The following is a 115,343-nucleotide window of genomic DNA, read 5'->3' on the forward strand; positions in this document are numbered from 1 at the left end:
GGCGCCGCCTCGGTTTTACCCAACACGCGCCCCTGAAGCAGCCGCACGGCATCCAGGGTAGGCCGCAGTGCGGACTCATCCCACTCAAAATGCGGCCAATGTGGCTGTTCCCAGATATACATGAGCCGATTGCCCCGCCTATTCGGATCAGATGATGAGCCAATTATGGTTGATATTCGGCTCATGGGCTAGTCAGGGAGTTGTTTCAGCTGAAATAAGGAATACAGAAGAGCACACCCGCAACCGGGGCAAGTTGAAAAACGTTTTGCTAAACATCCGATAACCTTTCGTCTTGAATGGCTTTCAGAGTTTTGCCATCAGCATCCTTCCAAGCCAAACGGCCATTGGCGCTACCGCCAACCAAAACGCCTGCCGCTGTTGAAGGAGAGGAAAATCGAAAATCCTGCGTGAATATCAACTTTCCATTTTGCGGTGCTAGTACGCCACGCGCTTGCAGAAGTTGCCGCTGCTCGCGCATGTAGTCATGGATGGAAAGCGTCTCCTCAACACGTGCCAATGAGCCTTTGAGTACCACAAAGCCATCGGCAACTTCTCTACCCGTGCCTTCGGCCCCACGCTCGTTGAGGTAAAGCGTCAGCGGTGGCTCGACTGGCTCTGAAGATGACGCGGCGGCTTGGCTGCTAGCTGCTTCAAACGCATCGATACCCAATAGCGGAAAAATCACCAGCATCTCGGCTAAAAACCACTCGGCATCGGCACGGTCGGCTTCATTGAGTGGTGGGGCGGAGGGATACGCCGTGTTATCCACCGCCCACTGATTGGCCGTCTTCGCCATGCTCAGCAGCCGCGACTCCAGGTAGCGCACGTTGGCCTTATTCAAACCTTCGTTGGTGCTGGTAAAGGCGATGGCCCGCGTCCAAAACTCCTTACCCGACACATGCTGCTTGATACGATCTCCGAGCGAATCGGCTTCGCCTACGTACAACTTGGCCGCCCCCTCTTCCGTTTGCCCCGTGAGCACATACACACCCGGCTGCGCCATTTCGCTGCGCTTCATCGCCCCTTCGAGCTGAGAGCGGTTGGCCACCACCGCCCGCCCCGTCCAGTTGGATTTTTCCACGATGCGCAGGCCCTCGGGCGTGCCGTCGGCGAGGAAGATGCGGATGGAGGTTGGGCGACTGTTTTTATTCATCATATTTAATTTAGCATCACGCACTTTACTTTTCTTCAAAACGATATGACTCGAAAGTTACGACAATTCCTTAAGCCCTATATCCTTCAAGTAACGGTTATGCTTATCACGCGCATCTTTAATTCTGCTCTCAATCTGATCTAACTGTAAGCTAACCAACCCAAGGTCGACTTCTGCTTCAGGTTTCATTGTACTTACATAACGGGAGATATTAAGGTTGTAATCATTCTCCTCAATCTCCTCCATTCCCACCCGGCGGGCGTAGCGTTCTTCTTCCCGGCGGTGTTGGTAGGTCTCGACAATTTTGTCGATATGCTCGGGCAATAGCTGGTTCTGACGTTTACCCTTTTTGAAATGCTCGGCGGCGTTAATGAAGAGCACATCATCGGGCTTTTTACACTTTTTCAGTACCAAGATGCATACCGGGATGCCGGTGGAGAAGAACAGGTTGCTCGGCAGGCCAATGACAGTGTCGATATGGCCGTCCTTGAGCAGCTTAGTACGGATACGGCTCTCCACGCCGCCCCGGAACAGCACGCCGTGCGGTAGAATGATGGCCATGGTGCCTTCGTCGCTCAAGAAGTGGAATCCGTGCAGCAGAAAGGCTAAATCCGCAGCTGACTTGGGTGCCAAGCCATAGTTCTTGAAACGAAAGTCCTCGCCTAGCGCTTCGTTGGGCTGCCAGCGATAACTAAAGGGTGGATTGGCCACCACAGCGTCGCACTGGAGTTTTTTGGCCGGGTTCATCTCGTTGAGCAGTTCCCAGTCATTGGTCAGGGAGTCGCCGTGGTGAATATCGAACTCACTGTCCTTGACCCCGTGCAGCAGCATGTTCATGCGCGCCAGGTTGTAGGTAGTGATGTTCTTTTCCTGACCGTAGATCTTGCCAATGCCGTGCGGCCCCATCTGATTGCGCACATTTAGCAGCAGTGAGCCGGAGCCGCAGGCGAAGTCCAGCACATTGTTGAGCTTTTTCTTCTTGCCGGTGGCGGGCTCCTGACTGTCCAGCGTGACGATGCGCGACAGGATGGTGGATACGGTTTGCGGGGTGTAAAACTCCCCGGCCTTCTTTCCGGAGCCAGCAGCAAACTGGCCAATCAGGTACTCGTAGGCATCGCCCAGAATGTCACTGTCGGTGGAGAACTGCGCGATCCCCTCGGCGATCTTGATGATTATGGTACAGAGCTTTTCGTTACGCGTCCTGGGTGTCCGGCCCAGTTTTTCCGAGTTGAGGTTGACCTCGGAAAACAACCCCTGGAAGGTGCTAGCAAAGGACTGGTTCTCGATGTAATTGAACCCACGCTCCAGGGTTTGCAGAAGCTCAGCGTTCTGGGTGCGGGCGCGCTCGTAAATGCTGCTCCACAGGTAATCTGGGTGAATCACATAGTGCACTTTGCGGCGCATCTGCTTTTCAAAGGCGGGCACATCTCCGGCATTGTTCGCGTACCATACCGCCAGCGGAGCCCTCCGGTCTTCCTTATCCATATTGGGGTAGTCCGACCCCAGTTCCTTCTTTGCCGCCACCTCGAAGTTATCGGAGAGGTAGCGTAAAAATAGGAACGACAGCATATAGTCGCGGAAGTCGTCGGCGTTCATCGCCCCCCGCAGGTCGTTGGCGATGGCCCAGAGGGTCTTGCCCAGTTGGCTGAGTTGCTCTTTGGTCATGCGTTGGCGCTCTCTTGCGTCGGTTCCGGAAATAGTTCTGGGTTAAAACGGTAGTTGTTCATAAAGTCCCGCAGGATCTTACGAAAATACTCTTTGTTCTCCGGCAACATTTCCTGTGGCTCATACAGGGAGTAGTTGCCGTGACTGAGGACATTCACAAGCCGGGCGTGGAGAATGGCGTCAGGGTCGTCGCTATCCTGCTTGATGCAAGCGGAGAAATTGCGAAACCCGTGGAAGGTGGCCGTTTTTTCCAATATGTTGCGCAGAATATTAAAGTGGTAAGTATAGACCTCGCCCGACTCCGCCACCTCGTGCAGATGTTTCAGCAGGGCCACATGATGGTAGCGCGGTGTATCTCCCGTATCCGCCAGCCGGATATGGTCGGACTCCTTGCTCAGGAAGCCTTTGACCGCATTGCTCAACTCGTTGCACATCACATTGAAAAACAGATGATGGTGCGTGGAGATCACTGTTCTAATCTGCCCATTAGCATCTTTCAGCAGTTGCGCCAAATGGCTGGCCACTGCGATGGCGTTGTTGTCATCTAACGATGAGATGGGGTCGTCGATATAAAGGTACTTCACCCAGGCATAGGGTGAGCCCTCTTCTTGATCTACCGCCAACTGAGCCACAGCCAGAAAGAAGCACCAGACAAAGATATTTTCTTCGCCGCGTGAGATCTTGATAGGGATGGGCGCGCCCTCGGCATCTTTGTCCCGAAAAAAGGTGATTTCCCAAGTCTCGTAGTCGATCAGGAAGTCGAAGTCCGCATAGCGAGCCAGCAGCGGACCGATGCGGCTTTCCATCTCCAGCTCTTGCAGGCCATCAAAGAAGTGGGAGTTTCGATTCAGACGCAACACCCGCTTGACGTCATGTTCCAGGTCGTTATCCCAGTAGAACAGGTCTTCGGTGAAAGCGTTGAAGTAGAGGGTGTCGCGTGTTTCTTCATCGTCATCGCCTTGCTTGCCCAGCTCCTTGAAGGCCATGGACAGGCGCGTCTTGCCGGTGCCGTTGAAGGCAAACAGCAGGATGTACTTCTTCTGCTCCAGCCGTTCACGCAAGTTCATCGCAAGTTCGGAGAGGTTTTCGAATGAGCGATTGGCTGTCATTACTCTACCCCATCCATGATTTGCCAGACCCTCCGGTAGGCGTTCCCATCAGGGCCAAGTGCTGCAGCCCAGTCTTGCTGTGATAATGCGGCGAGTCGCTGCCGGATTGCTGGCAGGGATTCTCCTGCTCTGAGGTTCAAAGTCCGGGCAAGTGGAGTCGCCGCTCGACGAGGGACTCCGAGCAAGCGCAAGGTGATAGCCTCGTCAGTGGATACTCCATAGAAAACCTGTGAAGGAAGGTTGGCCAGCCGGTTGCGCTCTTCCTCCGGCAGGTCATAGGCAGTGATCGCCATCAAGGCATTCAACCCCCAGGAAGAGGTTTGTGCGAGCTTGCCAAAAAGGTTCTGCCCGCACTTGGTCAAGGCAGTAACCCCATCCTCTCCGTCTTTACGGAAATGGCGGTCGGCAATGGTGGTTATCTCTTCGCCATTCACCCAGTCTTTCAGGATGAGTGCCAACTTGTCGCCGTCTTGTGATTGACCGCCTAGGACGGCTTTCAAATTGTCACGTAGCTCTGGAACCTTCAGCAGCACACCCATCATGTCCTGAAGAGCTCGGTCACCTTGACTGAATAGTCGCTCCCGATTCCATGAATCAGGTCCGATATTGCCGCGATTCGTCATAACCGTTCTGATACTTTCGAGGCAGAAACCAGTGCTATCCACCAGCTTGAGCGGCTGCTGCGGACGAGTCATATTGGAAACATAGGCTCCAATACCTGCTAATAAGCGACGAGCCATCTGACTGTCGGATGCCCTCAGCTTTTCAAAACCTAAGGTACCACGCAGGACTTGCTCAATCTGGTCGGCAAAATTGGTCGGTTTACCCATTTGCCGATAGGTATGCACCAGATACTGAAGAAAGCTCGACCACTCTGGGCGGGAATAAACAATACTGCCGAGATCCGACATGCTATCGCCAGCCGCCTGGGCAAGCTGGATCAAGGCCGAATTCAGATCTCCCGTGTTGCGATCAATGAATTCCCGTCGCTTGACAATTTCTCCGCCATCCCTGGCCACCAATGCCACAACTCCAAGCTGCCCTTGAGAGACTCGGCCCGCCCGACCCGCTATATTCCAGAAATCCTCGGGCGGCATTGGGACTGAACTGCGTCCCTGAGGGTAGTGAGTCGATGCCATTACCACACCACTAACAGGAAAGTTAACGCCCTGAGCAATGGTTGTCGTCGCCACGAGCACGTCAAGCCGTTCTTTCTCAAACAGCCATTCCATCAGCATGCGTATTTCTTCAGGCAAACCACCATGGTGCACTCCTACACCATGAGAAAGCAGGTCCACCAGAGGAAACTGCGCGCCCAACTCAGCAGTAACATAGTTCTGAACAAACCGAACATCATCGGACAAGTTCGGCAGCCGATCAGATTTGATCTTTTCAGCCAGTGACCAAACAAAATCCGGTCGACTGTGCATGGCAATTACGGGACCACGCCCCTTAAGTTTGCGTGCCGCGATGGCAGCCAAAGTACCTACGTCCTGTGACTTCGAGAGCGTCGTTGCAAGCGCATCATCTTTACCCAGCGAGAAGGTGTCATCTAGGTCAATGGTGTGACGTGAGGTGTGCACCGTCTGGAAGTCCAGTCGGTAATTACGACTACGGCCGTTAATGGCACCATCGTCTACAGGACTAATAATACCAATGGCCCGATCATTGGGCTGCCAGTCCACCCCGAGGCTGATATCTTCCGCATTCTGGCCGCCCAGCCAACGGGCAACTTCTCGGGCATTCTGAATGAAGGGTGTCAACAGCAGGAACTGTGCTTCTCGGCATTCGCGGTTGATTGTGGCCAATAACAGCTCCAGCCGCAGGCCCCGCTCACCCTCCTGAATAGTATGTGCTTCATCGACTACCACCAGCGATAAGGGGCGGCCAATTTTCTCCTCCCATCCCTGACGCAGCATTAGGTCGAATTTCTCTGGAGTGGCCACCAGAATGCGGAATTGTGTCTCCTTTTGAGACTCCTTCAGCATATCTGCTTCAACACCGTCGATCTCCATGGCCGGGCTGACCCGTTCAACCTGAAGCCCCAAAGGCTCGAAATCTCGGCGCAACTGACGCGTCACCTGATTGACCAAGGCTCTTGTAGGTGCTAGATAGGTCACCCAACCTTTACGGTCCTCAAATTGATTGAGTGCCTGAAGCATTCGGAACTGGGCAATCAGTGTCTTGCCACTGGAAGTGGGCAAGCTGACCACCACCGCCCGGCGGCTGGAACCTAATAGGCCTTGCTCAGCCAAAGTACGGCGCTGCGGCGGCAGCACATCGAACAAAGCTCGGTCTCCCCGGCCACGTTTGACCAGTTCGCGCACAAACTCGGTGACACGGGAATTTACGGCGCGCGTCACCGTCCAAAGAGCGTTGTCCGCCATTTGCTGAGCGGCGCGCGCCAGCAGCCGCGTCAGGGGCCCCAGTTCTATCAACTGCGCGGTATCGCAGGCATCAATGGCTCGGTCGAAGTGAGAGTCAAGCACTGGCTGGATTTGGTGGCTGCCGTCCACCACACCATCGGTGATGTAATGGGCCAACACATCCGCCGCTTTTGCCAGATGGTAGATCGCAATCAGTTCCAGCGCGGATCGTTTCGCGTCCAAGGGCTCAAAAGTGTGGAGATATTCCCGTTCAAATGTTTGCTGGGTGCTTCGCAATGCGGCAACTCGCTCCAGAACGGCATCGCGGTCAGACCAGCCCTTTTTGCGCACTAACCGCAGCCAGACATCCGTAAGGGTGGCACGACAGCGCTCCCCCCAATCGGGGGTCTCCAGCGGTAAATCGGGCCATTGTTGTGACTCATCCAAACTGCGCAACCATCTTGCGGCATCCGCACCGCGATCACCCAGTACAGCCAGTACCGAAGCGCGCAACAAATGAGTGCCTGCATCCATGGGGTTGATGGGCATCGGTAGCATTCGAAGCAGGCGGAAGGCATCTCCGGCAGCTTGACGCGACAATGCACGCTGTTCTGGATCGTCGGCTAACCGATCCACCTCCAAGTCAAGCACAGCGATCTCTAGCGCAGCAGCCGATTCCCGCAAAACTTCCCCGTCGAAGTCCGGTAGATCCCGCCCCATTTCCCGGTAGAACTGAAGGCGGTCAGCCTCGCGCAGCGCCACGCGACGTTTCTCCGCCATGGTATCCAGCAGCCAGTGGCTCATGCTGCGCCTCCTTGGCCGATGGCTTGTGGAAGCTGCGTGATGGGCCAAGGCAAATAGAGTGCAATCAGGCAGCAATGGGTTGGGGTAGTCAGGCTGCTCGCCAACTTGCCACCTCGCACCTTTAAGTCGGCTTCCCGAGGTTCTTGATCGCGAACCAGAATACCGAACAGCGCCAGGTCGCGCCGCCCGGAATTAAGATAGCGGGTGCAGGCTGCGTTAAAGGCAGCTTCATATTCGGTGCCCTTGACACGAGGCAAGAGCCAACTGAGCAGCTGATGGATGGTTCCGAGATTCGTAGCCAAGTTGTCGATCTGATGGCCAAGTCCGCCACTTCGACCGCTCATCACTTGTGGCGGCCATTGGGCTTCGGACGAACATTTGACTTCACCGAGAGCCAAACGATGGGAATCGCCATCACGCTGAAACCCAACGATGTCCGCACCCGGAAGAGAAGCGAAGGGGTTACGCTTGTCGCGCTCATTGTTCCACGGCAGCTCCACCTCGTGATGGGCTTCCAGCACGGCTTCGGCAAGTGCCTCGCCCGCTGCCCAGTCTCGAGTTTCCGGCACTTCGGCGGCAAGTACAGCTTCCAGCGTCTCTAACCCCATGCCGGTGAGGCTAAGCCCCTGGAGCTGCTCATGTAGCGCTTCACTGCCCTCTGTATCGTGCAGGCGAGCAGCCACCGGCCCCCGCATAAAAGCCGTCAGCTCGGTGCCATCATTGGTGCATTCGCCCTGCCAAACTACGCAGCCTTGGGTTGAGCCATAGGCGGTTTTGGACGGAAATGACAAGGGCGTCTCTTGGCTCATACGCCCACCGCTTCCGGGCAGGGGAAGAGCTGCTGCATCAGCCCTTTCTTATGGGTCTTGAGGGCTTCGAGCTTTTCCGTCTGGGCGGCGATCAGTGCATCACAAGACGAGAGGCAATCGGCGATTTTTTGTTGTTCGTTTGCCGTGGGCACTAACATATCAGTATTACCCAAAAACTCTTTCGATAGGTTGTTATTCTGCCCCTCCCCTCTTGCATTCAATCGATCGTAAAGCACTGGCTCCATAAGCCTTAACAGCGAATAGTGGGTATCATTTTTTAGGACTACTTTGCAGGTTCGTTGATTTATTGCTGATAATCCGCCATTCCAAAAAAAGAAATTAAATCCAGCCGCACCCGTTAAACTTAAAAGTAAATCACCGTTATCGACCAAATACCTTTCAAGTCCTTGGGAGTCGATTAAGGATTTTGGAACGTATACTTTTTGTTTATTCTTGTTTTGGTTGTTTATGTCTGAAATTCTGACAACCTGTATAACGCCCTCATTACATGAGTCGACAAAATCAGTTGACTTGAATGCAAAGCCATCTCGAAAATCAAATAACTTAGTCAAAGGCTTCTGTACCCACTCCCCCGCATCACGAAATTCGGGGAAGCGCAGGCGTGGGACGGTTTCGCCTTCGCGGGGGAAGAGCTGCTGCATTAGCCCTTTTTTATGGTTCTTCAGGGCGTCTAACTTGTCCGCCTGGGCGGCGATCAGCGCATCGAGGGACGAGAGGCAATCGGCGATTTTTTTTTGTTCTTCTGCTGAAGGAACTGGAAGCGGCATTGCCATGAAATCTTCATTCGAAATCGCCATCCGGTCATGCCGCGCCCCGGTACTTCCCACTTGCCGCATGTACATATGCCAAGCGGATGATTTGAAGTAGTGTGCATAGAAATCGGTATTGGAACCCTTAAATTCAAATACCGTGTACAAGGGGGACATCACGCCGGTTTCAACGCGATTTCTCGAAATTGGACCCACGGGAGCAAAAGCCGAAATTCTCGGGTTATAAACAAAGTCATCTTTCTTTACGATGAAATAGTTTTCGAGATTCCCTTGGGTCGCAATATCCTTATCAAAATAATCCCTCTGATCGACTACCCCATGTTCTGCTGAGTTGGTCAATACACGCGTCAGTTTCCCGTCACGATTCCTTTCAGTTCGCCTACTAGCTAATTTTTTGAGTGGTGCAATGTCCCACTCCCCCGCCTCCCGAAACTCAGGAAAACGCAACCGTGGCACCAAGCCGTTCGTTTTCTGGATTCCCGCCTTCGCGGGAATGACGGTTTTGGTTGATTTACTCATACGCCGCCAACCCCGATATCTCGCGTCCGCTGACCTGCTTCTTCAGAAACGGCACCAGTTCGTCCATCAGCGCCAACTCCGCCTTGCTGCGCGCCTTCCAGCCCAGTTCCAGCGGTTCGAACAGGTCGCTGAGCTGTTCTCCGTCAAAAATCATGCGGTCAAGAATGCCGTCCACGAAAGTTTGCAGGGCATCGCGGTCCAGCCCGTGGCGGTCGGCCAGAGCGGTGATTTCATTGTGGGCTTTTTGTGCCTTGAAGGCCTGGTAGCCGTCGCGGATTGCGGCCTCGCTCAGGCCCTTGCCGGCTTCCAGGGTGTTGATGTAGGCGATGATGTCCTCGCGCTCGTCCATCAGGTTGCTGCTGGCGGCGAGCAGATTGATCAGCTGGTCGCGGCGTAGGGTCTTTTTGCCCGGCTTGTCCTGACTGAAGCGGGCGATCAGACCCATGATGTAGTCGTAGTCGATCAGCGCCGATGAGAAGAGCACGAACTCGAAATCCAGTTGTTCGATGGCCTCCTGATCTGGCGAGGCCTGCTCGCCGGTTTTGCCTTGCTGCTCCTTGAGGCGCTGGGCGGTTTCCAGGTAGGCGCCGCGCAAGGAACGCAAATCATCTTCGGGTAGTACGCTGTTGATGCGTGCTTTCTGTTCTTCGTCCAGGTCGGTGTACTGGTCCAGTTGGGTCTTGAGGCGCTGGACTTCCTTGAAGCGGTTGACGAACTCGATGCGCGCGGTATCACCCTTGAGGTTGTAGACGCCTTTGGGTTCGGCCACCACATCCTTTTCGGTGAGGAAGTGCCCGATGGCGGCGACGGCCTGCTCGTATTTTTCGATCACCGTAGGGGCCGGGTCCACCAGCCAGATTTCGCGGGAGCGGTTGATGTCCTCACCGGAGAAGAGCGCGATGGCATCATCCACGGCTTGCTCCTGACCGCGAAAGTCGAGGATGTTGCCATAGGGCTTGGTGTCGTTGAGTACCCTGTTGGTGCGCGAGAAGGCCTGAATCAGGCCGTGGTGCTTGAGGTTCTTGTCCACGTACAGGGTGTTGAGGTACTTGGCGTCGAAGCCCGTGAGCAGCATGTCCACCACGATGGTGATGTCGATCTTGTGTTTATGCGGCAGGTCGCTGTTGGGATATTGCTGGTCCTTGATGCGCTGCTGCACGTCTTGGTAGTAGCGGTCGAACTCGCTGACGCTATGGCTGGTGCCGTACTGAGCGTTGTAATCGGCAATGATCTCTTGCAGGGCAGCCTTTTTCTGCTCCGGCTCCTGCTGGTTGTCGGCCTTCTCCTGGGGCAGGTCCTCTTGGAGCTGCTTCACATCCTTATCGCCGTTGGCCGGAGGCGAGAAGACGCAGGCAATGTTGAGCGGCGTGTAATCCGGGTCGTCGGCCTGGCACTCGGTCTGAACGTCCTTGAACAGCCGGTAATATGCGATGGCCTCGTTGATGGAGGCGGTGGCCAGCAGGGCGTTGAAGCGGCGATGGTTGGTGGCGGCCTCATGCTTGGCGAGGATGGCGTTTACCACCGCCCGCTGGGTCAGCGCCTGATCGGGCTTAGCCTTTGATTTGCTCTTTGCCAGCTCGCCAGTGGCTTTTGCGGCCTCCGGCTTGCTTTCGTGCTTGAAGTAATCGATATGAAAGCGCAACACATTGCGGTCATCAATGGCGTGGGTGATGGTGTAGGCGTGCAGCGGCTTTTCAAAAATGTCTTGGGTAGTGCGATAGCTGCCTACGGTGCCATCGATCTGCTTGTAGCTGGCGTTATCGTCAAAGATGGGTGTTCCAGTAAAGCCGAAGAGTTGCGCTTTGGGGAAAAAGGCCTTGATGGCCTGATGGTTATCACCAAACTGAGAGCGGTGGCACTCGTCGAAGATGATAACGACACGCTTGTCGCGCAGAGGGGCCAGGCGCTCCTTGTAGGTCTGCCTACCCTTGTCCTTGTGCTGCTGGGCTTTCTTGCTGGTTTCATCCAGCGCCAGGCCGAGCTTCTGGATGGTAGTGACAATCACCTTGTCAGCGTAGTCTTCGGAGAGCAGGCGGCGCACCAAGGTTTCGGTATTGGTGTTTTCCTCTACGCACCCTTCCTGAAAACGGTTGAATTCCTCACGGGTCTGGCGATCCAGATCCTTGCGATCCACCACGAACAGGCATTTTTCAATATCCGGGTTGTCCTTGAGCAGGGTGGACGCCTTGAAAGAGGTGAGCGTCTTGCCGCTGCCGGTGGTGTGCCAGATGTAGCCGTTGCCCCGGTTCTGGTGAATGCAATCGACAATGGCCTTGACCGCATAGATCTGGTACGGGCGCATGATCATCAGCTTCTGCTCACTGGCCACCAGCACCATGTAGCGGCTGATCATCCGGCCCAAGGTGCATTTGGCCAGAAAAGCGTCGGCGAAGTCGTCCAAGTAGGTGATTTTGCGGTTGTCTTCATCAGCCCATTGGTAGATGGGCAAAAAGCGCTCATCGGCGTTGAAGGCGAAATGCTGGCTCTGGTTGTTGGCGAAGTACCAAGTTTGATCGCGATTGCTGACGATAAACAACTGCATAAAGCACAGCAGCGTGTTGGTGTAGCCGTTGCCGGGCTCATTGCGGTACTCGACGATCTGCTCCATAGCCCGGCGCGGATTGATGCCCAGCGTCTTAAGCTCGATTTGCACCAGCGGCAAGCCGTTGATGAGCAAAATCACATCGTAGCGGTGGTGGCTGTTGTCGGTATTGATGCGCAACTGGTTGATGACTTCGAAGTCGTTTTTGCACCAGTCCTTGAGGTTGACCAGCATGTAGTGCAGCGGGGTGCCATCTTCGCGCTGGAAGTAACCGTACTCGCGAAGGGTTTTTGCGGCCTGGAAGACATCGGCGTTGATGATTTCATCGCGCAGGCGGGCAAACTCGGCATCGGTGAGACGGACGCGGTTCAGCGCCTCGAACTTGTCGCGGAAATTTCGTTCAAGCGCGACCTTGTCGCGGATGTCTGGGCGGTAGGTATACTTGAGTTCTTCAAACTTTCGTATCAGCCTCTGCTCTATCAGTAATTCCGTTGACGCCATTTTATAAACCCATCAATAAGTTACCGGTCCCCCAACAGCTTTTGTTAGCTTATGTCTTACAGAGCTGTATCGCCATTTGGTACGAGCTACTAAAACATGACGAGACCATCAGCAATTGCTTGCCAATGGTCTCTAAAACTAACGCTATTTAGCTTTTCTTTATTAAGCCTCACTCCCACTCAATCGTAGCAGGCGGCTTGCTGCTCACATCATAGGTCACCCGCGAGACCCCTTCCAACTCATTGATAATGCGGTTGGAGACCTTCTCCAGCAGCTCGTAGGGCAGGTGGGCCCAGCGGGCGGTCATGAAGTCGATGGTTTCGACGGCGCGGAGCGCGATGACCCATTCGTAGCGGCGGCCGTCGCCGACCACACCTACCGATTTCACCGGCAGGAACACGGCGAAGGCCTGGCTGGTTTTTTCGTACCAACCGGCGGCGCGCAGTTCTTCGATGTAGATGGCGTCGGCATCGCGCAGGATGTCGGCGTACTCTTTCTTCACTTCACCCAGAATGCGCACGCCCAGGCCGGGGCCAGGGAACGGGTGGCGGTAGACCATGTCGTAGGGCAGGCCGAGTTCCAGGCCTAGTTTGCGCACTTCGTCCTTGAACAGTTCGCGCAGCGGCTCGACCAGCTTGAGCTTCATGGTTTCCGGCAGGCCGCCCACGTTGTGGTGGGATTTGATTACGTGCGCTTTGCCGGTTTTCGAGGCGGCGGATTCGATCACGTCCGGGTAGATGGTGCCCTGGGCCAGGAATTCTACGCCTTCGATTTTGCTGGCTTCGTCATCGAACACGTCGATAAAGGTGTTGCCGATGATTTTGCGCTTGGCTTCCGGGTCGTTTTCGCCTTTCAGCTTCTCCAGGAACAGCGCTTCGGCGTCCACGCGGATCACCTTTACGCCCATGTGCTTGGCGAAGGTTTCCATGACCTGGTCGCCTTCGTTTTTACGCAGCAGGCCGTTATCGACGAATACGCAGGTGAGCTGGTCGCCAATCGCTTTGTGCAGCAGCGCGGCTACCACGGAGGAGTCTACGCCGCCGGAAAGACCCAGCAGTACGTGGCGGTCGCCGACTTGCTCGCGTACGCGCTGTACCTGGTCTTCGATGATTTGGGCAGGGGTCCACAGTTTCTCGGCTTTACAGATATCCAGCACGAAGTGCTCGAGAATCCGCTGGCCCTGTAGGGTGTGGGTCACTTCCGGGTGGAACTGTACGCCGTAGAACTGCTTCTCTTCCCAGGCCATGGCGGCAATCGGGCAGCTCGGGGTAGAGGCAGTCACTGTGAAGGTGTCGGGGGCTTTGGCGACTTTATCGCCGTGGCTCATCCATACATCCAGCAGCGCGTTGCCGGTCTCGGCGTCGACGTGGTCTTTGATGTCTTTGAACAGCGCGCTTTCCGCGTCCAGGCGAATCTGGGCGTAGCCGAACTCACGCTGGTTGGAGCCTTCCACCTTGCCGCCCAGCTGCTCGGCCATGGTTTGCATGCCGTAGCAGATACCAAACACCGGCAGGCCCATTTCGAACACGCACTCGGGGGCGCGGGGGGAGTCCAGCTCGGTGACGGATTCCGGGCCACCGGCCAGGATGATGCCGTTGGGGTTGTATTCGCGGATCTCTTCTTCGGTGATGTCGAAGGCGCGAATTTCAGAGAATACGCCGATCTCGCGCACGCGGCGGGCAATCAGTTGGGTGTACTGGGAGCCGAAGTCGAGAATCAGAATCTTGTGGGCGTGAATGTCACTCATGGCGAAGCCTCTATAACGCGGAACGGCCGCATTGGCTAAAAAGCAAGCGGCGGGGCAATGCCCGCCGCCGTGTCACTAACTGCGCTGGTTAGCTCACCCGGTAGTTGGGTGCTTCCTTGGTGATCTGCACGTCGTGAACGTGAGACTCGTTGAAGCCAGCGCCGGTAATCTGTACGAACTCGGGCTTGGTGCGCATTTCCTGAATGTCGCGGCAGCCGGTGTAACCCATGGAGGCGCGCAGGCCGCCCATCAACTGGTGAACGATGGCGCTCATCATGCCCTTGTAGGGTACGCGGCCTTCGATGCCTTCCGGCACCAGTTTTTCGGCTCCGGCGTCCTTGTCCTGGAAGTAGCGGTCGGCGCTGCCCTGGCTCTGCGACATGGCACCCATGGAGCCCATGCCACGGTAGGCTTTGTAGGTACGGCCTTGGTAAAGCTCAACTTCGCCCGGTGCTTCTTCGGTACCGGCCAGCAGGCCACCCACCATCACGGCGCTTGCGCCAGCGGCAATGGCTTTCGCCAAGTCGCCAGAGAAGCGTACGCCGCCATCGGCAATCAGCGGAATGTCGAACTCTTTCAGCGCTTCGGCTACGTTGGAAACGGCGGTGATTTGCGGTACGCCAACGCCTGCCACAATACGCGTGGTGCAGATAGAGCCGGGGCCGATGCCTACTTTCACGGCGTCTGCGCCTGCTTCGGCCAGCGCTTTGGCAGCGGCGGCGGTGGCGATGTTGCCGCCGATCACTTGAATCTCGGGGAAGTGCTCTTTGATCCAGCGAACGCGGTCAATCACGCCTTGGGAGTGGCCATGGGCGGTGTCGACGATGATCACGTCAACGCCGGCTTCGGCCAGTGCGGCTACGCGGTCCGGGGTTTCCGGGCCGGTGCCCACCGCTGCGCCTACTAGCAGGCGGCCGTCGCTATCTTTAGCGGCCATCGGGTAGGTACGGGCTTTTTCGATGTCTTGGAAAGTCACTAGGCCGCGCAGATGGAAGGCGTCATCGACAATCAGCATTTTCTCGATGCGGTGTTCGCGCATCTTGGCTTTGCTAGTTTCAAGGTCGGTGCCTTCTTTCACTGTTACCAGCCGCTCGCGGGGCGTCATGATGTCGGCCACGCTGTCGCCCACGTTGGGCTGGAAGCGCATGTCACGCTCGGTGACGATGCCCACCAGGGTTTCGCCTTCTACCACCGGGAAGCCGGAGAAGCCATATTCGCGGGCCATGGCCAGCAGGTCTTCCAGCTTGGCCTTGGGGCTCACGGTGACCGGGTCTTTGACGATCACGCTTTCGTGCTTCTTCACCTTGCGCACTTCCGCGGCCTGCTGGGCCATGGTCATGTTCTTGTGGATGATGCCGATGCCGCCTTCCTGGGCCATTGCAATTGCCAGACGCGCTTCGGTCACGGTGTCCATGGCGGCAGACAGCAGGGGAATATTCAGCGAGAGGTTACGAGTCAGGCGGGTTTTGAGGCTGACATCCTTGGGCAGAATGTCGGAGAAGCCAGGAACGAGAAGTACGTCATCGAACGTAAGCGCTTCTTGGGCCATACGTAGCATAGCGGCAACACCCAATGTAAAGTGGGAAGATGGGGCGTGAAAGGTTAATCGCCCATTATAACGTTTCGAGGGCCACCCCAGCAAACCATCCTGCGATGATCTGCTGAAGGTGGCCCTCTGCGTTGGCCTGGGCGAAGCCCACTGCGGTGTGGCGCGGGCGGTTTAGTCCAGCGCGCGGTCGTCGGCTTCGCTGGGGAAGTCGAGGTCTTCCAGGCGACCCGTCACCGCCGTGGCGATGTTGGCCAGGTGCGAGGCCACACGCTTGTAGTGGCGCGCCAGCAGCGAGTAGGCCACGGCTTCGTGGAACTCGATGCTGTCCTCTTCCCGCAGCAGGGATTCGATCAGCTCGTCGCTGATGTGACGAATCTCCCGGGTGGCGGTGATGATGCCGTGGGCCTTTTTCTCATCGGAGTTGCGCGTGGCCGCAATCAGCTCGCTGAACAGCCCCCGCAAGCGCTCGGAGATGCTGTCCAGGGGCTTCTGGTAACGGTCAACATGGAAGCCTTCGGTGTAGAACGCGCCTACCTCGAAGACGTTCTTGCAGTAGTCGCCGATACGCTCGGCGTCCTTGGCCACGCTCATCAACGCCAGGCAAATGGCCACGTCGTGGCCGGGGTTGACGGTCAGGTGGCGCAGCACCTTGCGGCGAATCGAGCGCTCCAGCTCGTTGACCGCCACGTCGCGCTCGTACAGGGGCGTGCGTACGTCCTCGGCGGCCACGGTGCTGTACAGCACCTCGTTGGCCCGTGAGAACATCCAGGCGCCATGCTCCAGCATTTGGGTCAGGTCCGCGTAGGCCTGGTCGATGCTGGTTTCCGAGGTAAGCGCACTAAAAAGCTGTTTGAACATGGGGAAACCTCTCAACTGGCCGCGCTTAGCGCAGGCGGATAAAGAATTCGGTCAGCGTGATGCCCACCAGCGGCACGATCAGGAACACACCGATCAGGAACAGGAACGCATAGCGAATGTGCTGCCCTGCCAGGCGTCCATACCAGGTGGCAATGCGCAGCGGAATGACCCGCAGCGGCCACCAGATCGCGGTGCCGGTAAGGTTGAAGATAACGTGAAACAGCGCCACCGTCATCGCCGCTGCCATCGGGTTGGCAGTCGCCGCCAGCACGCTGGTCACGGTGGTACCCAGGTTGGCCCCCATCATGAACGGCAGCACGCGGCGCAGGCGCACCACCCCTGCCCCCGCCAGCGGCACCATCAGGCTACTGGTGATCGAGCTGGACTGCACCAGCACGGTCGAGATCACGCCCACGCCGTAGGCCCGCGCATCGGTACGGAAGAAGTAGGTACGGAACAGGCCATCCATATGGCGCAGCAGCGCACCGCGCAGGTTCTGCACCATGAACACCAGGGCGGCGAACATCAGCAGCAGGCCGATGCCAGCCACCATCAGCCCAGTGGCGGCGGTGGTGGGCATCAGCGCCGCGCCCAGCCAGTTGGCGGCATCCACCACCGGAGCAGTAATGGTCTTGATCGGGCTGTTGGGGCGGGCGACTTCTTCCAGGCCAATCAGGTCTGCCAGCCATGCGGCCAGGCGGGTGAAGATGCCGTAGCCGCGCTCGTGGAACATGCCGGTCAGCCACTCCACCGGGAAGATCAGCAGCACCGTGAGGATGTTGAACAGGTCGTGCATCAGCGCCGCAGTGAACGAGCGGCGGAAGTTACGCTTGATGCGCACGTTGGCCAGCGCCACGATGACGCCCGTGACGGCCGTGCCGATGTTGGCCCCCATGATGGCGAACACCGCCGTGCCCAGGGTCATTTCGCCACTGGCCACCAGGGTCACGATCAGCGCCGTGGTGAACGAGGAGCTTTGCACGACCATGGTGACCAGCACGCCCGCCATCAAGGCGATGAAGGGGTTCTGGCCATAGGCGAAGGCGCGGGTCAGAACATCGCTGTCGCTGCCGAAGGTGCCTAACCCCGCACCCAGAACGTTCAGAGCAGCCAGGAACAGATACAAGCACAAGCCAGCGTAGATACCTCTTAGCCAGGCGGGCACTTCGTGAGGCGCTTGGCGAGCCAGCGCAGGACGATCTTGTGAAGGTCCGAGATTCGACATGAGCAATCTGCCCTGTTGGTGAACATCTATTGTGACGCTTTCGTGACACTTCTGTGTCGGCGGGCACCCTAGCACGGTTTTATGACACTTTGATGACGTTTATCTTGCAGCGCCGCCTTCTGCGCGCATGGTACGCCAGAGAACCCGTCAGGGCCATTGCTGTGCGCCCTGCACGTATTGTCTAATGAGCGGCCGCATCCTTGCTTTCACCCGCGACTGGAAACTCCCATGAGCGCTCCCAACGCCCCCCTGCTATCGGTCAGTCAACTCAACCTCAAGGCGCGCAAGGCGCTGGAGAACGACCTGGGCGATGTGTGGGTGGAAGGCGAGCTTTCCAATGTGTCGCGCCCGGCGTCCGGGCACATCTACTTCACGCTGAAAGATGACCGCGCCCAGGTGCGCTGCGCGCTGTTTCGCCAGCGGGCACGGTTCGTATCGGCCCCCATGCGCGATGGCGACCAGGTCAAGCTGCGCGGCCGGGTCTCGCTGTTCGAGCCCCGCGGCGATTACCAGCTGATCGCCGACGCCGTGCAGGCGGCGGGGCTGGGCGAACTGCTGGCGGCCTACGAGCGCTTGAAGGCGCAGCTGGAAGGCGAAGGGGTATTTGCCAACGCCCGCCCGCTGCCCTTTCCGCCCCGCAAGCTGCTGATTCTGAGTTCCGCCAGCGGCGCCGCCATCCGCGATGTGCTGGCGGTGCTGGCAGCGCGCTGGCCATTGGCCGACGTGACGCTGATCCCCGTGCCGGTACAGGGCGCAGAGGCGGCCCCGGCAATGATCTCTGCCCTGGCGCTGCTCAACCGCCAGACGCGGCTCGACCCCGCCCAGGATGCGGTGCTGATCACCCGAGGCGGCGGCAGCCTGGAAGACCTGTGGGCGTTCAACAACGAGCACTTGGCCCGGGCCATCTTCCACTCCCGTTTGCCGGTGATGTCTGCCGTGGGCCATGAGGTGGATGTCACCCTGGCGGATTTCGCCGCCGACATGCGCGCCCCTACCCCTTCCGCCGCCGCCGAGCGGCTGGTGCCCGACCAGCACGCTCTCAAGCGCCAACTCCAACAGGCCGAACAGCGCCTGCAGCGCGCCCTGCAAACCCGCCTGGAGCGCGATAGCCAGCGGCTGGACGCCCTGCGCGCTCGGCTCCGCCACCCGGGAGAGCGGCTGGCCCACCAGCGCCAGCACCTGCAAGCCCTCGCCCAGCGGCTAGCGCGCGCCATGCAGTTCACGCTGAGCCAGCAGCAGCGCCAGCTTGGCCAGCTCGGCCGCCGGCTGGCCAGCCAGGACATGGCCCGGCTGCACCGGGCAGAAAGCGAGCGCATCGAACGCCTGCAACGCCGCCTGGCCAGCGCCATGCAGCGCCAGCTGGAAGCGCGCCAGGCACGCCTGCACAGCGCCGCCCGGGCACTCAACGCGGTCAGCCCGCTGGCGGTACTAGGCCGTGGCTATGCCATCGCCCAGGACGAACAAGGCCAGATCGTGCGCCGCGCCCAGGATACTCAGCCGGGCCAGCTGCTCAAATTGAAGCTGGGTGAGGGGCGATTGAACGTGGAAGTAAAACGGCGCTATCAGAAATAGCGCCGCACGGGTGATTACTTTTTGTCCGATGACTCGTCCGGAGAAGGATTGACGTGATGGGTATCCGGCATCGGGTTGGCGTCGTCGTGATGATCGTCGCGCTGGTCTTTTTTCTGTTCTTGCTTCTGGTCGTGTTTATCCGGGGACATGCTACCTCCTGATCCTTGGTGGTGTGTGTTGCCTCACTCACTATAGCCGCTCCCCACCCGCTTGCCATGAAGGCCGCACCGCAGGGCCGTGCAATGCCCTGCCTGGTTTTCAGGATTCTCTTTCCAAAGCAGCGAGTTACCTCCTTCCCGGCCCGTTTGGCACCCACTCATGCAGTGTTTAAATAGCATTTATTAATTGTCGCTATCGGAAGTGAATGGCCTTCTTCGGCATTTGCCCCGGCCTGCGCCTTTGGTCTACGTTCTGACACTCCCCGCCCGCCGCGCTTCGCGCTTTGGGCGAGGGTTCTGAAATCACCCCCAGAACCTTCCTGCTTCCACACGCCTTCACTAGATAGCAGCTAGGCCGCTGTCCTCCGCTCCGGTCGCTCCACAGGCTAACCCCGCCAGCCCGGCGGTTTGTATATTCCTGGCCGCGTTGATGTCGCGGTCAATGGGATAGCCGCAGCTTTCGCAGTGCCAGTGACGTTGCGACAGCGGCAGTTTCTCAACCTTGTAGCCACAGCCATGACACCGCTTGCTGCTGGGGAACCACTGGCTCACTTTCACCAGTTGGCGCCCCGCCCAGGCGGCCTTGTATTCCAGTTGCCGGACGAACTCACCCCACCCGGCATCGCTAATGGATTTAGAAAGCCGTCTATTCTTGATCATACCAATGATATTAAGTGACTCGACGCACAGGACTTGGTTTTCGTTAATGAGTGCGCGGGTCGCTTTGTGGGTGGCGTCACGGCGACAGTCGGCGATCTTGGCATGTAGCCGTGCCACTTTCCGGCGGTGTTTGTTGCGGTTGTTTGAACCTGTCTGTTTTTTCGCCAACCGGCGCTGCAAGCAGGCCAGCTTCGCCTCGTAGCGTTTCAGATGACGCGGATTGCCCGATTTTGCGCCGTCACTGGTAATGAACAAATCGCTCAAGCCGAGGTCAATGCCGACCGTTTTGCGCGTGACCGGAAGCGCTTTTGGCACGAAATCACACAGGCAACTGATGAAGTAGCGTCCAGCACGATCGCGCTGGAAACATCCCGCAACCACGGAAACTCCGCCTTTAAGCCCACCAGTCGCTTTTCCGCCGATGAGTGCGAGACCGATTCACCGCGCTGCTGATACGCCTCGGTGCGATAGGCCAGGGTATTATTCCAGACAAAACGGGCACACCCGAACGACTGCGCCAGCAGCTCAGCCTGTTCGGAGGTGGGGTAGAACCGTTCTTTGTAGGCACGCTTTGTCATGCTGTATAAATATCAGGGTAATGAGGCGAGGTCAATCTGGCACCGCTACGCGGTGCGCGCTTGTATCACCGCCCGACTGGGCGATGCTTTACGCGCTGTTTGGTAATACCCAGAAAGATAAGGCCAAGGCTGTAGGCCATCCACTGCCCGCGCTTGATCTCGCTGATACTGGCATCCTGCGAGCGTATATTGGACTCAGCAATATGAGAGTTGACGGCGTTTTCTTTCTCTTCTTGCTCGTGGCGATGCGCTTGCTCCTTCTCGGCCATGGCTAAAATACGATCTGCCGCGCCGGGGCTGATGCGCTCGTATTTTTCCATTTCCGCAGAAGGCGGCAAGGGACCTGAGTAGGTCAATTGTTGAGCAATAATGCTCTGATTGTTAGAGGAGGTTGGTGATTGCTGCGATGAATCACGAGTGTGAGAGCTTGGGGAGTCGGTCATATTGCTCCATCGCCTTTTGCATATCTTTTCCAACCTTCAGAAAATCGCTGCTCAATGCCTCTGCATCGCTCTCGTGCACGACAAACTCGACAGGTTGGATTGCCTGCCGCTTTTGCGGAAAGATCGTAGTGACACTGGCAATGTGTGCGACACGTTTGAGGTTCATTGCGGCATCCCTCGGTTAGTTTCTTTTACCATAGCGCAAAGTGACTCTCGTTAGGTAGTCGATAGCGCGCATGGTGCCGGTTTTCCCCACTAACCCGCCAGATTCTTCACCAACACCTTGGATTTACGGGCGTGGTTGTAGGCCTCGCGTTTGAGGGGGGGCAGGTCTTCCAGGCTGGCGGCGCGGAAGCCGCGCTCCACGAACCAGTGGGCGGTATGGGTGGTGAGCACGAACATATCGGAAAGCCCCCGCTGGCGGGCGCGTCGCTCCAGCGCTTCGACCAGGCGCTCGCCGCGCTCGCCGCCCCGGTAGTTGCCATGCACGGCCACGCAGGCCAGCTCGCCCACGGTGGTCTCGGGGAAGACGTGCAGCGCCGCGCAGCCGATCACCATGCCGTCGCGCTCGATGACCATGTAGTCGTCGATTTCATGCTCCAGGCGCTCCCGGGAGCGAGCCACCAGCATGCCGCGCCGCTCCAGAGGTTCCAGCAGCTCCAGCAGGCCCGCCACGTCATTGAGCGTGGCCGGGCGCAGCTGCTCGTAGCGGTGCTGGGTGATCATGGTGCCCACGCCGTCGCGGGTGAACAGCTCCCCCAGCAGCGCATCATGGTTGCGCCAGGAGAGCAGGTGCGTGCGGGCCACGCCTTCCCGGGCGGCGGTGCAGGCGGCGTTGAGATGGCGCGCCAGCTCGCTGCCGGGCACGGCCTGCTGCAAGCGCGGTTCGGCTTCGAAAGGTGAAAGCTGGCGCAACAGCGCGCCCTGCTCGTCCTCCAACCCTTCCGACTCGCCCAGCAGAATCAGCTTGTCTGCCTTGAGCGCCACGGCGGCGTGCTGGGCCACTTCCGAGGCGTCTAAATCGAACACTTCACCCGTGCTGGAGAATCCCAGCGGCGGCAGCAGCACCAGCGAGCCCTTCTCCAGCAGCCCTTCGATGGCGCTGGCGCGCACCCGGCGCACCTCACCGCTGTGATCGAAGTCCACGCCTTCGCGCACGCCCAGCGGCTTGGCGGTGACCAGATTGCCGGAAATCACGCTCAGCTCCACGCCGTGCAGCGGCGTGCTGGGCAGGCCAAGGGAAAGCCGGGCTTCCAGCCATAGCCGCTGGTGCGCCGCTACCTGCTCAACGTGGGCCATCACCGCGCGATTGGCCACCCAGCGGCCATCCACCCGAGTGGGCTCCACGCCTGCGGCCGTCAACGCCTCATGCACCTGAGGGCGAATGCCGAACACCACCACCAGGCGCACGCCCAGCGTGTGCAGCAAGGCCAGGTCCTGAATCAGCTGCTCTCCTCGGCCCGACGCCATGGCTTCGCCTTCAATCAGGATGACAAAGGTTCGCCCCCGGTGGGCATTGATGTACGGGGAGGCATTACGAAACCAGTCGACAAAGGGGAAACGTGTGTCCAAGGGCCGCTCTCCGGCAGCAGGTGAATGAAAGTGATCACGCTTACTTTAACAGAGCATAAAAAACAGCGGCACCTTCTATTGCAGCGATCTCCTGTCGAGACCGGCTGTCGAAGGTGCCGCCGTATACCCGCCAAGCGTTAGCCTGGGGAGAGGTGTATCAGCCGAACATGCCTGAAGAAGAACACGATGGCCAACCCCGCCCCGGCGGGCAGGGTAATCAGCCAGGACAGGAAGAAGCCAAACAGGCAGGCCAGAATGATAAAGATGTCGCCGTGCTGAGCAATAATCTGCATGGGAGCCCCTTAGCGTGCGGTCAGGATCTGCAGGCGGCTGCCCACGCGTTCGGCGCGGTCGGAAACTTCGCCGACCCAGTCGATGATCTTGTAGAGAAAGATCACATCCACGGGGGGAAGCTGGCTTTCCAGCTCGAAAAGACGGCGGCGAATCGCCACCTGCTGATCATCCGCCTGGTGCTCCAGCACGTGCAGCTCGCGGATCATGTTCTGCATCACGTCCGAGACGTTGCGCCCAAAGCCGGATTCCAGCAGGTCCTTCAACTCTTCCAGCGCCTGGCGCGCCTGGGCCACGCAAGCCACACTGGTGGCCATGTACTCGCGCATCAAATCGGCCAGCTCGTCGGGCACGCGCATTTTACGGCCCAGCATGATGCCGGTAATGTCACGCACCTTGTTGGCGATCTTGTCCTGTACGCTGATCAAGTCGAGCAGGTCCGAGCGCGAGACCGGCAGGAACATGCTGTTGGGCAGGTTGAGCCGCAGCTCGGTCTTGAGGGTGTCGGCTTCGTGCTCCAGAGAAGTCACCTGCTCGCGCAGCTCGGCGGCGGCGTCCCAGTCACCGGCAAGGGTCGCTTCGAAGAACGGCAGGAGGAGGTCGGCGCATTCATTGGCCTTGACGATGTGGGCCAGCAGCGGCTGGAATGGCGAGCGGCCAAACATCGCGGAAAAAGGGTTGGAGGTTACCATAGAGCCTTTAGCCTGTTTTCGGGGAGCCTGGAAATGGCGGGCGACAGTATAAAGAGCGCGCTCGGCTTCGTCATAAAAAGTTCATTCAATCGTCATCAATAAGCAACATAGACCACTTGGCAGGAAGCGTCATGACCCAACACCCTCATCCGGCAGCCCCTCAGGAAGTCGAACTGAAGCTAGCCCTGGGGCCCGGCGCGCTCGACGCGCTGCTGGCCCATCCGCTCTTGGCAGAGCCGCCCCAGCAGCAGGCCTTGGCCAACACCTATTTCGATACTCCCCAGGGCCATCTGGCCGCAGGCCGGGTCGCCGTTCGGCTGCGCCGACTGGGCCCGCGCGTGCTGCAAACGGTCAAGACCGCAGGCCAGGGCGGCGGCGGGCTATCGCGTCGTGAAGAGTGGGAGTGGCCGCTGGACGAGCACGCTCTCGACCAGGCCGGGCTGGCCGAGCTGCCGCCGTTTCAAGGGCCGTTGGCCGAACAGATAGCGGCGCTGCAACCCACGCTGAGCACCGATTTCCACCGCCGTACCTGGCAGTTGGCATGGCAAGGCAGCGCCATCGAGCTGGTGGTGGACGAAGGGGAAATCGTGGCGGGTAGCGCCCGCGCCCCTATTGGCGAGGTCGAACTGGAGCTGAAAGAGGGCAGCGCCGATGCGCTATGGGGATTGGCCCTGGCACTGGCAGAGCAGGTAGCACTGCGCCCTTCCGACAGCAGCAAGGCCGCCCGAGGCAATGCCCTGGGCCAGCAGCAGTGGACACTGCCCGAGGCCAGCACCCCCAGCGCATGGCTGCACCGTGCCACCGTGGCGCTAGATGCCTTCCATGACAGTGGCCACCCCGAGCACCTAGCGGCGGCCCAACAGGCGCTGAGTGAACTGGCCCAGCACCCGGCGCTGGATGACGCCGCACGGCGCGAGGCCCTCACGCTGACGGCCGAGCTGGGCACCACCGGCCAGCCCACAGCGGCGTACGGCGTTGCAGCGTTGACGCTGGCCCGTCGCCTTGGTCAGCAAACCGCGCTACGCTGAAACGCATCCCCCTTGACCGCTTATTTCAGGACGAAACCATGAGCATTGACCTCAGCCCCGGTGCCGAAGGATTGCGCACGCGGTTATTCCACGTGATTTTCGAGTCGGATACCCCGGGGGCCAAAGCGTTCGATATCGCCTTGATCATCGCCATCCTGCTGAGCGTGGCGGTGATTTTGCTCGATAGCGTTGAGATCTATGCCGAGCGTTATGGGCATATTTTCTTCTACATCGAATGGGCCTTTACACTGCTGTTTAGCCTGGAACTGCTGGCACGGCTTTACTGCCTTGAACGCCCCACTGTGTATTTAAAAAGCTTTTACGGCGTGGTGGATGTGATTGCAATTATCCCCACTTGGCTAGTGCTACTAGTGCCTGGCGCGCATGCGCTGGTGATGGTGCGGATTTTGCGCGTGCTGCGCATCTTCCGCATTTTGCGACTGATGGAGTTTGTGGGGGAAGGCAGGCTACTGCTGGATGCGCTTAAACGTAGCCTGCGCCAGATTTTGCTATTTTTCAGTAGCATTCTCATGGTGGTCACACTGTTTGCCGCGCTGATGTACACCATCGAGTCCCCTGAGTCGGGCTTTACCAGCATTCCGATGTCGATATATTGGGCCATCGTGAGCATCACCACCGTCGGGTATGGGGATATTGTGCCCGCCACTTCGCTGGGCAAAGCCATCACGGTGATTCTGATGCTGATTGGCTACTCGATTATTGCCGTGCCCACCGGGGTGTTTTCTGCCCAAGTGATCCGCTCGATTCGTGAAGACCGCTACTCAGAAGAAGCCTGCCCTGGCTGCGGCCACGACCGCCACGAAAAGCGCGCCCGCTACTGCCTGCGCTGCGGCACTTGGCTGGATGAGAACAGCGAGGACCCGCGCAAAAAAGCGCACAAAGAGAGCAGCGACGATGAGACGCCAAGCGAGGATAAATAGCCCCTCGCCGATACGAAAACGGGGACGCTAAGCGCCCCCGTTTTAATAGTGCTCAGCGACCACTACTCTTGAAACGGCGTTATATCGCCACGCCCTTCCCGCACGATTTTGGGCGGCAGTTCGCGAAGATCAATCACACTCGTTGGGTCAAGGTGGCAGGCACCGCCATCGATAATCAAATCCAGATGGGCACCAAAGCGGTCGCGGATCTCCTCGGGGTCGCTCATCGGCAGCGCTTCGCCTACCGGAATCAGCGTCACGCTCATTAGCGGCTCACCCAGCGCCTCTAGCAGCGCGTGGGTGATGCGGTGATCGGGCACCCGCACACCAATTGAGCGGCGCTTGGGGTGCAGCAGCAAGCGCGGCACTTCGGTAGTGGCATCCAGAATGTAGGTGTAGGGGCCGGGCGTGTGAGCCTTCAGCAGCCTGAACACGGCGTTATCCACTTTAGCGTAAGTGCCAATTTCGGAAAGATCCGAGCACACCAGAGTAAAGTTATGCTTGTCATCCAGCGAGCGCAGCCATTTGATCTTCTCGATGGCCTTTTTTTCGCCTAAATGGCAGCCCAGCGCGTAGCCTGAGTCCGTTGGGTAAGCGACTACTCCACCCTTACGAATAATCTCGGTGGCTTGGTCAATCAGCCGCTTTTGCGGGTTCTCGGGGTGAATCTGGAAATATTGGCTCATCGCTTGCTCCTGCCGTTCGGCGGTCCGTTCGTTGCACATTCGTTGGCGCGATACCTACAGCTTAGCCGATACGGCGCGTGATCACCCAGCCACCAGCATGCCCGGCGCGGCATCGCGCATGTGCGCCAGCCGGGGGTGTTCCCAGATGGGCGGCGCGGCGGTACGTGGCACCACGCTCATGCTGCCGGGGGCGGCGTGGCTGCCGGGAAAGTGAAAATCGCTGCCCAGCGAGGCGTACAGCGAGCGCTCCACCAGCTGACGCGCCAGGTCACGGGTGCTGTCCGGGTTTTGCTGGCCGCTGACCAGCTCGACCGCCTCGCCCCCTGCGGCGGTGAAAGCATCCAGCAACAGGCCGCGCTTGCGCCGGGTCAGCCCGTAGCGCAGCGGGTGGGCCAGCACCGCGACGCCGCCGGATGCCACCACCCAGCCAACGGCATCGGCAATTTCGGGCCAGTGGGCTTTCACATCGCCCTTCTTGCCGCTGCCCAGGTAGCGCTTGAAGGCTCCGGCCCAGTCGGCCACCACGCCTTCCGCCACCAAGGCACGGGCAAAATCCGGGCGCCCCAGCGGGCGGTCGCTGCCGGCCTGGGCGCGGGCCTTGGCCAACGCATCGGGCAGACCCATTTTCTCCAGCCGCTCGGCAATCACTTCAGCCCGCTGGATACGCGCCTGGCGCTGCTGCTCCAGGCCCTCCACCAGCGCTCCCTGCAAGCCGCCCGGCATCAACGCCACCACGTGAATATTGATGCCCTGCCAGCGCGTGGATAACTCGCAGCCGGGCACCAGGCACAGGCCCGCCTGCTCGGCGGCCAGGCTGGCTTCTGCCGTGCCGTCCATGGTGTCGTGGTCGGTGAGGGCAATGTGCGTCATGCCCCGGGCGGCACACAGCGCCACCAGCTCGTCAGGCGGCAGCGACCCATCCGAGGCGGTAGAGTGCATGTGCAAATCGACCGGGTAGCGCTGATCGGCATCGAACACACGGGGCAGTGCAGGGGGAAAAGCTTCAGGAAGTCGTGGCATTAGCATGACGCCGTGTGGCGAGTTTGTCAGAATAGGCGTGTGGTACAACAACAGCTCGCCATGGTGCGCGTTAACCAGCACGCGGTCAATGCCGGGAGCGATAGCAAGGCTTCCCCAACCGCACTGCCTTCAAGGAGTTATCCCCATGCTGTATGCAATTATCAGTGAAGATGTGGCCAATAGCCTGGAGCGCCGACTGGCCGCCCGCCCGGACCATCTGGCACGGCTGGAAGCGCTGCGTGACGAAGGCCGTCTGGTATTGGCTGGCCCCCACCCGGCCATCGACACCGACAACCCCGGCGAAGCGGGCTTTAGCGGCAGCCTTGTAGTGGCCGAATTCGACAGCCTGGAAGCGGCCAAGGCGTGGGCGGATGCCGACCCTTACATCATTGCCGGGGTCTATGCCAAGGTAATTGTTAAGCCGTTCAAGAAAGTTTTGCCTTGACCCACAAGGGCGACTGTGGAGGGTCCGCCTGCTTTTTCACAGAGCCTGTGGAAAACTCTGTGAAAACACGGCGGACGCTTTTCTATAAGCCAGAGATAGCGCCCTGCTGAACAAATTGATCATTTTTTGACCACCTTCGTTCACCCTTCGACCACCACGGATATTCGCGTGACCCAGCGCCCCACTGACCTGCCCCCGCTGGCGGCCATGACCGCCCCGACGCTCTCCTGGAACGACGATGCCCCGCACTCTGATGCCTTCGGTGACGTCTATTTTTCCCGGGAGGACGGTCGCGCGGAAACCGAACACGTCTTCCTGGCGGCCAACCACCTGCCCCAGCGGTTTGCCGAGTGGCAGGCACCCCGAGCATTCGTGATTGGAGAAACCGGCTTTGGCACCGGGCTGAACATGCTGTGTGCCTGGGCCTGCTTCGAACGCCACGCCCCGCCAGGGGCACGGCTGCACCTGCTCTCTACCGAAAAATTCCCGTTGGGCCACACTGCCCTGGCGCGAGCCCTGAGCGCCTGGCCATCGTTGGCCAGTTATTCACAGGCGCTCTGCGCCCTGTGGCCCGATCCCGTCAGCGGCGTTCACCGTTTGCACCTGAGCGAACGCGTCACCCTGGACCTGCACTTTGGCGACACCACCGAACGGCTGGAAGCCTTGCAAGGCCAGGTGGATGCCTGGTTCCTGGATGGCTTTGCCCCTTCCAAAAACCCGGAGATGTGGCAGCCCGAGCTGTTTGCTGCCATGGCGGCCCGTTCGCGGCCCGGGGCCACCTTTGCCACCTTCACCTGCGCGGGGATCGTCAAGCGCGGCCTGAAAGCCGCAGGCTTCGCCTGGCAGAAGGTGCCTGGCTTCGGTCGCAAGCGGGAAATGCTGGCCGGCAGTATTGCCACACCGCCTGTGGACAACCGCCGCCAGCGGACGCCGTGGTTTACGCCACCGCCCACCCTCCGCTCACAGCACATCGTGGTGATTGGCGCAGGCATGGCCGGGAGCAGCGTGGCGGCCGCCCTGGCACGGCGCGGCCGCCAGGTAACGGTGCTGGAGCGTGAGCAGCCCGGCGCGGGCGGGTCGGGTAATCGACAGGGGGCGCTGTACGTGAAGCTTGCGGTGGAAACCAACCTGCAGAGCCGCTTCTACCTGGCGGGGCTGCTCTACAGCCAGCGCTGGCTGGGTCAACTCGCGGCCGCGAGGCCACAGCAGCCGCCGCTCTGGCAGCCCTGCGGCGTGGTGCAGCTGGCCTTGAGCGAGAAAGAGGCCAGCCGCCAGCAGCGCTTCATGGCCCACCACCCGCTGCCGGAAACGCTGGTCGCGGCCAGCGAGGCCCCCGACGCGCTGGCCGGGGTGCCCACGGCAGCGGCACAGGGCCTTTTTTACCCACAGGCGGGATGGGTACAGCCCAAACGGCTCTGTGAGCAACTGCTGCAACACCCCGGCATCACCCTGCGCCACGGGGAGGCCACGGCGCTGCACCCCACGCCAGCGGGCTGGCAGATCACCTTGGCCAACGGCGACACCCTGGCCGCCGACCAGGTGGTGATTGCCACGGCGTCATTGGCCAACGGTTTCGCCCAGACGGCGGAGCTGCCGCTGCAGCAGGTGCGTGGCCAGGTAAGCGAGCTGCCGCTGCCGGAGGGCACGGCGGCTCCCCAGCGCGTGGTGTGTGCGGGGGGCTATGTGTCGCCGCCGCTGGAGGGCGTGCTCACCTTCGGCGCCAGCTTCGTGCCCAACGATGCCACCACCCACACCGCCGACGCAGACCATCAGCGCAATATCGACGAGTTGCGCCAGGCCTTGCCTGACTGGGTCACGGCGCTGGAGGCCGCCACAGGGCCGCTGACGCCCAGCACCTTGACGGGCCGAGCCGCCGTGCGCGCCGCCAGCCCCGACAAGACACCCTATGCCGGGCCAGTGCCCGACGCGGCGGCGTGGCGCACGGCCTACGCGGCGCTGGCCAAGGATGCCTCGAAGGTGCCGGAGACCCCAGGCCAACACCATGGCGGGCTGTGGATATCCACTGCCCACGGTTCTCGTGGGCTGGCCAGCGCGCCGCTGTGCGCCGAAGTGCTGGCTTCCAGCCTGTGTGATGAGCCGCTTCCTCTGGAGCAGCCGCTGGTGGACCACCTGCACCCGGGAAGGCGCCTGATCAGTGCGCTGATCCGCGCTCAGTAATCGCCCTCTTCCTCGTCATCGGCCAGCTCTCGCCCAAAGGCACGCCATTGGGCGAGCGTCATCACTTCGGTCATTTCCAGCTCCAGGTCATGAGCGATGATCAGCTCGTGACGCTCCAGCTGCCGCTTGACCTCGGCGACCCAGCCGCGCATGCCTTCGCCGGTATCGGTGGTATCGTAGCCCTGGCGGGTCACGAACGCTTCCAGCAGCGCATCCAGCGTCTCGGGCGGCAGCATGCGGGCGGGTACTTCTATGAAACGGCTCATTCGCTCTGCTCCCACGCGCTCAAACGCTCGATAAAGGTGGCTTCGTCGATCACTTCGACGCCCAGTTCCTCGGCTTTGGTGAGCTTGCTGCCCGCAGCCTCACCGGCCACCAGGCAGGTGGTCTTTTTGGACACGCTGCCCGCCACTTTGGCCCCCAGCGCCTGCAAACGTGCCTTGCCTTCGTCACGGGTCATGCTCTCCATGGCGCCGGTCAGTACCCAGGACTGGCCTTCCAGCGGCGTGGGCCCCTGGGCCACCTCGGTTTCCTGCCAGACGACCCCCGCCGCAATCAGCGCTTCCAGGGTGTCGAGGTTGTGCGGCTGCCGGAAAAAGGTATGGATGTGTTTCGCCACGATGGGCCCCACGTCGTTGACCGCTTCCAGCGCGGACGTGTCGGCCTCCTGAAGGGCTTGCAGAGTGCCAAAATGGTTGGCCACGTTGGCAGCGGTGGCTTCGCCCACTTCACGAATGCCCAGTGCGTAAATGAACCGTGGCAGCGTGGTCTGCTTGGCTTTTTCCAGCGCATTGACCAGATTGGTGGCGGACTTTTCACCCATGCGCGGCAGGCTTTTGAGCTGCTCGACGGTCAGGTGGAACAGCTCGGCGGGGGTCTTGACCCAGTCCTGCTCGACCAGTTGCTCGATCAGTTTCTCCCCCAGGCCATCGATGTCCATGGCCTTGCGGCTGGCAAAGTGCTTGAGCGCTTCCTTGCGCTGGGCCGCGCAGTAGAGGCCGCCGGAGCAGCGGGCCACCGCCTCGCCTTCCAGGCGCTCTACTTCTGAGCCACACACCGGGCACTGGTCAGGGAATACAATGGCGCGGGCTTCGGCTGGGCGCTTCTCGACATCGACACGTACCACCTGGGGAATCACGTCCCCCGCCCGCCGAATGGCCACGGTGTCGCCAATCATGACGCCCAGCCGCTCGATCTCGTCGGCATTGTGCAGCGTGGCGTTGGACACGGTCACCCCGGCCACCGTGACCGGCTCCAGCCGTGCCACCGGGGTAATCGCGCCGGTACGGCCGACCTGAAACTCCACGTCGTTGAGCAGCGTGACTTCTTCCTGGGCAGGGAACTTGAAGGCCACCGCCCAGCGTGGCGCGCGGGCCACGAAACCCAGCTCCCGCTGGTGGCGCAGGTCGTTGACCTTGATCACCACGCCGTCGATGTCGTAGCCCAGCTGATCACGCTTTTCGCCCAGCCGTTCACAGTAGTCGGCCACGGCGTCTGGCCCCTGCAACACGCTCAGCTCGGCGCTGGTTTTGAACCCCAGTTGGGAGAGCCTGGCCATCAAGGCGCTGTGGGTGGTATCGCCCATATCGGGCTCCAATCGCGCCGCCTGATAGGCGTGGAACTCCAGCGGTCGCGTTGCGGTGATGCGCGGGTCGAGTTGGCGCAGGCTGCCTGCTGCCGCGTTACGCGGGTTGGCAAACACCTTGCTGCCCTCGTCTCGGGCACGCTGGTTCAGCGCTTCGAACCCGGCGTGGCGCATGATGACCTCGCCACGTACCTCCACCAGCTCGGGCAACGTGCCTCCCATCAGCTTCAGCGGCACCGAGCGCAAGGTACGCAGGTTGGAGGTAATACCCTCGCCCGTACGCCCATCGCCGCGCGTTGCACCGCTGACCAGCACACCCTGTTCGTACACCAGCGAGACCGCTGCGCCATCCAGCTTGGGTTCGCAGCTGAATTCGATCTCCTCGGGCTGGCACTCCAGACGTTCGGCTACCCGCTGGGCGAAGGCGATGATGTCTTCACGGCTGAAGGCGTTGTCCAGCGACAGCATGGGAATGGCATGGGCCACTTCCGGAAAGCCTTCCGCCGGGGCCGCGCCCACTCGCTGGGTGGGCGAGTCTGGCGATATCAGGTCAGGGTGTTCTGCCTCGATCTGCTGCAAACGTTGCAGCTTGCGGTCGTAGTCGGCATCGGTCAGCGTGGGCTCGTCCAGCACGTAGTAGCGATAATTGGCGTCATCCAGATCAGCGCGCAATTGGCCAATCTCTTCTAGCAGGGCGGGGTCTAGCGAACTCATGCGGGCATTCCGAAACAGATGAAAAAAGGGGTCAGTGCGACATGAAAATGGACAGTATTAAAAACGCGCAGCAATCGAAACGGCAATAACAAAAACACCCGCCTTCGGGTAGAAGGCGGGTGTGGGCATGACAGAAACGTTTAGCGTGCCTGCAACTGGCGATGCAGTCGATGGCGACGCTCGAACTCGCGCACCCGCTGGCGGGCAAACTCGATGGTTTGCGCCGTCATGACGCTGCGGTTCTCGTCTTTCAATTCACCGCCCATGTGACGCACCACCACCATGGCGGTTTCCACCATGGCCTCGAAGGCGGCGGCGCTATCCAGCGCACCGGGCAACGGCATCAGGAAGGTGATGCCCGGGGTGACGAACTCGTCCATCTCTTCGATGGGGAAAGTGCCGGGCTTCAGCACGTTCACCATGGAGAACTGCAGCTCGCTCTCGGCGCTTTCGGTTTCGAACCGATGGAAGACACCCATGGTACGGCTGTAACGCAGGCCACACGCCATCATCAGTTCCAGAAGCTTGCTGCCGTCGAACCCTTCCAGGTCGCGAGACAACACGCTGATGACGATCATCTCTTCGGCATCGGCCAGGGTTTCTCGTGCGTGTTCGCCGTTGACGTCGTGGCGCAGCGCTTTCTCCAGCGTCGGATGAGCGCGTACCACGCTTTCGCGTGCCTCATAGGCAGGCTCTTCATAGGCACCATCGAATTCTGCGTAGGCATCATCGTAGTCGGCAGCATCGGTGCGACCCGCATCATAAGCTGCATAGCGGTCATCATGATGGGAAGCAGCATCGTCATAGGCACCGCGGGCAGCGGCGGGGGCTGCGTAGCGGTCGGCGTCATCGTAGCTGTCCAGCGCCGGGGCCTTGCCACGCGAGGTGCGTTTGGCAGCAGCGTCCGTCGCCGCCAGCTCGCGAGCCTGGGCTTTTTCCTGAGCAATGCGCGCCTTCTCTGCTTCTGCCGCTTCCTTGGCCACGCGGCGCTGCTCGGCCTCCAGGGCTTTGCGCTCGGCTTTCTGCTTGGCCAGCGCTTCGGCACGCTTGGCTTTTTCGGCTTTCTTGATCGCTTTCTGTTTTCGGCGTTCGATGATACGGCGCTTGAAGGAGCGGCCAATACCTTCGAAGTCGACCAGGCGGTAGCGGTCTACCTCGTCGTCATCCAGCTCGTCCACGTCGCCTGCGATATCCGAACGCAGCTGCCGACGCCTGGGCGTCTCGGAGGACTTGGCAAAGACGGCATCTTCCGGCTCGGCGCGCAGCACCGGCTCGGCATCGGGCTCCGGCTCTACGGCGCTCAGCGGCGTGCTTTCCGGCGTGTCCGTGGCGGACAGAACAGACTCGACGCTCTCAGCGGCAGCGTCCGCCGTGGCTTTGTGGTCGTCTTCGGCAGCCGCTGCGGTGGATACGGGCTCAACCGCAGGCTCGGACACCGTGGGAGCAGCCGTTTCTGGAGAAGGCTGCTGCTGGACGGCTGACTCGACGGGAACCGGAGCAGCAGACGCCACGGCGATAGTTTCTGAGGCCTCAGCTTCTGGGGCTGCAGTTTCTTCTGACACCAGAGATTCTGGCGTCTTGGCTTTTGAAGCGATGGCTTCTGAAACAGTGGCTTCTGGAGTTACAGCTTCATGCTGAGACGTCGGCTCACCCGCAAACAGGCTGGGCTCACGGCGGGGCTCGCTATGGGCGGCTTCTCGGGAAGCAGCGGACGCTGCCTCGGGCATGACACTGTTTGCAACAGGTGTTGAGACGGGCGACGGGGACATCGACGGTTCGGCACGCGATGGAGCCGCCTTCGGGGGCTCGCTGCGCTTGGCGGTCTCACCGTTCGCTGCTGCCGACTGGGCCACGGCAGGTTTGGAAGACTTCGAAGTAAACGACTTTGCGTTTGCGGTCACGGATTGAGCAAACGAGCGGCGGAACTCAGAAAGGACTTTGGAAGGCCCGGGGTGGTCCTGACGCTTCAACTTTGGCTTTTGGCCCAGGCCACTGTAATCGGCGGGTTTGACGACCCGAGCACCGCCATTGGGCAGTTCCCAGTTGATTTCCGCTTCCTTGGCCTCGTCACTCAACTCTTCCGGCTTGACGGCGGGCAGATCCTTGCCAGCCTGATCCAGCTGCGGGACACGACGTTGACGCTGAAGCCTTCGCGCACCATCAACGACGATGAGCGACACCAGAGCCAGTCCTAGAATGATTAACCACTCTCTTAATTCCATGTCGAGCATTCCATGGGTCAACTAACCGGTTACCAGATGCAGCGCGTGCGCGGCACCCAAATATGGGGGACCTTCTTATCAAGATACGTTTAATGCCAAGCATAGCGCGATTATTACAAAAAGGGCCACTTTTTGCAGGAATTTGCACTTTTAAACTTGCATATACGCTTTTTAGGCCAATCTAAAGACCTTATCAAGCCCATAAAGTGCCGCTATCGAGTGGTCACTTTCTGATCTCTCTGAGTAGCCACCAGCGTTTGCCAAAACGCGCTGGCGAAAGGGCTGGCCAACTGGCGCGGCCGTGTCAGCTGAATGGCCACCGGCACGTCCCACTCCGGGGGCAGCGCGCGCACCAGGCGCCCTTCCGCAACTTCTTGTTCGGAAAGACTTTCAGGCAGCCAGGCCAACCCCTTGTTCTCGATGGCCATGGACATCAGCACGGCGGCCAGATGGCTGCTGAAATGGGCCTGGGAAGAGAGTGTGACTGGCTGCCGCTGACCCAGACGATGGCGCAAGATGCGCCCTAGCCCCGAGGCGTCAGTGTACGCTAAATAAGGAAAAAAAGTGGAAGCCGCACCAAGCCCCAGCTCGCGCCCCACCAGAGGAATCAATCGATCCTGACCGACGGTGAGACTCTCGAAGTGTTCCGCTTCCAGAGGCGAGTCGACGGCGGGGTCTCGATGGCTCAATAAAAACTGTGCCGTTCCGCGCAGTAAGAGCTGCTCGCAGTTGGCCATGGTATCGGAGTGAAGTTGTACGGCATGCAGCGCGGCACTTTGCTCTTGTTGGCGTATCCAGCGCGGAAAGAAAGTAAACGAGAGTGAATGAGTGGCCGCAAACTGGAGCGCCGCCGTCGCGCGCTGGGCAACTTCCTGGGCTTCACTGCGTAAACGATAGAGTCGCCCTGCAGCATCGATGACACTGGCCTGAATATGCAGGCCCGCCTCGGTCAACGTGGTGCCTTGGGGCGTGCGCACGAAAAGGGCCACACCCATCCACTGCTCCAGCGCTCTGATCCGGCGGCTGAACGCGGGTTGCGTCACATGGCGCGCCTGGGCGGCACGGATGAAACTGCCGTGTTCGGCCAGGGCATTGAAGTCTTCCAACCAGTTCAGTTCCATCGCGGGCAATGCCATTTCAGCATGGGGTAGCTGACTAATAGCATTAGTCAGCCGCCACTGTCACCCCCTATGGTGAGGCGACCACTGTTTGAGGAGCCTGCCATGCGTATTGTGGAAATTCGTGAGAAAACCGTCTCTATCGCCTCCCCCATCGCCAATGCATACATCGACTTTTCCAAGATGACCTGTTCGGTGGTGGCGGTCGTCACCGACGTCATCCGTGACGGTAAGCCTGTGATTGGCTACGGATTCAACTCCAACGGACGCTATGGCCAGGGTGCTCTGATGCGCGACCGTTTCCTGGATCGCATCAAGGAGGCCGACCCGGACAGCCTGATCGACCATGCGAACGACAACCTGGACCCGTTCGCGATCTGGAAAACCTTGATGACCAACGAGAAGCCAGGCGGTCACGGCGAGCGTTCCGTGGCGGTAGGCACGATCGACATGGCCATCTGGGATGCCGTCGCGAAAATCGAGGGCAAGCCGCTGTATCGCCTGCTGGCCGACCGGTATCGCGGCGGGCAGGCCGACGACAAGGTGTGGGTCTATGCGGCAGGAGGCTATTACTACCCCGGCAAAGACCATTCCAAGCTGCAGGATGAGATGCGTAGCTACCTGGACCGCGGTTACGAGGTAGTGAAGATGAAAATTGGCGCGGCCTCTCTGGATGAAGACCTGCGCCGTATCGAGGCCGTGCTGGAGGTGGTGGGCGATGGCAGCCGCTTGGCGGTCGATGCCAACGGGCGGTTCGACCAGCCAACGGCCATTGCCTACGCCGAGGCAATGAAGCCTTACCGCCTGTTCTGGTACGAAGAGGCCGGAGACCCGCTGGATTACGCGCTGCAGGCGGAACTGGCCAACCACTACAGCCTGCCCATGGCCACCGGCGAAAACCTGTTCTCCCATCAGGATGCGCGCAACCTGCTCCGTCATGGCGGCATGCGCCCAGACCGAGATTTCGTGCAGTTCGACTGCGCGCTTTCTTATGGCCTGGTGGAGTACATGCGCACGCTGCAAGTCATGGATGAGCTTGGCTGGTCCTCACGCCGCGTGGTGCCTCACGGTGGCCACCAGATGTCGCTGAATATCGCGGCGGGGCTGCACCTGGGAGGCAACGAGTCCTACCCGGATGTTTTCCAGCCCTTCGGTGGCTTTGCCGACGGCATTCGCGTCGAGAATGGCTACGTGGGGTTACCGGACATTCCCGGCGTGGGCTTCGAAGCGAAATCGGCGCTGTACGCGGTGATGCGGGAGCTGGGCAAAGGCTAATCCACCAGCGCGGCGGCTTCGTCGATGCCCACCGACACCAGCCGCGAGACGCCGGGCTCCTGCATGGTCACCCCCATCAGGCGCTCGGCGGCTTCCATGGCAATCTTGTTGTGGGTGATGTAGATGAACTGGACGTTCTCCGACATCTCCTTGACCAGCTTGGCATAGCGCCCCACGTTGGCATCGTCCAGCGGTGCGTCTACCTCGTCGAGCATACAGAACGGCGCGGGGTTGAGCTGGAAGATGGCAAACACCAGCGACAGCGCCGTGAGCGCTTTTTCGCCACCGGACAGCAGATGAATGGTGCTGTTCTTCTTGCCCGGTGGGCGTGCCATGATCGCCACACCGGTTTCCAGCAGGTCGTCTCCTGTCAGGGTCAGCCAGGCAGCCCCGCCACCGAACACTCGGGGGAACAGGGTTTGCAGCCCGGTATTGACCTGTTCGAAGGTTTCCTTGAAGCGCATCCGGGTTTCCTGGTCGATGCGCTTGATGGCGCGCTCCAGGGTTTCCAGCGCTTCGCTGAGCTCTGCATGCTGGGCTTCCAGGTAGTTACGCCGCTCCGCCTGCTGGTCATACTCTTCGATGGCCGCCAGGTTGATGGCGCCCAGGCGACGAATCTTCTCGGAGGTATTCTCCAGCCGCTCCTGCCAGGTGGGTTCGCTGGCGTCCTGGGGCAGCGTCTCGGCCAGTTCATCGGCATTGTGTCCCAGCTCCGCCAGCTGCTCGTCCTGGGTGGCCGCCTTGAGCGCCAGCGCCTGCACATCCATGCGCCGCTGCTGTAGCTGTTCGCGACTCTGCTCCAGATTGCGCTCGTGCTGTTGGCGGGCCAGTTCGTCATTGCGCAGCTGCTCGGCCAGGGCCTGGGCCTGCTGGCGCGTCTCGTTCAGGCGGCGCTCCTGCTGCTCGCGCTGATGCAGCAGCTCTTCCAGCTCTTCGCTGGCGAGTTCATCCGGCTCTACCAGCATTTCCCGAGACTCTTCCAGCTCGGCAATGCGCAGGGTCAGCCGCGCCTCGCTATCGCTGGAGCGGGTTTGCTGGGCTTGAAGACTGTCACGCTCGGCCTTCAACCTTTCCCGCTCCAGCGCCAGCGCCTGTTGCCGTGCCTTGAGCGGGGCGTGCTGCTGATTGAGCCGCTCGCGCTGCTCACGCTGTTGATGGCGCTGCTCGGCGCTGGTTTCTCGGGCTTCGGAGGCGGCTTCCAGCTGCTCCATGGCGGTGTGCCAGCGGGCGCGCTGCTCTTCCAAAGTAAGCGTTAACTCCGCCTCATCCTCTTGCAGCTGGGCCAGCTCATCGTCCAGCTCGGCGGCACGGCCTTGCAGATGCTCCAGCCGCTGGGCCAGGCGCTGCTCCTGGATGGCCAGCTGTTGGCGGGCGCTGGCGTGATCACGCTCCTGCTCGGCCTGCTGCTCACGCTGCTCCTCCAGCGCGTCCAGCGCCTCGCTGGCCGCATCGCACTGCGCATCGAGCAGCGCCAGCGCCTCTTCGGCCTGGGCGCGCTGCTCGGCAAGCTCGGTGAAGCGGCGGCGGGTCACCAGCAGAGCATCCACGCCTTCGCCGTTGGCCTGCTGATGCAGCCACCCCCGCCCACGCCAGACACCATCGCGGCTGACCACGCTTTCACCCTTGGCCAGGCTGGGCAGCAGCGCCTCAATGTCATCCGCGCTATCGACGAAGTGAATGCTCGCCAACCACTCGCTCAAGGCCCCCGCCCCGGTGACCAGTGCGTGCAGCCGCTGGCCCGTATTGGGCAGCCCGGCGGGCAGCGCCTGGTCGATCAGGCACCAGTCGGTGGCCAGTGCTTCGGGTAGCGCCTGCAGCTGTTGGGTAGCCACCAGCCGCGCGTTGAGCCAAGGGGCCAACAGCCAGGAAATCACTCGCTCCCAGCCCGCCGACACGTCGATGGCCTCGCCCAACCGCGGTGCCTCGGCCAAACCGTATGCTGCCAGCGCCTCACCAGATTGAGGGTCGTGGTCCGCCAGGGCGGCATCGATCAATGCTTGCAGCGATGCCAACTCGCCCTGCTGCTGGCTGAGCGCCTGACGCTGCTGGTCTCGCGCTTGCTGGGCCTGCTGGTAAGCCGCCTTGGCATCGCTGAAGCGCTGCTGCCACTGCTCGCGCTGGCTCTGGAACGTGGCGGCGCGCTGGTCGGCCTCGGTCAACCGAGCGTGATGCTCGGCGTGCTCCTGGCGCAGGGCGGCCATGTCGGCCAGCTCGCCGCGCTGTTGGCGGCGGCGCTGGCCTTCGGCCTGAAGGCGGGCAATTCGCTGCTCCAGATCACGCAGCTGATCTTGGCGGCGGTCGGCATCGCGGCTGGCTTCGCGCCAGCGATTTTCGGCATCGCTCCACTGCTGCTCGGCGGCCTCCAGGGCGGGGCTGGCCGACGCCAGGGTTTCTTCCAGCTGCGTCAGCTGCTCTTCCAGGGCTTCGTATTCGGGCAGAACGTCTTCCAACCGCTCGTCGATGGCGAACAGTCGCTCGCGGTCGCCTTCGCTGACCAGCCGCTGCTCATCCAGGTCGCGGCGGGCCGTGGCGATGTCGCTGGCCAGCTGCGCTTCACGGCTGCGACGGTGGGCCTGGTCCTGTTCCAGCCGGGCGATGCGCGTGGTGGTCTCGAAAAACTGCTGCTGATGACGATCCAGCACGTCGGCCAGCTCGTCATGCTGTTCGCGGGCCTGCTCCAGCCGGGTCTCGCACTGGCGCACACCGAACACGTCTTTCTCGACGGCAATTTCCAGCTCACGCACCCGGCTTTCCTGATGCGACTGTTCGGCACGCAGGGTACGCCCACGCAGCAGCGCCAACTCGCCTTTTAAGCGGTACTCTTGCTGTTTGAGCTCTTGGTAACGCTTGGCGGCTTCCGCTTGGCGCTTGAGGCGTTCGAGCTGTTTATCCAGCTCGTCGCGGATGTCGTCCAGGCGCTCCAGGTTCTCCTGGGTCCGGCGCATGCGGTTTTCGGTTTCCCGGCGACGCTCCTTGTACTTGGAGATACCGGCAGCCTCTTCGAGGGTGGCACGCAGGTCGTCGGGGCGCGCTTCGATGAGCCGCGAAATCATGCCCTGGCCGATGATGGCATACGAACGCGGGCCAAGGCCGGTACCCATGAACAGGTCGGCGATGTCCCGGCGGCGGCACTTCTGGCCGTTGAAGAAGTAGTTGGACTGCCCGTCTCGGGTGACCAGGCGCTTGACGGCAATTTCAGCGTACTGGGCATAGACACCGCCCATGCCGCCGTCGCGGTTGTCGAACTTGAGTTCGATAGAAGCCTGCCCAACGGGCTTGCGCCCCGTCGAGCCGTTGAAGATCACGTCGGCCATGGATTCGCCGCGCAAGGTCTTGGCAGACGACTCGCCCATGACCCAGCGCACGGCGTCGATGATATTGGACTTGCCGCACCCGTTGGGCCCCACGATGGCGGTCATGTTGCCATCGAAGGGGACGGTGACCGGATCGACAAAGGACTTGAACCCGACAAGACGAATGGAGGTTAAGCGCATTGTGATCCTTTCCTGCAGCGAAAGTCGCGGAGGTTACTCAAAAACGCGGTTGATGACCACCTCGGCCGCTTCATCGTCCGTGATCGGGCCTACCGTGACACTCTCCAGGTCACCGAACAGGTCCCCGGGTTGCGGCGTGGCCTGACCCGAAGGCGACACACGCACCATCAGGCGCGCTTCACGCACCTGGGAGATCTGGGCATCCGCCGACATCGCCGCCGCATCGTCCAGCACTACCGTCATCGGCAGCTCTGAAACCTGGGCACGAATCACCGCCAGGGGCGGTAGCTCACCGTCCATGTCACGGGCGGTGATGAACACCGTGGCGTCGTCACTGACGCTGCCTTCCAGCTCGGCGTCCAGCGAAACATTCACCCGAATTCCCTGGCTTTGTGCGGCCGCAGCATCGGCATTTTCCGGTACGACACCCATCCGCTCCTGAGCCACACGGATACCGTCACGCAGGGAGGCCGCCGTTTCCGGATTTTCGATGTTGGCCACGGCCCGGCGCCAGCGGTCGATGGCCGTTTCGTAATCGCCACTATCGAAGGCGTGAATGCCCAGCAGGCCGAGTACCGTGGGCTGACGCGGGTCTAGCTCCAGCGTCTCGTCTACCAGCGCCTGCACTTCCGGCGTCAACTGACGCTCGGCCATGAAGAACTGCAGCTGTGCCATTTGCGCCAGCAGGGGCGGGATACGCCCTTCGATGGCCAGCAAACGCTCCAGCGCTTCCTCGGCCTTCTCGGGCTGGCCAGTGTCGCGATAAATGGGAAACAGCGCGCTCCACACGTTGGGGTTGTTGGGCTGGCGCTCGGCTTCGGCTTCCATCCGCTCGGTGAACATGCTCAGCGAGCCTTCAGGGTGCTGACGCACTTCCTGCTGGATGGCGTACAGCGTCAGGTCACCTTCGGCGCCATACTGCTGGTACCAGAACGTGCTGGCACCGACCACGGCCACCATCACCAGCGGCACCACCAGGCGGCCAGCACTGGCTGATTTCAGCGGCCGACGGGACTCGACGACGGTGTCTTCCAGCAGGCTACGCTCCAGCTCCAGGCGATCTTCCTGGTAGCGTGCGTCGTCGATGTCTCCCCGATCCCGGGCGGCCTCCAGCGAGGCCAGACGGCGCTGAAAAATCGCCACGTTCTGCTCGGCCGTGGTGTCGTTGGCCTCGAAGGTTTCCAACTGGTCACGCAGCGTGCGAGCGCCGCGCATGGGTGCCACCAGCAGCCACAGCGCAGGTATCAGCAGTAAAGCAATCGCAATCCAGACCGGTGTCATGACGACCTCTCGCGGTTAATCAGGGCATTCAGGCGGGCGCGTTCTTCTGCGCTCAGGGCCTTGGCAGAGGCGTTGCGGCGGGCACGCACCACCATGATGACGACCACCAGGCCAATCAACACCAGAACGATGGGCAACCCCCACAGCAGATAGGTGCGGTTCTCCAGACGCGGGTTGTAGAGAATGTAATCGCCGAAACGCTGCACCATGTGGTTGATGATTTCGATATCGGCGCGGCCTTCGTGCAGCAGCACGTAGACGCGCTCGCGCATGTCCGCCGAGATGGGCGCATCGGAGTCGTCGATGGCCTGGTTTTCACACAGCGGGCAGCGCATGGAGGCGGTCAGGTCGCGGTAGCGCTTTTCCAGTACCGGATCATCGAACTCGCGCACTTCGATTCCGCCGGCCATGACGCTACCGGCGGTGGCCAGCAGCATGGCCGTCACTATCCAACGAATTATCGCCATTTTTCTACCTCCGGCAGGATACGGTCACGGACATCTTCCGGGGAGACATAGCCCTTGTGGTGATAGCGGATCACGCCCTCGGCATCCACCAGAAAGGTTTCCGGCGCGCCGTACACGCCCAGGTCGAAACCGAGGCTGCCATCCGGGTCAAAGATGTTGATCTCGAAGGGGTCGCCGAATTCGGTCAAAAACTCCAGGCCTTTCTCGCGGGTATCCCGATAGTTGATGCCCACCATGCGGATACCCTGATCCGCCAGTGACAGCAGCTGCGGCATCTCCTGTTTGCAGGCCGGGCACCACTCGCCCCAGACGTTGACCAGCGTCACTTCGCCGGTGAGCAGCGACTGGTCTACCTGGCGTTCGGCGTCACGCAAGGTAGTGGCCTGAAACTCGGGAAACTCCCGCGCCATGAGGGCCGAATCCCGCTGGGAAGGGTCCTGCCCCAACCCTTGATAGAGAAACAGCGCGATGCCCACAAAACCGATGGGTAAAAGAAGCAGCAGCAGGCGGCGTGTCATACCGTGGCCTCCTGTGACGGAGATTGATCAATACGTGAGGATGCAGGTTGGCGCGCGGCTGCGCGGCGGTAGCGCTTATCCGCTACGGCCAAGATGCCGCCGAAGGCCATGAGCAGGCCACCCAACCATAGCCAACGTACGAAGGGCTTGTATTGCACGCGCATGGCGTAGCTGCCATCGCCCAGGTCTTCGCCCATGGCCACGTAGAGGTCACGGAAAAAACCGGGGCGCAGCGCTACCTGGGTCATGGGCATGCCGGTGGCCAGGTAGAGGCGTTTTTCCGGTCGCATGACGAAGCTGCGTCCTTCTTCACCGCGCTGAACCTGAATGATCGAGGTATCCGCCAGGAAGTTGGGGCCACGACGATTGGTCAGTTCGGTCATGGTGAACTGGTATCCGGCAACTTCCACCGTCGTACCCGGCGACATGCGCACGTTACGCTCGATGTTGTAGTTCGACACCACGGCCACGCCCACGATGGTGACCGCCACGCCCAGGTGGCCCAGCACCATGCCCCAATAGGAGAGCGACAGCTTGCGCAGGCCCGCCACGAACGAACTGGCGTGGCGTGTCTTGTCGAACAGGTCGCGCACCATGGGCAGCACGATCCACAGCGCCGAAATGATGCCCAGCGCTACCCACAGGTTCCATTCACGGCCATACACCAGCGGCATGGCGATGCCCAGCGCCAGCGAAGCAGCGCCCGCCAGCCACAGTTTGCGCCACAGTTCCTTGCCGCTCATGCTCTTCCAGCGGGCCAGCGGGCCAAGGCCCATGAAGATACACATCACCACGGTCAGCGGAACGAACAGGGCATTGAAGTAGGGAGGCCCGACGCTGATCTTGCCCAGCCCCAGCGAATCCAGAATCAGCGGATACACGGTGCCCAGCAGTACCGTCACGGTCATGATGACCAGCAGGACATTGTTGATCAGCAGCAAGGAGTCACGAGAGAGCCAGTTGAAGCCCACCTTGTGGCTGACCCGCGGAGCACGCAGGGCAAATACCAGCAGCGACAGGGTGACCGTGATGGCCAGCAGCATCAGGATGAAAAAGCCACGGGACGGGTCGTTGGCAAACGCGTGGACCGAGGTGAGCACGCCCGAACGTACCAGGAACGTACCCAGCAAGGAGAGCGAGAAAGTCGAGATGGCCAGCAGTACGGTCCAGCTCTTGAACGAGCCGCGCTTCTCGGTCACCGCCAGCGAGTGCACCAGCGCCGTGCCCGTCAGCCAAGGCAGCAGCGAAGCGTTCTCCACCGGGTCCCAGAACCACCAGCCGCCCCAGCCAAGCTCGTAGTAGGCCCACCAGCTACCCAGCGCGATACCCACGGTCAGAAACGCCCAGGCAATGTTGGTCCAGGGGCGCGCCCAGCGGGTCCAGGCAGCATCCAGGCGGCCACCCAGCAGCGCCGCAATGGCAAACGCAAACACCACCGAGAAGCCCACGTAGCCCATGTAGAGCATCGGCGGGTGGACGATCAGCCCGAAGTCCTGCAGCAGCGGATTCAGGTCAGCGCCGTCGGCGGGCATGTTGGGCAGCAGCCGCTCGAAGGGGTTGGAGGTCATCAGGATGAACAGCAGGAAGCCGACACACACCATGCCCATGACGCTCTGCACCCGGGCCACCATGTCTCGAGGCAACTCCTTGGAGAACACCGAGGCCGCATAGCCCCAGCCTGCCAGCATCAGGCTCCAGAGCAGGACCGAACCTTCATGGTTGCCCCAGACGGCGCTGAACTTGTAGTACCAGGGCAGCAGGGAGTTGGAGTTGTTGGCCACGTTGGCCACGCTGAAATCATCCAGCATGTAGCTGGTGGTCAAGCACAGGTAGGCAATGGCCACGAACAGGAACTGGCCGGTTGCCATGGGGTAGCCATAGGCCATCCAGAGGGGGCGGCGGGTGGCGGCTCCCAGCAGCGGCATCACGGCCTGCACGATAGCCATCAATAGCGCGATGACCAGCGCAAAGTGGCCAATTTCAGGAATCATTTTAATCAGCATGAGCGCTCCGCATTGGCATTAGGCATTACCGAATGGTGCAAGGGTAAGCCGTTAGTAATCGCTTGCTTGTGGAACGCCCTGCTGCTCTAGGCGCTTACCCACTTCGGCGGCCTTGGCCTGGAAATCAGCGGGCGAGTAGCCAGCCTCTTCCAGTGCCTGGGCGACTTCCGGCGGCATGTAGTTTTCGTCGTGACGCGCCAGCACTTTATCGGCGTAGAGTCGACCATCGGCCTGCAGCTGGCCCACCACCACCACGCCCTGCCCTTCACGGAACAGGTCGGGCAGGATGCCGCTGTAGTAGACCTCGACGTCGTCCACGTAGTCGGTCACCGTGAACGCTACGTCGAGGCTGTCGGGGTCACGCAGTACCGAGCCTTCTCTGACCATGCCACCGGCACGAATCTGGCGGTCCAGAGGAGCATCTCCCTGGGCGATCTGTACCGGGCTGAAGAACAGATTGATGTTGGCGCGCAGCGCATACAGCGTAAGCCCCACGGCGATGGCGGTCAGCGAGACCAGCCCCAGAAAGATAAACAGCTTTTGCTTGCGTTTAGGCGTCATTGCGAACATCCCCTTGAGCAGAGTTAACCGGGTTCGGCGCAGGCGTAGCACCATAGGGGGAAGCCGTGCGCTGCGCCTTTTCACGACGCATGCGGCGTTTGACGGCCTTGATCAACTGCCGCCGCTCCAGGCGAGCGTGCAGCAGGATCCCCAACATCAGAAGCGCAGTTACGCCCCAGGCGGCCCATACATAGAGACCGTGGCCGCCCATGGCAAAGAATTCGTTCAGCGAAGCAAAGGTCATTGGCCCACCTCCTCGGCGAGTTCACGCACCCAGCGCTTGTTGGCTTCCCTGCGCAGAATTTCACTGCGGGTACGCATCAAGGCAAGCGCAATAAAAAAGCTGTAGAAGCCCAGCACCATGATCAGCAGCGGCGCCCACATTTCCATCGGCATGGCCGCGCGCCCGGTGATGGTGAACGTGGCCGGCTGGTGCAGGGTGTACCACCAATCGACGGAGTACTTGATGATCGGGATATTGATGACGCCCACCATGGCCAGCACGGAAGCCGCCCGCGACCCGCTGTCACGACTGGTGAAGGCGCCACGCAGGGCGATGACCCCCAGATAGAGGAACAGCAGGATCAGCATCGAGGTGAGCCGAGCATCCCACATCCACCAGGTGCCCCAGGTGGGCACGCCCCAGACGGCGCCCGAAAACAGCGCGATGAAGGTCATGGCGGCGCCCAGCGGGGCAATCACGGTGGCCAGCATGTCGGCGACCTTGATTTTCCAGACCATGAACACCAGTCCGGAAATGGCCATGGAGACAAAGATGGACTGGGCCAGAAACGCAGCAGGCACATGCACGTAGATGATGCGAAAACTGTTGCCCTGCTGGTAGTCGGCGGGAGCGAACACCAGCCCCCATACGGTGCCCACGGCCAGCAACAGCGCGGCTGCCACCCAGAACCAGGGTTGCAGCTTGGCACTGATCGCATAAAACCACTTGGGAGATCGCAGTTTGTTTATAAAGCCCCACATGGTTTTCCCATCCTTTAACCGTTAATGCTGATGCGTAGCGACGCGGCAATCGCCCAGGGTGCCAGCATGAGCGACACCGCCAGCAGCGCTCCCAGTATGGCCAGGTGAGCGGCCATCCCATCACCCAGAATGGCGGCCTGCACCGCGCCTGCCCCAAAAATCAGAACCGGGATATATAGCGGCAGTACCAGCAGGGAGAGCAGTACCCCGCCCTTGGCCAGCCCCACGGTCAGCGCTGCGCCAATGGCCCCTATCAGGCTCAGGCTCGCGGTGCCCAGCGCCAACGACAGCGCCAGCACCCCGTAGCTGCCTGCTGGCAGCGACAGCATGATGCCCAGCACCGGCGCCATCAGCGCCAGCGGCAGCCCGGTCAACAGCCAGTGCACGGCCACCTTGGCAAGCCCCAGCGCCGCCAGCGGCTGGGGGGCCAGCAGCAGCTGCTCCAGGCTGCCGTCTTCGTAATCGCTGCGAAACAGGCTATCCAGCGACAGCAGGGCCGCCAGCAGCGCCGCTACCCACAGCAGTCCTGGCGCGATGCTGGCCAGCAAGACAGGGTCAGGCGAAATGCCAATGGGAAACAGCGTGATGACCAGTGCAAAAAACACCAGCGGATTGAGCACCTCACCCTTGCGCCGCAGCATCAGCGTCAGGTCGCGCTTGAGCGTGGCATGAATGGCCACTCCCAGCCCCCCCTGCGGTGTATGCAGAACCACCTCAGGAGCACTCGACAGGGCGCGTGAAGATAGGGCGTGTGAACGTTGCAACACTGACTCCTTTTTACCCCAGCTGAATACGTCTCAGCACCGATGATTCGGTCAGTGCATGGTGGGTCGTCACCAGAACACAGCCACCAGACTGGGCATGCGCGACCAGCTGCGCTTCCAACGCCATGACACCGTGGCGGTCAATCGCCGTGAAAGGCTCATCCAGGACCCATAGCGCGCGCGGGGTCAGCGTCAACCTTGCCAAGGCAATACGTCGCTGCTGACCAGCGGAAAGCTGCCCTGCCGGGACATCTTCAAAGCCCGCCAGGCCAACCTCGAACAGCGCTTGTTCACGCTGTTTATCGCTGCCTTTTTCACCATTGAGCGCTTGATACCACGCCAGATTTTCCAACGGCGTGAGACCCGCTTTAACACCGGGGGCATGCCCTAGATAGAGTAGGTTTGCGAGAAAATGTTCACGGGTCTGGTGCATGGGGGCACCGTTCCAGAATAGCTCGCCACGGTAGTCGGTCAGTTGGCCGGAGAGAATCTTCAGCAACGTGGTTTTACCACTGCCGTTGGGGCCTTCGATACGGACGATCTCGCCGCCCTTGATGTCGAGGTCAAGTCCTTCAAACAGCCAACGATCATCGCGTTCACAGGCCAGTTGTCGGGCTTGCAGGCACAGGCTCAAAAGACTCTCCAGACGCATTAATTTTGGGTCGAACTCTACACGGAAAGGCGCTTTCTCGCCAGTCACCCTCTGCGGCCAGGAGTCGCAGCATGACACAGCTCAAGCTCTCGCCATATAAAGCGACGCGTCAAACAGCACTAGCACTGTATGCAAAAACAGGTTTATACTGCAGCTACTGTATGAATAGACACCCATCAAACCCCGTTTGTCCATTCACTCACTCGACCGCCTTGGCACAGGCGCTGCATGGGAGAACACACAATGACGATCTGCCTCGCCCCTCAGGTAACGTCTCACGTACCTTCTCAACCGCTGCCACCGTCCAACGTGCGCCAGCGCCTTGCCCCTCACCCCCGCCAGGCAAACCAGGACGGTCAAGTGACCCGGCACAACACTTATGCCCTGCGCATTCGCGGCGACCGCCTGCAGGCCAGCCAGCTCTTCGACGGTGATCTGGTCATTATCCACCGGCATCAGCACGACACCCAGCAGGAAACGGCGACCCTGACCATCAACGATCGCCAGCTTCCCTTGAGCCATTTATCGATTACCCGCCTGGGGGTGCACTTGTGCCCCGAAGATACAGCAGTGCCCGCGCTGTTCCTGCATAATGGCGACATCCAGGTGCTGGGCATGGTCATGGGCGTGGCGCACCACACCCGGCAGACTCGGCACCACTGATTCGCGCTTATGTTGGCCAGGAGTCCTGCTTGCGTTACCACGTTCCCGACATTGCCCCCGAGGCGTGGCACTCCACCGAGACCGAGGTAGAGAAAAGCCAGTTTCTGACCTGGCTATGCCACGCCCCCAACCCCAGCGCCTTCAACGCCTTGCTGCAGGCCGCCAGACTGGCCCACCCCAATGCCAGCCACCACTGCACCGCCTTTATCGCCGGCCCACCAGGGGAGCAGACCCGCATTGGCTTTTCGGATGACGGCGAACCGGGTGGCACGGCGGGACGGCCCATGTTCCAGGCGCTGCAAGGCAGCCAGTTAGGAGAAGTGGGCTGCGTGGTGATTCGCTACTTTGGCGGCACCAAGCTGGGCACCGGCGGCCTGGCCAGAGCCTACGCCCAGGCCGTCAATGCAGGGCTGGAAACCCTGCCCACTCGGGAAGTGATCGAACGCGACAGCTATCGGTTACGCGTAGGCTTCGCCCATGAAGCGCAGGCCCGAGCCTGGTGTGAAGAGCAGGCACTGCCTGTGGAACAGGCTGAATACGATGGGCATGGCGTGTGCCTGACCATCGGCTGGCCCAGCGATGTAGCGCTGGATATCGGCAGCCTGGAGAATCGCCTGAAAACGACCGTGGCGTTCGAAGCGCTGTAAGTAAGTTCACGGCCTGCCGATGAAAGCTCGGCAAGCCGTGCAAGGGCTCAGACTCGGGCTCAGCCCAGTTTTATCGCCAAGTACCAGTTCTATCCCAGGTACTTGATCATGACCCCGGCAGCCACCGCCGAGCCGATCACCCCGGCCACGTTCGGACCCATGGCATGCATCAGCAGGAAGTTATGCGGGTTTGCCTCCAGCCCCACCTTGTTGGCAACCCGCGCCGCCATCGGCACCGCCGAGACGCCAGCCGCGCCAATCAACGGGTTGATGGGCATCTTGCTGACCATGTTCATGAGCTTCGCCATCAACACGCCTGCTGCCGTGCCGATAGCGAAGGCAACCATGCCCAGCCCTAGAATGCCCAGCGTTTCGAAGCTCAAGAAGCTCTCGGCCATGAGCTTGGAACCCACGGACAGGCCCAGAATGATGGTCACGATATTGATCAGCGCATTCTGCGCAGTATCCGACAGTCGCTCCACCACGCCACACTCACGCATCAGGTTACCAAAGCAGAACATGCCCAGCAGTGGCGCCGCGTCAGGCAGGAACAGCGCCACGGCAATCAGCAGCATCAGCGGGAAGATCACCTTCTCCAGCTTGGAGACCGGACGCAGTTGCGTCATGGCAATCTTGCGCTCTTTTTCGGTGGTCAACAGCCGCATGATGGGTGGCTGGATGAGCGGCACCAGCGCCATGTAGGCATAGGCCGCCACGGCAATGGCCCCCAGCAACTCTGGCGCCAGCATGCTGGACACATAGATCGACGTCGGCCCGTCCGCCCCGCCGATGATGCCGATGGCGGCCGCCTGATTGAGCGAAAAGTCCATGACGCCCAGCGAGGAGAGCAGCACCGCCCCAAACAGCGTAGCAAAAATCCCGAACTGGGCGGCCGCCCCCAGAAACAGCGTACGCGGGTTGGCCAGCAGGGGGCCAAAATCGGTCATGGCCCCCACGCCCATGAAAATGAGCAGCGGCGCAATACCCGAGGCAATGGCAACGCTATAGAAGCTATACAGCACACCATCGCTGTAGCCTGCCCCCAAGGCAATGTCCTTGGCGGCGCGTAGCTGGTCGTAGGCTGCCGTGTCGTGAGCGACGGCCTTCAGCACTTCGCGCCACCCCTCGACACCTGACAACGGGTCCAGCGTGACGCCCAGCGCAGCCGCCATCTGCTGTAGCACGGCGGGCCTGGCCACTTCGATGGCCTGATCGAGCGCTGAAATGGCCAATCCCGCTTCCGGGATATTGGCCAGAATGCCGCCAAAGCCGATGGGTACCAGCAGCAAAGGCTCGAATTTCTTGTAGATCGCCAGGTAAAGAAGACCCAGCCCTACCAGTACCATGACCGCCTGGCCAGGCTGCAGGTTATAGAGCCCGGAGCCTTCCCATAAGGTGATTAGTTTGTCCATGCGGGTGCCCTTAAAGCTCGATCAGCGCATCGCCAACGGCGACGCTATCGCCCTCGCTGACATTGACCTTGGATACCGTTCCAGCGCTGCTGGCACGCACTTCGGTTTCCATCTTCATGGCTTCGAGGATGATGACCACGTCGCCTTCGGCCACTTGGTCACCGGGGCGTACGTTGACCTTGAAGATATTGCCTGCCAGCGGCGCATCGATACTTTCGCCGCTACCTCCAGCGCTTTCTGCCGCACCCGCTCCAGCACTAGCGCCTCCACTGGCGGCAGCTTGCTCCTTGATCTCGCCAATATCGCCGCCCGGAGATACCTCGACCACATAGGCTTTGCCATTGAGCTTGACGGTATAGGTTTCCGGACCGCTGTTGACCACAGCAGCAGGTGCAGCCGGTTCTGCCTTGGCAGGCACGGCTGCCTTTGTTTCTACTTGTGGCGCGGGCTCGAAGGCTTGCTTGTCGTCACGGTTCTTGAGGAACTTGAGGCCAATTTGCGGGAAGAGTGCGTAGGTCAGCACGTCATCCACCTGCCGCTCGCCTTCTGCCAGGCGCAGCTTGTCGGCACTGGCTTTCTCTTTCAGCTCCGTGGCAAGGCGCTCCATCTCTGGTGACAGGTTGTCCGCAGGACGGCAGGTGATTGGCTCTCCGCCTTCCAGCACGCGCTTTTGCAGCTCCGCATTGAAGGGGGCAGGTGCCGAGCCGTATTCGCCTTTCAACAGCGCCTGGACCTCTTTGGAAATCGACTTGTAGCGCTCGCCCATCATGACGTTCATCACTGCCTGGGTGCCGACGATCTGCGAGGTCGGCGTCACCAGCGGGATGAAGCCCAGGTCTTCACGTACGCGCGGAATTTCACTCAGCACGTCGTCCAGCTTGTCGCCAGCGCCCTGCTCTTTCAGCTGGCTCTCCATGTTGGTCAGCATGCCGCCCGGCACTTGCGCCACCAGAATGCGTGAGTCGATACCCCGCAGCGAGCCCTCGAACGCCGCATACTTCTTGCGTACCTCACGGAAATAACCGGCGATGTCTTCCAGCAGCTCCAGGTCCAGCCCCGTGTCACGCTCCGTGTCCTTGAGCATCGCCACCACGGATTCGGTGGGGCTGTGTCCATAGGTCATCGACATCGATGAGATGGCCGTATCCACGTTATCGATGCCAGCCTCCACGGCCTTCAAAATGGTGGACGTCGAGAGCCCTGTGGTCGCGTGGCAGTGCAGGTGGACGGGAATGGAGAGTTCTTTCTTCAGGCGCGTCACCAGGTCGAACGCCGTGTAAGGCGTCAACAATCCCGCCATATCCTTGATAGCCAGAGAATCTGCGCCCATGTTGGCAATAGTCTTTGCAAGATCTACCCAGCTATCCAGGGTATGTACCGGACTGACGGTATAGGAAATGGTCCCCTGGGCATGACCACCCACGGCACGCACTGCCTTGATGGCACGCGCCAGATTACGCGGGTCATTCATGGCATCGAACACACGGAACACATCGACCCCGTTGGTCTTGGCTCGCTCCACGAACTTATCGACTACATCGTCGGCATAGTGACGGTAGCCCAGCAGGTTCTGCCCGCGCAGCAACATTGCCTGCGGCGTGTTGGGCATTGCCTCTTTCAGGGCACGAATGCGTTCCCAGGGGTCTTCACCCAGATAACGAATGCAGGCATCGAAGGTGGCGCCGCCCCAGGTCTCCAGCGACCAGTACCCGACCTTATCGAGCTTTTCGGCGATAGGCAGCATGTCGTCGAGCCGCAGCCGGGTCGCGAATAGCGACTGGTGGGCATCGCGCAACACAACATCTGTGATTCCTAGCGGACGTTTTACATCGTTCATGGTCGTGACTCACCGTTTAGCTTTATTGATTTGTAGTAAATTTAGCAAAATTTATTCTTGAAGAGGGAGTGTATTCGTTATCCATTCTGCCGTTAACGGCGATGCGCAGCCCGATAACGGTGCACTGCAGCACTGATCACGGCCACTACCTCATCGTCAGGGCCTGCCTGAGCAGCGGTCTGACGGCCTTTTCGTTTGGCAGCCGGTACCACCGGTGCGGGCTGAGAACGCCCAATCAGCTTCGACATCAGCGTGACACTGACCACCAAAACCGTAAGAAAAACAAAAACAAACCCCATACCAAGCCCCATCAGGGCGAGCCCCTCCTGGAGTAACTCCGACCCTTGCATAGCGTGCTCTCCTTGTTGTGTAAGGTGGTTGGCACACCAAACGCCTCCAGCGGCGCTTGGCGGAGTAAGGGTAATACACTAACCTGCCACATCCAACATAGAATGCAATCGCGCCATAGTGGAAGTCATGGTTGTTAATTTACTACATAAAGGCAAGATCGGCCTTGCGCCAATGGAAGGGGTCATCGACGCACTCACCCGCGACCTGCTCACCCGCCAGCCCGGTTTCGACTGGACGGTGACAGAGTTCGTGCGGGTGGTGGATACACGCCTTCCCCCCAGGGTATTTTACAAGCACTGCCCTGAGCTCCAACAGCGCCCTGTGGCTACTCCCAGCGGCATCCCGGTACACCTGCAGCTACTCGGCTCCGACCCCAGCGCGCTGGCCAAGAATGCCCGTCAGGCGCTTGCACTGGGCGCCATCAGCGTCGACCTCAACTTTGGCTGCCCAGCCAAGCTGGTCAATCGTCACGACGGCGGGGCCTCTCTGCTGCGCCAGCCCGAACGGGTCTATCAGGCCGTCAGGGCGGTGGCCGACGCCTTGGCAGGCGAGATCCCGGTAACCGCCAAGATACGCCTGGGCTTCGCCAATCGACGCTTGGCGGTAACCTGCGCCCAGGCGACCCAGGCAGGCGGCGCCGCACGGCTGGTGGTGCATGGACGAACCCGGGACGAGGGCTACCGCCCGCCCGCGCACTGGGAGTGGATCGGCAGGGTTCGTCATCACGTGGACATCCCCGTGGTGGCCAATGGCGATATATGGACGCTGGAGGACTACTGGAAGGCGCGCACGCTGTCGGGCTGCCGTGACGTCATGCTGGGCCGCAGCGCCCTGGCAGACCCCTGGCTGGCACCCCGCATTCGCCACTGGCAGGAAACCGGCGAGCGGCTGCCAGAAACCACCTGGGCAATGCGCGCCAGCGTGCTACAAGAGTACGCCGAGCATCAGCGTCAGCAGCTACCGGATCGCGTCGTGGTTTCTCTGGTGAAACAGTGGCTGGCACAAATGCGCCAAGGCAATGCCGAAGCCGAGCAGCACTTTCAGCGCCTGAAGCGGGTCACGGACCTGGACATACTGCTCGACAGCCTGGTGCCGTAACGCTTCGCCCTCTGGCACAGAACCCAACGCTTACGAACCAGAAGCTATCGAACCATAAACTACCGAGCAAAAAAAAGCGCCCTTCCGCAAGATGCGGGGGCGCTTTACACGATCGCAAGATCAACGCGCGAGCCACGTCGATCAGGCTAGAAACAGAAAACCCGCCCTCTGATAAGAGAGCGGGTTTTGGAATCTGGCGCGCCCGGGAGGATTCGAACCTCCGACCACCTGATTCGTAGTCAGGTACTCTATCCAGCTGAGCTACGGGCGCTTGACAGTCATGCTTTTCTCGAAAAGCAATGAAACCACTGTAACATCAAAACCTTACGTTTGCAACTTGGCGCGCCCGGGAGGATTCGAACCTCCGACCACCTGATTCGTAGTCAGGTACTCTATCCAGCTGAGCTACGGGCGCGTATCGAACGATGCTACGTATCAAACAATGCTACATGGTGCGGCTGGCGGAGAGGGAGGGATTCGAACCCTCGATAGGGCTATAAACCCTATACTCCCTTAGCAGGGGAGCGCCTTCAGCCACTCGGCCACCTCTCCTCAACAGCACGGCGCGAATGTTACCGATTATGAGGGCTGGTGTCCACCCCTGTGCCGATTTTTTTTCACGCCGCCCTGATAGTTACCGCTACAGCGCCCTTTTTGAGCGCAACACTGGCGGCCATTTATTCCGCTTCGCTTTCGCTATTGCGTTCACGCTGAATGCGCTGATAGATCTCTTCACGGTGTACCGCGACATCTTTTGGTGCGTTGACACCAATGCGCACTTGATTACCTTTCACACCTAACACTGTGACGGTGATTTCATCACCGATCATCAGCGTTTCGCCAACGCGGCGGGTTAGGATGAGCATGGCTGATCTCCTTCTCAGACGTTTTTATACAACGGGATGTGTCCGCCGGTAGCGTCACCACGCCATTATGCGGCATGGTGACCCCTGCTACCAATGGCTTTAACCCTATGACACCTTAACCTCCCGTTGAATGGAAGCCCACCACCACTCGGTAGCGAGTACCTTCAGCGTAGAAGGTTTGAGGGACAATTGTTATTCAGATTCGATATCGGCCTTGTCCAAGCCGAATGCCTTGTGCAAGGCATTGACCGCAAGTTCCATGTGTTTTTCGTCGATCACCACGGAAATCTTGATCTCAGACGTCGATACCATGCGAATATTCACGTTCTCTTCGGCCAGCACGCGGAACATTTTCGATGCCACGCCAGCATGCGAGCGCATACCTACGCCCACCAGCGACACCTTGGCAATGTTGTCGTCGCCGCGCAGTTCGCCGCCGCCGAGATCGGGAATGACGGTCTCTTCCAGCAGCTTCTTGGTGGCCTTGTAGTCACCTTTTGCTACCGTGAAAGTGAAATCGGTGTAGTCACCGGCCGGTGCCACATTTTGGACGATCATGTCCACTTCGATGTTGGCGTCGGCAATGGGGCCCAGGATTCGAGAGGCAACGCCGGGCACATCGGGCGTGTGCAGTAGGGTCAGCTTGGCTTCGTTCTTGGTAAACGCGATACCGGAGATTAGCGGTTCTTCCATAGAGTCCTCGTCTTGGTCAGAGTCTGCAACAATCAGGGTGCCAGGGCCATCTTCAAAGCTAGACAGTACCCGCAGCGGCACGTTGTATTTACCGGCGAATTCCACCGCGCGAATTTGCAGCACTTTGGAGCCCAAACTAGCGAGTTCGAGCATTTCTTCTACGGTGATGCTTTCAAGGCGCTGCGCTTTGGAACATACACGGGGGTCCGTGGTGTAAACACCGTCTACGTCGGTATAGATTTGGCACTCATCAGCCCCCAAGGCGGCAGCAAGCGCCACGCCGGTGGTATCAGAGCCGCCACGCCCCAGCGTGGTGATATTGCCGTCTTCGTCTACGCCTTGGAAACCGGCGACCACCACGACCTTGCCAGCATCCAGATCGGCTTTCAGGTCATCGGTTTCGATACGCTGGATACGCGCTTTGGTATACGCGCTATCGGTATGAATGCCTACCTGTGCGCCGGTATGGGACGTTGCCGAGACGCCAATGTGCTGCAGCGCCATGGCCAGCAGAGAGATGGTGACCTGCTCGCCTGTCGAGAGCAGCATATCCATTTCACGCGGGGCGGGGTCTTCGTTCAGGGCATGCGCCATATCGGTCAGGCGGTTGGTTTCGCCACTCATCGCAGAGACGACGACGACGACCTGGTGCCCCTGGTCACGAAAGCCTTTGACCTTTTCCGCCACGGCTTTGATACGGTCGACAGAGCCCACCGAAGTGCCGCCGAACTTCTGTACGTATAGTGCCATATGCCGTTTTTCCTTTACGCTCGGGAATGGAGGGTGAATGTTGTTATTGCCAATTTTCCTGACGAACAAAAAGGCCGGCAGCAAATAATGCCACCGGCCTTCCTTTTTAGCTAAGCGTGTTTTCCAACCAGGCCGGAACGCTATTCAACGCTCCTGGCAGCGCATCGGGCTGGCTACCGCCCGCTTGAGCCATATCGGCACGACCGCCCCCTTTACCGCCGACCTGGGAGGCCACATGGTTGACCAGCTCGCCAGCCTTCACACGGCCAGTCAGATCGTCCGTGACGCCCGCAATCAGGCTGACCTTGCCAGCATCGGCATCGGCCACGCCCAGCATGATGACGCCCGAGCCCAGCTTGTTCTTGAGCTGATCCAGCACGCCGCGCAAGTCCTTGCCTGAGACGCCTTCGAGCTGAGTGACCAGCAGCTTCACGCCAGCCACTTCTTGAACCTGGCTGAGCATGTCGCTGCCTGCCGCGCTGGCCAGCTTGGCCTTCAGTTGCTCCAGCTCTTTCTCCAGGCTGCGGTTGCGCTCGAACAGCGATTCCACGCGCGCTTCTACCTGCTCGGGCTTGGTTTTCAGACGCTCGCCCAGGCGCTGTACTCGGGCCTCCTGCTCGCGGAAGTACGCCAGCGCGTTTTCTCCGGTGATCGCCTCGATGCGGCGTACGCCGGAGGCAATACCCACTTCGCTGACCACATGGCAGCAGCCGATGTCGCCACTGCGGCTTACGTGAGTACCGCCACACAGCTCGATGGAGAAATCGTCGGCACCAATGGTCAGTACGCGCACGTTGTCGGCGTATTTCGCCTCGAACAGCGCCGCTGCGCCTTTGGCCTTGGCCTCGGCCAGGCTCATCTGCTCGATCTTCGTCGGGGCATTGGCCAAGATTTGCTCGTTGACGATGCGCTCGACCTCAGCAAGCTGCTCTGCGGTCATCGGTTCGAAGTGGCTAAAGTCAAAACGCAGACGCTCTGCGTTGACCAACGAGCCCTTCTGCTGAACGTGATCGCCCAGCACCATACGCAGTGCTTTGTGCAGCAGGTGGGTCGCGGAGTGGTTACGAATGGTCGCGCTACGCAGGCTGGCATCGACTTCACCGCGCACGTTGGCGCCGACACTCAGACTCCCTTCGACCATTACCCCCTGGTGAAGGTGGTGGCCACTCTGTTTCTGGGTATCGTTCACCTGAAAACGACCGCCATCGACGTGCAAGTAGCCAGTATCGCCCACCTGTCCGCCGGACTCCCCATAGAACGGAGTACGATCGAGCACTACGGTGCCTTTTTGACCGGCTTCCAAGGCCGCCAGCGCATTGCCTTCGCTGTCCACTATGGCGGTCACGGTGGCTTGGTCTTCCAGCCGCTCGTAGCCGGTAAACTGGGTTTCGCCGTCCAGTTCGATAGAGGCCGTGTAATCCGCGCCAAACTGGCTGGCGGCACGCGCGCGTTCACGCTGCACTTCCAGTTCACGCTGGAAGCCTTCTTCATCCAGGGTGACTTCCCGCTCGCGGCACACGTCGGCGGTCAAATCGAAGGGGAAACCGTAGGTATCGTACAGCTTGAACACGGTCTCACCGGGCAGCACGTCGCCTTGCAACTCTTCCAGCGCAGCATTCAGCAGCCCCATGCCATGATCCAGCGTACGGGCGAACTGCTCTTCCTCTTTCAGCAGCACGCGAGCAATCTGCTCGCTGGCCTCACGCAGCTCGGGGTAGGCATCGCCCATTTCGGCATCCAGCGCACTCACCAGCTTGTGGAAGAACGGCTCGGCCGCGCCCAGCTTGTGGCCATGGCGAATGGCACGACGGATGATACGACGCAGTACGTAGCCGCGCCCTTCGTTGGAAGGCAGCACGCCGTCGGCAATCAGGAAGGCGCAAGAGCGAATATGGTCGGCAATCACGCGCAGCGATGGCGTCGTCGTGTCCTGATGCCCGGTCGCCTTGGCCGCGGCTTGCAGCAGGTTCTGGAACAGGTCGATCTCGTAGTTGGAGTGTACGCCCTGCATCACCGCCGCCACGCGCTCCAGCCCCATGCCGGTATCGATCGACGGCTTGGGCAGCGGGTGCAGCGTGCCATCGGCTGAACGGTCGTACTGCATGAAGACCAGGTTCCAGATTTCGATGAAACGGTCACCGTCTTCCTCAGGCGTTCCGGGCGGGCCACCCCAGACTTCCGGGCCGTGATCGAAGAAGATCTCGGAGCATGGGCCACAGGGGCCGGTGTCGCCCATCTGCCAGAAGTTGTCCTTGGCACCAATGCGCGCAATGCGTTCGCGTGGCACACCAATCTCATCGGCCCAGATGGCGTAGGCCTCGTCATCTTCGGTGAACACCGTGACCCACAGTTTTTCGGCGGGCAGCCCCAGACGCTCGGTCAGGAACGTCCAGGCAAAGCGAATGGCATCACGCTTGAAATAGTCGCCAAAGCTGAAATTGCCCAGCATTTCGAAGAAAGTGTGGTGGCGCGCGGTGTAGCCGACGTTATCCAGATCGTTGTGCTTGCCGCCAGCACGCACGCAGCGCTGCGCAGATGCCGCACGAACGTAGGGTCGCGGATCTCGGCCTAGGAACACGTCCTTGAAGGGCACCATGCCCGCATTGGTGAAGAGCAGCGTCGCGTCGTTGCCCGGCACCAGGGAGCCGGTGGGCACGACGGTGTGCCCCTGCTGTTCGAAATAATCGAGAAAGGCCTGTCTGAGTTCTGCGCTTTTCATAGGGTATCCGTGACAAGAAAGCGTGATGCCCCAGGGCGCTGTCGCCGCTACCCGCTGGGGTCGCAAAACGCCCATTATAACGCAGTTGTCAAACGACTAAAGCCGCAGATAGTGGCAGAGCCCCTAATGACACAATAAATAGAGGGCGGGTGGCACGATAATATAGAGGGAGGGAACCGCGTGGTGAACAGCCCTGAGCGGGGTTATAGACAGCCCTGAGCAGGCAGATGAAACCCCTGAACGGGTTAAGAAGAGGGCGACAAACAGGAGATTGCATAGCGGATTTGCTCGAAATCGAAGCCACGCCCGGCCAGAAAACGTTCTCGCTTGGCGCGCTCCTTGGGCGTCTCGCCCGGCGAGCTGAAGCGTCGCTCCAACGTTTGACGGGCCAGCTCGAACCAGTCCACGGCTTCGCGCGCTTCCACCGCTACCAGCGCAGCGGCACAGGTTTGCGCATCGACACCGCGCTGGCGCAGCTCTCCCTTGATGCGAATCACTCCCTGTCCACGGGCAATGCGTGAACGGATGAAGCTTTCGGCAAAACGCTCGTCCGACTGCAGCGCCTGCTCGGCCAGCGCATCGAGGCAGGCGCTGATCTCATCATCTTCGAAGGCCTTTTGCTCAAGCTTGCGGGCCAGCTCGGCGCGGGAGTACTCGCGCCGAGCCAGCCACTGAATGGCCCACTCCCTGGGCGAAGCATCGGCTTTAGCAGAAAACATTCACGTCTCCTGCCAGGCAACGCCAACAGCCTGGTTCAAAGCAGATCGTCATCACCCTCGGCTGCCACATCTGCTGCAGGGGCTTCTTCTTTCTTCGGCTCTACCTTGGCCAGCAGTTGCTCACGGATTTGAGATTCGATCTCTTCCATGATCTCGGGATGCTCTTCCAGGTACTGCGCCGCATTGGCTTTACCCTGGCCGATCTTGTTGCCTTTATAGCTGTACCAAGCGCCTGCTTTGTCCACTAGGCTGCACTGCACGCCAAGATCGATAACCTCACCCGCGTGGTAGATACCTTTGCCGTAAAGGATCTGGAACTCAGCTTGCCGGAACGGCGGTGCCACCTTGTTTTTGACGACTTTCACGCGGGTTTCGTTACCGGTGACTTCGTCGCCTGACTTCACCGAACCGGTGCGGCGAATATCCAAGCGCACGCTGGAGTAGAACTTCAGCGCGTTACCGCCGGTCGTGGTCTCGGGGCTACCGAACATCACGCCAATCTTCATACGAATCTGGTTGATGAAGATCACCAAGCAGTTGGCGTTTTTGATGTTACCGGTGATTTTACGCAGCGCCTGGGACATCAAGCGCGCCTGCAGGCCCACGTGGGAGTCGCCCATTTCGCCTTCGATTTCCGCACGCGGAGTCAGCGCAGCCACGGAGTCGATGATAATCACATCCACACCGCCGGAGCGGACCAGCATATCGGTGATTTCCAGCGCCTGTTCACCGGTGTCCGGCTGGGAAACCAGCAGGTCGTCCAGGTTGACGCCGAGTTTTTCGGCGTAGCTGGGGTCGAGCGCGTGCTCGGCATCAACGAAGGCACACACTTTGCCCTGCTTTTGCGCCTGGGCAATGACTGACAGGGTCAGCGTGGTTTTACCGGATGACTCTGGGCCAAAGATTTCGACGACACGACCAAACGGCAGCCCGCCGATGCCGAGCGCAATGTCCAGCCCCAGCGAACCGGTGGAGACAGACGGCATGACGACGCGAGGCGCATCGCCCAGGCGCATGACGGTGCCCTTGCCGAACTGACGATCGATCTGGCTGAGTGCCGCGTTCAGCGCTTTTGTGCGGTTGTCTTCCTGAGCCATGCAGAGATTCCTCATAACAAGCTGTATAATTAGCCAGTAGTATGCCAAAGATCAGCGATGAAACAAATCCTCGGCGGCAACTTTAACGATTATTTCTTGGCGGCCTGGGCAGAAAGCCGAGCGACCAACCCTGCCAGAGCTTCACGGACCGCCTGCTCGCGCACCGCCTGGCGGTCACCTGGAAAATGAAAACGCTCTGCCTGCTGGCTCACGGCATCGCCCCAGGCCAGCCACACGGTGCCCACCGGTTTCTCCTCGCTACCGCCTTCCGGCCCGGCAACCCCGCTGACCGCTACGGCCAGGTCGGCACCGCTGTCACGACAGGCGCCCGCTACCATGGCCCGCACGACCGATTCACTGACCGCGCCATGGGCTTCCAGCAACGCAGGCTCGACCCCCAGCAGGCGAGTCTTGGCAGCGTTGGAGTAGGTCACATAGCCTGCGGTGAAGTAAGCCGAGCTACCGGCCGTGGAGGTAATGGCGCTGGCAATGCCACCTCCCGTGCACGACTCGGCGGTGGTCACTTCGACGTGCAGTTGCTGGCAAAGCCGCCCAAGTCGTTGAGCCAACAGTGATAAATCGAGATTCTTGAGACTGGAAACACTGGGGGCCATGGTGACTCCTTCATGTAAGACCTTAGGGTAGCGTAGAATACTGCGTTTAGCTTTCTCAACGAAATTGCCCAACGAACATGCCGCATGCCGTTCAGGTCTGCGCCACGCTCAATCAGGACGCTCATGTCACAGGCCAGCCCCGCCCATACGCCGATGATGGCGCAGTATTTGAAAATCAAACGCGAGCACCCCGAGGTATTGCTGTTCTACCGCATGGGGGACTTCTACGAACTGTTTTTTGACGACGCCAAACGGGCGGCAGCGCTGCTGGATATCACCTTGACCCAGCGCGGTCAGTCGGGCGGCAAGCCGATCCCCATGGCAGGCGTGCCTTATCACAGCGCCGAGGGCTACCTTGCCAGGCTGGTAGCGGGTGGCGAATCGGTGGCCATTTGCGAGCAAATTGGCGACCCCGCCACCAGCAAAGGCCCTGTCGAGCGCCAAGTGGTGCGCATCGTGACCCCCGGTACGCTGCACGACGAGGCGCTGCTGGATGCCCGCCGCGACAACGTGCTGGTGGCCGTGGCCCCGGGCAAGGAAGGCTGGGGGGTTGCCTGGCTGGAGCTTTCCAGCGGGCGCTTCAACGTGCTGGAGGTAGAGAGCGAGGCAGAAATGCTGGCCGAGCTGACCCGCCTTTCACCTGCCGAACTGCTGGTGCCTGAAAGCCTTTCGCTGCCCGACGCCTGGTCGCAAAAGCGCAGCCTGCGCCGCCAGGGTGAATGGCTATTCGATCTGGAAAGCGCCACGCGCAGCCTGTGCGACCAGTTCGAAGTGAGCGACTTGCGCGGGTTTGGCTGTGCGCATCTCTCTACCGCTTTGGTGGCCGCAGGCGTCTTGATCGACTATGCCCGGGACACCCAGCGCTCGCGGCTGCCCCATGTCACGTCCATCAGCGTAGAGAATCGCGACGACGCGGTGGTGATCGACGCGGCCAGTCGCCGCAATCTGGAAATCGACATCAACCTCGGCGGCAACGGCGACAACACCCTGGCCAGCGTACTGGATACCTGCGCCACCGCCATGGGCTCACGGTTGCTCAAACGCTGGTTGAACCGCCCCCTGCGCCAACGAGACATCGTCGAAGGACGCCAGGCGGGCGTTGCCCTGCTCTCCATCGATGCCGCTTACATGAGCCTGCGCGAGACGCTGAGCGATGTAGGCGACGTGGAGCGGATTCTCGCCCGGGTTGCCCTGTACAGCGCTCGCCCACGTGACCTGGCAAGACTGCGTGACGCCCTCGCCACGCTGCCTACCCTGGAAGCGCTGCTGGCCGATATCGATACCGGTAGCGCTCTGGACGGCCTGACACCGAACATCCGCCCCTACCCGACGCTGGCCGATACGCTGAGCCGAGCCCTGGTCGACAACCCACCGGTGGTGATTCGTGACGGCGGCGTGATTGCCGATGGCTTCGATGCCGAGCTGGATGAACACCGGGGCATGGCCGAGAACGCGGGCGATTACCTGGTCCAGCTCGAACTGCGCGAACGCGAGCGCACCGGCCTGGCCAACCTCAAAGTGGGTTACAACCGCGTCCATGGCTACTTCATCGAGCTGCCCCGCTCCCAGGCCCAGCAGGCGCCCGCAGACTACATTCGTCGCCAGACGCTGAAAAACGCCGAACGCTTCATCATTCCCGAGCTGAAAGAGTTCGAAGACAAGGCACTGTCCGCCAAGTCACGCGCACTGACCCGAGAGAAATGGCTCTACGACCAGCTGTTGGCCACCCTGAATGAGCAGCTGCATGCCCTGCAAGCCACCTCGCGGGCCTTGGCCGAGCTGGACGTGCTGTGCGCCTTTGCCGAACGCGCCGAGGCGCTCAACTGGGTGCGCCCACAGTTGGTCGCGACCACGGGCATTACCATTACCGCAGGCCGCCACCCGGTCGTGGAGCAGGTCAGCGACAAACCGTTCGTGCCCAACGACGTCATGCTGACGCCTGAACAGCACATGCTGATCATTACCGGCCCCAACATGGGGGGTAAATCGACCTACATGCGCCAGACGGCACTCATTGCCCTCCTGGCACACAGCGGCAGTTTCGTGCCTGCCGATGCCGCCGAGGTTGGCCCAGTCGATCGCATCTTTACCCGTATCGGCTCCTCCGATGACCTGGCAGGCGGGCGCTCCACCTTCATGGTGGAAATGACCGAAACCGCCAATATCCTGCACAATGCCACCGAGCACAGCCTGGTACTGATGGACGAGATCGGGCGCGGCACCAGCACCTTCGACGGCTTGTCGCTGGCCTGGGCCAGCGCCGAACATTTGGCCCGGGCCCGCGCACTGACGCTGTTCGCGACGCACTACTTCGAAATGACTGCGCTGCCCGAACAGGCCGAGGGGGTGGCCAACATTCACCTGACGGCCACCGAGCACGGGGATGGCATCGTCTTCATGCACCGCATCGAAGCCGGCCCCGCCAGCCAGAGCTACGGGCTACAGGTCGCTCAACTGGCCGGGGTGCCGGGGCCGGTGATTCGGCGCGCACGGGAGAAGCTGATGACACTGGAACAGCGCGACGTGGACACTCAGCAGCGGCCCTTGTCAGGCTCCCAGGCGCCTCAGCAGAACGACCTGTTTGCCAGCGCGCCACATCCGGTGGTGGACGCACTGACCAGCACCGACATCGACGATTTATCACCGCGCGAGGCGCTGGATCTGCTCTACCAGTGGCGCTCGATGCTGTAAACACGGGTGAGATTGATGCCTGGCGCTTGCCGCCGTGGGGCAGCACTACTAAAATGGCGCCACATTTAGCTTATAAAAAACGGCTAATCTATAACCATTCGCGATTAAACACGACCGGAGAACGCTCCGGTCCCGCAAGAGGGATAGTGAGATGACGTTTGTCGTTACCGAGAACTGCATCCAATGCAAGTACACCGACTGCGTGGAAGTTTGCCCGGTCGACTGTTTTTATGAAGGCCCCAACTTCCTGGTCATCCACCCGGATGAGTGCATCGATTGCGCCCTCTGCGAGCCGGAGTGCCCCGCCGAAGCCATTTTCTCGGAAGACGAGATACCGGATGGGCAAGAGCAGTTCATCGAGATCAACGCCGAGCTGGCCGACGTGTGGCCCAACATTGCCGAGAAGAAAGACCCGCTGCCCGATGCAGAAGAGTGGGACGGCAAGCCTGGCAAGCTCGAAAAGCTGGAGCGCTGATCGCAGCGACACGGCATTGCCTGAGAACCAGCGTTCGCGCTGGTTTTTTTTGGCCTGACTGATGCGCACGCAAAAAAAAGGCGGCCCGTAGGCCGCCCGCTCCAAGCACTTCCTCTGACCACTCCCTGTGTCAACCTCCTCAGGTGACTTCCTTGCCAAGGCTCACATCACTGTGTCACCCAGCGCACCTGCATACATCCCGTTGCATCCTGCCTGAAGCATCCTTGCCTCCCCTTATCCTGAATGCATTGTGGCAGAACAGCGCAACTTCTCAAGCGGACCCAATACGCAAAAGGCGAGCCCAAGGGGCTCGCCTTTTTTTCATAAAACCCAACCAAGACAATCACTTAAAGTTGGATTAGTGAAAAATTTCGCTTTTTCTTACAAGGTTTCGAGCGAATGTCGTTGGCATTTGTAAGAGATCTCTTACAAATTTTTGAGAGATCTCTTACACGCCGCCTCTGGTTTTTCGCTTATTGGCCCTTGATGGCCTTCAAACCGGGGTAAGTCACTTCCCCCAGTTCTGCTTCGATGACCAGCAGACGGTTGTATTTGGCCACACGGTCAGAACGACACAGCGAGCCGGTCTTGATCTGTCCCGCACAAGTGCCCACGGCCAGGTCGGCAATGGTGGTGTCTTCGGTCTCACCACTGCGGTGAGAGATGACCGCCGTGAAGCCCGCATCTTGGGCCATTTTAATCGCGTCGAGGGTTTCGGAGAGCGAGCCAATCTGGTTGAACTTGATCAGGATCGAGTTACCGATCTGCTCGTCGATGCCACGCTTGAGGATCTTGGTGTTGGTCACGAACAGGTCATCGCCCACCAGCTGCACCTTGTCGCCCAGCTTGTCGGTCAAGGCTTTCCAACCCGCCCAGTCGGATTCGTCCATTCCGTCTTCGATAGAGACGATGGGGTAGTCCACACACAGGCCCACCAGGTAGTCGGCAAACCCTTCGGAGTCGTAACGCTTGCCTTCTCCGGCCAGGTCGTACTGACCTTCCTTGTAGAATTCGGAGGCAGCACAGTCCAGCGCCAGGGTGACATCGCTGCCCAGGGTATAACCGGCATCGGCCACCGCCTGCTTGATGACGGCAAGTGCCTCGGCGTTGGATGTCAGGTTGGGCGCGAAGCCACCCTCATCCCCTACCGAGGTAGACAGCCCCTTGGCAGACAGCACTTTCTTCAGCGCGTGGAAAATTTCCGCGCCCATGCGCAGGCCTTCACGGAAGTTGGCAGCGCCGACCGGCTGCACCATGAACTCCTGAATATCCACGTTATTGTCGGCGTGCTCACCGCCGTTGAGGATGTTCATCATCGGTACCGGCATGCTGTACTGGCCTGGCTGACCGTAAAGCTCGGCAATATGCGCATAAAGCGGTACGCCCTTGGCGTTGGCAGCGGCTTTGGCAGCGGCCAGCGACACCGCCAGAATCGCATTGGCTCCCAGAGTCGCCTTGTTATCCGTGCCATCCAACTCCAGCATGGCATTGTCCAAACCGCGCTGGTCCCGTGCATCCATTCCCAACAACGCATCACGGATCTTGCCATTCACGGCATCCACGGCTTTCAACACGCCTTTGCCGAGGTAACGCGCCTTGTCGCCATCACGCAGTTCGAGTGCTTCGCGGGAGCCGGTAGAGGCACCGCTGGGCGCGCAGGCGCTGCCTACGGCACCGCTTTCCAGACGCACGGTGGCTTGAACGGTCGGGTTGCCGCGCGAATCGAGCACTTCCAGCGCACTGATTTCAACAATTTTGGTCATGACAGTGTCCTTTGGTTGTCGGTCTGATGGAGGTTAGGTCCAATGTATACCACGGTTTATCGCAGCGATTAACAGATGGTCAAAGGGTCGAAGCCTTTCACCAAGGCATCCAACTGCGCCAGCTGCGTCAGGAAGGGCTCCAACTGGTCCAGCGGCAGCGCACACGGGCCGTCGCATTTGGCGTTGTCTGGGTCTGGATGAGCTTCCAAAAACAGCCCCGCCAGGCCTACCGCCACGCCCGCACGGGCCAGCTCGGCAACCTGGGCACGGCGGCCGTCGGCGCTGTCGGCACGGCCACCGGGGCGCTGCAGAGCGTGGGTCACGTCGAAAAACACCGGATAGCCGGTGTGCTTCATATCGCCAAAGCCCAGCATGTCCACGACGAGGTTGTTGTAGCCAAAACTGGTGCCGCGCTCGCAGAGCATCAGGCGGTCGTTGCCCGCTTCCTGAAACTTGTTAAGGATATGGCGCATTTCATGGGGTGCCAAAAACTGCGGCTTTTTGATATTGATCGCCGCCCCCGTTTTCGCCATTGCCACCACCAGATCGGTCTGGCGCGCCAAAAAGGCCGGCAGCTGGATAATATCGGCGACTTCAGCAGCAGGCGCTGCCTGCCAGGGCTCGTGCACATCGGTAATGATGGGCACGTTATAGCGCGCCTTGATATCGGCCAGTATCTGCAGCCCTTTCTCCATCCCAGGGCCACGATATGAGTGAATCGAGCTGCGGTTGGCCTTGTCGAAACTGGCCTTGAAAACATACGGCATGCCCAGCTTTTGCGTCACGGCCACGTAAGCCTGCGCGACTTCATCGGCCAGTTCCGCCGACTCCAGCACGTTCATGCCGCCCAGCAGCATGAGTGGCAAAGAATTGCCGGCGGTTAAGCCGGCAACGTGGATGTGATGCTCTGGGAATTGGGACTGAGAAGACATGCTTCCCCCTTTATTCCTGAGGTGTGGCGTGGCCACGGGTACGTGCCGTCTTGTACTCGAGCGCGGCGTTGACGAACCCGGAGAACAGCGGATGGCCATCACGCGGCGTGGAGGTGAATTCCGGATGGAACTGACACGCCACGTACCAGGGGTGGTCGGCAAGCTCGACCATCTCCACCAGCGACTGGTCCACGCTCTTGCCTGAAATCACCAGGCCTGCACGCTCCAGCTCGTCGATGAACTGGTTGTTGACTTCAAAGCGATGACGATGGCGCTCGACGATCTCGTCAGCGCCGTACGCCTCGCGCGCCTTGCTGCCTGACGTCAAGTGACACACCTGGCCACCCAGACGCATGGTGCCGCCCAGATCAGAGGCCGCATCGCGCAGCTCGATCTTGCCTTCGGCGTTGATCCACTCGGTAATCAGCCCCACTACCGGGTGCTTGGTGTCGTGGGTGAACTCGGTGGAGTTGGCGTCTTTCCAGCCTGCCACGTTACGTGCAAACTCGATCACCGCCACCTGCATGCCCAGGCAGATACCCAGGTAGGGAATGTTGTTTTCACGGGCGAACTGGGCGGTCAGAATCTTGCCTTCCACACCGCGCTCACCAAAGCCGCCCGGCACCAGAATGGCGTCTTTGCCAGCCAGGCGCTCGGTACCGTGACGCTCGATATCTTCGGAGTCGATGTAGTCCACGTTGACCTTGATACGCCCCTGGATACCGGCGTGGATCAGCGCTTCGTTCAATGACTTGTAAGCATCCAGCAGCTCCATGTACTTACCGACCATGGCGATGCTGATGGATTTCAGCGGGTTGAGCTTGGCATCAAGTACCTTGATCCACTCGGAAAGATCGGCCGGCGCCGCTTCCAGGCGCAGCTTGTCGCAGACGATATCGTCCAGACCGTGCTCGTGGAGCATCAGCGGAATGCGGTAGATGGTGTCGGCGTCTTGCAGCGGCACGACCGCACGCTCTTCCACGTTGGTGAACAGCGCGATCTTGCGACGCTCGCTCTCCTCCAGCTCGACTTCGCTGCGGCAAATCAGAATGTCCGGCTGGATACCGATGGAGCGCAGCTCCTTGACGCTGTGCTGGGTCGGCTTGGTCTTGGTTTCGCCAGCGGTCTTGATATAGGGCACCAGGGTCAGGTGCATGTAGATGGCGCGGCTGGCGCCCAACTCGCTGCGAATCTGACGAATGGATTCCAGGAAGGGCAGCGACTCGATATCGCCGACCGTGCCGCCGATCTCCACCAGCGCCACGTCGAAGCCTTCGCCGCCAGCGTAGACACGCTGCTTGATCTCATCGGTGATATGGGGAATGACCTGTACCGTGCCGCCCAGGTAGTCACCACGGCGCTCCTTGCGCAGCACGTGCTCGTACACTCGGCCGGTGGTGAAGTTGTTGCCCTGGGTCATTTTGGTGCGAATAAAGCGCTCATAGTGACCTAAGTCCAAGTCCGTCTCGGCGCCATCCTCGGTGACGAACACCTCGCCGTGCTGGAAGGGACTCATGGTGCCCGGGTCCACGTTGATGTACGGGTCGAGCTTGAGCATGGTGACCTTAAGGCCGCGAGCCTCGAGAATCGCCGCCAGCGAGGCCGACGCGATGCCCTTGCCAAGAGAGGACACAACGCCGCCGGTCACGAAGATATATCGTGTCATGGAAAACCTGTCGAAACGTGATCAATAGGCGTAGCAGAAAGCCACACCAGGATGGGACGACAGAATAGCAGAGTACGCCTTAAGGCTCAATTTGAACTGAAACAGCGCCAGCTCTCGGTCGCGAGCTAAAGCTGCCTCCCACCCTAGCTATTGGCTACACATAACTAGCTACTGGCTGTACATAAACAGTGGGAGGCCAATTGATCGGGCCAAAGGATGCCGATGCACAGTTGCCCCAGAAGTAGGTCTGCGCGAGGGCGCTGTGAACCCATCCCTGGGCGCTACTTTTGTCATCCATGACAAAAGACCCTCGCTACGACCTACTCCTGATGCTGTTCGGCATGACATACACACTTTACACGCCTAGCAGCCTGTCGGTCTTTCCGTTGCACCGTGAGATACTGACCACCGTCATCGCCGAGCTGAGAAGATCGCCATGAGCCGCTTCATCCCTGTGGATCGCCAGACCGATTACCTGCTGCCGCCTTCGGTAGACGAGTGGTTGCCCGATGGTCACCTGGCGCGGTTCGTTGTCGATGTTGTCGAACAACTGGACCTCTCGACGTTGACCCGGCGTTACATGGGGCGGGGTTCCAAGGCACATCACCCGGCGGTGCTACTGAGCCTGCTGATCTACGGCTACGCCACCGGGGTGGTCTCCAGCCGCAAGATCGAGCGTGCCACCTATGACTCGGTGGCGTTCCGCTACCTGGCCGCCAATACCCATCCCGACCATGACACGCTGGCCACCTTTCGCCGCCGCTTTCTGCCGGAACTGGAACAGTTGTTCGTACAGGTGCTGCTGCTGGCCCGCGAGATGAAGCTGCTCAAGCTTGGCACCATCGCCCTGGACGGCACCAAGCTCAAGGCCAACGCCAGCAAGCACAAGGCGTTGTCGTATGGCCATGCCAAGAAGCTGGAGGCACAGTTCAGGGCAGAGGTGAAAGCGCTGACCGAGCGGGCCGAGTCGGCGGACAAGGAGGACGCGGCCGACGGCATGGATATCCCCGCCGAGATTGCCCGCCGTGAAGCCCGCCTGGCGGCCATCGCTGAGGCGAAGGCCAAGATCGAGGCGCGCGCCGAGGAGCGGGACGCCACCGAGCAAGCCGCCTATCAGGAAAAGGTGGCGCGGCGGGAGGCGCAGCGCAAGGCCGGCAAGAAGCCCCGTGGGCGTGACCCCGAACCGCCCACTGGTGGCCCGCGTGACAAGGATCAGATCAATTTCACCGACCCGCAGTCGCGCATCATGCCGGTCACCGGCAAGGGGTTTGATCAGTGCTACAACGCCCAAGCCGCGGTTGATACCGAGAGTCTGCTGGTGACCCATGTCCACGTCACGCAGGCGACCAATGACAAGCAGCAAGTCATGCCGCTACTGACGGCCTGGCAAGGTTACCCGGAAACGCTGGGAAAACCTGACCACCTGCTGGGTGATACCGGCTACTTCAGTGCCAGCAATATCCAGGCCTGCCATGACCATGGTATCGAACCGCTGTTGGCGATGAAGCGAGACGTCCATCACCTTCCGGTCTTTGAACGTTTCGCCGCGGATCCGCCTGCCCCGGAGAGCGAGGACCCCGTCGAACAGATGGCACACCGCTTGAAGACGCAGGCGGGCCGAGCGCTCTACGCATTGCGCAAACATACCGTGGAGCCGGTCTTCGGGATCATCAAACACGTGATGGGGTTCCGGCAGTTCTCGCTACGCGGACTGGATAAGGTCAGCGGCGAGTGGCGATTGGCCACCATGGCGTGGAATATCAACCGGATGCACCGGTTGACGGCGGGCTGAGGGCTCGCCGCGCCCAACCGGCCAGCAGGCAAGGCGTCAGAACCGCCTTGCAGAAGCTGAGGGGCAGGTTAAGAGCCACACAACAGCACCAACACCAACACCAACACCAACACAGGGGGGGTGAAGAACCCACGCCTCAGCTCATCCATTAACCTCAAGTCCGACAGACTGCTAGGTAATCCAGAATGCCTTCAGCGGCCTGACGCCCTTCATAAATAGCGGTGACCACGAGATCGGAGCCGCGCACCATATCGCCACCGGCAAAGATTTTCTCGTTGCTGGTCTGGAATGCATACTGGCCATGCTCGGGTGCCTTGACCAGATCCCAGTCGTTGACCTCGATATTGGCGCTTTTGAACCATGGGGCCGGGCTTGCCTGGAAGCCAAAGGCCACCACCACCGCATCGGCGGCAATGATCTCTTCGGAGCCGGGCACCACTTCCGGGCGACGGCGACCATTTTCATCCGGCTCGCCCAAGCGCGTCCGCACGACCTTCACGCCCTCGACCTTATCTTCACCAACTACCGCGACCGGCTGGCGGTTGAACAGAAACTCGACGCCCTCTTCCCGGGCGTTGGCCACTTCACGGCGCGAACCCGGCATGTTCTCTTCGTCGCGGCGATAGGCACAGGTCACGCTGGCAGCACGCTGACGAATCGAGGTGCGGTTACAGTCCATGGCGGTATCGCCACCACCCAGCACCACGACCCGCTTGCCTTCCATGGAGATGAAGTCGCTCGGGTCTTTTTCGAAGCCCAGGCGGCGGTTGACGTTGGCAATCAGGAAGTCCAGCGCCTTGTAGACACCGGGCAGGTCTTCGCCGGGGAAGCCACCCTGCATGTACTTGTAGGTGCCCATGCCCAGGAACACCGCATCGTACTCCTGCAGCAGCGTTTCGAACTCGATGTCGGTGCCGATTTCGGTATTCAGGCGGAACTCGACGCCCATCTCTTCGAAGACCGCGCGGCGGCGCTCCATGACGCTCTTTTCCAGCTTGAACTCCGGGATACCGAAGGTCAGCAGGCCACCAATTTCCGGGTACTTGTCGAACACCACGGGTTTGACGCCGTTACGCGCCAGAATGTCGGCACAGCCGAGGCCCGCAGGCCCCGCCCCTACAATGGCGACCTTCTTGTCGGTCCAGACCACCTTGGACATGTCCGGGCGCCAGCCCATGGCAAAGGCGGTATCGGTAATGTACTTCTCTACGGAGCCGATGGTGACGGCACCAAAGCCATCGTTCAGGGTGCAGTCGCCCTCGCACAGGCGATCCTGCGGGCACACGCGGCCACACACTTCCGGCAGCGAGTTGGTCTTGTGGGACAGCTCGGCGGCTTCGATGATGTTGCCTTCCACCACCAGCTGCAGCCAGTTGGGAATATAGTTATGTACCGGGCACTTCCATTCGCAGTACGGGTTGCCACAGTGCAAGCAGCGATGCGCCTGACTGGCCGCATCGGTTGGCTTGAAGGGTTCGTAGATTTCCGCGAACTCTTTGGCACGGGTATGTGCCGGTTTTTTCTCGGGGTCTTTACGACCCACGTCGACGAACTGAAAATCGTTATTCAAACGGTTGGCCATGATCTCTCTCCTCGAAGCGTAGGCGCGGACGGTTATTGCGGCTGACGCCGGGATTGATCCAGCAGACTCCCCAGGCTGGCGGCCTTGGGCTTCACCAGCCAGAAGTGGCGTGCGTAGTCGCTGAAGTCTTCCAGAATCGCCGCACCACGCGCAGAGCCGGTCGCCGCCACGTAGGCTTCGATCATTTCGCGCAGGTGACGACGATAGGCTTCCATCGCTTCGGTATTCACCCGGTGGATTTCGACCAGCTCGTGGTTGTACTTGTCCACGAAGGTACGATCTTCATCCAGTACGTAGGCAAAACCACCGGTCATGCCTGCCCCAAAGTTGACACCCGTCTCACCCAGCACACAGACCAGACCGCCGGTCATGTATTCGCAGCAGTGGTCCCCGGCGCCTTCGATCACCGCCGTGGCGCCAGAGTTACGCACGCCAAAGCGCTCGCCTGCCGTACCCGCCGCAAACAGCGTGCCGCCGGTGGCACCATAGAGGCAGGTGTTACCGATGATGGCAGTCTTGTGGCTTTCGAACTGACTGACCTTGGGCGGCACGATCACGATGCTGCCACCGTTCATCCCCTTGCCCACGTAGTCGTTGGCGTCGCCTTCCAGGTAGAGATTCAAACCACGCGCGTTCCAGACACCAAAGCTCTGGCCCGCCACCCCCTTGAAGCGCGCGGTGACCGGCGCCGCTTCCAGGCCATCCTCGCCGTAGCGCTTGGCAATCGCCCCCGAAGTGAGCGCGCCCACGCTGCGGTCGCAGTTGGTGATGGTGAAATCGAAGGTGCCGCCGGACTGGGTGTCGATGGCCTCTTTCAGCGCCGCCAGCACTTCCTGGTTCTTGGCACCGGGGTCGTGGGGCACGTTGCGGCTGACCACGCAGAACTGCGGCGCGTCGGCGGGCACGAAATCGTTGGCCAGCAGCGGCGTCAGATCCAGCTTGCGCTGCGACGCGGTGTTGCCTTCCAGCACTTCCAGCAGGTCGGTACGACCAATCAGGTCGGTGAGTTTGCTCACGCCCAGCATGGCCATCAGCTCGCGCACTTCCTCGGCAATGAAGCGGAAGTAGTTCTTCACCATGTCCACGGTGCCGCGGAAATGCTCGCCGCGCAGGAAGTCATCCTGAGTAGCGACACCGGTAGCACAGTTGTTGAGATGGCAAATGCGCAGGAACTTGCAGCCCAGCGCCACCATGGGCGCCGTGCCAAAGCCGAAGCTTTCGGCCCCCAGAATGGCCGCCTTGACGACATCCAGCCCGGTTTTCAAGCCGCCGTCGGTCTGGAGACGAATCTTGTCGCGCAGGCCATTGATCCGCAGTGCCTGATGCACTTCCGGCAGGCCCAGCTCCCAGGGGGAACCGGCGTGCTTGATGGAGGTGAGCGGGCTCGCCGCCGTGCCGCCATCGTAGCCCGAGACGGTGATCAGGTCCGCGTAGGCCTTGGCAACGCCGGTGGCAATGGTACCGATGCCAGGCTCGGAGACCAGCTTCACCGACACCTGGGCATCAGGGTTGACCTGCTTCAGGTCGAAGATCAGCTGCGCCAGGTCTTCGATGGAGTAGATGTCGTGGTGCGGCGGCGGCGAAATGAGCGTCACGCCGGGCACGGAGTAACGCAGACGGGCAATCAGTTGATTGACCTTGCCACCTGGCAGCTGGCCGCCTTCGCCGGGCTTGGCCCCTTGGGCAACCTTGATCTGCAATACGTCTGCATTGACCAGATAGGCAGGCGTCACGCCGAAACGGCCAGAGGCGATCTGCTTGATCTTGGAGCTGCGGATGGTGCCGTAACGGGCAGGGTCTTCACCGCCTTCCCCGGAGTTGGAGCGACCTCCGGCCTCGTTCATGGCCTGGGCCAGCGCCTCATGGGCCTCAGGGGAGAGTGCGCCCAGCGACATGCCTGCGCTGTCGAAGCGTGGAATCAGCGCTTCGATGGGCTCGACCTCTTCCAGCGGAATCGGCGTGGCCGCAGGCTTGAGTTTCAGCAGGTCACGAATGGTGGCCACGGGGCGCTCGTTCACCAGCTGCGCGAACTTCTTCCACTTGGTGTAGCTGCCCTCTTGCACCGCCGCTTGCAGCGCTTTGACCACATCCGGGTTATAGGCGTGGTACTCGTGGCCGTGCACGTACTTGAGCATACCGCCCTGGGAAATGCCCTTGCGGGGAATCCAGGCGTCCTTGGCCAGCAGCTCCTGCTGCAGCTGCAGCTCGGCAAAGCCGGTGCCCTGAATGCGCGACGCCATGCCGACGAAACAGGTATCCATCACTTCATCGGCCAGGCCCACGGCTTCGAACAGCATGGAGCCACGGTAGGACGCCAGCGTCGAGATACCCATCTTCGAAAGAATCTTGAACAGCCCCTTCTGCAGTCCCTTGCGGTAGTTCTCGCGGGCATCTGCCGGGTTACCGGTGAGTTCGCCAGTGCGGTGCATGTCGGCCATCACCTGATAGGCCAGCCACGGGTAGACCGCCGTGGCGCCCACGCCGAACAGTACGGCCATCTGGTGGGCGTCGCGGGCATAGCCGGTCTCGACCACGATGTTGGCATTCGGGCGCAGCGCCAGACGCCCCAGGTGCGAGTGCACAGCACCCACGGCCAGGGCTGCCTGGATGGGCAGTTGGCCCTTGGGCAGTTCGGCATCGCTCAGTACCAGAATTACCTTGCCCGCCTTGACCTGCGCTTCGGCTTCCTGGCACAGCGCCACGATGGCTTGCTGGAGGCTGGTGCTTTCCGGGTCGTAGCCCAGCGGCAGCAAATGGCTGGCAAATGCCGGGTCGTCCTGACTCACCAGCGCAGTGAACTTGCGTGGCGACAGCACCGGCGTGGTCAGGATCAAGCGGTGCGCGTGCTCCGGCGTGGCCTTGAAAACGTTCAGCTCGGCACCGCAGCAGGTTTCCAGCGACATGACGATCGCTTCGCGCAGCGGGTCGATGGGCGGGTTGGTGACCTGAGCAAACTTCTGACGGAAGAAGTCGGTCAGCAGGCGCGGACGGCTCGACAGGACCGCCATGGGCGTATCGTCGCCCATGGATCCGACGGCTTCCTGGCCGCTTTCTGCTAGCGGACGCAGCACCTGGTCACGCTCTTCAAAGGTCACCTGGAACATCTTCTGCTGCACGTTCAGGGCGTCGGTATCCATGGTCTGGAATCGCGCCAGCTCGGTCAGCGCCGACTCCAGGTAGCTGGCTTCCTGCTTCAGCCAACGCTTGTAGGGGTATGCGGACTTCAGGCGATTATCGATGTCCTGGGTGTGCAGCACTTCGCCGGTGTGGGTATCCACGGCCAGCATCTGACCGGGGCCGACTCGACCTTTTGCCACCACGTCTTCCGGCTGGTAGCCGTAAGTGCCAATTTCAGACGCCAGGGTGATGTAGCCGTTCTTGGTAATCACCCAGCGCGCCGGGCGCAGCCCGTTACGGTCGAGCATACACACGGCCTGACGGCCGTCGGTCATGACCACGCCAGCGGGGCCATCCCACGGCTCCATGTGCATGGAGTTGTACTCGTAGAACGCCCGCAGCTCGGCATCCATGGTCTCCACGTTTTGCCAGGCGGGCGGCACCATCATGCGCACAGCGCGGTGCAGCTCCATCCCCCCGGTCAGCAGCACTTCCAGCATGTTATCCATACTGGAGGAGTCGGAGCCAGTGGTGTTGACGATTTCGTCTAGTTTAGCGATATCCGGCAGACGCTCGTTGACGAAGTTCGCCTTGCGCGAGTTCGCCCAGCCGCGGTTGGCTTCGATGGTGTTGATCTCGCCGTTGTGCGCCAGCAGGCGGAACGGCTGTGCCAACGGCCAGCGCGGTGCGGTGTTGGTCGAGAAGCGCTGGTGGAAAACACAAATGGCGGTTTCCAGGCGCGGGTCGTTCAGGTCCTTGTAAAAGGCTGGCAGGTCTTCCGGCATCACCAGGCCTTTATAGGAGACCACTTCGCTGGAAAGCGACGCCACGTAGAAGTCTTCATCACTGCGCAGGGCCTGCTCGGCATAGCGGCGCGCCATGAACAGGTCGACATCGAAGTTGTCGCTAGTGCCAGGCGCCACGAACAGCTGCTCGATACGCGGCAGGCAGTCCAGTGCCATGGGGCCACAGACACTGGAGTCGGTGGGCACGACTCGCCAGCCCAGCACGTCCAGGCCGCGGGCGCTCAGCTCGCCGACCAGGGTTTCCCTGGCCTTGCTGGCACGCGCATCGTCGTCAGGCAGGAATACCACGCCCACGGCAAAGCGCTCGCCCAGCGCCACACCGAGCGCCTCTTGAGCTGCCGCGCGCATGAACTGCGCTGGCATCTTGAGCAGCAGACCACAGCCGTCGCCGGTTTTACCGTCTGCCGCGATACCACCGCGATGCGTCATGCAGGTAAGTGATTCAATGGCCGTTTTCAGCAAGTCGTGACTGGCCTGCCCTTCCATATGGGCAATCAGGCCAAAACCACAGTTATCGCGAAACTCGCCAGGCTGGTGAAGACCTCTATTCATTGGGCGTGCCTCTAGTCAGCGTATTTTACCAGCAGCGTTTTTATGGTATTATTCCGGGTTTTTCTTTTTTTATAGCTCTTATTACCCGCCTACAATAAGGGCTTTCCCGCATCCGCTGCTGCAAGAAAATGGTTGCTCAGCATAGCGATTTGCAGTCGCGTAGCGCAATCACCCAGAACTCGCCAACCGCAAAAAAACCTTGTCAAATCCTGTAGTTGCATGCTCAAACTACAAAAAAATACATACACTTCAAGCACTTGCACAGTCATTGCACGATTTTTAAACGCTGCCTACAAAGCATTAGACTTTGGTCTAAAATAAAGCAAAAAACCCATGCCGATAGCGCATAAGCCATGCTGATTGGATACTGGGAGCCAATAAAAAGCCCGCCGTGGAGTGGGCGGGCTTTGCCAATATCATGACTGACGCATGATCAGCATCCGACGCTACCTCGCTAGGCGCGAGGGTAGCCGGTCAGCAGCTCGGTCAGCAGTTCCGGGGGCGTGGCATCGCTGACGCAGGCATCCCCCAGCGCCTTGAGCAGCACCAGGCGCAGGCGCGCATCGACGTTTTTCTTGTCCAGGCGCATGCGCACCAGAAAGTCGTCTGCGCTCATATCACGCGGCGCGGCCAGCGGTAGTCCGGCACTTTCAATCACCGACCGAGTGCGCGCCAGCGCATCCTCCGTGATCCAGCCCAGCTGGCATGACAGCGTGGCCGCCATGGCCATGCCCGCCCCCACTGCCTCACCGTGCAGCCAGTTGCCATACCCCTGATGCGCTTCGATGGCATGGCCAAAGGTATGCCCCAGGTTCAACAGTGCGCGAACCCCCTGCTCGGTTTCGTCTTCGGCCACGATGTCGGCCTTGATCTGGCAGCTTTTGGCAATCGCCTCGGCCACGATGCCTGGCTCCACCTGACGCAGGGCATCCATGTGCGCTTCCAACCAGCCCAAAAAGTCTTCGTCACGAATGAAGCCATACTTCACCACTTCGGCCAGGCCCGCCGACAGCTCCCGGGGCGGCAGCGTGGCCAGGGTATCGATATCGACGATGACGGCTTTGGGCTGCCAGAAAGCGCCAATCATGTTCTTGCCCAGCGGATGGTTGACCCCGGTTTTACCGCCTACCGAGGAGTCCACCTGAGAAAGTAGTGTGGTGGGCACTTGAATGAACGCCACGCCGCGCTGATAGGAAGCAGCGGCATAGCCCACCATATCGCCAATCACACCGCCGCCAAGGGCAATGAGTGTGCAGCGGCGGTTAAAGCCGGCTTCCAGCAGCGCATCCCAAATGCGTCCTACCTGCTCGATGGTTTTGTACTGCTCGCCATCTGGCAGCACCACGGCACGCACGTCTAAATGCTCGGGTAAGCTAGAACGCAGCGTGTCTAAGTAGTGCGGCGCCACGGTTTCATTGGTAACGATCATGACTTGGCTACCGGCCAGATAGGGCACAAAACTGTCTGAGCGATTTAATAGCCCAACGCCAATATGGATAGGGTAGCTGCGCTCACCCAGATCCACGTTCAGAGTGCGTTCTATGCCTGAGGGCTGTGTCATGACGATACCTTTGTTTGCGTTGTGCCTGTTGCTTCCAGCGGGTCGACCAGCCGGTGGACCCGGCGCAGAATTTCATTGACCACGGCACGGGGACTGCGTCGATCCGTGCGTACGGTAATATCGGACGTGGCGCGATAGAGGGGGTCACGGGTGGCGAACATGTCGTTGAGCACCTGCTCCCGATCGGCACACTGGAGCAGCGGACGATTACGATCCTTGGCCGTGCGCTTGAGCTGTTGCTCTACGGTGGTCATCAGGTATACCACGGTACCGCGTTCACGCAGTGCACGGCGATTCTCTTCACGCAGCACCGCCCCACCTCCGGTGGCCACCACCACGCCAGAAAGCCGTGTCAGCTCGTCAATCATCTGGATTTCGCGCTGACGAAAACCGGGCTCCCCTTCCACGTCGAAAATCCACGGGATATCGGCACCGCAACGATCCTGTATGGCATGGTCGCTATCATGAAAGGAGCGCGACAGCTCCGCCGCCAACAGGCGACCTATCGTGCTCTTGCCAGCCCCCATGGGGCCGATCAAAAAAATATTGGGTAAATCCTGCATCAGCGAACCGCCAAACCATCATCAAGTAATCGGGGAGTGATAAAGACCAGTAACTCTACCTTTTCATTGCTCTCTTCGGTATAGCGGAACAGCCGACCGATAAAGGGCAGATCACCCAGCAGCGGCGTCTTGGCCATCTGGCTCAGCTGCTCGGTGGTCAGGATTCCGCCCAGCACCACCGTCTGACCGTTATCGACCAGCACCTGGGTTTCGATCTGATTGGTGTCGATGGGCGGCTCGCCGCCAAACTCGCTTTCACGGAAACTGTCGTTCTTGATTACCAGATCCATGATGATGCGATTGTCCGGGGTAATTTGCGGCGTGACTTCCAGCGACAGCTCCGCCTCCTTGAACTCGGTATCGGGGTTGCCTTGGGCATCGACGCTCTGGAAGGCCCGCTCTTCGCCTTGGCGGATGGTGGCCGTGCGCTGGTTGGCGGTAATCACGCGTGGCTGCGAAATGGTCTGGCTCTTGCCTTCGCTTTCCAGGGCGCGCAGCTCCAGGTCGAGCAGAATATCCCCCGAGAGATAACCAAAGCTGAAGCCCGTGCTGGCCGCGGCGGTAGAGCCCAGGTCAACGGCCAGCCCACCCTGGGCACGGTTGAGGCCACCAGGATTGATGTTGCGCGGCTCGAACTGCCCGGCTTCGTTTTCCAGGAAGCCTCGGGTGCTGGAGACGCCCCAGTTCACGCCCAGCTCCCGGGAAGCGGTATCTCGGGCAATCACGATACGTGCCTCGATCTGCACCTGGCGCACCGCCACATCCAGCCTGTCCAGGGTACGCATGATGTCGCGCACTTGCTCCGCCGTGTCTTGAATGAGCAGCGTATTGGTACGCTGATCGACGCTGACGCGGCCACGGTCGGTCAACAAGCCAAACCCGTCACCACCGCGCAGCAGCTGCGCCAGATCTTCTGCCCGCGCGTATTTGACCTCGACGAACTCGGTGATCAGCGGGGCAAGGGTCTGCTGCTGATTGCGCGCCTCGATCTCCTGCCGCTCCAGGTCAGCCAGCTCGCTGGCGGGGGCCACCACGATGACATTGCCCTGCTCGCGACTGGAGAGCCCCTGACTTTGCAGAATCAATGCCAGCGCCTGGTCCCAAGGGACTTCGTTCAGGTTCAAGGTGACGCGCCCCGTCACGCTGTCGCTGGCCACCAGGTTCAGGCCAGTAAACTCGGCCAGCGTCGCCAGCACGGCACGCACTTCGATATCCTGAAAGTTGAGACTCAGGCGATCACCCGTGAACGACTGCCCTTCGCGCTCGCGCTGCCGCTGCGGTGCCTGGCTCACCGGCTGGACCTCGATGGTCAACGTGCGGCCACTCTGCGAGGACAACATGGCGTAAGGGCCTTCCGTTTGCAGCTCCAGCAGCGTGTCACGCTGCCCGGAACGGGGCGTGATGCGGGTAATCGGCGTAGCAAAATCGGTGACATCGTAAATCTGGTTCAAGGCATCGGGGATGTCCACGTCTCGCAATTCGGCAATCACGCGCCCCCCACTGCCTTCACGCACCTGAGTGACGACACCGTCACGGTCGAAGGTCACCAACAGGCGCCCCGAGCCATCCGTACCGCGACGGAAGTCGATATCACTGACCTGGGGGCCTTGCGACGTTTCCAGACCTCCCTGAGGCGAGGCATCAGGCGAGAGCGTAATCCTCAACCGGTCGCCGTCGACCCGCGAGGTGTATTCCAACGGCTGGCTCAGGTCGACCACCAACCGCGTTCGGCCATTGCCCTCCAGCGCCGTGATGCGTTCGACGCCTGCACTGCCGACATTGATGCGACGCTGTGCCAGGCCGCTTTGCGTATCGGCCAAGTCCAGCGCCAGACGCGGCGGCGCATCCAGACGATAGCCGCTCAGCTCCGCCACGCCACCGCTGAACTGCAGCAGCAGCTCCACATCGCCACGCGAGGTTTCTCGCACGTCCAGCGCAGTGAGCACGGAGCCCCAGGCCAGCGCAGGCATCATGGCAAACAAGGAAGGCGTTATTTGGCGGAGCGTGATGGCCATAAAAAGTCATCCAGTAACTGAAAAAGGTCGAAACACGTTATGTGGCAAGGCGCTTGCGGCTTACTCCAACGTCAGCGCCGCCGGGCGCTCCTGCCAGCCTTGCTGCTGATTGAAAATGCGCTCGGTCAGCCGCACCTGCTGCGGTTCAATGGCCGTGATGCGCCCATGGTCGGTACCCAGATAGTTGCCCACCCTGACGCTGGTCACACTGCCATCCGGCGCGGCAATCATACCCACCTGCTGACCGCCCATGCGCAGCGTGCCCACCAGGCGCAGCGATGGCAACGGAAACTGCTCCAACGGCTCGGGAGGGCGCTGCTGGTCCGGGGCAAGGGCACTTTCCAGCAAGGCCGACGAGGCCTGCGTACGAATGCTCTCGGGTGCCAAAAAGGGGCTACGTGCATCACTATAACGATAATCGACCACTCGGTAATCGGGAATCGTCGGTATTTCTATCGGCGGCTGCCCCGCTGGGCTACGCCGAATGTCATTGAGCTGTTCGTCCAACTGAGCCAGGTTGGCATCCCCACAGCCAGCCAGCAGTAACAGGCACCCTACCAGAACGGGCCAACGCTTCATGGAGTGCCCCCCTGCTCTGCATCATCTATATAGCTATAGGTGCGCGCCAGCAGCGACATGCGCAGCGTATCACTGCCCTGCTCAATAGGCACCAGAGTGACATCCTGCTGGGTGATGATCCGCGCCTGCTGGCTAATATCCGCCACGAAGCGTGCCAACTCATGGAAGCCGCCCCTCACCTGGATATCGAAGGGGTGCTCGACATAGTGGGTATTGAGTGCCGTGGGGCGAAGGCGAATCGTCTCGATGGTCAGATTGTTGCTCACCGCAGCATCGCTGATACCGTCCAGCAGCGTGGGGATCTCGGCGCTGGTGGGGAGCATGGCGCGCATCGAGGAAATCTGCTCTTCCAACAGCGTCAACTGGTCGCGTACCTCCGGCAAGAAAGCCGCTTCACCCACCTTGCCACGGTACTCACCCAGCAAACGCACTTCCTGGCGCTGCGCCGCTTCCAGCGCAATGCGCTTCTCGCCGACCAGCCACCAGCTCAGACCGCCGAACACGATGACAAATGCCAGCAAGCAGCACAGGCCTTTTAACAAGGTGGGCCACTCGCCCGCCTCTTTTACATCCAGCGCTTGCCAATCGACGCTCTGCAGACGCTGCCTCTCGTCACGCCACCGCTGTCGGCTCCAGATCATGGCGCTGACTCCTCGCTACTGGGCAGCACTTGCACCACCTCGAACTGAAAAACCCGGCTGGTGCCATCCTGGCCGCTGGCGACTTCCGACAACAGCGGCACTCCCAAGCCTGGCATGTCGGCGATTTGACGAAGCTGCTCGGACACCTGCCGCTCGTTACCGGCCATGGCCGAAATACTGATACGGTCACCACTGCGCGCCAGACGCTGATACACCACGCCATCGACCACGCTGGCGGCGATGTCATTGAACAACTTGACCGTACTGGCCCGCTCGCCCTGCAGCGTTTGAAACAGCGTCAATTGCTCACCCAGGCGAGCTACCGAGGCCTGATAGCGCTGCACATCGGCAATTTCACTGTTCAAACGCTCGAGCTGTTGCGTGATGTACGCATTGCGCTGCTGCTGCGCCGCCAGCTTCTGCTGATAAAGTTGCGAAGCGCCCAGTCCAAGCCCCACGCCCAGCAGCAACATCAGGATGACCAGCTGCGCGAAGCGTCGCGTGCGTCGCTGCCGTCGCGCCTCACGCCAGGGCAGCAGGTTGATGGTGATGCTCATAGCCCGGCCCTCATGGCCAGCCCGCCCGCGGTCAGCATGGCCGGTGCATCGTTGGTAAGCCCTTCGATATTGAGACGCTTGTTGATCCGCATACGTTGAAACGGATTGGCAATGGTCACCGTCATGCCGCTATCTTCGGAGATACGCTCTGCCAAGCCGGGTATCACGCTCGACCCGCCGGCCAGAACGATATGCTGCACTTCATGCTGGCGGCCAGCGGTGTAATAAAGCTGCAAGGAGCGCCCCACCTGTTGGACGACCGTGTCAAGAAAGGGATTGAGCACTTTCTCCTGATAGTCATCGGGCAAGCCACCGCGTTTCTTGGCAAACCCGGCTTCTTCGATACTGAGCGAATAGTAGTCACGGATGGCATCGGTCAGCTGTCGGCCACCAAACACCGTGTCGCGGCTGTAGACGATATGACCACCGCGCACTACATGGAAGGCATTCATGTTGGCCCCGACATCCACCAGGCCGACGCAGGCGTTGGGGTCGCTATCCACCTTCAGCTGGCGGCGCAGCTCGGCCAACGAGCGCTCCATGGCGAAGGTTTCCACGTCGACGGCAGCGGGTTCGAGCCCTGCACGCTCCAGGGTTTCGGTCAATTGGGAGACATCCTGCTGACGGCAAGCCACCAGAATGACCTGCTGCTGCTCTTCATCGAAAGGCGCAGGGCCCAGGCAGTGAAAATCGAACGCCACTTCACTGAACGGAAAGGGGATATGGCGGTCAGACTCGGCGATGATCCGTTCTTCTATCTCGTCTTCGCTGAGCGAGACGGGAAACTGCAGCGTTTTGGTAATCGCAGCGCTGGCGGGAACGGCGACGGCGGCCTTGCGGGTCGAAGGCTTGGCATGCTCCACTGCCCGACTCAACACGTTGGCCACATCGTTGATATCTCGGATGCGTCGCTCGACCACTGCGCCTTCACGCAGGGGGCGCACGGCGTAGCTTTCTACCTGAAAATTGTCATTGCACTGCTTGAGTTCGAGCAGCTTGACGGTCGCCGAGGTAATATCGACACCAATCAACCCTTTACTGGGTGCTAGTAAGCGCATGTTGAGTCCGGCTCCGCCTGCCTATCGTGCAAGTTTCGAGGTTACATGATTTTTGCTTAAGGCACACGCCAATGCCTCTACGCCATATCAACACTGGTGGCCGCTGCTTCCCCTTCCTATAATGGCAGCCATTGCGCGCTATGGCGGTTACACCACCATACCTACTCTCTTTTCATGGGTGCCCACTGTTCATGACGTTTTTACGAACTCTAGTGCTGTCGCTATTTTCGCTGGTCGTTGCGCTGATGGGCGCCACGGTACTGGCGGTCATCGGCGCGGCGATCTACTTCTCTCCGGGTTTGCCCGACGTTCGGCAACTGCAGGATTTCGAGCTGCACACGCCGCTCCGTATCTACACCAATGACGGCAAGCTGATTGGCGAATTTGGCGAAGAGCGCCGCATGGCGATCGACTTCGATGACATCCCGGACAACATGGTCAACGCGCTGATTGCCGCCGAGGATGCCAGCTTCTTCAACCATGCCGGCGTCGACCCGCGCGGCCTGGCCCGAGCAGCGGTGGAGCTAGTACAGAGCGGTGGCACCATTCAGTCGGGCGGCTCGACCATTACCATGCAGGTGGCGCGTAACTACATGCTGACCCTGGACCAGACGTTCACGCGTAAAATACGCGAGATCCTGCTGGCCCTGCAGATGGAAAAAGTGCTCAGCAAAGAGGAAATCTTCGAGCTCTACGTCAACAAGATCTTCCTTGGCAACCGCGCCTACGGTATTGCCGCAGCGGCGGAGACCTACTACAACAAACCGCTGGCCGAGCTGAGCCTGGCCGAAACTGCCATGATTGCAGGCCTGCCCAAGGCGCCGTCTGCCTTCAACCCGCTGGCCAACTCCGAGCGCTCGCTGATTCGTCGTAACTGGATCCTGTTCCGCATGCGCGAACTGGGCTACATCGACAACGAGGCTTACCAAGCCTCGGTGCAGGCCCCGGTCACCGCTCGTCGCCACTTCACCCAAACCGAGGTGGATGCGGCCTATGTCTCTGAAATGGCCCGTCAGTACGCCATCGAGCGCTTTGGCGATGCGGCCTATACCGGCGGCTACCGCATTTACACCACCATCGACAGCACCATGCAGCCTTTCGCCCGCCAGGCATTGGCCAACGGTTTGATTGCCTATGACCTGCGTCACGGCTGGCGCGGTGCCGAACAGCGTGAAATCGCCCCTAGCCTGGTCGAAGCCCAGGAGCAGACCAACACCCAAGGCTTGGAAGAGGAGCTATCTGAGTCGCCTGAGATTCGCCAAACTGCCCGTCAGGCAGCGCAACGTAGCCAAACAGAAGTCGAAGGCGTAGATGGCGACGTGAGCAACTGGCTTCAAGTACTGGAGCGCACGCCCAATTATGGACTGCTGCGTCCCGCCATCGTGGTCGAAAGCAGTGGCCGCGAAATGCAGGTACTCACCCGTGGCGGTGAACTGCACACCATCGCCTGGAGCGGCTTGAGCTGGGCGCGCCCCTACCTCAGCCCGCGCAGCCGAGGTGCCGAACCCAGTAGCGCCAGCCAGATTGCCGAGCGCGGCGACCTGATTCGTGTCATTGAGAATGACGACGGCTCCCTGCGTCTCTCTCAACGCCCGGATGCCGAAGGCTCCCTGGTGGCCCAGGACCCGCGTACCGGTGCGATTCTGGCCCTGCAAGGTGGCTTCGACTTCAACGCCAGCAAGTTCAACCGCGCCGTACAGGCTCAGCGCCAGTCGGGTTCCATCTTCAAGCCGTTCATCTATCTGGCGGCACTGGAAGATGGCGAAATGAACGCCGCCAGCGTGGTCAATGATGCCCCCGTAGTGCTGGACGACGGCAGCAACGCCCTGTGGCGCCCGGTGAACGCCAGCCGTGACTTCCAGGGCCCCATGCGCTTGCGCCCTGCGCTGGCTCGCTCTCGCAACCTGGTCACCATTCGTGTGCTGCAGACCATGGGGTTGGATCACACCATCCAGTACCTGGAAGGGTTCGGGTTTGCACCCCAGCGCCTGCCACGTGGCCTGTCGCTGGCGCTGGGCAGTGCCGACCTGACGCCGCTGGAAATGACCAATGCCTACGCCGTGATTGCCAACGGCGGCTTCCAGGTCTCCCCCTGGTTCATCGACCGGATTACCCGCGATGACGACAACGAGTTGATCGACGAAGCCACCCCGCAAGTGGCCTGTGCCAGCTGTGCCGAAGGCCAGGAAACCGTGGAAATCGATGGCAAGACCTACCCCGTTGCTCCCCGCGTAGCCGATGCGGCGGCGGTGTATATCCTGCGTGACATGCTGCGCGACGTCATTACCTCGGGCACTGGCCGTGCAGCGCTCAGCCTGAATCGCGATGACATCGTGGGCAAGACGGGCACCACCAACAGCCAACGGGATGCCTGGTTCGCGGGCTTCAACAGCGCGCTGGTGACCACCGTTTGGGTCGGCAAGGACAGCAATGAAACCATCGCCGAGTATGGTGCCAATGCCGCCCTGCCCATCTGGATCGAGTTCATGGGGGATGCGTTGGCAGGCTCGCCGTCGGCGATTCCGGATCGCCCCGACACGGTGGTCTCGGCACGCGTAGACTCGGAAACGGGACGTCGCCTGCACGATGACCAGCCGGGCGGTATTTCCGAGCTGTTCCACCGTGACCACTTGCCCGACTACCAGGCACGCCGGATCAGCCAGGAACTGGAAGAAGCCAGCGGCTCACAGGGCTCAGGCGCAGCAGAATCGATCTTCTAACTGCCCTCCAGTCCGCCCCGTGGTCGACAGTCCAACCTGAACCGCAGGCATGAAAAAGCCCGGGAACCTCTCAAGGTTTCCGGGCTTTCTGTTAGGGATGGCCGTTAACTCGCTACGCTCAGCGCCTCACGTCGGCTGGCTTGCCAGTTGGCCGCAATGACCACCGCCATGACCACCACGCCTGCGATTTCTGTCCACAGGCTGGGGTAGAACACTGCGAAGATCGCGCCGCCAATGGCCAGACGCGGCACCCAAGACATGCGCGTGAACAGGTAGCCCTCCAGCGACGCGGCAAACGCCCCAAGCGCCAGAATGGCGATGACGCCGTTCCAGATCACCACTGGTACCGGCCCACCCACGATGATCTCCGGGTTGTACACCATGAACAGCGGGATCAGGTAGAGCCCCTTGGCAAACTTCCACGCCTGCACGCCAGTTTCCATGGGTTTACTGCCCGCAATCGCTGCCCCGGCAAAGCCTGCCAAGGCGATGGGAGGCGTCACGTTGGAGTCCTGGGAGTACCAGAACACCACCAGGTGAGCGATCAGCAGCGGCACGCCGAACTCGGCAGTCAAGGCTGGGCCGACCAGCACGATCAATACGATATAGCTGGCCGTCACGGGCAGACCCATGCCCAGAATCAGACTCGCCAACAGAACCATCAACAGTGCCAGCACCAGGTTACCGCCAGAGAAGGCCAGCATCATGGAGGAGAACTTGAGCCCCAGGCCGGTCAGCCCCACGACGCCCACGATGATCCCTGCCACGGCACAGGCCATCGAGACCGCCACGGCGTTGCGCGCGCCCAGCTCCAGCCCCTGAACCAGCTTCACCAACCCGGCCCACAGCACCCCCCTGGTGCGCTCGAAGGTCACGGGTTGGCCCTGCTTGGGAGCCACGAAGAAGTACCACAGCGCATAGCGGATCACCGCCACGGCGACCATGGTCACCACCGCGTAGTAGCCCACCCGCATGGGCGACATGCTCATGGCCAGCAGCCATACCAGCACCGCCAGCGGCAGCAGGAAATGCCAGCCATCCTTCATTACCTGGCGCATCTGCGGCAGCTCGCTCTTGGGCATGCCCTGCATGCCTTGCTTCAAGGCGATGATGTGGACGAAGAGATACACCGTGGCAAAGTACATGATGGCCGGCAGAATACTGATCTTGACGATTTCCAGGTACGGCGTATTGGTGTACTCGGCAATCAGGAACGCCCCGGCCCCCATCAGCGGCGGCATGATCTGCCCACCGGTAGAAGCCGCAGCCTCGATGCCTCCCGCCTGCTTCGGCTTGTAGCCCAGCTTCTTCATCAGCGGAATGGTGAACGCTCCGGTGGTCACCACGTTGGCGATGGCACTGCCAGAAATCGACCCCATGCCCGCCGATGCCAGCACCGCCGCCTTCGCCGGGCCACCACGCTGCCTGCCCGTGGCTGCGTAAGCCATGTCGATGAAGAACTTGCCTGCGCCCGTGCTTTCCAGAAACGCCCCAAACAGGACGAAAATGAAGATATAAGTGGCGGCCACGCCCAGCGGCAGGCCGAAGATGCCTTCTTGCCCCAGGTAGAGCTGACCCGCCACGCGGTCGAGGCTGTAGCCACGGTGGGCCATGATGCCGGGCATCCACTCGCCCAGCCAGGGCAGCTCGCCCCGTGGCCCGGCAAAGGCATAGATGATCGCCAGCAGGCCAATGATCGTCATGCCCAGGCCCACCGCACGGCGGCTGGCTTCCAGTACGGTCACCGTGGCAATACAGGCCACCAGAATGTCCGTCTCGTTCCAGAATCCGGCGCGGCTGAAAATGGCGTCCAGGTTGAGCACCAGGTACCCCCCGGTGATCAGCGCCCCGGCGAAGAAGATAAAATCGATCCCCCAGCCCAGCACACCGCGTTTACGGTGAGGGCCAAAAGCCGGAAACATCAGAAACGCCAACAGCATGATCAGCGCAAGGTGGATACTGCGCTGATAGAAGAGACCCAGGGGTTGAATACCCGCAGAATAGAGTTGGAATAACGAAAGCCCCACGGCAACAATGGTGATACACCACAGCACAATGCGGGGTTGAATCGCATTCCCGCCCGGCATGATGACCGGCGGTGGAGTGGATTCGTTCATGAAGTCCTCGGAAGCGTTAGCTAACTTATACGTTATGTAATAGCGCCAGGCGTGGTACACCCGGCTTTATGTGATGTGCTTGGCAACAGCTTTCATTGACAGATATCGTCATGGGGCAAGACGTCGCGGGCCTCCATCAGTTGAATCGTGACACGCTGCCCGGCCACCCGCTCGCTCAAGCTGCACGCGGCATGCTCACCATCGGGCCAGACCACCTGATGGTTTACCGCGAGAGCCCCCACCCGTAGTGCGTAGCGGTTATTGGGCACCGATTCGTTAATCTCATTGATCCAGTAGCCACCCTTCCCATCCGACACTTGCTCGCCACGTCCCAGGACATGCCCGAGCCCAGCGGCAAAATCCGGCTGATGGCTACGCTCCAGCTGCAGCGTTCCTGCCGCATTGCGGTAGCAGTCCAGGACCGTGAAATGCTTTACCGAGTGCTGCCACTGGATGCACCAGCGGCTGCCGCTGGGTGCCGCGACATCCAGCAGCGCCTGATGGTCTGCGGTCGTGACGACCAGACGCTGCGACGCCGAAGCAGGGGCAGCCCCCGCTTCGGCGCACATGCCGCTCATCGAGAAAAGCGCCACCAGTGGAAAACACCACCGCATAGCGGCTTCGCGATTACGGGCGCAGGTTGTCAGGGATATCCGCACCGACTTCTTCGAAGTAGCGAAGCGCGCCCGGATGCAGCGGTACCGGCGTAGAGTTCATGGTGAACTCGATGGTGGTGTCGTTAGCCGCTGGGTGAACGGCAATCAGCTCATCGGTGTTTTCGAACAGCAGCTGAGTCAACTGGTAGGCCAGCTCTTCATCCATATCGGCGTTGACGACCAGCACGTTAGGGATACCGATGGTCTGTACCGCCTCGTCCATGCCGTCGTACATGCCCGCGGCCAGTTCATAAGGCGCAAACACCGCTTCCACTTCCTGAGCGTTGGCAATCTCTTCATCGGACAGGCCGATCAGGCGAATATCGCGGGTGGCAGCAAGGTTGAGAATCGAGCTGGTGGGCGGGCCAACGCTCCAGAAACCGGCATCGATATCGCCATCACGAATCGCGTCAGCGGTTTCGTTGAAGTTCAGGCGCTGGGGAGTGAAATCTTCATAGCTGACGCCGTTGGCTTCTAGCAGAGCACGGGCGTTCAGCTCGGTGCCGCTACCCGGTGCGCCTACAGAGACACGCTTACCGGCTAGGTCGGCAATGCTCTGAATGTCAGACTCTGCCAGGGTGACCAACTGCACAGCATTGGGATACACAGACGCGAGCGCGCGGGTGTTCTCGATCTGGCGGCCTTCGAAATCGCCGGTGCCGGTATAGGCTTGGTAGACCGTATCGGCCAACGCCAGCGCCATATCGGCATCGCCACGCATGATCAAGCCCATGTTCTCGACCGAGGCACCGGTCACTTCAGCCGTCGCTTGAGCACCTTCGATATGGTTGTTGATCATTTCGGCAAAGCCACCACCGATGGGGTAGTAAACGCCGCCGGTACCGCCGGTCGCGATGGAGAGCTGCTGAGCGCTGGCGGGCAGAGCAGCCGCCATCATGGTCGCTGCAACGGTATATTTTAGTTTTTTCATTGGAATTGCCTCCGTCCTGCTTGGACTTATTGATTATGGTTGACGTAAAGGGAGGTAAGGAGCCAGTTTCTCGCCGCCGTCAGCGGCGCCGAGAACGGTATTTAAACGTTAGCACGGCAGTCGCGTTAGATACTAATCCAACAACGTTTTCACCTGCTCCACGATATGCGCACCAATGGGTAGCGCCGAGGTCGCCGCAGGCGATGGCGCATTGCCCACGTTGACCGTGCGCGGAGTATTCACGAACAGGAAGTCATCCACCAGCCGACCATCGTTGGAGACCGCCTGAGCACGTACGCCCGCCGGGTAAGGGGTCAAATCCTCCAGGGTCAGGCTCGGGCAGTACTTGCGAACCAGCTCCAGATAGCCGCGCTTGTAGAGCGAGTTTCTCATTTCCACCAGCCCAGGCTTGAGATGCTTGCCCAGCACTTTCAGGATGCCTGGGTGGCTGAACATCTGCCCCATATCGCGTAGCGACATGTCCTGCTTGCGGTAGCCCTCGCGTTTTAACGCCAGCACCGCGTTCGGCCCCACGGTGACCGTGCCATCGATCATCCGCGTCAGATGAACGCCCAAGAACGGCATGGCGGGATCGGGAATGGGGTAAATCAGATGGTTGACGATTTGATTGTGGCGCTCGGGAAGCAGGTAGTATTCGCCACGGAAGGGGCAGATCGTAAAACCTGGGTCTTTGCCCAGCATGCGGATGACGCGATCGGCCATCAGTCCCGAGCAAGAGACGAGGTAACGACCGGTGAAAGCGCCCTTTTGGGTCGTCACCACTACCTCGTTGGTACGCTCTTCCAACCCGGTCACGCGGTGGTCAAAGCGGATCTCACCGCCAAGGCGCGTGAACTCTGCCGCCATGGCGCGGGTGACTTCAGCGTAATTCACAATACCGCTAGAGGGCACGAAAATACCCGCTACGCCGGTGATATTGGGCTCGCGCTCCTTGAGTGCCTCGGCCTCTAGCCATTCACGCTCCAGACCGTTGGCCGCCGTGCGCTCCCAGAGCGCTTCCATACGCTGCTTTTCCAGCGGATTGGTGGCCACCAGCAGCTTGCCGCAGATGTCGTAACGCACGCCATGCTGGTCACAGAACTCGCGGGTCGCACGGTTACCCTCCAGGCAAAACTTCGCTTTCAGGCTTCCTGGCGTGTAATACACCCCGGCATGAATCACGCCGCTGTTATGGCCGGTTTGATGCTGAGCGGGGCCTGCTTCCTTTTCCAACACCAGCAAGCGTTTGTCCGGGTAGGCCTGTTGCAACTGCATGGCGGTGGAAAAACCCAGTATGCCGCCGCCGACAATGATGAAATCCCACATGAATGTCGTTACCTGTGCCAAATTTTCAAAATTTATTGATAATAGCCGTTATTCTATGTTGACCGCCACGCCCCTACATTGGTCTAAGCCACACTGATCCAAGGAGTCCCTATGGAGCACGATGCACCGCGCCAGAACCTAGCGATTAGCGCTTACCACGCGCTCAAGCAGGACATCATTCGTGGCCGCTATGCCCCCGAAGAGAAGCTCTTGATGAGCCGTTTGAAAGAGTATTACGGCGTGAGCACCGGCCCCCTGCGTGAAGCGCTGTCACAGCTGGTCGCCGACCGGCTGGTCGTGGCCATCAGCCAACGGGGCTACCGAGTGGCGGCCATGTCGCTGGCCGAACTGAACGATATCTACGACGCTCGCGCTCAGTTGGAAGGGCTGATTTTGCGCCTCGCCATCGAACGTGGCGACGACGACTGGGAAGCCAACGTCCTGGCCACGGCACACCGCCTGGCCAAAGTCACCGACGTCAGCTCCCCCGACGAACTGCTGGACGGCTGGGATTTACGCCACAAGGCGTTCCATACCGCCATTGCCAGCGGCTGCAACTCCCCCCACCTGCTGCAGATGCGCGACACCCTCTTCGATCAGGTAGAGCGCTATCGCCACCTGTGGCTGCAAGAGACCGTCATGTCGCCCCAGGCGCTGGACATCAAGCGCCAGGAGCACGCTGCGCTGGTGGACGTCATTCTCGCCCGCAATGCCGAGCAGGCCGCTAACCTGATGCGCGACCATCTAATGACGCCAGTCCCCATCATTACCCGGGTACTCCAAGCCCGTGGCATCGATTGAATGCCGGGTGATTAAATTCTGCGTTTTAAAAAAATGTAGAAATTTTTAAATAACGGCGATACATTGAACTCAACACGATCATCTTTCGGAGTTCACGCCATGACACGCTTCAACTGGGACGACCCGCTGCTTCTCGAATACCAGCTCACCGACGAAGAGCGCCAGATCCGCGATGCGGCCCACGACTACTGCCAGGAAAACCTGCAGCCACGTGTGCTGAGCGCCTTCCGCGAAGAGCGTTTCGACCGCGAGATCATGTCCGAGATGGGCGAGCTGGGTCTGCTAGGTGCCACGGTTTCCCCGGAATACGGCGGCGCGGGCGTCAACCACGTGGCTTATGGCCTGATCGCCCGTGAAGTGGAGCGTGTCGATTCTGGCTACCGCTCGGCCATGAGCGTGCAGTCATCGCTGGTAATGTACCCCATCGAAGCGTATGGCTCCGAAGAGCAGAAACACAAATACCTGCCCAAGCTTGCCAGCGGCGAGATGGTGGGCTGCTTCGGCCTGACCGAACCCGACCATGGCTCCGATCCGGGCTCCATGATCACCCGTGCGGAAAAAGTCGATGGTGGCTACCGCCTGACCGGCGCGAAAATGTGGATCACCAACAGCCCGATTGCCGATATCGCGGTGGTCTGGGCCAAGTCCGCTGCCCACGATAACCAGATCAAAGGCTTCATCGTCGAGCGTGGTACCGAAGGCTTCTCCACCCCGAAAATCGAAGGCAAAGTATCGCTGCGTGCCTCTATCACCGGCGAGATCGTGCTGGACAACGCTTTCGTTCCCGAAGAGAACCTGCTGCCTAACGTGAGCGGCCTGAAAGGCCCCTTCGGCTGTTTGAATAAAGCCCGCTACGGCATCGCTTGGGGCGTGATGGGCACCGCTGAGTTCTGCTGGCACGCCGCCCGCCAATACACTCTGGACCGCAAGCAGTTTGGCCGCCCGCTCGCCGCCAACCAGCTCATCCAGAAGAAGCTGGCCGACATGCAGACCGAAATCACCCTGGGCTTACAAGCCGCCCTGCAGGTGGGCCGCCTGATGGACAGCGGCAACTGGGCGCCGGAAATGATCTCGCTGATCAAACGCAACAACTGTGGCAAAGCGCTGGATATCGCCCGCGTTTCCCGCGACATGCACGGCGGTAACGGCGTGTCTGACGAGTATGGCGTCATTCGTCACATGGTGAACCTGGAGTCCGTGAATACCTACGAAGGTACCCACGATGTGCACGCCCTGATTCTGGGCCGCGCGCAAACCGGCATTCAGTCGTTCTTCTAACGTCGTCATCACTCAGCGAGGCACCCCATGAGCACAGTCGCAAAGCCCCTGGCAGGCATCAAGGTACTCGACATCTCTCGGGTACTGGCAGGCCCCTGGTGCGGGCAGATGCTGGCCGACATGGGTGCCGAGGTGATCAAGATTGAGCGCCCCCAAAGCGGTGATGACACGCGCCATTGGGGGCCTCCGTGGCTCTCCGGCAGCGCTGAATCGGCCTACTACCTATGCGCCAATCGCGGTAAGCGTTCGGTGACGGTGGATATGGCCAAGCCCGAAGGCCAAGCGCTGATCAAGCAGTTGGCGGCTCAATCGGACGTGGTGCTGGAAAACTTCAAGGTCGGCGGGCTGAAAAAATACGGCCTGGACTACGCGAGCCTGAAAGCACTCAATCCTGGCCTGGTCTACTGCTCTATCACCGGCTTTGGCCAGGAGAGCCCCTACGCCCACCGGGCGGGCTACGACTTCATGATCCAAGCCATGGGCGGCCTCATGAGCCTGACCGGTAAACCGGACAGTGAATCAGGGGGCGGCCCGGTCAAGGTGGGGGTCGCCATTACCGATATTTTTACCGGCTTGTATGCGGCCAACGCGGTGCTGGCGGCCCTCTACCAACGCCGCGACAGTGGCGAAGGCTGCCATATCGATCTGGCACTCATGGATGTGCAGGTGGGCGTGTTGGCCAATCAGGCGTTGAACTATCTGACCTCCGGTCAGGTGCCTCAGCGGTTAGGCAACGCCCATCCTAATATCGTGCCCTACCAAGCCTTTGCCACGGCCGATGGACATATGATCGTGGCGGTCGGTAATGACGAGCAGTTCAGACGCTTCTGCCAGGTAATCGACCAGCCGCAGCTCGCTCAAGACGAGCGCTTTGCCACCAACGGCAGCCGTGTTCAGCATCGCGACACCTTGATACCGCTTCTGGAATTGGCACTTGGCGCACAACCTACCGATACTTGGCTTTCGGCCTTCGAGGCCGTGGGCGTGCCCTGCGGGCCGATCAATACCCTGGATCGCGTGTTCGACGACCCCCATGTCAAAGCACGCGGATTGAAACAAACGTTGCCCCATACCCAAGCAGGTGAGGTCAACCTTGTAGCCAACCCGATCCGCATCAACGGCGAATCCATCAGTGCCACCACCGCGCCCCCTACGCTTGGCGAGCACACCGACAGCGTGCTGAATGCCATCGGCATCACCGATGAACAGCGCCTAGTGCTTCGCCAAGCGGGCATTATTTAATCAGACGCTATTGGCGGCAAACGAGCCTACCGCCCCGCTTCTCAAAACGCCCTACACTCAGCATCAGCTAACCGTGACGCTTTCAGCAGGCATCGCGTGTTACATTGAAACGTCGAGTACTCGAATGCTTGATCGCGCCGATAAAGCGATGTATCAGGCCAAACAAGCCGGGCGCAACCGGATTGTCATCGCATCGTCATCAGTGTGATCAACGCTATTGCGCACTATGCTAGAGCTACACCCTATCCTTTAAGGAGCTGAGTCATGAGCAATGCCGAGCTTAACGAACTAAAGCAGAAATACGTCGCGGCGGGCGCTGCAAGCCCCGCCACCGCCTTTGCGGACCGCGCCGAAAACGCTGAGATCTGGGACGCTGACGGCAACCGCTTCATCGACTTCGCAGGCGGTATCGGCGTCTTGAACGTGGGGCATCGCCACCCCAAAGTCGTGGCCGCTGTGAAAGCCCAGTTGGATAAGGTGATGCACACCTGCCAAACGGTTATGCCCTACGAGGGCTACGTTAAAGTCGCCGAGAAGCTGAGCCATATCGTCCCTGTACGTGGTCACGCCAAAGTCATGCTGGCGAATTCCGGTGCTGAAGCGCTGGAAAACGCGGTGAAGATCGCCCGCGCCGCTACCGGTCGCTCTAATGTCATCTGTTTCGATGGCGGCTACCATGGCCGTACCTTCTACACCATGGCCATGAACGGCAAGGTCGCGCCCTACCAGACCGATTTCGGCCCGATGCCCGGCACCGTATTCCGCGCGCCCTACCCGGTGCCCTACCACGGCGTCAGCGAAGACGAAGCGATTCGCGGCCTGAAGATGACGCTGAAAACCGACGCCAACCCCAAAGACACTGCCGCGATCATTCTGGAGCCGGTGCTGGGTGAAGGCGGTTTCTACCCCGCCCCGACCAGCTTCCTGAAGAAGATTCGCGAAATTTGCGATGAGCACGGCATGCTGATGATCATCGACGAAGTGCAGTCAGGCTTTGGCCGCACCGGCAAGATGTTCGCCATCGAGCACAGCGGCGTCGAGCCGGACATGATGACCATGGCCAAGAGCATGGCCGACGGCATGCCGATCTCTGCCATCGTGGGCACTGACAAAGTGATGGACGCCTCTGGCCCGAACTCCCTGGGCGGCACCTACACCGGTAGCCCTACCGCCTGCGCAGCCGCGCTGGCGGTGATGGAAGTCTTCGAAGAGGAAAATATCCTTGAGAAGAGCCAGGCGCTGGGCGAGAAGCTGGCCACGCGCTTCAACGAGTGGCAAGGCAAGTTTGATTGCATCGACCACGTGCGCAACATGGGCGCCATGGCTGCCTTCGAACTGGTCAACAACAAAACCGACCGCACCCCGAACCCGGAGCTGGCGGCGGCGCTGTGCAAAAAAGCCCGTGAAGAGGGTCTGATCCTGCTCTCCTGCGGCATGTATGGCAACACCATCCGCTTCCTGATGCCCGTCACCATCGAAGACGACGTGCTGAACGAAGGCCTGGACATCATCGAGTCCTGCCTGGAATCGCTGATCTGAGTATGTTGCACTACCCACAACGCCGCCCATGAGGCGGCGTTGTCGTTTCACACGGCTTATTTTTAGTTGAACAGGGGCGTTAGCTGATTCAACTGTCTCGCCTGATAAAGATCATGAAGATAGGTATCGAGCTTGAAGATCAGGATATTCAAGACCACCACACCCCATATCGCCGATAGGATCATCACCGGTTGATTGACCCACGCAAATGCCGATACGTCCACAGAGTAGTGAATGGTATACACACTCATTGCCGCCAATAGCTGTACGATTCCGCAGTTCGCGATGACCGCCAGTATGCATCCCTTCCTGACATCGATAGAGGGCAACCTCGTCTTGAACAGCCGCAGATGGCGAGCGCGAATATCTCCCTCTTCTGCCGGACACATCGGACCGCTCATGAGCACTCTCTTACGTCGCAGAAGTGGTACACCATAGCGGTTGCGCCCTTCCTGAGAGAACGCAATACGCAGGGCTTCCAGGTTGACCCCAGGTCCAAAGATACGCGTCGCCGCCTCATCAAATCGTGGAGTATCCACCTCATCCGATGACCGCTCGAGAGCTGCCGTGAGCGTATCCATCTGCCTGTTTTTATTGCCCGAGAGCGCCGTTTCGTCAGGGGTATTGATCTTGAAATGCATTTGGTAAATCTGGTACCAAGCGGCTGTTATGCCCACGAATATCATCAAAAAAATCAGCATGGTCATCATGTATCGTTCCTCATTACTGCCTGACCTCACGCTTACTGACGAGTCGGTCCTAAAAACCGCGTTTCCTTGCTATAGTAAATCGCGGGCTCATCCAACACAGTGATATGCAGCACCACCGGGTGGCTCGGCTGGGTCAACGCTGACGCGTCAGCATTGAGCGCCACGCGTAACTGTCTCGTTTCATTAGCGGCCAAGACGAATGTATCAGCTCCTTGTAAACGCAGGCCGGGCAAACCGGTGGCAGATAGCGCGTATTGGTGCTCCTTCGTATCTTGATTGCGCAGCGTCACAGTGTAGTAGTTAATAATGCGCCCCTCGGCCGTGCTTTCAAACAGCGTCTGACGATCTCGGGCGACCTCTACATCCATAGGCACCCGGGCGTTCAAGAAACCGATCAACAAAACCACCATAGAAAACAGTGCCGCCATATAAGCCAACAGCTGAGGTCGCCAAAACCGCGTAGGTTTGCCCTCTAGCGCGCGCTCGGTGGTGTAGCGAATCAGGCCCAGCGGCTTATCGATACGCGCCATCACGCTATCGCAGGCATCGATACACGCCGCGCAGCCAATACACTCATACTGCAGGCCATCACGAATATCGATCCCCGTGGGGCACACCTGAACGCACAGTTCGCAATCAATACAGTCCCCAGCAGCCGCTTCCGCGACCTCTTTGCGATGACCACGGCGGGGCTCACCACGGGCGGCATCGTAAGAAACAATCAGCGTATGGCTATCAAACATGGCCGACTGAAAGCGTGCATAGGGGCACATGTGCAGACACACCTGATGGCGCAACCAGCCAGCGTTCAGGTAGGTAAACAGAGTAAAAAAACCGATCCAAAAAAGCGCCCAAGGGTGCGCCTCTAGGCTGAATAGATCCCTTACGAGCCCACCCACCGGCGTAAAATATCCCACGAAGGTGACGCCCGTTACCAACGCAATCAGTAGCCAAGCGGTATGTTTAGCGCCTTTTCGCCATAACGACCCCAGCGTGTTAGATGCGTTGTCGCGGCGTATCCGACGGTGTCTTGGCCCCTCCAGGCGGTGCTCAAACCAAATAAACAGAAACGTCCAGACGCTCTGCGGGCAGCTATAGCCGCACCACACTCGCCCCGCCGCCACCGTGATCAAGAATAATCCAAACGCACACAGCACCAGTATCCAAGTCAGCAAGATAAAGTCTTGAGGGTAAAACGTCGCTGCAAAAAGGTGAAACTCCTGGGCAGAGAGGTCAAACCACACCATGGGGCGGTCACCCCACTGAAGCCATGGCAAGCCCACATAGAGCGCTATCAGCAGCCAGTTGGAATAACGCCTTATGCGCTGAAAAAAGCCCTGTATCTCTCGCACATAGATATGCCCAGACGTGGATGGCGAGCGACCCGTAGTTTTCTCCTGAGGCGAATGGTGTTCAACGGCTGCATCGCTGGTTAGGTCTTGCAGTGGAATGCGTTGCGTCATACCGATATCCAGAAAAGAGGGAGTGGCGATCTATACGGTCGAGGGGCGTCACCGAATGAACCGCTACTATGCTCTCCCAGCCAACCACTAAAACAGATGCAGTTTTAGAGAAAAAAGCCATATCAGTTTTGATATGCTTTTGATTGAGAGTATCGATTCTGTTGATCCCACTAAGCACCCGCGCCAAGCACCAGCGAGTTTATGCCATGAAACGCTATGAACAGTTTGCCGACGAAATAGCCACGCTGATTCGCCAGGGCGTACTGGGCCCTGGCGAGCGCATACCGTCCGTGCGCCAGGCGAGCCGCCATCACGGCATTAGCCCGTCGACAGTGTTTCAGGCGTACTACTTACTGGAAAACCAGGGGCTTATCAGCGCTCGAGCGCGCTCGGGCTACTTTGTTCGTGAACACGCACGGCGCTTGATCAACGAACCCCGCGTCACGCTACAACCCACCGACCCAGCGGAGGTGCAGGTCAGCGAGCTGGTGTTCTCGGTGCTGGACTCACTGCAGGATGACCAAACGGTGCCCTTTGGCTCGGCTTTCCCTAGCCCTGAGCTGTTCCCACTCTCTCGCTTGAGTATCAGCATGACACGCGGCTTGCGGGCGCTTTCGCCCCAACAGGTGGTGGCTGATATGACCACCGGACATACCGACCTGTGTCGGCAGATTGCTCTGCGCTACATGCTGGGTGGCATTCAGCTGCCGATGGACGAACTGGTGATTACCAATGGTGCAATGGAGGCGCTCAATCTAGCCCTGCAGTGCGTGACTCAGCCAGGGGACTTGGTCGCGATTGAGTCACCTGCTTTTTATGCCAGCCTACAAGTGTTGGAGCGGCTCAAACTGCGTGCGGTGGAAATTCCGGTTCACCCTCGGGAAGGGGTTGACCTGGAGGTGCTGGCAGAGCGATTAGCGACGCTGCCCATCAAAGCCTGCTGGTTTATGAGCCACCTGCAGAACCCCATCGGCGCCAGCCTAAGCAACGAGCGCAAACAGGTGCTTTACCAGTTATTAAAGCAGCACCAAGTGCCCATGCTAGAGGATGACGTGTATGCCGAGCTCTATTTTGGCAGCACGCCGCCCGCCCCCGTTAAGGCCTTTGATGATGAGGGCTTAGTGATTCACTGCAGCTCTTTCTCGAAGTGCTTGGCACCCGGCTATCGGGTGGGCTGGGTAGCGGGCGGCCGTTATGCCCAAGAGATCTCGCGGCTAAAGCTGATGACCACCATTTCCCCCTCCATCCCCGCCCAGGCCGCCATTGCTGACTATTTACAACACGGTGGCTACGACCGCCATTTGCGCAAGCTTCGCCATGCCTTAGAAGCTCAACAAACCAGTATGCTGGCGGCGGCAGATCGCTACTTCCCAGCGCATACGCGCATCACCCGACCTGCGGGCGGTTATTTCCTTTGGGTGGAGTTTCCCGAACACGTGGATTCGCTGCAGCTATTTCGCACAGCGCTCGACCATGGCGTTAGCCTCGCGCCAGGCCCCATTTTCTCCGCGACCCAACAGTTTCGCCACTGCATCCGCTTAAGCTATGGCCACCCCTGGACCCAGCGCAGCGAACGGGGGATGGAAACGCTGGGCACGTTATTGAGCCTTGTTTAGCACTATGAAGAACATCACGCGCGATGGCGTTATTTACCGAGGCCGCCGATCACCTTCTAAAAAGTTAGCCGTAAACACGGCTTTGCCGTGGGTCTCGAACGACCATTTCATCACGTCGCTCAGTGCTGCCATTACCTCATCGAACTCGCCAAATACCTGGGTGCTCATTCGGTTAGGGTGAACCTCCAGACCTGTAGCCTCTAAACGTTTGACCACCTCTTTCACCACGAGCTTGAAATCATCGGCCAGCGGGTAGTAGCTCAGCTGTACGGAAAGGTACATATCGCCTCCTTAATCGCTTCTATGGCTGTACCGTTTGAAACTGCTGCCACGCGGCCAGTATCGCCGTGCGTGTCTCCTCCGGGTGCTCCATCGGGAACATGTGTGTGCCGGGCACCATACTCACCGGCAGCCCGCGTCGAGCGATGCGCTTGAGCCGTGAAGGCGTCATCAAGTGCGACTGCTGCCCCGCCACCAGTTGAATGGGCACACCCACGCGCTGCGGTAATTTGGAGAGGTGATCCGGCAGGTGACGGAAAATCTCCAGCTCGATGCGCGGGTCGAAGGTCAGCTCGGCGCTGCCGTCGTCCAATAGTCGCGTGCCTGCTTCAATGTAGTCGTTGAGTGCCTCGGGGGTAAAGCGACGAAACAGCCCTCGCCGCCGCAGCGAGGTCGCCATGGCCTCACGGCTGGGCCACACCGTGCGCCGCCCCTTGGTTTTACCCGCGGGGGTGATACGGTCCATGAACCCAAAACGCTTGGCCGCTTTCATGGCCCAGGCGTCTGGCCCCAGCATCAGCGGCGGGTCGAGCATGATCACACCGCGAAAACGCTCCGGCTGCTTATCCGCAGCCATGGCCATCAGCGTGCCGCCCAGCGAATGCCCCACTCCCAAGAGCGGTGCATCGGTGTCGGGCAGGTAGCTCAACAACTCCTCTACCAAGTTGCCCCAGTTGTGATTCACCGGGTAGTCCGGGTGGTGGCCTAGCCGATCTAGCGGGTGTAAATCGAACGATTCTGCCAGCGGGTCTAACAGGCTGCGGTAGCTCAAACCGGGAAAGCCGTTGGCATGGGCAAACACTAAGCGGGGGCGTTGGGTGGCATCGGCAGGCATGGCAGGCTCGCAGTTAGGCTAACGGGAAGAAGCGCTATCTATCATACGTCTGTTTTAACGCGAGCCCGAGTACCCGTCAATCCACCCAAGGGTTAACAGGCTAATTAAAACAGCGAGAGCTGCTGGGCAGCGGTCTCTTCCGCCAAGCGGTAGCCCACCCCCAGCAGGCGCACGGGGCGCTCACCCCTTGCCCATCCCACGTTCAGCAAGGTTTCGAACTGTTCCAAGTTGGGTGCGGGGTCGGCGTGTTCGACAGTGGTTTGGGTGAAGTCGTTGAACTTGACCTTCACCATTACACCGCGCACGGCGGGGGCCGGGTCTAGGCGAGCGTAGCGGCGCTCTAAATCGCCAATCAGCTCGGGGAGCTGACGACGGCAGGCTTCCAGGGTGGGTAAATCTTGAGAGTAGGTTTGCTCGGTGCTGATCGACTTGCGTTCGCGGTGGGTTTTAACCGGGCGCTCATCGCGCCCGTGGCTGAGTTCATGCAGGCGATGCCCAAAGCGGCCAAAGCGCTCCACCAGCTCGGTCAGTGGCCGGGCGCGCAGATCTGCGCCGGTCTGAATACCCAGCTCCGCCAGCTTTTCAGCGGTGCGCGGCCCTACCCCGTGGATTTTTTTCACCGGCAGTTGCTGCACGAAGGCGTCGATATCGTCTGGCGTAATGACAAACAGCCCATCGGGCTTGCGCCAGTCGCTGGCGATCTTGGCGAGAAACTTGTTGGGTGCCACACCCGCCGAGACGGTAATGCCCACTTCCTGCTTCACCCGATGGCGAATGGCTTCGGCCATACGGGTGGCGCTGCCGTGGTGAAGCGTGACATCCGAGACATCCAGAAAGGCTTCGTCCAGCGAGAGCGGCTCGATCAGTTCGGTGACATCACGATAGATGGCAAACACCTGGCGTGCCACGGCCTTGTACTTCGCCATGTCGCCACGAATCACCGTGAGATGGGGGCAACGTTTGAGCGCCTGAGCCATGGGCATGGCGGAGTGGATGCCAAACGCGCGGGCAGGATAGTTACAGGTGGCCACCACCCCGCGCTGCTCCACACTGCCGCCAATGGCAATAGGGATATCGGTTAACGCGGGGTTATCGCGCATTTCTACCGCCGCATAGAAGCAGTCACAGTCGCAGTGGATAATTTTGCGCACAGGCCGACCTTGCCTCCGCCATTAACTGTAAAAAAGCACAGTTTATCACAGGGTATGCCGCCGTCACGTCCCACAAAAAGTGCGCAGCACCTGCTCACTGGCCGTGGCAGGGGCGGCCAGTTGGCGCGTGGCTTCAGATTCATCAAAGGGCTGCGTGACCGCCGCGAGCAGCGTGTGGAAAGGCGCGAAATCGCCTTCTACCGCCGCATCGATGACCTCTTGAATGCGGTGGTTGCGGGGAATCACCACCGGGTTGGCGCGGCGCATGGCCTCCAGACGCTCACTCTGCTGGCTGGCTTGCTGGGCGTTTTCCCAGTCGGCCAGCCAAGCGGCAAGGCCAGCGGGCTGCGTGGTCAGCGCCAGCAGCGCCTCTTTTTGGGAGTGGGCTGACGTGTCCGCGCTCAAGGCTTGGGCACCCAGTGTTTTGGCATAGTGCGTCAACGCGTCGAACGTCGCGGTCATGTCCATGCGGCCTTGATGCATCTGGATCTCTAGCGCTTCCATCAGCGCCACGGCGCGATCACTTTCCGGGGCAAGGCCCAGCTTTTCGGCATGCAGGCGGCGCTGCTCGGCGCCAAAACGAGCGGTAAAGCCGCGAAGTACCTCGGTGGCCTGCTCTACCAGGGCATCGCCCTCTTCAAGCATCAGCGGCAGCAGGGTTTCGGCAAAGCGGGCCAGGTTCCACTGGGCAATGCCCGGCTGGTTGTCGAAGGCGTAGCGCCCGCCCTGGTCAATGGAGCTATACACCTTCTGCGGGTCGAACTGCTCCATAAACGCGCAGGGGCCGTAATCGATGGTGTCGCCAGCAATGCTGCAGTTGTCGGTGTTCATCACGCCGTGAATAAAGCCCAGGCTCATCCAGCGCGCCACCAGCGCCGCCTGGCGGGCAGTAACGGCTTCCAGCAGCGCAAGGTATGGGTCTTCAGCGTTGGCCGCCTCTGGGTAGTGGCGGGCGATCACATGATCGGCCAACGCTTTGAGTGCTTCTTCATCGCGGCGAACGGCGGCAAACTGGAACGTGCCCACACGAATATGGCTGCTGGCTACACGGGTCAGCACGGCTCCCGGCTCGGCCATTTGGCGCACCACGCGCTCGCCCGTAGAGACGGCCGCCAGGGCGCGGGTGGTGGGTACGCCCACGGCGGCCATAAATTCACTCACCAGGTATTCGCGAAGCACCGGGCCAAGGGGCGCACGGCCGTCGCCACCCCGAGAAAACGGCGTGCGACCGCTGCCTTTTAGCTGCACATCTCGGCGCTCACCCTGCTGGTCCACCACTTCGCCCAATAGCAGCGCGCGACCATCGCCAAGCTGGGGTACGAAGTTACCGAACTGGTGCCCGGCGTAGCCCAGCGCTCTAGGCTGGGCCCCTGGCGGTAGCTGGTTACCGCTGAACCATTGGGCCAGCGTGGCATCGTCGGGCCGGGTTTGCATGCCTAGCTGCGCGCCCAAGGCATCGTTGAAGGCGATCAGGCTGGGCTGGGCAACGGGCGTGGGCTGGCACGCCACCCACAGGGGTTCCGGCAAGGTGGCGAACTGATGTTCGAAAGACAGCACGGGCAACTCCGCTTTTCAATGTATGGCCTACAGAATACCCTAGCAGCTTACTCAAGTAATGGGCGATAGCATGCCGCAAAGAGACGCGTTAACCCCTGTTAAGTCACCGATAGAACAAGAGGCGCTCACGCCTCTACCCCAGGCCTTCTACAACCGCGATACGCTGGAAGTGGCCCGAGACCTGCTGGACTGTTGGCTGGTGCGCCAGTTGGATGGCGAGCTGATGGCCGCGCGCATCGTGGAAACCGAGGCCTACCGCGGCTCGGAAGATTCCGCCTGCCATGCCCATCGGCGCCGAACCCCGCGCACCGAGGCGATGTTTGGCCCACCCGGCCACGCCTACGTCTATCTGGTGTACGGCATGCACTGGCTGCTGAACGTGGTGACCCAGCCGGAAGGCAACCCCTGCGCGGTACTGATTCGAGCGGTAGAGCCGGTGATCGGCGAGTCTGCCATGCGGGCATGGCGCAGCGTGGCGGGGCGCAACCTCAGCAACGGCCCTGGCAAACTCACCCGTGCACTGCGTATCGACAACGCCCTCTACGGCCACGACATGACGCAACGCGACGACCCCTCGAACGGGCTATGGATTTCACCAAGCGAACCACCCGGCGCCGTTGCCAGCGGCCCACGCGTGGGCATCGATTACGCCCAGCCCGCTGACCGCGACGCCCCCTGGCGGCTGTGGAGCGAGGGCAACCCTTGGGTATCTAAAGCGCGTTAAGCGTTCTGCAAGCAGGCCACTGCCTGCTCCAACACCGGCGTCAGCGGTGCGCGCCACTGGTGGGTCAGCAATGCATCGGCGCGGGTCACGCCCAACGACAGCGACGCCACGGGCAGGCCCATGGCGTGGGCATCGCGGCAGAAGCGGTAGCCGGAATAGACCATCAACGACGTGCCCACTGCCAGCACCGCGTCGGCTTGCTGTAGCGCCGCCTGGGCCGCCAGCCGCCGCGCTGGAGGCACCACATCGCCGTAATAGACCACCTGCGGTTTGAGAATGCCCTTGCAGCGCGGGCAATCCAATACGTTAAAGGTGGAAAAGTCGGTTTCCAGATCCGCATCGCCATCCGGCGCGTGGCGGGCATCCAACGCGGCAAAGGCTGGGTTCATACGGGCCATTTCACTGTGCATGGCGTGGCGCATCATTTGATAGCCACAGGCCATACAGGCCACCACATCGGCCCTGCCGTGCAGATCAATCACCTTTTTTGAGCCTGCCCGCTGGTGCAAACGGTCAACGTTTTGCGTGACGAGAAGCTCCACATGGCCCATGGCCTCCAGCTCTGCCAGCGCCCGATGCGCCCCGCTCACCTGGGCTTCACGCATGGCTTTGAAGCCCACCAGCGCTCGCGCCCAATAGCGCTGGCGAACGGCGAAGGAACTCATGAAATCGCCGTGCTGCACCGGCGGCGGGCGCTTCCACTGGCCATCGGCATCGCGGTAATCGGGGATTCCGCTGTCGGTGCTTACGCCCGCCCCGGTAATCACCCAGAGTTTGGGGTAGCGCTTGATAAAGGCGGCCAGTGCTTCCCCGGCTGCCTCGCTGCTCTCTCGTTTTTCGACACTTTCCACGGCCTGCGTCAATGGATCACCCTAGGCAATACTGCGACAAGTCAACGATACTGTAGGACAATATAAGCACATGCAATGTGCCCTCGATAGCGGATTAAGGAGCCTCTCATGCAGTGGGATCACGAGATTGTCATTGTTGGTGGCGGCATGGTGGGCGCGGCCCTGGCGGCCAGGCTGGGCCAGGCGGGCATGTCGGTTGGCCTGGTAGAGCGCGCCAGCGCCCCCACGCCCCCCAGCGGCGATTACGACCTGCGTATTTCATCACTCAACGCCCGCTCGCTGGCGTTCGTGAAAGCCAGCGGTGCGGTCCTGCCGGGAGAGCGCTGCTGCCCGTTCCGGCATATCGATGTGGCGAATCAGGATGGCACCGGCCACTCCGTGTTCTCCGCCGAAGAGAGCGGCATGAACGACTTCGGTATCTTTATCGAAAACCGCGCCCTGCAGTACGCCCTGTGGCAACGCTTGGAAGAGCTGCCCAGCGTGACCTGCTATACCCAGTGCGCCCCGCTGAGCACCATGGCGGCCACCACCGCCCGCATGCTGGAGCTGGATAACGGCAAAACCCTAAGCGCCCGGCTGATAGTGGGGGCCGATGGTGCCCGTTCGACCCTGCGCGAGCTGGTAGGCATTGGCGTGACCAGCTACGACTACCACCAGCGGGCGATGATCATCAACGTCGAGACCGAGCTGCCCCAGCAGGATGTCAGCTGGCAGTGCTTTACCCCTAAGGGCCCCATTGCCATGCTGCCGCTGCCCGGCCAGCGCGCCTCGCTGGTGTGGTACGACAGCGACGAAGCCACCAAAGCCCGCGAACAGCTCTCCGACAACGCGCTCCAGCACGCCATTGAAACCACCTTCCCCCAACGCCTGGGCAAGCTCACCCGGATCGTGGCGCGGGCCAGTTTCCCGATCAAGCGCCAACACGCCAAGCGCTACATCGGCAAACGCCTCGCGCTGATTGGCGACGCCGCCCACGTGGTACACCCGCTGGCAGGGCAAGGCTTGAACATCGGCCTACACGACGCCGACACCCTGGCCGAGCTGATCATCAAAGGCCGGGACCCCGGCGACCACATCAGCCTGCACCGCTTCGAGTGCCAGCGCCGCCTCGCCAACCAAGCGATGATTGCTGCCACCGACAGCTTCCACCACCTGTTCACCGGCGCAAAACCGCTGCGCCAACTGGGCGATCTCAGCCTGCACTTGGCCGAGCGAGTGCCTTTTGCCAAGCGTATGATGATGCAGCAGGCCAATGGGTTGAATCCGTTCAGAATGTTTTAGGGGTACTTGATGTCTTCAGAATCAGCTAATTTGGCAGCGTTAGGGAACCACTGAACAAATCGGTTCTGCGCGGCTGAACCGTTCAGCCTGACTAGATCATCGTCTCAGCGGTCATTACATGACCACGTCAAGTGGCCTGTTTACCTGGCAGCCGTGTTATCCGGCTGCCAAGCCGGATTCAGGACACACTGACCCCGTCAGCATCCCCCTCGCACCTTCTCGCCAGCACCAGGTTGCCGAGGGCGAACAGGGTGAACAGCTGCGCCTGGTTCTTGGCCAGCCCCTTGTAGCGAACCTTCCGATAGCCGAAGAGGTTCTTGATGACATGAAACGGGTGCTCCACCTTGGCGCGGATGCTGGCCTTGGCCTTCTCGAATGCCAGCAGCAGCGTTTTCCTGGGGCTGCCTTCCATCTTCTTGATGGTGCCGCGCTTGGCGGCGACACAGCATCGGGAGTTCGGGGCGTCCTTTTCCTCGTTCAGGTATTTCCCCATGCCGGTGTACCCCGCATCGCCGTATACCCGCTTGTCATCATCGCGGACCAGGGCGCCGGTCATAGTAACATCGGCGACGTTGGCCGAGGTCGCGGCAACACTGTGGGTCAGCCCGGTGACCGCATCAACGCCGATATGTGCCTTCATACCGAAAAACCACTGGTTGCCCTTCTTGGTCTGCTTCATCGCCGGATCGCGTTGCTTGGCCTTGTTCTTGGTGGAGGGCGCAGCGGCCACGATGGTGGCATCGACGATGGTGCCCTCGCGCATGAACAGGCCCTGTTCGGTCAGGCTGGCGTTGATCTCCTCGAAGATCCGCTGGGTCAGCGCATGCTTCTCCAGCAGATGGCGGAAACGCAGCAGCGTGGTGGCATCGGGCACGCTTTCGATGGCCAGGTCGATACCGATGAAGTCACGCATGGCCTGGCTGTCATAGATGGCATCTTCGAGCGCCTCATCGGCAAGTGCATACCACTGTTGAAGGAAGTAGATCCGCAGCATGCGCTCCAGACCAATCGGCGACCGGCCCCGTTTGCCTGCCGCGTTGGGGAAGTAGGATGGCGACAGTGCGTCGATCAGGCGTTGCCATGGCACCAGGGCATCCATCTGGGTCAGGAACCGCTCTCGGCGGGTAACCTTCTTCTTGTTCTGGTGCTCAGCCTGGGCGAACGAGATCTGCTTCATCGGATAGCTCTGTCAGTGGGTGTTGAACGGGTCAGATTCTACCCCGCCGGTGGCCACGAGACAGCTCTGGCGGGATTTGTGCAGCGTTTCCCTAACGCTATCTATGCTGAGGGAGTGGCTGCCATCAGCAGACAAGGCTCCGGACTCTATCAGAGGCTCACATGCTTACCGCCATCCGGCACTTCGCAGTTTTAACAGTAGCGCCCATAACCGGCTGCCCCCCGCTGAGCTTAAAAGCAAAACGGCTCCCACGACCACAGAAGTCCCCCCACGCCCTAACAAGTAAGCGCTAGCGTTTGGCCGCTGTTGCGCGAGAAACTCCCCCAACAGCACCGTGCCAGCAGCGATAAAATAAATACCCATGAGCGCTGTCCCCACCGCCATGCAGGCTCGGGGGCTTACCAATACACCTGACCCTTGCGGCACCAGCCATCGGCTCAATGCCTCACGCCACAGGATAAGGCTCAGTCCGATCAGAGTATTGCTAAAAAAATGCACAAACTGAGCCATCAATACGCTTGAAGAAATGTCCTCTTGACCAGCCAGAGCAATCGACAGAGAAGCGGCGGCATCCGGTAGTGGACGTAGCGCCATCCATAACCCCAATAGCGCCAACAAACTGGCCATCAGCGGGCGCATTTGCATCCTTTGCATCATGACTTCCTTACTCGTTGCATTGTTGGTTGTGAAAGCTCCATCTGGCTACTCCAGATCTCCGGTAAGCACGACGGTCAGCCTGCGGCGCAGACCTTCGTCGTCCACCAGATCCCGATGCCACATACTTCAGGCAGTGCTTCCCACACATTAGCCGCTGGCGTTTTCCTCGGCCACCTGACGCAGCGCATCGACCAGCACATCGGCGGGCTGGGCGCCGGAAATCAGGTAGCGGCCATCGAGAATGAAGCCCGGCACGGCACTGACGCCCATGTCCATAAAGCGCTGTTCTGCCTCACGTACTTCATCCGTATACTGGTCAGAGCGGGCAATGTCTTCGGCGGTGTCACCGTCTAGCCCCACCTCGATAGCTTTTTCGCGAAGCACCAAGGGGTCGGCGGGGTTTTTCGCCTCGCCGAAGTAGGCCTCGAACAGCGCCAGTTGAAGCGCCGTTTCCTGATGCTGCGTGCCTGCCCAGGCCAGCACACGGTGCGCGGCGAAGGTGTTGTTCGCTCGGCGCTCCAGCGCGCCACGGAAATTCAGGCCCAGCGCTTCGGCGGCAGCCATGATCTCGCGCTGGGACTGTTCCATGGTGGCCGCGTCCTTGCCGTACTTGCGGCATAGATGCTCCAGAATCGGCTCGCCCTCGGGCGGCATGTCCCGATTCAGTTCGAAAGGCTGCCAGACCAGCTCGACCTCTATTTCGCCAGCGAGCACCTCCAACGCCTGTTCCAAGCGCCGATAACCAATCGCACACCACGGGCAGGCCACATCGGATACCAGATCGATTCTTACCTTTTGCATGGGGTGTCTCCTTTGGGTTCATTCATCATGGGTAACATCCGGCAGATGGGGCCATGCCACTGCCTCAATCCGCCCACTCCAGGTCTCCGGTAAACACGACCGTCAGCCAGCGGTGCGGCCCTTCGTCGCCCAGCAAGTCACTGACTTCGTTACGCAGGGCATCCCATTCGCCAATGGTGCGCGGGGGCGCATCGGCGGGGACGATAAAATAGAGCTCGATTTCCCTGGAGCGACCCACCCGCGCAATGTAGGCGCGGTAGGTGGTAAACCCGTGCTGTTGCACGAAAGCCTGTGCCACCTGATCCACATGCTGCTTCAAGGCGCTCGGGGTGACCAGGAAGATATCCGCCAACGCGCGGCGCACGGTGGAAATCGGCAGCGGAATGATGATGACGCACACCACCGCCAGCACCGCCGGGTCGATGTAGGGCGAGATCCACTCCCACGACGTGCCCTGCACCAGATAGCCCAGCGAGAACGCCACCAGCAGCGCCGCCGTGATGCCTGCCGACATGATCCAGCCACGCACGTCCAGGCGCACGAAGTCAGAGCCGATACGGCGATTGGCACGGGCCTCCACGATAGCGGTGGCAACACACGCCACCAGGGTGATCACCGCATAAACGATTGCCCAGCCAAACTCCAGCTCGCGCCCGCCTTCCAGCAGGCTGCTGATGGCGTTGATCAGGGCATACACCGCCACGCCAATCAGCAGCGTGCCGTTGACCCCCAGCACCATGGGTTCCAGGTGCCAGAAGCCCACGGAAAAGCGCTCTCTCAGCTTGCGCGACAGCCCTTTCGACGACACGAACGAGGTAATCAGGTTCACCACCAGCAACGAGAGCAGGCTCATGCTGGCATCCACCAGGGCATAGATGCCGTCGAACATGATCGAAAACGACCCCGACATCAGACCAAAGCCGATGCCCAGCCCCGCAATCACCAGCGTGACGGCGATGGACGTTCTCAGTACGCCGCTCTCGTCGTTCAGGTCGAAACTACGCATGACGTTATCCCTTTCAGTGCGAAAATCCGCTCATCCTTCCGTTCTCTCAACCCTGCAGCTCTTTCAATCCTGCAGCTCTCTCAATTGCTTCATCAATCCCGTAATCACTTTTGCCGAGCTGCTGGTGTCATCCGCCAGGCGGCGCACGTGTTCGGCAACCACCGCGAAGCCTTTGCCGGCCTCGCCTGCCCGTCCCGCCTCGATCCCCGCGTTGATGCTGAGCAGTTGCAGCATCTTCAGTGAATGGGCAATTTTCTCGGTTTCGGTGGCAATGTCTCGGCTGATGGCACTCAGCTGCTCCTCGCTTTGCCGCCGCTGCTGGATGTCGGTGACCACCCCTTCCAGGTAGATGACGTTGCCCTCGTCATCTTTCACGGCACCGCCGTACTCGCTCACCCAGCGCAGGCGGCCATCTTTACAGCGCACCCGATAATCGGCTTGCCAGTTCTTGTCAGCGTCGATGGCCTGATCCAGCCCTGGCGCATCCTCAGCGTAGATCAACGCCACGTAGGATTGCAGGCGGTTGTCGATCAAATCGTCGATGGCATAGCCGGTCAGTTCCTGAACCCTGCCGCTCAGGTTCAGCATGGTGTAGTGCTCATCGTTGCGGCAGCGGTACAGAAACCCGTTCATGCGCGACGCAATGCTTTCATAGATACTGTCTTGCTCAGACATGCTGGTCATGGCCCTTCATGTTGGAATGCAGCGGTACGTCAGCCCTTTACCCAGCGACTTAAGTCGTACTCTTCGAGGGGCACTATGCCGAGACCGCACCGCCAAGTCCAACGCCAAACTCACTTGCAAGCAACGATTAACTAGGCGGCTCCTGGGTTTGCTCGGTGACGCGGCCCGCTTTATCCAGGTGGTACTCGCTAAAGTCCTGCGCGAGGAAGAGCGCGCCTGAGTAAACGCTTTGCGCCTCGCGTTGGATGTCCTCGATGGAAGGCACGGAATGGGAAATGAGCGGGTAGCGGGGGCTGAAGTGGGTCAGCACCAGGTGGGGCAAGCCGACCTGCTCGGCAAACGCCGCCACCTGCCTGCCGTAGCTATGCCCTACCTCACCGGCTTTCTCGGCCATCGCTTCGGTGTAAGTGGCTTCATGCACCAACACCTGCGCCCCGGCGCAGGCTTGCGCCAACAGCTCGGGCTGGTCGTTGTCTCCGGCAATCACCACTTTTCTGGGGGCGTGTTTGAACAGCAGGTAATCCTGGCTGCGCAGCGGCTTGCCCTCAAATGCTATTTCCCTCCCCTGCTTCAGCTGCCCCCACAACGGCCCTCTGGGAATGCCGTGCCGATCCAGTTTATCCACATTCAGGGCGGCCTCCACGTTGCGCTCGGTGAACGTATAGGCGTAGCACGGCACGCGATGGGAAAGCGCGCACGTTTCCACCGCCATGTTCTCGAACTCGATGCTGGGCAGGTCATCGGCGCAGATGAACTCCAGCGCGAAGGGCAGGCAGAGCTGGGTGACCGCACAGGTGGCTTCCAGCCAGGTTTGGATACCCTTGGGTGCCACAAGGGTCAGCGGCGCCGTGCGCCCACCCATGGCCGCACTGGCCAGAATGCCCGGCAGCCCGTAGCAGTGGTCGCCGTGCACATGGCTGACACTCCCCGCCCGCCGCGCTTCGCGCTTTGGGCGAGGGTTCTGAGATCACCCCCAGAACCTTCCTGCTTCCACACGCCTTCACTAGACAGCAGCTAGGCCGCTGCCCCCGCTCCGATCGCTCCACAGGCTAACCCCGCCAGCCCGGCGGTTTGTATATTCCTGGCCGCGTTGATGTCGCGGTCAATGGGATAGCCGCAGCTTTCGCAGTGCCAGTGACGTTGCGACAGCGGCAGTTTCTCAACCTTGTAGCCACAGCCATGACACCGCTTGCTGCTGGGGAACCACTGGCTTACTTTCACCAGTTGGCGCCCCGCCCAGGCGGCCTTGTATTCCAGTTGCCGGACGAACTCACCCCACCCGGCATCGCTAATGGATTTAGAAAGCCGTCTATTCTTGATCATACCAATGATATTAAGTGACTCGACGCACAGGACTTGGTTTTCGTTAATGAGTGCGCGGGTCGCTTTGTGGGTGGCGTCACGGCGACAGTCGGCGATCTTGGCATGTAGCCGTGCCACTTTCCGGCGGTGTTTGTTGCGGTTGTTTGAACCTGTCTGTTTTTTCGCCAACCGGCGCTGCAAGCAGGCCAGCTTCGCCTCGTAGCGTTTCAGATGACGCGGATTGCCCGATTTTGCGCCGTCACTGGTAATGAACAAATCGCTCAAGCCAAGGTCAATGCCGACCGTTTTGCGCGTGACCGGAAGCGCTTTTGGCACGAAATCACACAGGCAACTGATGAAGTAGCGTCCAGCACGATCGCGTGAAATCGTGATGGTAGAGGGTGCAGAGGGTAGTGACCGACTCCATCGGATGGGTAACGGCGTCTTCGCTTTTGCGATAGTGATCTCACCATCCCGATAGCGGAACGCGGCCTTGGTCAGCCGGATTGACTGCCGGCAATCCTTGCGCTTGAAACGTGGGTAGCGCGCCTTGAGCTTTGGGTTGAAGAAGTTGTCGAAGGCGGCTTTCTGGTCGCGGAGCGTTTGCTGCAGGATCACGCTGGAAACATCCCGCAACCACGGAAACGCCGCCTTTAAGCCCACCAGTCGCTTTTCCGCCGATGAGTGCGAGACCGATTCACCGCGCTGCTGATACGCCTCGGTGCGATAGGCCAGGGTATTATTCCAGACAAAACGGGCACACCCGAACGACTGCGCCAGCAGCTCAGCCTGTTCGGAGGTGGGGTAGAACCGTTCTTTGTAGGCACGCTTTGTCATGCTGTATAAATATCAGGGTAATGAGGCGAAGTCAATCTGGCACCGCTACGCGGTGCGCGCTTGTATCACCGCCCGACTGGGCGATGCTTTACGCGCTGCTTAGTAAATAAGGTTCATCACATATCAGCTAGCTTTTTGAAAGTCTGCTTATGCGTTCTGAGGACCAATTTCGTTTCAGACTTGACGATCTGCTGCCCAGACTCACCAGAGAGGTCAAGCTGCTTGCTAGCAACAATTCTGGGACGTTTAACAGCCTTAACGCCATACACTTCAATCTTTGTGTTCATGAGCACCTCCGAGCAATTGATTCAGATTATACACCTGGCCCCGCATAAAAAAAGCGACGCCCTACCCTGCACCCGCTCTGCGCTGCCGCTTTGAAATCCCAGACGCGTCACAGCGTCATCACAGCCCATGACGCACCACAGAACCGTAGAAAGGGGATGAGCGCAATCCACGGCTGAGCGCACTGGTCAGAATGCTCGGCTTTGGAATGGAGGCGCAACCGCAACCGCAATGAAAAAGGCGTCACATAACTGGCTTTGTTAGGACACTTCGGCATGCCGCTGAAAATTAAGAATTTCTTGCATCAAAAGCCCAAAAACAGCATGTCCAACGCTGCAGAGATTTCGTCCTGCTGCTCAGCAAGGTTACCAACACAAGAACGCAATTCGCCCTTGGGTACAGCCGCCATGTATTGAGTGGCTATGACGAAACCCTGACCTTCAATACTAAAGACAGGATTCAGCCGCTGGGCTGGGGGCGGCGCAGAAGATTGGGGCAACAGAGGCACGACAACCCGGGTGTTCAAGCCGCCGAGAAGGTCTGATTGAACGTCCAGTAGATAGCCGCCCCCACCCTCATTGTCGAAGATATCGAAGCGGGCCATCAGAATTGACGGTGCCGCGCGAGAGGCAAACCGTTAGCTTCAACGTATGCGTTCGAGCTTGCCAGAGCTTTGGCATTCTCTTTTAGCCACTTCTCCTGTTTATGCCGTTTCACAGCCTCCGCGATCCCCGCCTCTGCGGACCGCGAGACATTGATACCCAGAGCTTTTGCCTCTTTCAGAAGCGCACTATCTAGCGATAGGTTCGTTGGCTTTCGGAGAGGTTTCGTCACTTCAGGAGCAGGCATGGCTCAGTCCTCGCGGGGAATGATGCACCTACAATATGCGCATGCTACTTGCACATCAATCCTGCGCGACGGTAAGACTTTTCGCGCTATAGACCCCATGATTCGGCGGCATAACGCCGAAGCGCACCGGTGACTTTGACGTAGCGAAGCGGAGACAAAGGCATCCGAGTGACGCGCCTGATTAGCTGTTCCCAAGCATGTACGCCCGAAGCTGCCGCTCCTCTCGCATGACATAGAGAACGAGAACCCGCTGCCCATCCTCACGATAAAAAATGCGACATGGTGGAACCACTACCTCCCTGTATACCGAATTAGGGAGCTCTGGAGGAATCCGTCCGGATTGGGGAAAATCTTCCAAGCGCTCGGTCTTATCGAAAACTTCTTTAACCAGATGACTTGCGGCAGCAGGATTATCCAGAGCGATGTACTCAGCGATGGCATCCAGTTCTTGAAGGGCAGGCTCCGTCCAGATTACTTCAGCCATTTACTCATTTTCTCCCTAGCCTCACTTTGGCTGTACGTTCTTCCCTCAAGTACAGCACGCTCTCCCCGTGAGAGCCCCTCAAGCAGCTCAAGCCGGCGCTGCATAAACTCGTAATCCTGCACATCGACAAGGTATGCGGATGGCTGGCCATGCTCCGTGATCAGTACCGGTTCTTTAGACAGGTGCAGATCGGCCAGAATTTTTGTGGCTTGGCGCTTGAGGTTCGTAACAAGCTCGACTTTCATGGGCTCACCCTGAATCAGACTGTTAGTGGCACTATAGTATCACTTTTCGGGTGGGACAATCACAGCTATTAACCCGGCAATAAAATAGCTATGATGCGGCGTATCGAATTGACGGGGCTTTGAAGTATTTCGCGACTCGCCTCGGGAGCTTCTGAAGCTTCCGAAGGTGAGACATCGCCTTCCTCTTCAGCTGGTCTCTGCTGCGCGCCGGAGTACCGCTATGCACGCCGGCTTTGAGGTCGCAGTTCAGATACTCATCGGGGTTCAATTCCGGCGAGTAGGGTGGAAGGTAGAACACTTCAATCTCATCCCGATGCTCCGCCAGCCAGGCCTTGACGATCTTGGCGTGATGGACCTTGAGGTTGTCCAGGATCAGGAAGACCTTCCGCTTGGCTTCACGAATCAAGCGCTTCATGAAGTCGATCAGAATTTGCGCATTCATGGTGCCGTCGAAAAACCGGAACCGTACCTTGCCCTGGTTAGTGACGGCGGAAATGAGATTGATCGTCGCTCTTCTCGCATTGAGCCGGAGGACGGGGGTGACGCCTTGAGGTGAGTAGCCACGCACATGCTGGCTATCGCT

Annotated in this window: 100 protein-coding genes, 3 tRNA genes and 1 pseudogene (2 of these 104 cut by a window edge); 21 read left to right on the forward strand and 83 right to left on the reverse strand. The window is 60.2% G+C overall.

The genetic code is table 11. The features are described 5' to 3' along the window. The 12 genes from RVM26_RS11290 to RVM26_RS11345 form a co-directional block, all read right to left on the reverse strand. On the reverse strand, positions 1-122 hold the 5' end (the start) of the coding sequence (locus RVM26_RS11290) for a Fic family protein (RefSeq protein ID WP_081137375.1). The gene continues 1,021 nt to the left of window position 1, outside the view; only the first 122 of its 1,143 coding nucleotides appear in the window; its start codon is at positions 120-122; the stop codon falls past the left edge of the window. Between the two features lie 146 nt (positions 123-268). Beyond that, entirely contained in the window at positions 269-1,192 is a 924-nt protein-coding gene (locus RVM26_RS11295; RefSeq protein WP_498938665.1) for a GIY-YIG nuclease family protein, read from the reverse strand. 18 nt (positions 1,193-1,210) lie between these two features. Next, positions 1,211-2,818 carry a type I restriction-modification system subunit M gene (locus tag RVM26_RS11300; RefSeq protein WP_498938667.1) on the reverse strand — a complete coding sequence of 536 codons (1,608 nt, stop codon included), beginning with the start codon at positions 2,816-2,818 and terminating at the stop codon, positions 1,211-1,213. After that, positions 2,815-3,927, reverse strand: a complete 1,113-nt coding sequence (locus tag RVM26_RS11305) for an AAA family ATPase (RefSeq protein ID WP_498938669.1) — start codon at positions 3,925-3,927, stop codon at positions 2,815-2,817. The genes RVM26_RS11300 and RVM26_RS11305 overlap by 4 nt, the downstream gene beginning before the upstream one ends. Beyond that, on the reverse strand, positions 3,927-7,097 hold the full coding sequence (locus RVM26_RS11310) for a DEAD/DEAH box helicase (RefSeq protein ID WP_498938670.1): 3,171 nt from the start codon (positions 7,095-7,097) through the stop codon (positions 3,927-3,929). The genes RVM26_RS11305 and RVM26_RS11310 overlap by 1 nt, the downstream gene beginning before the upstream one ends. Continuing rightward, positions 7,094-7,906 (reverse strand): hypothetical protein, encoded by an 813-nt coding sequence (locus RVM26_RS11315; protein WP_498938672.1) that lies wholly within the window; start codon positions 7,904-7,906, stop codon positions 7,094-7,096. Before RVM26_RS11315 ends, RVM26_RS11310 begins: the two co-directional genes overlap by 4 nt. Next, positions 7,903-9,216: a restriction endonuclease subunit S domain-containing protein gene (locus tag RVM26_RS11320; protein WP_498938674.1), complete on the reverse strand. Its 1,314-nt coding sequence runs from the start codon at positions 9,214-9,216 to the stop codon at positions 7,903-7,905. The genes RVM26_RS11315 and RVM26_RS11320 overlap by 4 nt, the downstream gene beginning before the upstream one ends. Beyond that, entirely contained in the window at positions 9,209-12,259 is a 3,051-nt protein-coding gene (locus RVM26_RS11325; RefSeq protein WP_498938676.1) for a type I restriction endonuclease subunit R, read from the reverse strand. The genes RVM26_RS11320 and RVM26_RS11325 overlap by 8 nt, the downstream gene beginning before the upstream one ends. A gap of 169 nt (positions 12,260-12,428) precedes the next feature. Then, positions 12,429-14,006: a glutamine-hydrolyzing GMP synthase gene (guaA, locus tag RVM26_RS11330; RefSeq protein ID WP_498938678.1), complete on the reverse strand. Its 1,578-nt coding sequence runs from the start codon at positions 14,004-14,006 to the stop codon at positions 12,429-12,431. A gap of 88 nt (positions 14,007-14,094) precedes the next feature. Further along, the gene (guaB, locus tag RVM26_RS11335) at positions 14,095-15,564 is read right to left on the reverse strand and encodes an IMP dehydrogenase (protein ID WP_498938680.1); all 1,470 of its coding nucleotides are present in this window, start codon (positions 15,562-15,564) and stop codon (positions 14,095-14,097) included. Positions 15,565-15,726: 162 nt separating this feature from the next. Next, positions 15,727-16,413 (reverse strand): phosphate signaling complex PhoU family protein, encoded by a 687-nt coding sequence (locus RVM26_RS11340; protein WP_039183500.1) that lies wholly within the window; start codon positions 16,411-16,413, stop codon positions 15,727-15,729. 25 nt (positions 16,414-16,438) lie between these two features. Further along, a complete protein-coding gene (locus RVM26_RS11345; RefSeq protein ID WP_498938682.1) occupies positions 16,439-17,638 on the reverse strand; it encodes a Na/Pi cotransporter family protein in 1,200 nt (399 codons plus the stop codon). 228 nt (positions 17,639-17,866) lie between these two features. Here RVM26_RS11345 and xseA point away from each other — a divergent pair, with 228 nt between their 5' ends. Continuing rightward, entirely contained in the window at positions 17,867-19,210 is a 1,344-nt protein-coding gene (gene xseA / locus RVM26_RS11350; protein WP_498938684.1) for an exodeoxyribonuclease VII large subunit, read from the forward strand. A gap of 14 nt (positions 19,211-19,224) precedes the next feature. On the opposite strand, the gene RVM26_RS11355 is transcribed toward xseA, so the two are convergent. The 7 genes and pseudogenes from RVM26_RS11355 to RVM26_RS11385 all read right to left on the reverse strand — a co-directional run bounded on the left by RVM26_RS11355 (position 19,225) and on the right by RVM26_RS11385 (position 23,604). Further along, entirely contained in the window at positions 19,225-19,359 is a 135-nt protein-coding gene (locus RVM26_RS11355) for a hypothetical protein (protein ID WP_254893829.1), read from the reverse strand. A gap of 348 nt (positions 19,360-19,707) precedes the next feature. Further along, positions 19,708-20,606, reverse strand: a pseudogene (locus tag RVM26_RS11360) (RNA-guided endonuclease InsQ/TnpB family protein). 65 nt (positions 20,607-20,671) lie between these two features. Continuing rightward, positions 20,672-21,049 carry a DUF2335 domain-containing protein gene (locus tag RVM26_RS11365; protein WP_498938686.1) on the reverse strand — a complete coding sequence of 126 codons (378 nt, stop codon included), beginning with the start codon at positions 21,047-21,049 and terminating at the stop codon, positions 20,672-20,674. Then, on the reverse strand, positions 21,018-21,215 hold the full coding sequence (locus tag RVM26_RS11370; RefSeq protein ID WP_218313749.1) for a hypothetical protein: 198 nt from the start codon (positions 21,213-21,215) through the stop codon (positions 21,018-21,020). The genes RVM26_RS11365 and RVM26_RS11370 overlap by 32 nt, the downstream gene beginning before the upstream one ends. An 89-nt stretch (positions 21,216-21,304) precedes the next feature. Beyond that, on the reverse strand, positions 21,305-22,621 hold the full coding sequence (gene argA / locus RVM26_RS11375) for an N-acetylglutamate synthase (protein WP_498938688.1): 1,317 nt from the start codon (positions 22,619-22,621) through the stop codon (positions 21,305-21,307). Positions 22,622-22,758: 137 nt separating this feature from the next. Continuing rightward, a complete protein-coding gene (locus tag RVM26_RS11380; RefSeq protein WP_287804300.1) occupies positions 22,759-22,914 on the reverse strand; it encodes a hypothetical protein in 156 nt (51 codons plus the stop codon). Positions 22,915-22,923: 9 nt separating this feature from the next. After that, a complete protein-coding gene (locus tag RVM26_RS11385) occupies positions 22,924-23,604 on the reverse strand; it encodes a TIGR00153 family protein (RefSeq protein WP_039183511.1) in 681 nt (226 codons plus the stop codon). A gap of 131 nt (positions 23,605-23,735) precedes the next feature. Between RVM26_RS11385 and RVM26_RS11390 the strand changes: the two genes are divergently transcribed. Next, on the forward strand, positions 23,736-24,632 hold the full coding sequence (locus RVM26_RS11390; protein WP_498938690.1) for a CYTH domain-containing protein: 897 nt from the start codon (positions 23,736-23,738) through the stop codon (positions 24,630-24,632). 38 nt (positions 24,633-24,670) lie between these two features. Then, positions 24,671-25,573 carry an ion transporter gene (locus RVM26_RS11395; RefSeq protein WP_498938692.1) on the forward strand — a complete coding sequence of 301 codons (903 nt, stop codon included), beginning with the start codon at positions 24,671-24,673 and terminating at the stop codon, positions 25,571-25,573. Between the two features lie 62 nt (positions 25,574-25,635). On the opposite strand, the gene RVM26_RS11400 is transcribed toward RVM26_RS11395, so the two are convergent. Together RVM26_RS11400 and RVM26_RS11405 are read right to left on the reverse strand one after the other, a co-directional pair. Next, positions 25,636-26,259 carry an L-threonylcarbamoyladenylate synthase gene (locus RVM26_RS11400; protein ID WP_498938693.1) on the reverse strand — a complete coding sequence of 208 codons (624 nt, stop codon included), beginning with the start codon at positions 26,257-26,259 and terminating at the stop codon, positions 25,636-25,638. 81 nt (positions 26,260-26,340) lie between these two features. After that, positions 26,341-27,279: a PHP domain-containing protein gene (locus RVM26_RS11405; protein ID WP_096922384.1), complete on the reverse strand. Its 939-nt coding sequence runs from the start codon at positions 27,277-27,279 to the stop codon at positions 26,341-26,343. Between the two features lie 145 nt (positions 27,280-27,424). On the opposite strand from RVM26_RS11405, the gene RVM26_RS11410 reads away from it, so the two are divergent. Next, a complete protein-coding gene (locus RVM26_RS11410; protein WP_016914815.1) occupies positions 27,425-27,724 on the forward strand; it encodes a YciI family protein in 300 nt (99 codons plus the stop codon). Positions 27,725-27,931: 207 nt separating this feature from the next. Next, complete coding sequence (gene mnmC / locus RVM26_RS11415) at positions 27,932-29,902, forward strand: bifunctional tRNA (5-methylaminomethyl-2-thiouridine)(34)-methyltransferase MnmD/FAD-dependent 5-carboxymethylaminomethyl-2-thiouridine(34) oxidoreductase MnmC (protein ID WP_498941743.1); 1,971 nt, start codon at positions 27,932-27,934, stop codon at positions 29,900-29,902. On the opposite strand, the gene RVM26_RS11420 is transcribed toward mnmC, so the two are convergent. The 4 genes from RVM26_RS11420 to RVM26_RS11435 all read right to left on the reverse strand — a co-directional run bounded on the left by RVM26_RS11420 (position 29,896) and on the right by RVM26_RS11435 (position 35,544). Continuing rightward, entirely contained in the window at positions 29,896-30,168 is a 273-nt protein-coding gene (locus tag RVM26_RS11420; protein WP_016914817.1) for a YheU family protein, read from the reverse strand. The genes mnmC and RVM26_RS11420 overlap by 7 nt on opposite strands. Beyond that, positions 30,165-32,201, reverse strand: coding sequence for an NAD-dependent DNA ligase LigA (ligA, locus tag RVM26_RS11425; RefSeq protein WP_498938697.1), 2,037 nt, complete (start codon positions 32,199-32,201; stop codon positions 30,165-30,167). Before ligA ends, RVM26_RS11420 begins: the two co-directional genes overlap by 4 nt. 140 nt (positions 32,202-32,341) lie before the next feature. Further along, positions 32,342-34,423 (reverse strand): cell division protein ZipA, encoded by a 2,082-nt coding sequence (gene zipA / locus RVM26_RS11430; protein WP_498938699.1) that lies wholly within the window; start codon positions 34,421-34,423, stop codon positions 32,342-32,344. 212 nt (positions 34,424-34,635) lie between these two features. Next, positions 34,636-35,544 (reverse strand): LysR family transcriptional regulator, encoded by a 909-nt coding sequence (locus RVM26_RS11435; RefSeq protein ID WP_498938701.1) that lies wholly within the window; start codon positions 35,542-35,544, stop codon positions 34,636-34,638. A gap of 102 nt (positions 35,545-35,646) precedes the next feature. On the opposite strand from RVM26_RS11435, the gene RVM26_RS11440 reads away from it, so the two are divergent. Further along, the gene (locus RVM26_RS11440) at positions 35,647-36,816 is read left to right on the forward strand and encodes a mandelate racemase/muconate lactonizing enzyme family protein (protein ID WP_498938703.1); all 1,170 of its coding nucleotides are present in this window, start codon (positions 35,647-35,649) and stop codon (positions 36,814-36,816) included. On the opposite strand, the gene smc is transcribed toward RVM26_RS11440, so the two are convergent. Genes smc through ccmA form a run of 10 tightly spaced genes read right to left on the reverse strand, consistent with a single transcriptional unit; the run spans position 36,813 to position 47,522 of the window. Continuing rightward, the gene (gene smc / locus RVM26_RS11445) at positions 36,813-40,310 is read right to left on the reverse strand and encodes a chromosome segregation protein SMC (RefSeq protein WP_498938705.1); all 3,498 of its coding nucleotides are present in this window, start codon (positions 40,308-40,310) and stop codon (positions 36,813-36,815) included. The genes RVM26_RS11440 and smc overlap by 4 nt on opposite strands. A 33-nt stretch (positions 40,311-40,343) precedes the next feature. Continuing rightward, entirely contained in the window at positions 40,344-41,591 is a 1,248-nt protein-coding gene (gene ccmI / locus RVM26_RS11450; protein ID WP_498938707.1) for a c-type cytochrome biogenesis protein CcmI, read from the reverse strand. Further along, complete coding sequence (locus RVM26_RS11455; protein WP_498938709.1) at positions 41,588-42,058, reverse strand: cytochrome c-type biogenesis protein; 471 nt, start codon at positions 42,056-42,058, stop codon at positions 41,588-41,590. The genes ccmI and RVM26_RS11455 overlap by 4 nt, the downstream gene beginning before the upstream one ends. Further along, the gene (locus tag RVM26_RS11460) at positions 42,049-42,576 is read right to left on the reverse strand and encodes a DsbE family thiol:disulfide interchange protein (protein WP_189462789.1); all 528 of its coding nucleotides are present in this window, start codon (positions 42,574-42,576) and stop codon (positions 42,049-42,051) included. The genes RVM26_RS11455 and RVM26_RS11460 overlap by 10 nt, the downstream gene beginning before the upstream one ends. Continuing rightward, the gene (locus RVM26_RS11465; protein ID WP_498275676.1) at positions 42,573-44,579 is read right to left on the reverse strand and encodes a heme lyase CcmF/NrfE family subunit; all 2,007 of its coding nucleotides are present in this window, start codon (positions 44,577-44,579) and stop codon (positions 42,573-42,575) included. Before RVM26_RS11465 ends, RVM26_RS11460 begins: the two co-directional genes overlap by 4 nt. Before the next feature lie 51 nt (positions 44,580-44,630). Beyond that, a complete protein-coding gene (gene ccmE, locus RVM26_RS11470) occupies positions 44,631-45,140 on the reverse strand; it encodes a cytochrome c maturation protein CcmE (RefSeq protein WP_039180034.1) in 510 nt (169 codons plus the stop codon). Next, positions 45,130-45,384: a heme exporter protein CcmD gene (gene ccmD / locus RVM26_RS11475; RefSeq protein ID WP_498938711.1), complete on the reverse strand. Its 255-nt coding sequence runs from the start codon at positions 45,382-45,384 to the stop codon at positions 45,130-45,132. The genes ccmE and ccmD overlap by 11 nt, the downstream gene beginning before the upstream one ends. Then, positions 45,381-46,124 carry a heme ABC transporter permease gene (locus RVM26_RS11480; RefSeq protein WP_039180039.1) on the reverse strand — a complete coding sequence of 248 codons (744 nt, stop codon included), beginning with the start codon at positions 46,122-46,124 and terminating at the stop codon, positions 45,381-45,383. The genes ccmD and RVM26_RS11480 overlap by 4 nt, the downstream gene beginning before the upstream one ends. A gap of 14 nt (positions 46,125-46,138) precedes the next feature. Beyond that, positions 46,139-46,855: a heme exporter protein CcmB gene (ccmB, locus tag RVM26_RS11485; RefSeq protein ID WP_189462842.1), complete on the reverse strand. Its 717-nt coding sequence runs from the start codon at positions 46,853-46,855 to the stop codon at positions 46,139-46,141. Positions 46,856-46,901: 46 nt separating this feature from the next. Continuing rightward, entirely contained in the window at positions 46,902-47,522 is a 621-nt protein-coding gene (gene ccmA / locus RVM26_RS11490) for a cytochrome c biogenesis heme-transporting ATPase CcmA (protein WP_039180045.1), read from the reverse strand. Positions 47,523-47,768: 246 nt separating this feature from the next. Between ccmA and RVM26_RS11495 the strand changes: the two genes are divergently transcribed. Together RVM26_RS11495 and RVM26_RS11500 are read left to right on the forward strand one after the other, a co-directional pair. After that, on the forward strand, positions 47,769-48,203 hold the full coding sequence (locus RVM26_RS11495) for a LexA family transcriptional regulator (RefSeq protein WP_498938713.1): 435 nt from the start codon (positions 47,769-47,771) through the stop codon (positions 48,201-48,203). A gap of 29 nt (positions 48,204-48,232) precedes the next feature. After that, positions 48,233-48,850 carry an IMPACT family protein gene (locus tag RVM26_RS11500; RefSeq protein ID WP_498938715.1) on the forward strand — a complete coding sequence of 206 codons (618 nt, stop codon included), beginning with the start codon at positions 48,233-48,235 and terminating at the stop codon, positions 48,848-48,850. 89 nt (positions 48,851-48,939) lie between these two features. Here the strand turns inward: RVM26_RS11500 and RVM26_RS11505 are convergent, their stop codons facing one another. From RVM26_RS11505 to RVM26_RS11515, 3 genes are all read right to left on the reverse strand, one after another. Further along, on the reverse strand, positions 48,940-50,262 hold the full coding sequence (locus tag RVM26_RS11505; RefSeq protein WP_498938717.1) for a sodium ion-translocating decarboxylase subunit beta: 1,323 nt from the start codon (positions 50,260-50,262) through the stop codon (positions 48,940-48,942). A gap of 10 nt (positions 50,263-50,272) precedes the next feature. Beyond that, on the reverse strand, positions 50,273-52,099 hold the full coding sequence (gene oadA / locus RVM26_RS11510; RefSeq protein ID WP_287804216.1) for a sodium-extruding oxaloacetate decarboxylase subunit alpha: 1,827 nt from the start codon (positions 52,097-52,099) through the stop codon (positions 50,273-50,275). Positions 52,100-52,191: 92 nt separating this feature from the next. After that, positions 52,192-52,449 (reverse strand): OadG family protein, encoded by a 258-nt coding sequence (locus tag RVM26_RS11515; protein WP_287804217.1) that lies wholly within the window; start codon positions 52,447-52,449, stop codon positions 52,192-52,194. 127 nt (positions 52,450-52,576) lie between these two features. On the opposite strand from RVM26_RS11515, the gene RVM26_RS11520 reads away from it, so the two are divergent. Then, entirely contained in the window at positions 52,577-53,548 is a 972-nt protein-coding gene (locus tag RVM26_RS11520; protein ID WP_230478355.1) for a tRNA dihydrouridine synthase, read from the forward strand. Positions 53,549-53,742: 194 nt separating this feature from the next. Here the strand turns inward: RVM26_RS11520 and RVM26_RS11525 are convergent. The 9 genes from RVM26_RS11525 to RVM26_RS11565 all read right to left on the reverse strand — a co-directional run bounded on the left by RVM26_RS11525 (position 53,743) and on the right by RVM26_RS11565 (position 61,006). Further along, positions 53,743-53,819 (reverse strand) — tRNA-Arg (locus RVM26_RS11525). Between the two features lie 67 nt (positions 53,820-53,886). Then, positions 53,887-53,963: transfer RNA gene (locus RVM26_RS11530), tRNA-Arg, on the reverse strand. A gap of 44 nt (positions 53,964-54,007) precedes the next feature. Further along, a tRNA-Ser gene (locus RVM26_RS11535) sits at positions 54,008-54,100 on the reverse strand. Positions 54,101-54,225: 125 nt separating this feature from the next. Continuing rightward, a complete protein-coding gene (csrA, locus tag RVM26_RS11540) occupies positions 54,226-54,414 on the reverse strand; it encodes a carbon storage regulator CsrA (protein WP_039180068.1) in 189 nt (62 codons plus the stop codon). Positions 54,415-54,606: 192 nt separating this feature from the next. Continuing rightward, positions 54,607-55,857, reverse strand: coding sequence for an aspartate kinase (locus RVM26_RS11545; RefSeq protein ID WP_287804218.1), 1,251 nt, complete (start codon positions 55,855-55,857; stop codon positions 54,607-54,609). A gap of 106 nt (positions 55,858-55,963) precedes the next feature. Next, positions 55,964-58,576, reverse strand: a complete 2,613-nt coding sequence (alaS, locus tag RVM26_RS11550; RefSeq protein WP_498938720.1) for an alanine--tRNA ligase — start codon at positions 58,574-58,576, stop codon at positions 55,964-55,966. Positions 58,577-58,821: 245 nt separating this feature from the next. Then, positions 58,822-59,295 carry a regulatory protein RecX gene (locus RVM26_RS11555; RefSeq protein ID WP_498938722.1) on the reverse strand — a complete coding sequence of 158 codons (474 nt, stop codon included), beginning with the start codon at positions 59,293-59,295 and terminating at the stop codon, positions 58,822-58,824. Between the two features lie 35 nt (positions 59,296-59,330). After that, complete coding sequence (gene recA, locus RVM26_RS11560) at positions 59,331-60,392, reverse strand: recombinase RecA (RefSeq protein ID WP_287804220.1); 1,062 nt, start codon at positions 60,390-60,392, stop codon at positions 59,331-59,333. Between the two features lie 89 nt (positions 60,393-60,481). Next, entirely contained in the window at positions 60,482-61,006 is a 525-nt protein-coding gene (locus RVM26_RS11565; protein WP_287804221.1) for a CinA family protein, read from the reverse strand. A gap of 123 nt (positions 61,007-61,129) precedes the next feature. On the opposite strand from RVM26_RS11565, the gene mutS reads away from it, so the two are divergent. Next, positions 61,130-63,697, forward strand: coding sequence for a DNA mismatch repair protein MutS (gene mutS / locus RVM26_RS11570; protein ID WP_498938725.1), 2,568 nt, complete (start codon positions 61,130-61,132; stop codon positions 63,695-63,697). 151 nt (positions 63,698-63,848) lie between these two features. Continuing rightward, the gene (gene fdxA / locus RVM26_RS11575; protein WP_039180081.1) at positions 63,849-64,172 is read left to right on the forward strand and encodes a ferredoxin FdxA; all 324 of its coding nucleotides are present in this window, start codon (positions 63,849-63,851) and stop codon (positions 64,170-64,172) included. A 473-nt stretch (positions 64,173-64,645) separates the two neighbouring features. Here the strand turns inward: fdxA and eno are convergent, their stop codons facing one another. The 3 genes from eno to pyrG form a co-directional block, all read right to left on the reverse strand. Next, positions 64,646-65,935 carry a phosphopyruvate hydratase gene (gene eno, locus RVM26_RS11580; RefSeq protein WP_498938727.1) on the reverse strand — a complete coding sequence of 430 codons (1,290 nt, stop codon included), beginning with the start codon at positions 65,933-65,935 and terminating at the stop codon, positions 64,646-64,648. Positions 65,936-66,003: 68 nt separating this feature from the next. Then, positions 66,004-66,867, reverse strand: a complete 864-nt coding sequence (gene kdsA, locus RVM26_RS11585) for a 3-deoxy-8-phosphooctulonate synthase (RefSeq protein WP_498938729.1) — start codon at positions 66,865-66,867, stop codon at positions 66,004-66,006. A gap of 10 nt (positions 66,868-66,877) precedes the next feature. Next, positions 66,878-68,533 (reverse strand): CTP synthase, encoded by a 1,656-nt coding sequence (gene pyrG, locus RVM26_RS11590; RefSeq protein WP_498938731.1) that lies wholly within the window; start codon positions 68,531-68,533, stop codon positions 66,878-66,880. A gap of 436 nt (positions 68,534-68,969) precedes the next feature. On the opposite strand from pyrG, the gene RVM26_RS11595 reads away from it, so the two are divergent. Next, a complete protein-coding gene (locus tag RVM26_RS11595; protein WP_498938732.1) occupies positions 68,970-70,325 on the forward strand; it encodes an IS1182 family transposase in 1,356 nt (451 codons plus the stop codon). A 154-nt stretch (positions 70,326-70,479) separates the two neighbouring features. On the opposite strand, the gene RVM26_RS11600 is transcribed toward RVM26_RS11595, so the two are convergent. From RVM26_RS11600 to pilM, 9 genes are all read right to left on the reverse strand, one after another. Then, positions 70,480-71,907, reverse strand: coding sequence for an FAD-dependent oxidoreductase (locus RVM26_RS11600; protein ID WP_498938734.1), 1,428 nt, complete (start codon positions 71,905-71,907; stop codon positions 70,480-70,482). 32 nt (positions 71,908-71,939) lie between these two features. Next, complete coding sequence (gltB, locus tag RVM26_RS11605) at positions 71,940-76,382, reverse strand: glutamate synthase large subunit (protein ID WP_498938735.1); 4,443 nt, start codon at positions 76,380-76,382, stop codon at positions 71,940-71,942. A 454-nt stretch (positions 76,383-76,836) separates the two neighbouring features. Then, on the reverse strand, positions 76,837-77,943 hold the full coding sequence (aroB, locus tag RVM26_RS11610) for a 3-dehydroquinate synthase family protein (RefSeq protein WP_498938737.1): 1,107 nt from the start codon (positions 77,941-77,943) through the stop codon (positions 76,837-76,839). Continuing rightward, positions 77,940-78,506, reverse strand: a complete 567-nt coding sequence (aroK, locus tag RVM26_RS11615; RefSeq protein ID WP_039180095.1) for a shikimate kinase AroK — start codon at positions 78,504-78,506, stop codon at positions 77,940-77,942. The genes aroB and aroK overlap by 4 nt, the downstream gene beginning before the upstream one ends. Next, positions 78,506-80,521: a type IV pilus secretin PilQ gene (locus RVM26_RS11620; RefSeq protein WP_498938739.1), complete on the reverse strand. Its 2,016-nt coding sequence runs from the start codon at positions 80,519-80,521 to the stop codon at positions 78,506-78,508. The genes aroK and RVM26_RS11620 overlap by 1 nt, the downstream gene beginning before the upstream one ends. A 60-nt stretch (positions 80,522-80,581) precedes the next feature. Continuing rightward, positions 80,582-81,100 carry a pilus assembly protein PilP gene (locus RVM26_RS11625; protein WP_167385710.1) on the reverse strand — a complete coding sequence of 173 codons (519 nt, stop codon included), beginning with the start codon at positions 81,098-81,100 and terminating at the stop codon, positions 80,582-80,584. Beyond that, positions 81,097-81,741, reverse strand: a complete 645-nt coding sequence (locus RVM26_RS11630; RefSeq protein WP_498938741.1) for a type IV pilus inner membrane component PilO — start codon at positions 81,739-81,741, stop codon at positions 81,097-81,099. Before RVM26_RS11630 ends, RVM26_RS11625 begins: the two co-directional genes overlap by 4 nt. Continuing rightward, positions 81,738-82,298: a PilN domain-containing protein gene (locus tag RVM26_RS11635; RefSeq protein WP_498938743.1), complete on the reverse strand. Its 561-nt coding sequence runs from the start codon at positions 82,296-82,298 to the stop codon at positions 81,738-81,740. Before RVM26_RS11635 ends, RVM26_RS11630 begins: the two co-directional genes overlap by 4 nt. Further along, complete coding sequence (gene pilM, locus RVM26_RS11640) at positions 82,295-83,356, reverse strand: type IV pilus assembly protein PilM (RefSeq protein WP_039180108.1); 1,062 nt, start codon at positions 83,354-83,356, stop codon at positions 82,295-82,297. The genes RVM26_RS11635 and pilM overlap by 4 nt, the downstream gene beginning before the upstream one ends. A 191-nt stretch (positions 83,357-83,547) precedes the next feature. Between pilM and RVM26_RS11645 the strand changes: the two genes are divergently transcribed. Next, positions 83,548-86,076 (forward strand): penicillin-binding protein 1A, encoded by a 2,529-nt coding sequence (locus RVM26_RS11645; RefSeq protein ID WP_287807689.1) that lies wholly within the window; start codon positions 83,548-83,550, stop codon positions 86,074-86,076. 104 nt (positions 86,077-86,180) lie between these two features. Here RVM26_RS11645 and RVM26_RS11650 read toward each other — a convergent pair whose 3' ends face one another. The 4 genes from RVM26_RS11650 to lhgO form a co-directional block, all read right to left on the reverse strand. Then, a complete protein-coding gene (locus tag RVM26_RS11650) occupies positions 86,181-88,193 on the reverse strand; it encodes a TRAP transporter permease (protein WP_287807691.1) in 2,013 nt (670 codons plus the stop codon). A 92-nt stretch (positions 88,194-88,285) separates the two neighbouring features. Further along, positions 88,286-88,807, reverse strand: coding sequence for a DUF1850 domain-containing protein (locus RVM26_RS11655; RefSeq protein WP_498938745.1), 522 nt, complete (start codon positions 88,805-88,807; stop codon positions 88,286-88,288). 13 nt (positions 88,808-88,820) lie between these two features. Then, a complete protein-coding gene (locus RVM26_RS11660) occupies positions 88,821-89,780 on the reverse strand; it encodes a TAXI family TRAP transporter solute-binding subunit (RefSeq protein WP_287807696.1) in 960 nt (319 codons plus the stop codon). A gap of 132 nt (positions 89,781-89,912) precedes the next feature. Further along, positions 89,913-91,106, reverse strand: coding sequence for an L-2-hydroxyglutarate dehydrogenase (lhgO, locus tag RVM26_RS11665; RefSeq protein WP_287807697.1), 1,194 nt, complete (start codon positions 91,104-91,106; stop codon positions 89,913-89,915). A gap of 111 nt (positions 91,107-91,217) precedes the next feature. Here lhgO and csiR point away from each other — a divergent pair, with 111 nt between their 5' ends. The 5 genes from csiR (at position 91,218) to gabT (ending at position 95,966) form a co-directional block, all read left to right on the forward strand. Next, positions 91,218-91,907 (forward strand): DNA-binding transcriptional regulator CsiR, encoded by a 690-nt coding sequence (gene csiR, locus RVM26_RS11670; protein WP_287807700.1) that lies wholly within the window; start codon positions 91,218-91,220, stop codon positions 91,905-91,907. 99 nt (positions 91,908-92,006) lie between these two features. Beyond that, positions 92,007-93,185, forward strand: coding sequence for an acyl-CoA dehydrogenase (locus RVM26_RS11675; RefSeq protein WP_498938748.1), 1,179 nt, complete (start codon positions 92,007-92,009; stop codon positions 93,183-93,185). A 27-nt stretch (positions 93,186-93,212) separates the two neighbouring features. After that, positions 93,213-94,427: a CaiB/BaiF CoA transferase family protein gene (locus RVM26_RS11680; RefSeq protein WP_230834495.1), complete on the forward strand. Its 1,215-nt coding sequence runs from the start codon at positions 93,213-93,215 to the stop codon at positions 94,425-94,427. A gap of 10 nt (positions 94,428-94,437) precedes the next feature. Next, the gene (locus RVM26_RS11685; RefSeq protein WP_269061811.1) at positions 94,438-94,635 is read left to right on the forward strand and encodes a GGDEF domain-containing protein; all 198 of its coding nucleotides are present in this window, start codon (positions 94,438-94,440) and stop codon (positions 94,633-94,635) included. 56 nt (positions 94,636-94,691) lie between these two features. Continuing rightward, a complete protein-coding gene (gene gabT, locus RVM26_RS11690) occupies positions 94,692-95,966 on the forward strand; it encodes an aspartate aminotransferase family protein (RefSeq protein ID WP_498938750.1) in 1,275 nt (424 codons plus the stop codon). Between the two features lie 62 nt (positions 95,967-96,028). On the opposite strand, the gene RVM26_RS11695 is transcribed toward gabT, so the two are convergent. Continuing rightward, positions 96,029-96,676 (reverse strand): hypothetical protein, encoded by a 648-nt coding sequence (locus RVM26_RS11695; RefSeq protein ID WP_498938752.1) that lies wholly within the window; start codon positions 96,674-96,676, stop codon positions 96,029-96,031. A 32-nt stretch (positions 96,677-96,708) separates the two neighbouring features. After that, positions 96,709-98,139 carry a CcoG/RdxA/FixG family protein gene (gene ccoG / locus RVM26_RS11700; protein ID WP_498938754.1) on the reverse strand — a complete coding sequence of 477 codons (1,431 nt, stop codon included), beginning with the start codon at positions 98,137-98,139 and terminating at the stop codon, positions 96,709-96,711. 206 nt (positions 98,140-98,345) lie between these two features. Between ccoG and mapR the strand changes: the two genes are divergently transcribed. Then, on the forward strand, positions 98,346-99,755 hold the full coding sequence (mapR, locus tag RVM26_RS11705) for an aminotransferase-like domain-containing protein (protein WP_498938756.1): 1,410 nt from the start codon (positions 98,346-98,348) through the stop codon (positions 99,753-99,755). Between the two features lie 33 nt (positions 99,756-99,788). On the opposite strand, the gene RVM26_RS11710 is transcribed toward mapR, so the two are convergent. From RVM26_RS11710 to RVM26_RS11725, 4 genes are all read right to left on the reverse strand, one after another. Further along, complete coding sequence (locus RVM26_RS11710; protein WP_498938758.1) at positions 99,789-100,037, reverse strand: YkoF family thiamine/hydroxymethylpyrimidine-binding protein; 249 nt, start codon at positions 100,035-100,037, stop codon at positions 99,789-99,791. Between the two features lie 19 nt (positions 100,038-100,056). Further along, positions 100,057-100,869, reverse strand: coding sequence for an alpha/beta fold hydrolase (locus RVM26_RS11715; RefSeq protein ID WP_498938760.1), 813 nt, complete (start codon positions 100,867-100,869; stop codon positions 100,057-100,059). Between the two features lie 104 nt (positions 100,870-100,973). Next, complete coding sequence (gene dinB / locus RVM26_RS11720) at positions 100,974-102,020, reverse strand: DNA polymerase IV (RefSeq protein WP_498938762.1); 1,047 nt, start codon at positions 102,018-102,020, stop codon at positions 100,974-100,976. Between the two features lie 63 nt (positions 102,021-102,083). After that, entirely contained in the window at positions 102,084-103,577 is a 1,494-nt protein-coding gene (locus RVM26_RS11725) for a protein adenylyltransferase SelO (protein ID WP_498938764.1), read from the reverse strand. Positions 103,578-103,647: 70 nt separating this feature from the next. Here RVM26_RS11725 and RVM26_RS11730 point away from each other — a divergent pair, with 70 nt between their 5' ends. Then, positions 103,648-104,301 (forward strand): DNA-3-methyladenine glycosylase, encoded by a 654-nt coding sequence (locus tag RVM26_RS11730; RefSeq protein WP_498938766.1) that lies wholly within the window; start codon positions 103,648-103,650, stop codon positions 104,299-104,301. On the opposite strand, the gene RVM26_RS11735 is transcribed toward RVM26_RS11730, so the two are convergent. Further along, positions 104,298-105,164 carry an SIR2 family protein gene (locus RVM26_RS11735; protein ID WP_498938768.1) on the reverse strand — a complete coding sequence of 289 codons (867 nt, stop codon included), beginning with the start codon at positions 105,162-105,164 and terminating at the stop codon, positions 104,298-104,300. The genes RVM26_RS11730 and RVM26_RS11735 overlap by 4 nt on opposite strands. 96 nt (positions 105,165-105,260) lie before the next feature. Between RVM26_RS11735 and RVM26_RS11740 the strand changes: the two genes are divergently transcribed. After that, on the forward strand, positions 105,261-106,433 hold the full coding sequence (locus RVM26_RS11740; RefSeq protein WP_498938770.1) for a UbiH/UbiF/VisC/COQ6 family ubiquinone biosynthesis hydroxylase: 1,173 nt from the start codon (positions 105,261-105,263) through the stop codon (positions 106,431-106,433). 178 nt (positions 106,434-106,611) lie between these two features. Here RVM26_RS11740 and RVM26_RS11745 read toward each other — a convergent pair whose 3' ends face one another. The 13 genes from RVM26_RS11745 to RVM26_RS11805 all read right to left on the reverse strand — a co-directional run. Beyond that, the gene (locus tag RVM26_RS11745; protein ID WP_498938772.1) at positions 106,612-107,610 is read right to left on the reverse strand and encodes an IS5 family transposase; all 999 of its coding nucleotides are present in this window, start codon (positions 107,608-107,610) and stop codon (positions 106,612-106,614) included. A 165-nt stretch (positions 107,611-107,775) separates the two neighbouring features. Further along, the gene (locus RVM26_RS11750) at positions 107,776-108,249 is read right to left on the reverse strand and encodes a hypothetical protein (RefSeq protein ID WP_498938774.1); all 474 of its coding nucleotides are present in this window, start codon (positions 108,247-108,249) and stop codon (positions 107,776-107,778) included. 165 nt (positions 108,250-108,414) lie between these two features. Next, positions 108,415-109,068: a DsbA family oxidoreductase gene (locus RVM26_RS11755; RefSeq protein ID WP_287807113.1), complete on the reverse strand. Its 654-nt coding sequence runs from the start codon at positions 109,066-109,068 to the stop codon at positions 108,415-108,417. 64 nt (positions 109,069-109,132) lie between these two features. After that, positions 109,133-110,074 carry a cation diffusion facilitator family transporter gene (locus RVM26_RS11760; RefSeq protein ID WP_287807111.1) on the reverse strand — a complete coding sequence of 314 codons (942 nt, stop codon included), beginning with the start codon at positions 110,072-110,074 and terminating at the stop codon, positions 109,133-109,135. Between the two features lie 63 nt (positions 110,075-110,137). Next, entirely contained in the window at positions 110,138-110,758 is a 621-nt protein-coding gene (locus tag RVM26_RS11765; protein WP_287807109.1) for a PAS domain-containing protein, read from the reverse strand. Positions 110,759-110,885: 127 nt separating this feature from the next. After that, positions 110,886-111,671 (reverse strand): MBL fold metallo-hydrolase, encoded by a 786-nt coding sequence (locus tag RVM26_RS11770; protein WP_498938777.1) that lies wholly within the window; start codon positions 111,669-111,671, stop codon positions 110,886-110,888. Positions 111,672-111,772: 101 nt separating this feature from the next. After that, on the reverse strand, positions 111,773-112,897 hold the full coding sequence (locus tag RVM26_RS11775; protein WP_498938779.1) for an RNA-guided endonuclease InsQ/TnpB family protein: 1,125 nt from the start codon (positions 112,895-112,897) through the stop codon (positions 111,773-111,775). A gap of 116 nt (positions 112,898-113,013) precedes the next feature. Then, positions 113,014-113,184, reverse strand: coding sequence for a hypothetical protein (locus RVM26_RS11780; protein ID WP_044628905.1), 171 nt, complete (start codon positions 113,182-113,184; stop codon positions 113,014-113,016). 302 nt (positions 113,185-113,486) lie between these two features. Next, positions 113,487-113,786 (reverse strand): CcdB family protein, encoded by a 300-nt coding sequence (locus tag RVM26_RS11785; protein ID WP_287807104.1) that lies wholly within the window; start codon positions 113,784-113,786, stop codon positions 113,487-113,489. Beyond that, on the reverse strand, positions 113,786-114,031 hold the full coding sequence (locus tag RVM26_RS11790; RefSeq protein WP_287807102.1) for a type II toxin-antitoxin system CcdA family antitoxin: 246 nt from the start codon (positions 114,029-114,031) through the stop codon (positions 113,786-113,788). The genes RVM26_RS11785 and RVM26_RS11790 overlap by 1 nt, the downstream gene beginning before the upstream one ends. A gap of 181 nt (positions 114,032-114,212) precedes the next feature. Then, positions 114,213-114,515 carry a type II toxin-antitoxin system RelE/ParE family toxin gene (locus RVM26_RS11795; protein ID WP_230715935.1) on the reverse strand — a complete coding sequence of 101 codons (303 nt, stop codon included), beginning with the start codon at positions 114,513-114,515 and terminating at the stop codon, positions 114,213-114,215. Beyond that, entirely contained in the window at positions 114,503-114,760 is a 258-nt protein-coding gene (locus RVM26_RS11800; protein WP_022990189.1) for a type II toxin-antitoxin system Phd/YefM family antitoxin, read from the reverse strand. Before RVM26_RS11800 ends, RVM26_RS11795 begins: the two co-directional genes overlap by 13 nt. An 88-nt stretch (positions 114,761-114,848) precedes the next feature. After that, positions 114,849-115,343 carry the final stretch of an IS630 family transposase gene (locus RVM26_RS11805; RefSeq protein WP_498938783.1) on the reverse strand. It continues 543 nt past the right edge of the window, so the window shows 495 of its 1,038 coding nt (coding positions 544-1,038); the start codon falls outside the window, past its right edge; it ends in the stop codon at positions 114,849-114,851.

Source organism: Halomonas sp. KM072 (assembly GCF_050710315.1).
Taxonomy (GTDB): Bacteria; Pseudomonadota; Gammaproteobacteria; order Pseudomonadales; family Halomonadaceae; genus Vreelandella; species Vreelandella hamiltonii.

Excerpts from the sequence above, each read along its gene's own strand:
- RVM26_RS11300 (WP_498938667.1), bottom strand. The coding sequence starts at position 2,818 with ATGACCAAAGAGCAACTCAGCCAACTGGGCAAGACCCTCTGGGCCATC.
- RVM26_RS11305 (WP_498938669.1), bottom strand. The coding sequence starts at position 3,927 with ATGACAGCCAATCGCTCATTCGAAAACCTCTCCGAACTTGCGATGAAC.
- RVM26_RS11310 (WP_498938670.1), bottom strand. The coding sequence starts at position 7,097 with ATGAGCCACTGGCTGCTGGATACCATGGCGGAGAAACGTCGCGTGGCG.
- RVM26_RS11315 (WP_498938672.1), bottom strand. The coding sequence starts at position 7,906 with ATGAGCCAAGAGACGCCCTTGTCATTTCCGTCCAAAACCGCCTATGGC.
- RVM26_RS11320 (WP_498938674.1), bottom strand. The coding sequence starts at position 9,216 with ATGAGTAAATCAACCAAAACCGTCATTCCCGCGAAGGCGGGAATCCAG.
- RVM26_RS11325 (WP_498938676.1), bottom strand. The coding sequence starts at position 12,259 with ATGGCGTCAACGGAATTACTGATAGAGCAGAGGCTGATACGAAAGTTT.
- guaA (WP_498938678.1), bottom strand. The coding sequence starts at position 14,006 with ATGAGTGACATTCACGCCCACAAGATTCTGATTCTCGACTTCGGCTCC.
- guaB (WP_498938680.1), bottom strand. The coding sequence starts at position 15,564 with ATGCTACGTATGGCCCAAGAAGCGCTTACGTTCGATGACGTACTTCTC.
- RVM26_RS11340 (WP_039183500.1), bottom strand. The coding sequence starts at position 16,413 with ATGTTCAAACAGCTTTTTAGTGCGCTTACCTCGGAAACCAGCATCGAC.
- RVM26_RS11345 (WP_498938682.1), bottom strand. The coding sequence starts at position 17,638 with ATGTCGAATCTCGGACCTTCACAAGATCGTCCTGCGCTGGCTCGCCAA.
- xseA (WP_498938684.1), top strand. The coding sequence starts at position 17,867 with ATGAGCGCTCCCAACGCCCCCCTGCTATCGGTCAGTCAACTCAACCTC.
- RVM26_RS11355 (WP_254893829.1), bottom strand. The coding sequence starts at position 19,359 with ATGTCCCCGGATAAACACGACCAGAAGCAAGAACAGAAAAAAGACCAG.
- RVM26_RS11365 (WP_498938686.1), bottom strand. The coding sequence starts at position 21,049 with ATGACCGACTCCCCAAGCTCTCACACTCGTGATTCATCGCAGCAATCA.
- RVM26_RS11370 (WP_218313749.1), bottom strand. The coding sequence starts at position 21,215 with ATGAACCTCAAACGTGTCGCACACATTGCCAGTGTCACTACGATCTTT.
- RVM26_RS11380 (WP_287804300.1), bottom strand. The coding sequence starts at position 22,914 with ATGCAGATTATTGCTCAGCACGGCGACATCTTTATCATTCTGGCCTGC.
- RVM26_RS11385 (WP_039183511.1), bottom strand. The coding sequence starts at position 23,604 with ATGGTAACCTCCAACCCTTTTTCCGCGATGTTTGGCCGCTCGCCATTC.
- RVM26_RS11390 (WP_498938690.1), top strand. The coding sequence starts at position 23,736 with ATGACCCAACACCCTCATCCGGCAGCCCCTCAGGAAGTCGAACTGAAG.
- RVM26_RS11395 (WP_498938692.1), top strand. The coding sequence starts at position 24,671 with ATGAGCATTGACCTCAGCCCCGGTGCCGAAGGATTGCGCACGCGGTTA.
- RVM26_RS11400 (WP_498938693.1), bottom strand. The coding sequence starts at position 26,259 with ATGAGCCAATATTTCCAGATTCACCCCGAGAACCCGCAAAAGCGGCTG.
- RVM26_RS11405 (WP_096922384.1), bottom strand. The coding sequence starts at position 27,279 with ATGCCACGACTTCCTGAAGCTTTTCCCCCTGCACTGCCCCGTGTGTTC.
- RVM26_RS11410 (WP_016914815.1), top strand. The coding sequence starts at position 27,425 with ATGCTGTATGCAATTATCAGTGAAGATGTGGCCAATAGCCTGGAGCGC.
- mnmC (WP_498941743.1), top strand. The coding sequence starts at position 27,932 with ATGACCGCCCCGACGCTCTCCTGGAACGACGATGCCCCGCACTCTGAT.
- RVM26_RS11420 (WP_016914817.1), bottom strand. The coding sequence starts at position 30,168 with ATGAGCCGTTTCATAGAAGTACCCGCCCGCATGCTGCCGCCCGAGACG.
- ligA (WP_498938697.1), bottom strand. The coding sequence starts at position 32,201 with ATGAGTTCGCTAGACCCCGCCCTGCTAGAAGAGATTGGCCAATTGCGC.
- zipA (WP_498938699.1), bottom strand. The coding sequence starts at position 34,423 with ATGGAATTAAGAGAGTGGTTAATCATTCTAGGACTGGCTCTGGTGTCG.
- RVM26_RS11435 (WP_498938701.1), bottom strand. The coding sequence starts at position 35,544 with ATGGAACTGAACTGGTTGGAAGACTTCAATGCCCTGGCCGAACACGGC.
- RVM26_RS11440 (WP_498938703.1), top strand. The coding sequence starts at position 35,647 with ATGCGTATTGTGGAAATTCGTGAGAAAACCGTCTCTATCGCCTCCCCC.
- smc (WP_498938705.1), bottom strand. The coding sequence starts at position 40,310 with ATGCGCTTAACCTCCATTCGTCTTGTCGGGTTCAAGTCCTTTGTCGAT.
- ccmI (WP_498938707.1), bottom strand. The coding sequence starts at position 41,591 with ATGACACCGGTCTGGATTGCGATTGCTTTACTGCTGATACCTGCGCTG.
- RVM26_RS11455 (WP_498938709.1), bottom strand. The coding sequence starts at position 42,058 with ATGGCGATAATTCGTTGGATAGTGACGGCCATGCTGCTGGCCACCGCC.
- RVM26_RS11460 (WP_189462789.1), bottom strand. The coding sequence starts at position 42,576 with ATGACACGCCGCCTGCTGCTGCTTCTTTTACCCATCGGTTTTGTGGGC.
- RVM26_RS11465 (WP_498275676.1), bottom strand. The coding sequence starts at position 44,579 with ATGCTGATTAAAATGATTCCTGAAATTGGCCACTTTGCGCTGGTCATC.
- ccmE (WP_039180034.1), bottom strand. The coding sequence starts at position 45,140 with ATGACGCCTAAACGCAAGCAAAAGCTGTTTATCTTTCTGGGGCTGGTC.
- ccmD (WP_498938711.1), bottom strand. The coding sequence starts at position 45,384 with ATGACCTTTGCTTCGCTGAACGAATTCTTTGCCATGGGCGGCCACGGT.
- RVM26_RS11480 (WP_039180039.1), bottom strand. The coding sequence starts at position 46,124 with ATGTGGGGCTTTATAAACAAACTGCGATCTCCCAAGTGGTTTTATGCG.
- RVM26_RS11495 (WP_498938713.1), top strand. The coding sequence starts at position 47,769 with ATGGGAGAACACACAATGACGATCTGCCTCGCCCCTCAGGTAACGTCT.
- RVM26_RS11505 (WP_498938717.1), bottom strand. The coding sequence starts at position 50,262 with ATGGACAAACTAATCACCTTATGGGAAGGCTCCGGGCTCTATAACCTG.
- oadA (WP_287804216.1), bottom strand. The coding sequence starts at position 52,099 with ATGAACGATGTAAAACGTCCGCTAGGAATCACAGATGTTGTGTTGCGC.
- RVM26_RS11515 (WP_287804217.1), bottom strand. The coding sequence starts at position 52,449 with ATGCAAGGGTCGGAGTTACTCCAGGAGGGGCTCGCCCTGATGGGGCTT.
- RVM26_RS11520 (WP_230478355.1), top strand. The coding sequence starts at position 52,577 with ATGGTTGTTAATTTACTACATAAAGGCAAGATCGGCCTTGCGCCAATG.
- csrA (WP_039180068.1), bottom strand. The coding sequence starts at position 54,414 with ATGCTCATCCTAACCCGCCGCGTTGGCGAAACGCTGATGATCGGTGAT.
- RVM26_RS11545 (WP_287804218.1), bottom strand. The coding sequence starts at position 55,857 with ATGGCACTATACGTACAGAAGTTCGGCGGCACTTCGGTGGGCTCTGTC.
- alaS (WP_498938720.1), bottom strand. The coding sequence starts at position 58,576 with ATGAAAAGCGCAGAACTCAGACAGGCCTTTCTCGATTATTTCGAACAG.
- RVM26_RS11555 (WP_498938722.1), bottom strand. The coding sequence starts at position 59,295 with ATGTTTTCTGCTAAAGCCGATGCTTCGCCCAGGGAGTGGGCCATTCAG.
- recA (WP_287804220.1), bottom strand. The coding sequence starts at position 60,392 with ATGGCTCAGGAAGACAACCGCACAAAAGCGCTGAACGCGGCACTCAGC.
- RVM26_RS11565 (WP_287804221.1), bottom strand. The coding sequence starts at position 61,006 with ATGGCCCCCAGTGTTTCCAGTCTCAAGAATCTCGATTTATCACTGTTG.
- mutS (WP_498938725.1), top strand. The coding sequence starts at position 61,130 with ATGTCACAGGCCAGCCCCGCCCATACGCCGATGATGGCGCAGTATTTG.
- fdxA (WP_039180081.1), top strand. The coding sequence starts at position 63,849 with ATGACGTTTGTCGTTACCGAGAACTGCATCCAATGCAAGTACACCGAC.
- eno (WP_498938727.1), bottom strand. The coding sequence starts at position 65,935 with ATGACCAAAATTGTTGAAATCAGTGCGCTGGAAGTGCTCGATTCGCGC.
- kdsA (WP_498938729.1), bottom strand. The coding sequence starts at position 66,867 with ATGTCTTCTCAGTCCCAATTCCCAGAGCATCACATCCACGTTGCCGGC.
- pyrG (WP_498938731.1), bottom strand. The coding sequence starts at position 68,533 with ATGACACGATATATCTTCGTGACCGGCGGCGTTGTGTCCTCTCTTGGC.
- RVM26_RS11595 (WP_498938732.1), top strand. The coding sequence starts at position 68,970 with ATGAGCCGCTTCATCCCTGTGGATCGCCAGACCGATTACCTGCTGCCG.
- RVM26_RS11600 (WP_498938734.1), bottom strand. The coding sequence starts at position 71,907 with ATGGCCAACCGTTTGAATAACGATTTTCAGTTCGTCGACGTGGGTCGT.
- gltB (WP_498938735.1), bottom strand. The coding sequence starts at position 76,382 with ATGAATAGAGGTCTTCACCAGCCTGGCGAGTTTCGCGATAACTGTGGT.
- aroB (WP_498938737.1), bottom strand. The coding sequence starts at position 77,943 with ATGACACAGCCCTCAGGCATAGAACGCACTCTGAACGTGGATCTGGGT.
- aroK (WP_039180095.1), bottom strand. The coding sequence starts at position 78,506 with ATGCAGGATTTACCCAATATTTTTTTGATCGGCCCCATGGGGGCTGGC.
- RVM26_RS11620 (WP_498938739.1), bottom strand. The coding sequence starts at position 80,521 with ATGGCCATCACGCTCCGCCAAATAACGCCTTCCTTGTTTGCCATGATG.
- RVM26_RS11625 (WP_167385710.1), bottom strand. The coding sequence starts at position 81,100 with ATGAAGCGTTGGCCCGTTCTGGTAGGGTGCCTGTTACTGCTGGCTGGC.
- RVM26_RS11630 (WP_498938741.1), bottom strand. The coding sequence starts at position 81,741 with ATGATCTGGAGCCGACAGCGGTGGCGTGACGAGAGGCAGCGTCTGCAG.
- RVM26_RS11635 (WP_498938743.1), bottom strand. The coding sequence starts at position 82,298 with ATGAGCATCACCATCAACCTGCTGCCCTGGCGTGAGGCGCGACGGCAG.
- pilM (WP_039180108.1), bottom strand. The coding sequence starts at position 83,356 with ATGCGCTTACTAGCACCCAGTAAAGGGTTGATTGGTGTCGATATTACC.
- RVM26_RS11645 (WP_287807689.1), top strand. The coding sequence starts at position 83,548 with ATGACGTTTTTACGAACTCTAGTGCTGTCGCTATTTTCGCTGGTCGTT.
- RVM26_RS11650 (WP_287807691.1), bottom strand. The coding sequence starts at position 88,193 with ATGAACGAATCCACTCCACCGCCGGTCATCATGCCGGGCGGGAATGCG.
- RVM26_RS11655 (WP_498938745.1), bottom strand. The coding sequence starts at position 88,807 with ATGCGGTGGTGTTTTCCACTGGTGGCGCTTTTCTCGATGAGCGGCATG.
- RVM26_RS11660 (WP_287807696.1), bottom strand. The coding sequence starts at position 89,780 with ATGAAAAAACTAAAATATACCGTTGCAGCGACCATGATGGCGGCTGCT.
- lhgO (WP_287807697.1), bottom strand. The coding sequence starts at position 91,106 with ATGTGGGATTTCATCATTGTCGGCGGCGGCATACTGGGTTTTTCCACC.
- csiR (WP_287807700.1), top strand. The coding sequence starts at position 91,218 with ATGGAGCACGATGCACCGCGCCAGAACCTAGCGATTAGCGCTTACCAC.
- RVM26_RS11675 (WP_498938748.1), top strand. The coding sequence starts at position 92,007 with ATGACACGCTTCAACTGGGACGACCCGCTGCTTCTCGAATACCAGCTC.
- RVM26_RS11680 (WP_230834495.1), top strand. The coding sequence starts at position 93,213 with ATGAGCACAGTCGCAAAGCCCCTGGCAGGCATCAAGGTACTCGACATC.
- gabT (WP_498938750.1), top strand. The coding sequence starts at position 94,692 with ATGAGCAATGCCGAGCTTAACGAACTAAAGCAGAAATACGTCGCGGCG.
- RVM26_RS11695 (WP_498938752.1), bottom strand. The coding sequence starts at position 96,676 with ATGATGACCATGCTGATTTTTTTGATGATATTCGTGGGCATAACAGCC.
- ccoG (WP_498938754.1), bottom strand. The coding sequence starts at position 98,139 with ATGACGCAACGCATTCCACTGCAAGACCTAACCAGCGATGCAGCCGTT.
- mapR (WP_498938756.1), top strand. The coding sequence starts at position 98,346 with ATGAAACGCTATGAACAGTTTGCCGACGAAATAGCCACGCTGATTCGC.
- RVM26_RS11710 (WP_498938758.1), bottom strand. The coding sequence starts at position 100,037 with ATGTACCTTTCCGTACAGCTGAGCTACTACCCGCTGGCCGATGATTTC.
- RVM26_RS11715 (WP_498938760.1), bottom strand. The coding sequence starts at position 100,869 with ATGCCTGCCGATGCCACCCAACGCCCCCGCTTAGTGTTTGCCCATGCC.
- RVM26_RS11730 (WP_498938766.1), top strand. The coding sequence starts at position 103,648 with ATGCCGCAAAGAGACGCGTTAACCCCTGTTAAGTCACCGATAGAACAA.
- RVM26_RS11740 (WP_498938770.1), top strand. The coding sequence starts at position 105,261 with ATGCAGTGGGATCACGAGATTGTCATTGTTGGTGGCGGCATGGTGGGC.
- RVM26_RS11745 (WP_498938772.1), bottom strand. The coding sequence starts at position 107,610 with ATGAAGCAGATCTCGTTCGCCCAGGCTGAGCACCAGAACAAGAAGAAG.
- RVM26_RS11750 (WP_498938774.1), bottom strand. The coding sequence starts at position 108,249 with ATGCGCCCGCTGATGGCCAGTTTGTTGGCGCTATTGGGGTTATGGATG.
- RVM26_RS11755 (WP_287807113.1), bottom strand. The coding sequence starts at position 109,068 with ATGCAAAAGGTAAGAATCGATCTGGTATCCGATGTGGCCTGCCCGTGG.
- RVM26_RS11760 (WP_287807111.1), bottom strand. The coding sequence starts at position 110,074 with ATGCGTAGTTTCGACCTGAACGACGAGAGCGGCGTACTGAGAACGTCC.
- RVM26_RS11765 (WP_287807109.1), bottom strand. The coding sequence starts at position 110,758 with ATGACCAGCATGTCTGAGCAAGACAGTATCTATGAAAGCATTGCGTCG.
- RVM26_RS11775 (WP_498938779.1), bottom strand. The coding sequence starts at position 112,897 with ATGACAAAGCGTGCCTACAAAGAACGGTTCTACCCCACCTCCGAACAG.
- RVM26_RS11780 (WP_044628905.1), bottom strand. The coding sequence starts at position 113,184 with ATGAACACAAAGATTGAAGTGTATGGCGTTAAGGCTGTTAAACGTCCC.
- RVM26_RS11785 (WP_287807104.1), bottom strand. The coding sequence starts at position 113,786 with ATGGCCCGCTTCGATATCTTCGACAATGAGGGTGGGGGCGGCTATCTA.
- RVM26_RS11790 (WP_287807102.1), bottom strand. The coding sequence starts at position 114,031 with ATGCCTGCTCCTGAAGTGACGAAACCTCTCCGAAAGCCAACGAACCTA.
- RVM26_RS11795 (WP_230715935.1), bottom strand. The coding sequence starts at position 114,515 with ATGGCTGAAGTAATCTGGACGGAGCCTGCCCTTCAAGAACTGGATGCC.
- RVM26_RS11800 (WP_022990189.1), bottom strand. The coding sequence starts at position 114,760 with ATGAAAGTCGAGCTTGTTACGAACCTCAAGCGCCAAGCCACAAAAATT.